The organism is Pseudomonas sp. UBA5666, assembly GCF_002420785.1.
Lineage (GTDB): Bacteria > Pseudomonadota > Gammaproteobacteria > Pseudomonadales > Pseudomonadaceae > Aquipseudomonas > Aquipseudomonas fulva.
Map to the genome: position 1 here is coordinate 1 of NZ_DIIQ01000043.1, position 109,117 is coordinate 109,117.

General features: G+C 62.1%; 92 protein-coding genes, 1 tRNA gene and 1 pseudogene. 45 read left to right on the forward strand and 49 right to left on the reverse strand.

Annotation, left to right across the window (positions count from 1 at the left end; genetic code table 11):
* Both B2Y33_RS18600 and aceE read right to left on the reverse strand, forming a co-directional pair.
* A partial coding sequence (locus B2Y33_RS18600) for a biotin/lipoyl-containing protein (RefSeq protein WP_288633258.1) occupies nt 1-483 on the reverse strand: 483 nt, incomplete at its 3' end.
* Nucleotides 484-496: 13 nt separating this feature from the next.
* On the reverse strand, nt 497-3,142 hold the full coding sequence (gene aceE, locus B2Y33_RS18605; protein ID WP_027913579.1) for a pyruvate dehydrogenase (acetyl-transferring), homodimeric type: 2,646 nt from the start codon (nt 3,140-3,142) through the stop codon (nt 497-499).
* 378 nt (nt 3,143-3,520) lie between these two features.
* Here aceE and glnE point away from each other — a divergent pair, with 378 nt between their 5' ends.
* From glnE to B2Y33_RS18645, 8 genes are all read left to right on the forward strand, one after another.
* Nucleotides 3,521-6,454 (forward strand): bifunctional [glutamate--ammonia ligase]-adenylyl-L-tyrosine phosphorylase/[glutamate--ammonia-ligase] adenylyltransferase, encoded by a 2,934-nt coding sequence (gene glnE, locus B2Y33_RS18610; protein ID WP_206405131.1) that lies wholly within the window; start codon nt 3,521-3,523, stop codon nt 6,452-6,454.
* A gap of 155 nt (nt 6,455-6,609) precedes the next feature.
* Nucleotides 6,610-7,659 (forward strand): lipopolysaccharide heptosyltransferase II, encoded by a 1,050-nt coding sequence (waaF, locus tag B2Y33_RS18615; RefSeq protein WP_206405132.1) that lies wholly within the window; start codon nt 6,610-6,612, stop codon nt 7,657-7,659.
* Nucleotides 7,660-8,718 (forward strand): lipopolysaccharide heptosyltransferase I, encoded by a 1,059-nt coding sequence (gene waaC / locus B2Y33_RS18620; RefSeq protein WP_027913582.1) that lies wholly within the window; start codon nt 7,660-7,662, stop codon nt 8,716-8,718. It begins immediately after the preceding gene.
* On the forward strand, nt 8,718-9,842 hold the full coding sequence (locus B2Y33_RS18625) for a glycosyltransferase family 4 protein (protein WP_027913583.1): 1,125 nt from the start codon (nt 8,718-8,720) through the stop codon (nt 9,840-9,842). The genes waaC and B2Y33_RS18625 overlap by 1 nt, the downstream gene beginning before the upstream one ends.
* Nucleotides 9,839-10,645 carry a lipopolysaccharide core heptose(I) kinase RfaP gene (gene rfaP / locus B2Y33_RS18630; protein WP_027913584.1) on the forward strand — a complete coding sequence of 269 codons (807 nt, stop codon included), beginning with the start codon at nt 9,839-9,841 and terminating at the stop codon, nt 10,643-10,645. Before B2Y33_RS18625 ends, rfaP begins: the two co-directional genes overlap by 4 nt.
* Complete coding sequence (locus B2Y33_RS18635) at nt 10,645-11,379, forward strand: lipopolysaccharide kinase InaA family protein (RefSeq protein ID WP_027913585.1); 735 nt, start codon at nt 10,645-10,647, stop codon at nt 11,377-11,379. The genes rfaP and B2Y33_RS18635 overlap by 1 nt, the downstream gene beginning before the upstream one ends.
* Nucleotides 11,376-12,128 carry a lipopolysaccharide kinase InaA family protein gene (locus B2Y33_RS18640; RefSeq protein WP_027913586.1) on the forward strand — a complete coding sequence of 251 codons (753 nt, stop codon included), beginning with the start codon at nt 11,376-11,378 and terminating at the stop codon, nt 12,126-12,128. The genes B2Y33_RS18635 and B2Y33_RS18640 overlap by 4 nt, the downstream gene beginning before the upstream one ends.
* Nucleotides 12,128-13,570 (forward strand): lipopolysaccharide kinase InaA family protein, encoded by a 1,443-nt coding sequence (locus B2Y33_RS18645; protein WP_027913587.1) that lies wholly within the window; start codon nt 12,128-12,130, stop codon nt 13,568-13,570. Before B2Y33_RS18640 ends, B2Y33_RS18645 begins: the two co-directional genes overlap by 1 nt.
* On the opposite strand, the gene B2Y33_RS18650 is transcribed toward B2Y33_RS18645, so the two are convergent.
* From B2Y33_RS18650 to B2Y33_RS18660, 3 genes are all read right to left on the reverse strand, one after another.
* Nucleotides 13,543-16,341, reverse strand: a complete 2,799-nt coding sequence (locus B2Y33_RS18650) for a dermonecrotic toxin domain-containing protein (protein WP_111475135.1) — start codon at nt 16,339-16,341, stop codon at nt 13,543-13,545. The two genes, B2Y33_RS18645 and B2Y33_RS18650, sit on opposite strands and share 28 nt — an antisense overlap.
* 108 nt (nt 16,342-16,449) lie before the next feature.
* Nucleotides 16,450-17,160, reverse strand: a complete 711-nt coding sequence (locus B2Y33_RS18655) for a 3'-5' exonuclease (protein WP_027913589.1) — start codon at nt 17,158-17,160, stop codon at nt 16,450-16,452.
* Nucleotides 17,157-19,094: a putative nucleotidyltransferase substrate binding domain-containing protein gene (locus tag B2Y33_RS18660; protein WP_206405133.1), complete on the reverse strand. Its 1,938-nt coding sequence runs from the start codon at nt 19,092-19,094 to the stop codon at nt 17,157-17,159. The genes B2Y33_RS18655 and B2Y33_RS18660 overlap by 4 nt, the downstream gene beginning before the upstream one ends.
* Nucleotides 19,095-19,303: 209 nt before the next feature.
* Here B2Y33_RS18660 and B2Y33_RS18665 point away from each other — a divergent pair, with 209 nt between their 5' ends.
* Entirely contained in the window at nt 19,304-19,756 is a 453-nt protein-coding gene (locus B2Y33_RS18665; RefSeq protein ID WP_027913591.1) for a response regulator, read from the forward strand.
* Between the two features lie 67 nt (nt 19,757-19,823).
* Here B2Y33_RS18665 and B2Y33_RS18670 read toward each other — a convergent pair whose 3' ends face one another.
* On the reverse strand, nt 19,824-22,001 hold the full coding sequence (locus B2Y33_RS18670) for a malate synthase G (protein WP_111475134.1): 2,178 nt from the start codon (nt 21,999-22,001) through the stop codon (nt 19,824-19,826).
* Between the two features lie 444 nt (nt 22,002-22,445).
* Between B2Y33_RS18670 and B2Y33_RS18675 the strand changes: the two genes are divergently transcribed.
* Nucleotides 22,446-22,964: a glycine cleavage system protein R gene (locus tag B2Y33_RS18675; RefSeq protein WP_027913593.1), complete on the forward strand. Its 519-nt coding sequence runs from the start codon at nt 22,446-22,448 to the stop codon at nt 22,962-22,964.
* Nucleotides 22,965-23,209: 245 nt separating this feature from the next.
* Here B2Y33_RS18675 and rarD read toward each other — a convergent pair whose 3' ends face one another.
* The 4 genes from rarD to B2Y33_RS18695 all read right to left on the reverse strand — a co-directional run bounded on the left by rarD (nt 23,210) and on the right by B2Y33_RS18695 (nt 26,812).
* Entirely contained in the window at nt 23,210-24,097 is an 888-nt protein-coding gene (gene rarD, locus B2Y33_RS18680; RefSeq protein WP_049695338.1) for an EamA family transporter RarD, read from the reverse strand.
* Between the two features lie 62 nt (nt 24,098-24,159).
* A complete protein-coding gene (locus B2Y33_RS18685; protein WP_028686641.1) occupies nt 24,160-25,134 on the reverse strand; it encodes a serine/threonine protein kinase in 975 nt (324 codons plus the stop codon).
* Nucleotides 25,135-25,230: 96 nt separating this feature from the next.
* Nucleotides 25,231-25,995 (reverse strand): TOBE domain-containing protein, encoded by a 765-nt coding sequence (locus B2Y33_RS18690; RefSeq protein WP_027913596.1) that lies wholly within the window; start codon nt 25,993-25,995, stop codon nt 25,231-25,233.
* 82 nt (nt 25,996-26,077) lie between these two features.
* Entirely contained in the window at nt 26,078-26,812 is a 735-nt protein-coding gene (locus B2Y33_RS18695) for a ComF family protein (protein WP_028686639.1), read from the reverse strand.
* 87 nt (nt 26,813-26,899) lie between these two features.
* Between B2Y33_RS18695 and bioB the strand changes: the two genes are divergently transcribed.
* From bioB to B2Y33_RS18740, 9 genes are all read left to right on the forward strand, one after another.
* Complete coding sequence (gene bioB, locus B2Y33_RS18700; RefSeq protein WP_206405134.1) at nt 26,900-27,958, forward strand: biotin synthase BioB; 1,059 nt, start codon at nt 26,900-26,902, stop codon at nt 27,956-27,958.
* A gap of 1 nt (nt 27,959) precedes the next feature.
* Nucleotides 27,960-29,132: an 8-amino-7-oxononanoate synthase gene (gene bioF, locus B2Y33_RS18705; RefSeq protein WP_088522858.1), complete on the forward strand. Its 1,173-nt coding sequence runs from the start codon at nt 27,960-27,962 to the stop codon at nt 29,130-29,132.
* Complete coding sequence (locus B2Y33_RS18710) at nt 29,125-29,856, forward strand: alpha/beta fold hydrolase (RefSeq protein WP_088522859.1); 732 nt, start codon at nt 29,125-29,127, stop codon at nt 29,854-29,856. Before bioF ends, B2Y33_RS18710 begins: the two co-directional genes overlap by 8 nt.
* Entirely contained in the window at nt 29,849-30,667 is an 819-nt protein-coding gene (gene bioC / locus B2Y33_RS18715) for a malonyl-ACP O-methyltransferase BioC (RefSeq protein ID WP_049695341.1), read from the forward strand. The genes B2Y33_RS18710 and bioC overlap by 8 nt, the downstream gene beginning before the upstream one ends.
* A 9-nt stretch (nt 30,668-30,676) precedes the next feature.
* Nucleotides 30,677-31,357 (forward strand): dethiobiotin synthase, encoded by a 681-nt coding sequence (gene bioD, locus B2Y33_RS18720; protein WP_027913601.1) that lies wholly within the window; start codon nt 30,677-30,679, stop codon nt 31,355-31,357.
* Nucleotides 31,358-31,529: 172 nt separating this feature from the next.
* Nucleotides 31,530-31,826 carry a hypothetical protein gene (locus B2Y33_RS18725; RefSeq protein WP_027913602.1) on the forward strand — a complete coding sequence of 99 codons (297 nt, stop codon included), beginning with the start codon at nt 31,530-31,532 and terminating at the stop codon, nt 31,824-31,826.
* A 263-nt stretch (nt 31,827-32,089) separates the two neighbouring features.
* Nucleotides 32,090-33,895 (forward strand): phenylacyl-CoA dehydrogenase, encoded by a 1,806-nt coding sequence (locus B2Y33_RS18730; RefSeq protein WP_027913603.1) that lies wholly within the window; start codon nt 32,090-32,092, stop codon nt 33,893-33,895.
* 152 nt (nt 33,896-34,047) lie between these two features.
* Nucleotides 34,048-35,331 (forward strand): GGDEF domain-containing protein, encoded by a 1,284-nt coding sequence (locus tag B2Y33_RS18735; protein WP_027913604.1) that lies wholly within the window; start codon nt 34,048-34,050, stop codon nt 35,329-35,331.
* Between the two features lie 122 nt (nt 35,332-35,453).
* Nucleotides 35,454-37,232, forward strand: a complete 1,779-nt coding sequence (locus B2Y33_RS18740) for an acyl-CoA dehydrogenase C-terminal domain-containing protein (RefSeq protein WP_059183579.1) — start codon at nt 35,454-35,456, stop codon at nt 37,230-37,232.
* A gap of 310 nt (nt 37,233-37,542) precedes the next feature.
* On the opposite strand, the gene B2Y33_RS18745 is transcribed toward B2Y33_RS18740, so the two are convergent.
* Complete coding sequence (locus B2Y33_RS18745) at nt 37,543-38,466, reverse strand: LysR family transcriptional regulator (RefSeq protein WP_028686632.1); 924 nt, start codon at nt 38,464-38,466, stop codon at nt 37,543-37,545.
* Nucleotides 38,467-38,668: 202 nt separating this feature from the next.
* Here B2Y33_RS18745 and B2Y33_RS18750 point away from each other — a divergent pair, with 202 nt between their 5' ends.
* Together B2Y33_RS18750 and B2Y33_RS18755 are read left to right on the forward strand one after the other, a co-directional pair.
* Entirely contained in the window at nt 38,669-39,913 is a 1,245-nt protein-coding gene (locus B2Y33_RS18750) for an aminotransferase class III-fold pyridoxal phosphate-dependent enzyme (protein ID WP_059183580.1), read from the forward strand.
* Nucleotides 39,914-40,056: 143 nt separating this feature from the next.
* Complete coding sequence (locus B2Y33_RS18755; RefSeq protein WP_012316587.1) at nt 40,057-40,215, forward strand: YqaE/Pmp3 family membrane protein; 159 nt, start codon at nt 40,057-40,059, stop codon at nt 40,213-40,215.
* Nucleotides 40,216-40,252: 37 nt separating this feature from the next.
* Here B2Y33_RS18755 and B2Y33_RS18760 read toward each other — a convergent pair whose 3' ends face one another.
* The 11 genes from B2Y33_RS18760 to B2Y33_RS18810 form a co-directional block, all read right to left on the reverse strand.
* Nucleotides 40,253-42,079, reverse strand: coding sequence for a S9 family peptidase (locus B2Y33_RS18760; protein WP_088522863.1), 1,827 nt, complete (start codon nt 42,077-42,079; stop codon nt 40,253-40,255).
* A complete protein-coding gene (pqqE, locus tag B2Y33_RS18765) occupies nt 42,045-43,205 on the reverse strand; it encodes a pyrroloquinoline quinone biosynthesis protein PqqE (RefSeq protein ID WP_206405136.1) in 1,161 nt (386 codons plus the stop codon). The genes B2Y33_RS18760 and pqqE overlap by 35 nt, the downstream gene beginning before the upstream one ends.
* Nucleotides 43,177-43,452, reverse strand: a complete 276-nt coding sequence (gene pqqD, locus B2Y33_RS18770; protein WP_023532357.1) for a pyrroloquinoline quinone biosynthesis peptide chaperone PqqD — start codon at nt 43,450-43,452, stop codon at nt 43,177-43,179. Before pqqD ends, pqqE begins: the two co-directional genes overlap by 29 nt.
* Entirely contained in the window at nt 43,449-44,204 is a 756-nt protein-coding gene (pqqC, locus tag B2Y33_RS18775) for a pyrroloquinoline-quinone synthase PqqC (protein WP_023532576.1), read from the reverse strand. The genes pqqD and pqqC overlap by 4 nt, the downstream gene beginning before the upstream one ends.
* A 41-nt stretch (nt 44,205-44,245) precedes the next feature.
* Nucleotides 44,246-45,157: a pyrroloquinoline quinone biosynthesis protein PqqB gene (gene pqqB, locus B2Y33_RS18780; RefSeq protein WP_027913610.1), complete on the reverse strand. Its 912-nt coding sequence runs from the start codon at nt 45,155-45,157 to the stop codon at nt 44,246-44,248.
* Nucleotides 45,158-45,241: 84 nt separating this feature from the next.
* Nucleotides 45,242-45,313 (reverse strand): pyrroloquinoline quinone precursor peptide PqqA, encoded by a 72-nt coding sequence (gene pqqA / locus B2Y33_RS18785; RefSeq protein WP_003243383.1) that lies wholly within the window; start codon nt 45,311-45,313, stop codon nt 45,242-45,244.
* 127 nt (nt 45,314-45,440) lie between these two features.
* Entirely contained in the window at nt 45,441-47,768 is a 2,328-nt protein-coding gene (gene pqqF, locus B2Y33_RS18790) for a pyrroloquinoline quinone biosynthesis protein PqqF (protein WP_206405141.1), read from the reverse strand.
* Between the two features lie 47 nt (nt 47,769-47,815).
* The gene (locus B2Y33_RS18795) at nt 47,816-48,622 is read right to left on the reverse strand and encodes a carbon-nitrogen hydrolase family protein (RefSeq protein ID WP_027913611.1); all 807 of its coding nucleotides are present in this window, start codon (nt 48,620-48,622) and stop codon (nt 47,816-47,818) included.
* 13 nt (nt 48,623-48,635) lie between these two features.
* A complete protein-coding gene (locus tag B2Y33_RS18800) occupies nt 48,636-50,318 on the reverse strand; it encodes a flavin monoamine oxidase family protein (protein WP_027913612.1) in 1,683 nt (560 codons plus the stop codon).
* Between the two features lie 184 nt (nt 50,319-50,502).
* A complete protein-coding gene (locus tag B2Y33_RS18805; RefSeq protein WP_027913613.1) occupies nt 50,503-50,964 on the reverse strand; it encodes an Lrp/AsnC family transcriptional regulator in 462 nt (153 codons plus the stop codon).
* Between the two features lie 100 nt (nt 50,965-51,064).
* Nucleotides 51,065-52,189: a Fic family protein gene (locus tag B2Y33_RS18810; protein WP_140174975.1), complete on the reverse strand. Its 1,125-nt coding sequence runs from the start codon at nt 52,187-52,189 to the stop codon at nt 51,065-51,067.
* A 283-nt stretch (nt 52,190-52,472) separates the two neighbouring features.
* Here B2Y33_RS18810 and B2Y33_RS18815 point away from each other — a divergent pair, with 283 nt between their 5' ends.
* The gene (locus tag B2Y33_RS18815) at nt 52,473-53,438 is read left to right on the forward strand and encodes a tetratricopeptide repeat protein (protein WP_206405143.1); all 966 of its coding nucleotides are present in this window, start codon (nt 52,473-52,475) and stop codon (nt 53,436-53,438) included.
* A 71-nt stretch (nt 53,439-53,509) separates the two neighbouring features.
* On the opposite strand, the gene B2Y33_RS18820 is transcribed toward B2Y33_RS18815, so the two are convergent.
* From B2Y33_RS18820 to rpsU, 5 genes and pseudogenes are all read right to left on the reverse strand, one after another.
* A tRNA-Ile gene (locus B2Y33_RS18820) sits at nt 53,510-53,586 on the reverse strand.
* Nucleotides 53,587-53,602: 16 nt separating this feature from the next.
* Nucleotides 53,603-56,566 (reverse strand): annotated as a pseudogene (locus B2Y33_RS18825) (EAL domain-containing protein); the annotation flags it as partial.
* Between the two features lie 333 nt (nt 56,567-56,899).
* Nucleotides 56,900-58,747 carry an RNA polymerase sigma factor RpoD gene (rpoD, locus tag B2Y33_RS18830; protein ID WP_027913617.1) on the reverse strand — a complete coding sequence of 616 codons (1,848 nt, stop codon included), beginning with the start codon at nt 58,745-58,747 and terminating at the stop codon, nt 56,900-56,902.
* 67 nt (nt 58,748-58,814) lie between these two features.
* Entirely contained in the window at nt 58,815-60,791 is a 1,977-nt protein-coding gene (gene dnaG, locus B2Y33_RS18835; RefSeq protein WP_023532591.1) for a DNA primase, read from the reverse strand.
* Nucleotides 60,792-61,092: 301 nt separating this feature from the next.
* Nucleotides 61,093-61,308 (reverse strand): 30S ribosomal protein S21, encoded by a 216-nt coding sequence (rpsU, locus tag B2Y33_RS18840; RefSeq protein ID WP_003255575.1) that lies wholly within the window; start codon nt 61,306-61,308, stop codon nt 61,093-61,095.
* Between the two features lie 204 nt (nt 61,309-61,512).
* Between rpsU and tsaD the strand changes: the two genes are divergently transcribed.
* Nucleotides 61,513-62,538 carry a tRNA (adenosine(37)-N6)-threonylcarbamoyltransferase complex transferase subunit TsaD gene (gene tsaD / locus B2Y33_RS18845; RefSeq protein ID WP_027913619.1) on the forward strand — a complete coding sequence of 342 codons (1,026 nt, stop codon included), beginning with the start codon at nt 61,513-61,515 and terminating at the stop codon, nt 62,536-62,538.
* 3 nt (nt 62,539-62,541) lie between these two features.
* On the opposite strand, the gene plsY is transcribed toward tsaD, so the two are convergent.
* Nucleotides 62,542-63,111: a glycerol-3-phosphate 1-O-acyltransferase PlsY gene (gene plsY / locus B2Y33_RS18850; RefSeq protein WP_027913620.1), complete on the reverse strand. Its 570-nt coding sequence runs from the start codon at nt 63,109-63,111 to the stop codon at nt 62,542-62,544.
* Nucleotides 63,112-63,185: 74 nt separating this feature from the next.
* Between plsY and folB the strand changes: the two genes are divergently transcribed.
* Entirely contained in the window at nt 63,186-63,542 is a 357-nt protein-coding gene (gene folB, locus B2Y33_RS18855) for a dihydroneopterin aldolase (RefSeq protein WP_028686623.1), read from the forward strand.
* Complete coding sequence (gene folK, locus B2Y33_RS18860; protein WP_027913622.1) at nt 63,533-64,042, forward strand: 2-amino-4-hydroxy-6-hydroxymethyldihydropteridine diphosphokinase; 510 nt, start codon at nt 63,533-63,535, stop codon at nt 64,040-64,042. Before folB ends, folK begins: the two co-directional genes overlap by 10 nt.
* 93 nt (nt 64,043-64,135) lie before the next feature.
* Here the strand turns inward: folK and B2Y33_RS18865 are convergent, their stop codons facing one another.
* The 11 genes from B2Y33_RS18865 to B2Y33_RS18915 form a co-directional block, all read right to left on the reverse strand.
* Nucleotides 64,136-65,242, reverse strand: coding sequence for a multifunctional CCA addition/repair protein (locus B2Y33_RS18865; protein WP_027913623.1), 1,107 nt, complete (start codon nt 65,240-65,242; stop codon nt 64,136-64,138).
* Between the two features lie 54 nt (nt 65,243-65,296).
* Nucleotides 65,297-66,865, reverse strand: coding sequence for a SpoVR family protein (locus tag B2Y33_RS18870; protein WP_027913624.1), 1,569 nt, complete (start codon nt 66,863-66,865; stop codon nt 65,297-65,299).
* Nucleotides 66,862-68,133 (reverse strand): YeaH/YhbH family protein, encoded by a 1,272-nt coding sequence (locus B2Y33_RS18875; RefSeq protein WP_206405144.1) that lies wholly within the window; start codon nt 68,131-68,133, stop codon nt 66,862-66,864. Before B2Y33_RS18875 ends, B2Y33_RS18870 begins: the two co-directional genes overlap by 4 nt.
* Before the next feature lie 138 nt (nt 68,134-68,271).
* On the reverse strand, nt 68,272-70,194 hold the full coding sequence (locus B2Y33_RS18880; RefSeq protein WP_027913626.1) for a PrkA family serine protein kinase: 1,923 nt from the start codon (nt 70,192-70,194) through the stop codon (nt 68,272-68,274).
* 282 nt (nt 70,195-70,476) lie between these two features.
* On the reverse strand, nt 70,477-70,806 hold the full coding sequence (gene glpE, locus B2Y33_RS18885; protein ID WP_023532468.1) for a thiosulfate sulfurtransferase GlpE: 330 nt from the start codon (nt 70,804-70,806) through the stop codon (nt 70,477-70,479).
* Nucleotides 70,803-71,687: a symmetrical bis(5'-nucleosyl)-tetraphosphatase gene (locus tag B2Y33_RS18890; RefSeq protein WP_028686620.1), complete on the reverse strand. Its 885-nt coding sequence runs from the start codon at nt 71,685-71,687 to the stop codon at nt 70,803-70,805. The genes glpE and B2Y33_RS18890 overlap by 4 nt, the downstream gene beginning before the upstream one ends.
* A complete protein-coding gene (gene apaG / locus B2Y33_RS18895) occupies nt 71,687-72,067 on the reverse strand; it encodes a Co2+/Mg2+ efflux protein ApaG (protein ID WP_023532682.1) in 381 nt (126 codons plus the stop codon). The genes B2Y33_RS18890 and apaG overlap by 1 nt, the downstream gene beginning before the upstream one ends.
* Before the next feature lie 173 nt (nt 72,068-72,240).
* On the reverse strand, nt 72,241-73,041 hold the full coding sequence (gene rsmA, locus B2Y33_RS18900; RefSeq protein WP_028686619.1) for a 16S rRNA (adenine(1518)-N(6)/adenine(1519)-N(6))-dimethyltransferase RsmA: 801 nt from the start codon (nt 73,039-73,041) through the stop codon (nt 72,241-72,243).
* Nucleotides 73,038-74,027, reverse strand: a complete 990-nt coding sequence (pdxA, locus tag B2Y33_RS18905) for a 4-hydroxythreonine-4-phosphate dehydrogenase PdxA (RefSeq protein WP_088523758.1) — start codon at nt 74,025-74,027, stop codon at nt 73,038-73,040. Before pdxA ends, rsmA begins: the two co-directional genes overlap by 4 nt.
* On the reverse strand, nt 74,024-75,349 hold the full coding sequence (gene surA, locus B2Y33_RS18910; protein ID WP_088523757.1) for a peptidylprolyl isomerase SurA: 1,326 nt from the start codon (nt 75,347-75,349) through the stop codon (nt 74,024-74,026). Before surA ends, pdxA begins: the two co-directional genes overlap by 4 nt.
* Nucleotides 75,324-78,134, reverse strand: coding sequence for an LPS-assembly protein LptD (locus B2Y33_RS18915; RefSeq protein ID WP_027913631.1), 2,811 nt, complete (start codon nt 78,132-78,134; stop codon nt 75,324-75,326). Before B2Y33_RS18915 ends, surA begins: the two co-directional genes overlap by 26 nt.
* 130 nt (nt 78,135-78,264) lie before the next feature.
* Here B2Y33_RS18915 and B2Y33_RS18920 point away from each other — a divergent pair, with 130 nt between their 5' ends.
* From B2Y33_RS18920 to B2Y33_RS18930, 3 genes are read left to right on the forward strand one after another with little or no spacing between them, the layout of a single operon-like run.
* Nucleotides 78,265-79,284 carry an aminoglycoside phosphotransferase family protein gene (locus B2Y33_RS18920; RefSeq protein WP_027913632.1) on the forward strand — a complete coding sequence of 340 codons (1,020 nt, stop codon included), beginning with the start codon at nt 78,265-78,267 and terminating at the stop codon, nt 79,282-79,284.
* A complete protein-coding gene (gene murU, locus B2Y33_RS18925) occupies nt 79,281-79,952 on the forward strand; it encodes an N-acetylmuramate alpha-1-phosphate uridylyltransferase MurU (protein ID WP_104926575.1) in 672 nt (223 codons plus the stop codon). The genes B2Y33_RS18920 and murU overlap by 4 nt, the downstream gene beginning before the upstream one ends.
* Nucleotide 79,953: 1 nt before the next feature.
* Nucleotides 79,954-80,721, forward strand: coding sequence for a TerB family tellurite resistance protein (locus tag B2Y33_RS18930; protein WP_088523754.1), 768 nt, complete (start codon nt 79,954-79,956; stop codon nt 80,719-80,721).
* Nucleotides 80,722-80,763: 42 nt separating this feature from the next.
* On the opposite strand, the gene B2Y33_RS18935 is transcribed toward B2Y33_RS18930, so the two are convergent.
* Complete coding sequence (locus tag B2Y33_RS18935; RefSeq protein ID WP_206405145.1) at nt 80,764-81,762, reverse strand: alpha/beta hydrolase family protein; 999 nt, start codon at nt 81,760-81,762, stop codon at nt 80,764-80,766.
* A gap of 95 nt (nt 81,763-81,857) precedes the next feature.
* Here B2Y33_RS18935 and B2Y33_RS18940 point away from each other — a divergent pair, with 95 nt between their 5' ends.
* The 9 genes from B2Y33_RS18940 to trpE all read left to right on the forward strand — a co-directional run bounded on the left by B2Y33_RS18940 (nt 81,858) and on the right by trpE (nt 92,719).
* Nucleotides 81,858-84,260: a PAS domain-containing sensor histidine kinase gene (locus B2Y33_RS18940; RefSeq protein ID WP_049695348.1), complete on the forward strand. Its 2,403-nt coding sequence runs from the start codon at nt 81,858-81,860 to the stop codon at nt 84,258-84,260.
* Entirely contained in the window at nt 84,257-84,886 is a 630-nt protein-coding gene (locus B2Y33_RS18945) for a response regulator (protein ID WP_027913637.1), read from the forward strand. The genes B2Y33_RS18940 and B2Y33_RS18945 overlap by 4 nt, the downstream gene beginning before the upstream one ends.
* A 291-nt stretch (nt 84,887-85,177) precedes the next feature.
* Nucleotides 85,178-86,302, forward strand: coding sequence for an ABC transporter ATP-binding protein (locus B2Y33_RS18950; protein WP_027913638.1), 1,125 nt, complete (start codon nt 85,178-85,180; stop codon nt 86,300-86,302).
* 40 nt (nt 86,303-86,342) lie between these two features.
* Nucleotides 86,343-87,377 (forward strand): ABC transporter substrate-binding protein, encoded by a 1,035-nt coding sequence (locus tag B2Y33_RS18955; RefSeq protein ID WP_023532618.1) that lies wholly within the window; start codon nt 86,343-86,345, stop codon nt 87,375-87,377.
* 60 nt (nt 87,378-87,437) lie between these two features.
* A complete protein-coding gene (locus tag B2Y33_RS18960; protein ID WP_028686614.1) occupies nt 87,438-88,685 on the forward strand; it encodes an ABC transporter permease in 1,248 nt (415 codons plus the stop codon).
* Nucleotides 88,686-88,696: 11 nt separating this feature from the next.
* Nucleotides 88,697-89,524, forward strand: a complete 828-nt coding sequence (locus tag B2Y33_RS18965) for an ABC transporter permease (RefSeq protein WP_023532438.1) — start codon at nt 88,697-88,699, stop codon at nt 89,522-89,524.
* 154 nt (nt 89,525-89,678) lie between these two features.
* Nucleotides 89,679-90,353, forward strand: coding sequence for a ribulose-phosphate 3-epimerase (rpe, locus tag B2Y33_RS18970; RefSeq protein ID WP_110607516.1), 675 nt, complete (start codon nt 89,679-89,681; stop codon nt 90,351-90,353).
* On the forward strand, nt 90,350-91,168 hold the full coding sequence (locus B2Y33_RS18975) for a phosphoglycolate phosphatase (protein WP_049695351.1): 819 nt from the start codon (nt 90,350-90,352) through the stop codon (nt 91,166-91,168). Before rpe ends, B2Y33_RS18975 begins: the two co-directional genes overlap by 4 nt.
* Before the next feature lie 69 nt (nt 91,169-91,237).
* Entirely contained in the window at nt 91,238-92,719 is a 1,482-nt protein-coding gene (gene trpE, locus B2Y33_RS18980) for an anthranilate synthase component I (RefSeq protein ID WP_206405148.1), read from the forward strand.
* A gap of 245 nt (nt 92,720-92,964) precedes the next feature.
* On the opposite strand, the gene estP is transcribed toward trpE, so the two are convergent.
* Nucleotides 92,965-94,845: an esterase EstP gene (estP, locus tag B2Y33_RS18985; RefSeq protein ID WP_206405154.1), complete on the reverse strand. Its 1,881-nt coding sequence runs from the start codon at nt 94,843-94,845 to the stop codon at nt 92,965-92,967.
* 368 nt (nt 94,846-95,213) lie between these two features.
* Here estP and B2Y33_RS18990 point away from each other — a divergent pair, with 368 nt between their 5' ends.
* The 4 genes from B2Y33_RS18990 (at nt 95,214) to B2Y33_RS19005 (ending at nt 98,536) form a co-directional block, all read left to right on the forward strand.
* Nucleotides 95,214-95,807 carry an aminodeoxychorismate/anthranilate synthase component II gene (locus tag B2Y33_RS18990; protein ID WP_027913644.1) on the forward strand — a complete coding sequence of 198 codons (594 nt, stop codon included), beginning with the start codon at nt 95,214-95,216 and terminating at the stop codon, nt 95,805-95,807.
* Nucleotides 95,808-95,816: 9 nt separating this feature from the next.
* Nucleotides 95,817-96,866: an anthranilate phosphoribosyltransferase gene (gene trpD, locus B2Y33_RS18995; protein ID WP_206405156.1), complete on the forward strand. Its 1,050-nt coding sequence runs from the start codon at nt 95,817-95,819 to the stop codon at nt 96,864-96,866.
* On the forward strand, nt 96,863-97,699 hold the full coding sequence (gene trpC, locus B2Y33_RS19000) for an indole-3-glycerol phosphate synthase TrpC (RefSeq protein ID WP_197874345.1): 837 nt from the start codon (nt 96,863-96,865) through the stop codon (nt 97,697-97,699). The genes trpD and trpC overlap by 4 nt, the downstream gene beginning before the upstream one ends.
* Nucleotides 97,700-97,831: 132 nt before the next feature.
* A complete protein-coding gene (locus tag B2Y33_RS19005; protein ID WP_206405158.1) occupies nt 97,832-98,536 on the forward strand; it encodes a lipoate--protein ligase family protein in 705 nt (234 codons plus the stop codon).
* On the opposite strand, the gene crp is transcribed toward B2Y33_RS19005, so the two are convergent.
* The gene (gene crp, locus B2Y33_RS19010) at nt 98,533-99,177 is read right to left on the reverse strand and encodes a cAMP-activated global transcriptional regulator CRP (protein WP_059184129.1); all 645 of its coding nucleotides are present in this window, start codon (nt 99,175-99,177) and stop codon (nt 98,533-98,535) included. The genes B2Y33_RS19005 and crp overlap by 4 nt on opposite strands.
* Before the next feature lie 187 nt (nt 99,178-99,364).
* Between crp and B2Y33_RS19015 the strand changes: the two genes are divergently transcribed.
* Nucleotides 99,365-99,787 carry an OsmC family protein gene (locus B2Y33_RS19015; RefSeq protein ID WP_206405160.1) on the forward strand — a complete coding sequence of 141 codons (423 nt, stop codon included), beginning with the start codon at nt 99,365-99,367 and terminating at the stop codon, nt 99,785-99,787.
* A gap of 36 nt (nt 99,788-99,823) precedes the next feature.
* Here the strand turns inward: B2Y33_RS19015 and B2Y33_RS19020 are convergent, their stop codons facing one another.
* The 5 genes from B2Y33_RS19020 to hemJ form a co-directional block, all read right to left on the reverse strand.
* Complete coding sequence (locus tag B2Y33_RS19020; RefSeq protein ID WP_027913649.1) at nt 99,824-100,864, reverse strand: hypothetical protein; 1,041 nt, start codon at nt 100,862-100,864, stop codon at nt 99,824-99,826.
* Nucleotides 100,865-100,873: 9 nt separating this feature from the next.
* On the reverse strand, nt 100,874-101,521 hold the full coding sequence (gene coq7 / locus B2Y33_RS19025; protein ID WP_027913650.1) for a 2-polyprenyl-3-methyl-6-methoxy-1,4-benzoquinone monooxygenase: 648 nt from the start codon (nt 101,519-101,521) through the stop codon (nt 100,874-100,876).
* A 65-nt stretch (nt 101,522-101,586) separates the two neighbouring features.
* The gene (locus B2Y33_RS19030) at nt 101,587-101,925 is read right to left on the reverse strand and encodes a histidine triad nucleotide-binding protein (protein WP_058603062.1); all 339 of its coding nucleotides are present in this window, start codon (nt 101,923-101,925) and stop codon (nt 101,587-101,589) included.
* 64 nt (nt 101,926-101,989) lie between these two features.
* Nucleotides 101,990-102,772, reverse strand: a complete 783-nt coding sequence (locus B2Y33_RS19035) for an SDR family NAD(P)-dependent oxidoreductase (RefSeq protein WP_027913652.1) — start codon at nt 102,770-102,772, stop codon at nt 101,990-101,992.
* 167 nt (nt 102,773-102,939) lie between these two features.
* On the reverse strand, nt 102,940-103,365 hold the full coding sequence (gene hemJ / locus B2Y33_RS19040; protein WP_023532455.1) for a protoporphyrinogen oxidase HemJ: 426 nt from the start codon (nt 103,363-103,365) through the stop codon (nt 102,940-102,942).
* 141 nt (nt 103,366-103,506) lie between these two features.
* Here hemJ and argC point away from each other — a divergent pair, with 141 nt between their 5' ends.
* Nucleotides 103,507-104,541: an N-acetyl-gamma-glutamyl-phosphate reductase gene (gene argC / locus B2Y33_RS19045; protein ID WP_028686612.1), complete on the forward strand. Its 1,035-nt coding sequence runs from the start codon at nt 103,507-103,509 to the stop codon at nt 104,539-104,541.
* 132 nt (nt 104,542-104,673) lie between these two features.
* Entirely contained in the window at nt 104,674-105,024 is a 351-nt protein-coding gene (gene erpA / locus B2Y33_RS19050) for an iron-sulfur cluster insertion protein ErpA (RefSeq protein ID WP_023532751.1), read from the forward strand.
* A 63-nt stretch (nt 105,025-105,087) separates the two neighbouring features.
* Here erpA and B2Y33_RS19055 read toward each other — a convergent pair whose 3' ends face one another.
* Together B2Y33_RS19055 and B2Y33_RS19060 are read right to left on the reverse strand one after the other, a co-directional pair.
* On the reverse strand, nt 105,088-106,179 hold the full coding sequence (locus B2Y33_RS19055; RefSeq protein ID WP_206405161.1) for an anhydro-N-acetylmuramic acid kinase: 1,092 nt from the start codon (nt 106,177-106,179) through the stop codon (nt 105,088-105,090).
* A gap of 4 nt (nt 106,180-106,183) precedes the next feature.
* Nucleotides 106,184-107,605, reverse strand: coding sequence for a peptidoglycan DD-metalloendopeptidase family protein (locus B2Y33_RS19060; RefSeq protein ID WP_027913655.1), 1,422 nt, complete (start codon nt 107,603-107,605; stop codon nt 106,184-106,186).
* A 213-nt stretch (nt 107,606-107,818) separates the two neighbouring features.
* Between B2Y33_RS19060 and tyrS the strand changes: the two genes are divergently transcribed.
* Nucleotides 107,819-109,018, forward strand: coding sequence for a tyrosine--tRNA ligase (gene tyrS, locus B2Y33_RS19065; protein WP_027913656.1), 1,200 nt, complete (start codon nt 107,819-107,821; stop codon nt 109,016-109,018).
* Nucleotides 109,019-109,117: the final 99 nt, after the last annotated feature.

The window sequence follows — 109,117 nt, forward strand, 5'->3', positions numbered from 1 at the left end:
GGCCTTGTCGGACTCCAGGGTGATCAGCGATTGATCGGCTTCGACGGTATCGCCTGCCTTGACCAGCACTTCGATGATCTTGGCCTTGCCCGACGAGCCAATGTCCGGCACGTGGATGTCCTGCACGCTGGCAGCAGCCGGGGCGGCAGCAGGCGCTGGCGCTGCTTGGGCAGCAGGCGCCGGTGCGGCCGCTTCAGCCTGTGCGGGCTTCTGCTCGGCGGCAGGTGCCTCAGGGGCCGCATCAGCGGCTCCCTCGGCTTCCAGAACCAGGAGCTCGTCGCCTTCTTTCAGGCGATCGCCCAGCTTGACCTTCAGTTCCTTGACGATACCGGCCTTGGGCGCCGGAATCTCCATGGAGGCCTTGTCGGACTCCAGGGTCAGCAGGCTTTGATCAGCCTCGATACGATCACCGACCTTGACGAACAGCTCGATGATTTCACCTTCACCGCTGCCGATGTCAGGTACGCGAATGAGTTCGCTCACTTAAAAATACTCCTCAGCAGTCCAATGGGTTGCGCTTGTCCGGGTCGATGCCGAACTTGACGATGGCGTCAGCCACAACCTTGGGTTCGATCTCGCCACGGTCAGCCAGCGCTTCCAGGGCAGCCAGTACCACGAAGTGACGGTCTACTTCGAAGAAGTGACGCAGCTTCTTGCGGCTGTCGCTGCGACCGTAACCGTCGGTACCCAGGACCTTGAACTCTTTGCTCGGCACCCATTGGCGGATCTGCTCGGCGAACAGCTTCATGTAGTCGGTGGACGCGATGACCGGCCCCTTGCGGCCGCTCAGGCACTGCTCGACGTAGGTCTGCTGTGGCTTCTGGCCAGGCTTGAGACGGTTGGCACGTTCCACGGCCAGGCCGTCGCGACGCAGTTCATTGAAGCTGGTGACGCTCCACACGTCGGCCCCGACGTTGAACTCTTCACGCAGAATCTTCGCCGCTTCGCGCACTTCGCGCAGGATGGTGCCCGAACCCATCAGCTGCACGTGGTGTGCGGCTTCGCGGGTGTCTTCTTCAAGCAGGTACATGCCCTTGATGATGCCTTCCTCGGCACCGGCCGGAATGGCAGGCTGCTGGTAGGACTCGTTCATCACGGTGATGTAGTAGAAGATGTCCTGTTGCTCTTCGGTCATCTTCTTCATGCCGTCCTGGATGATCACCGCCAGCTCGTAGCCGTAGGTTGGATCATAGGTGCGGCAGTTCGGGATGGTACCGGCCATCATGTGGCTGTGACCGTCCTCGTGCTGCAGGCCTTCGCCGTTGAGTGTGGTACGGCCGGCGGTGCCGCCGATCAGGAAGCCACGGGTGCGGCTGTCGCCAGCGGCCCAGGCCAGGTCGCCGATACGCTGGAAGCCGAACATCGAGTAGAAGATGTAGAACGGCAGCATCGGTTGGTTGTGGCAGCTGTACGAAGTACCGGCAGCGATGAACGACGACATGGCGCCGGCTTCGTTGATGCCTTCCTCGAGGATCTGGCCTTTCTTGTCCTCGCGGTAGAACATCACCTGGTCCTTGTCGACCGGCTCGTAGAGCTGACCCACCGACGAGTAGATGCCCAACTGGCGGAACATGCCTTCCATGCCGAAGGTGCGGGCTTCGTCAGGGATGATGGGCACGATGCGCTGACCGATTTCCTTGTCCTTGACCAACTGCGCCAGGATGCGCACGAAGGCCATGGTGGTGGAAATTTCACGGTCGCCCGAGCCGTCCAGGATCGCCTTGAGGGTTTCCAGAGGCGGGGTCGGCACGCTGAAGCTCTTGGCGCGGCGCTGAGGCACGAAGCCGCCCAGGGCAGCACGGCGCTCGGCCAGGTAACGGGCCTCGGCCGAACCTTCTTCGGGCTTGTAGAACGGCAGGTTCTCCAAGTCCGCATCCTTGACAGGGATATCGAAGCGGTCACGGAAGTGACGCAGGCTGTCGACATCGACCTTCTTGGTGTTGTGCGCGGTATTCTTGGCTTCGCCGGCACCGGTACCGTAACCCTTGATGGTCTTGGCCAGGATGACGGTAGGCTGGTCCTTGTGGTTGACCGCCTGGTGGTAGGCTGCATAGACCTTGTACGGGTCATGGCCGCCGCGGTTGAGCTTCCAGATCTCGTCGTCGGACAGGTCTTCGACCATGGCCTTGAGCTCTGGGGTGTTGAAGAAGTGCTCACGCACGTAGGCGCCGTCTTTGGCCTTATAGTTCTGGTACTCGCCGTCGATGACTTCGTCCATGCGGCGCTGCAGGGCACCGTTGGTGTCCTTGGCCAGCAGCGGATCCCAGAAGCGACCCCAGACCACTTTGTTGACGTTCCAGCCACCGCCGCGGAACACGCCTTCGAGTTCCTGGATGATCTTGCCGTTGCCGCGAACCGGGCCGTCGAGGCGCTGCAGGTTGCAGTTGATGACGAAGATCAGGTTGTCCAGCTTCTCGCGGCCGGCCAGGGCGATCGCGCCCAAGGATTCGGGCTCGTCGCATTCGCCGTCGCCCATGAAGCACCAGACTTTCTGCTTGCCTGCCGGGATGAAGCCGCGAGCTTCCAGGTACTTCATGAAACGTGCCTGGTAGATGGCCTGGATCGGGCCCAGACCCATCGAAACGGTCGGGAACTGCCAGAAGTCAGGCATCAGCCAAGGGTGTGGGTACGAGGACAGACCGTTGCCATCGACTTCCTGGCGGAAGTTGTTCATCTGCTCTTCGCTGATGCGGCCTTCCATGAAGGCGCGGGCGTAGACGCCCGGCGAGGCGTGGCCCTGGTAGAAGACCAGGTCGCCACCGTGTTCTTCGGTCGGTGCCTGGAAGAAGTAGTTGAAACCGATATCGTACAGGGTGGCGCTGGAGGCGAAGCTGGAGATGTGTCCGCCCAGGTCCGAGTCTTTCAGGTTGGTGCGCACGACCATGGCCAGGGCGTTCCAACGCACCATCGAGCGAATGCGGCGTTCCATGAACAGGTCGCCAGGCATGCGTGCTTCGTGGGTGACAGGGATGGTGTTGCGGTATGGCGTGGTGATCGCATACGGCAGCTGGGAGCCACTGCGGGTGGCCAGCTCGCCCATACGGGTCATCAGGTAATGAGCGCGGTCTTCGCCTTCTTTGTCGAGGACCGACTCCAGGGCATCCAGCCATTCCTGGGTTTCGATTGGATCGAGGTCTTGCATGGCTTGCTCCAGGGCGGAAAGGCAACCAGAATCGATTGCCTGAGATTGCGACTGGCCTTATGGGCAGACGTCGTGAATTCTTGGATTACCGGGATCTTCGTCCGGCGCCGTGTAGTTTTACTACATTTGCTTTCGCATTTCATGCTTTTGCACGACAGGCACAGTAGTAAAACTACATTTGTGCGACGTTTGGTCGCATCCTGGCTTGTGAGGAAAAACGTTCATGTTGGTTGGCAATGTTCCACGAACGGGTAACTGTTGATGTTCCATGCCACGAATTCGAAGTTTTCAGCTATTTCCAACTTTTGTATGACAGTCCAACCATGGTCCCCCTTGGCCGCCTTTCCTCATCCATTTCACGCCGATCAAGGATAGCCCATGCGCCTGCCTTTGCCTTGCCAGCTGCCTGCCGTTCTTCAACCACTGACCCTGCGCAACCAACAGTTTCTGCACGAGGCGGTAGCCGCACACCCGGAACTGGACCTGGGCAGCTGGAGCGAGCAGCATGCTCGGCAGTTCGATCAGGTGGCGGCGGTCAGTGACTTCGTGCTCGCCCAGGTGCAACGTGACCCGGGGCTGCTGTTCGGCCTGATGGGCAGCGGCGAGCTGGAACGGGGCTACGGGCAGGGCGAGCTGCGCGGCCATGTGGCCAAGGTTGCCCAGGCGGCGCAAAGCGAGGACGAGCTTGCCCGTCACCTGCGTCGCGAACGCAACCGCCAGCAGGTACGCATCATCTGGCGTGACATCACCCGCCAGGCCGATCTCGGTGAGACCTGCCGCGACCTCTCCGACTTGGCCGACGCCGCCATCGATGAGGCCTATCAGTGGCTGTATCCACGCCACTGCCAGCAATTCGGCACGCCGATCGGCAACCGCAGCGGCCAGCCGCAACACATGGTGGTGCTGGGCATGGGCAAGCTGGGTGCGGGGGAGCTGAACCTTTCCTCGGACATCGACTTGATCTTCGCATTCCCCGAAGGCGGCGAAACCGAAGGCGTGAAACGCTCGCTGGATAACCAGGAGTTCTTCACCCGCCTGGGGCAGCGCCTGATCAAGGCCCTGGACCCAGTCACGGTAGATGGCTTCGTGTTTCGCGTCGACATGCGCCTGCGCCCGTACGGGTCGTCCGGTGCGCTGGTGCTCAGCTTCAACGCGCTGGAGCAGTATTACCAGGACCAAGGCCGCGACTGGGAACGCTACGCCATGATCAAGGCCCGGGTAGTGGCAGGCGATCAGGCTGCCGGCGCCCAGCTGCAGGAAATGTTGCGCCCGTTCGTCTACCGACGGTACCTGGACTTCTCGGCCATCGAGGCCCTGCGCACCATGAAGCAGCTGATCCAGCAGGAAGTGCGGCGCAAGGGCATGGCGGACAACATCAAGCTGGGCGCAGGCGGCATTCGCGAAGTGGAGTTCATCGCCCAGGCCTTCCAGCTGATCCACGGCGGCCGCGACCTCAGCTTGCAGCAGCGGCCCTTGCTCAAGGTGCTGGCTACCCTGGAAGGCCAAGGCTACCTGCCCCCTGCCGTGGTCACCGAGCTGCGAGAGGGTTATGCATTCCTACGCTACACCGAGCACGCCATCCAGGCTATCGCCGACCGCCAGACGCAAATGTTGCCGGAAAACGAAACCGATCAGGCCCGAGTCGCCTACATGCTGGGCTACGCCGACTGGCAAGCCTTCGAGGCTCAACTTGGTCAGTGGCGTGAGCGCATCGACTGGCACTTCCGGCAGGTCATCGCCGATCCCGATGAGGAGGAAAGCGAAGGCGAGTTGGTGGTCGGCGGTGAATGGTCGCCCTTGTGGGAGCAGGCCCAGGATGAAGAGGCTGCTGGCCGTCAGCTGGAGGAGGCCGGCTTCACGCTGCCAGGCGAGGCCTTGCGGCGCCTGGCGGCCCTGCGCGCCAGCCCGCAGTTACGTTCGATGCAGCGCCTTGGGCGCGAGCGGCTGGACGCCTTCATCCCGCGATTGCTGGCCCAGGCGGTCGAGCACGAGAACCCCGACCTGGTGCTCGAGCGGGTACTGCCGCTGGTCGAAGCCGTGGCCCGGCGCTCTGCCTACCTGGTGCTGCTCACCGAGAACCCCGGTGCCCTGCGCCGTCTGCTGACCCTGTGCGCCGCCAGCCCATGGATTGCCGAGCAGATCGCACGCTACCCCTTGTTGCTCGATGAGTTGCTCAATGAAGGCCGCCTGTTCAGCCCGCCACTGGCACCGGAGTTGGCCAGCGAATTGCGCGAGCGCCTCACGCGCATTCCAGAGGATGATCTGGAGCAGCAAATGGAGGCGTTGCGTCACTTCAAGCTGGCGCACAGCTTGCGCGTGGCGGCCTCGGAAATCAGTGGCAACCTGCCGTTGATGAAAGTCAGCGACTACCTGACGTGGCTGGCCGAGGCCATCCTCGACCAAGTGCTTGCCTTGGCCTGGCGCCAGACCGTTGCCCGCCACGGTCAACCCATGGGCAGTGACGGCATCCCCTGCGACCCGGGATTCGTCATCATCGGCTATGGCAAGGTCGGTGGCCTTGAAACGGGCCATGGGTCGGACCTGGACCTGGTGTTCATCCACGATGGCGACCCTCAGGCCGAAACCGACGGTGCCAAGCCCATCGACAGTGCGCAGTTCTTCACGCGGCTAGGGCAACGCATCATTCACCTGCTGACCACCCAGACCAACTCGGGCCAGTTGTATGACGTGGACATGCGTCTGCGGCCCTCGGGTGCCGCGGGCTTGTTGGTCAGCTCGCTGGGCGCATTCGAGCGCTACCAGCAAAGCGAGGCCTGGACCTGGGAGCACCAGGCACTGGTCCGCGCGCGCGTGCTGGTGGGTTGCCCGCGGGTTGGCCAGGCGTTCGAGAAGGTGCGGGCGCAGGTGCTGGGGCAACCGCGCGACCTTGAGAAGCTGCGTATCGAAGTGAGTGAAATGCGCGCCAAGATGCGCGCCAGCCTGGGCACGAAGGCCACTGTGGCCGGCACCGCACCCAACGCCTTCGACCCGGGTATGCCCTTTGACATCAAGCAGGATGCGGGCGGTATCGTCGATATCGAATTTATGGTGCAATACGCCGCTTTGGCCTGGTCCCATGACCATACGGCCCTGGTTCGATGGACCGATAACATCCGCATTCTGGAAGAGCTGGAGCAAGTGGGGTTGATGCCTGCTGCCGACGCGGTGCTGCTGCGCGAGGTATACAAGGCGTTTCGCGCTGCCTCTCACCGCCAGGCGCTGCAGAAGCAGGCCGGGGTGATCGATGCAGCGCAGTTTGTCGATGAGCGCCGCCAGGTGCGGCGTATCTGGAGCGAGCTCGGCCTGAGCTGAACCCTGTGGCGGCGGCTCGTCAGGGTGACGATCCGCCGCGATTGGGGCGTGAAGCAGCCCCGGTGTTACACTGTCGGCCACATAGCCTGAATATAAAGAGGGGAGGCCAGGCTGAATCGCAGCCTGTCGCCTCCCCGAGCGTTTCTGGACCTAGCATGAGAATACTGATCATTGGCCCCAGCTGGGTCGGCGACATGGTGATGGCGCAGACCTTGTTCCAGTGCCTGAAACAGCAGCACCCCGACTGCGTGATCGATGTGCTGGCCCCCGAATGGAGCCGGCCAATCCTCGAGCGCATGCCCGAGGTGCGCCAGGCCTTGAGCTTCCCGCTCGGCCACGGTGCGCTGGAGCTGGCCACGCGGCGGCGCCTCGGCAAGTCGCTCAGTGGTCAGTACGACCAGGCCATCTTGTTGCCCAATTCGCTGAAATCGGCGCTGGTGCCGTTCTTTGCCGGTATCCCCAAGCGCACCGGCTGGCGTGGCGAAATGCGTTTCGGTTTGCTCAACGATGTCCGCAAGCTGGACAAAGCGCGTTACCCGCTGATGATCGAGCGCTTCATGGCCCTGGCCTATGCCCCGGGCGCCGAGCTGCCAAAGCCCTACCCCCAGCCCAGCCTGCAGATCGAGCCACACAGCCGTGAGGCGGCCCTGGCCAAGTTCGGCCTGGAGCTGGACCGTCCGGTGCTGGCGCTGTGCCCAGGCGCTGAATTCGGCGAAGCCAAGCGCTGGCCGGCCGAGCACTACGCCGCCGCGGCCGATGCCATGATCCGCCAGGGGTGGCAGGTCTGGCTGTTCGGCTCGAAAAGTGATCACCCAGTGGGTGAGCAGATCCGCGAACGGCTGATCCCTGGGCTGCGCGAAGAGTCCGTGAACCTGGCCGGTGAAACCTCCCTGGCCGAGGCGATCGACCTGATGTCCTGCGCAGACGCCGTGGTCTCCAACGATTCCGGGTTGATGCATGTGGCGGCGGCGCTCAATCGCCCGCTGGTCGCCGTATACGGCTCGACATCGCCTGGCTTCACGCCGCCGCTGGCCAGCCAGGTCGAGGTGGTGCGCCTGGGCATCGAATGCAGCCCTTGTTTCGATCGCACCTGCCGCTTCGGTCACTACAACTGCCTGCGTCTGCTCGAACCCGGTCAGGTCATCGCCGCGCTGACCCGTCTGGGCGGTGCGAACATCATCGACGTGCTGACCGAGGTCGACTAAGTGCGGGTACTGATCATCAAGACGTCCTCGCTGGGCGATGTGATCCACACGCTGCCAGCGCTCACCGATGCAGCCCATGCCATACCCGGCATCCGGTTCGACTGGGTCGTCGAGGAAGGCTTTGCCGAGATACCCAGCTGGCATCCGGCGGTCGATCAGGTCATTCCGGTGGCCATCCGTCGCTGGCGCAAACACCTCTGGCAGACCGTTCGCAGCGGCGAGTGGAAGGCCTTCAAGCAGCGCCTGGGCGAACGCCAGTACGACTTGGTGATCGATGCCCAGGGCCTGGTCAAGTCGGCGTGGCTGACCCGCTACGTGAAGGCGCCGGTCGCAGGCCTGGACCGGTATTCGGCCCGTGAGGGCTGGGCCAGCCGCTTCTACGACCGACGCCTGTCGGTTGCGGTCGGCCAGCATGCCGTCGAGCGCGTGCGCCAGCTGTTCGCCATGGCGCTGGCCTATGACCTGCCCGAGGGCATCGGCCGTTACGGCCTGGACCTTGAGCGCTTGCAGTTGCCGCCGGCAGCGCCCTATGTGGTTTTCCTGCACGGGACCACCTGGACCACCAAGCACTGGCCCGAGGCCTACTGGCGCGAGCTGGCCGAGCGCATGGGCCGGCGCAGGCTGGAAGTGCGCCTGCCCTGGGGCAACCCGGCCGAGAAGGCCCGGGCCGAGCGCATCGCCCAAGGCTTGAACCATTGCCAGGTACTGCCCAAGTTGAACCTGGCCGGCGTCGCACGTGTGCTGGCCGCTGCAAAGGCCTGCGTCGCCGTCGATACCGGCCTGGGCCATTTGGCGGCAGCCCTCGATGTACCGACGCTTTCGCTGTTCGGCCCTACCAATCCGGGCCTGACCGGCGCCTATGGACGGACCCAGATCCACCAGGCCAGTGACTGGCCGTGCGCACCCTGCTTGCAGAAGAAGTGCACCTACAAACCGAGCGCCGAAGACCTGCGCCGGTACGATCTGAACCGCGAGTGGCCATTGTGTTTCACTCGCCTGAATCCCGAGCATGTAGCGAGCCGCCTGAGCGCGCTGCTGCTGGCTGAGGATGTCCGTTGATGCAACTGGCTTTCGTACTTTACAAATACTTCCCCTTTGGCGGTCTGCAGCGCGACTTCATGCGCATAGCCCTGGAGTGCCAGCAGCGCGGCCACCAGATCCGGGTCTACACACTGATCTGGGAGGGCGACATTCCGCCGGGCTTCGAAGTGCTGGTGGCGCCGGTCAAGGCGATCTTCAATCACCGGCGCAACGAGAAACTCACCGCCTGGATGCAGGCCGACCTGGCCAAGCGCCCGGTAGACCGGCTCATCGGTTTCAACAAGATGCCAGGGCTGGATGTGTACTACGCCGCCGACGGCTGCTTTGAGGACAAGGCGCAGAACCTGCGCAGCGACCTGTACCGCCGCTGGGGCCGCTATCGGCATTTCGCCGAATACGAGCGGGCGGTGTTCGCCAAGGATGCCGGCACCCAGATCCTGATGATTTCCGAGGTGCAGCAGCCGCTGTTCATCAAGCACTACGGCACGCCGGTCGAGCGTTTTCACCTGCTGCCACCGGGCATTTCCCAGGATCGTCGGGCGCCGCCCAACGCTGCTGAAATTCGCGCCGACCTGCGCAAGGAGTTCGACCTGGCCGAGGATGCGTTGCTGATCGTGCAGATCGGTTCCGGTTTCAAGACCAAGGGCGTGGACCGCAGCCTCAAGGCGTTGGCGGCATTGCCCGCGCCCTTGCGCAAGCGCACCCGGTTGCTGGTGATCGGCCAGGACGACCCGAAGGTCTTCCAGTTGCAGAGCGCGACGCTGGGCCTGGGCGACCAGGTGCAGTTTCTCAAGGGGCGCAGCGATATCCCACGCTTCTTGCTGGGCGCCGACCTGCTGATCCACCCGGCTTACAACGAGAACACAGGCACCGTGCTGCTTGAAGCCCTGGTCGCCGGCCTGCCGGTGCTGGTTTCGCACGTGTGCGGCTATGCCCACTACATCGCCGAGGCCGACTGCGGTTTGGTGCTGGACGAGCCGTTCGAGCAGGAGCAGCTTAACCGCTACCTGCAGCGTATGCTCGATGACCCCGCGGCGCGGGCCGATTGGTCGCGCAACGGCCTGGCATTTGCCGACACGGCCGACCTTTACAGCATGCCGCAGCGTGCCGCCGATGTAATCCTAGGGCAGGAGGGGGCATGAAATTGATCGTGGCAGAGCCCTTCAAGCGGCTTTGGGCTGGGCGCGATGCCTTCGAGGCGGTAGAAGCGCTGCAGGGCGAAGTCTATCGGGAGCTCGAGGGGCGCCGCACCCTGCGTACGGAGGTCGCCGGCGAAGGCTTTTTCGTGAAGATCCACCGCGGCATTGGCTGGGGCGAGATCTTCAAGAACCTGCTCACGGCCAAGTTGCCGGTGTTGGGCGCCGGCCAGGAGTGGCAGGCCATCGAGCGCCTGCACCAGGTTGGCGTGCCAACCATGACGGCCGTGGCTTTCGGTGAGCGGGGCGGCAACCCGGCCACTCAGCATTCGTTCATCATCACCGAGGAACTGGCGCCGACCGTCAGCCTGGAAGACTTCAGCATCGACTGGATCAGGCAGCCGCCTGCGCCACGCCTCAAACGTGCCCTGATCACGCGCGTGGCCGAGATGACCGGTGGCATGCACCGTGCCGGCGTCAACCACCGGGACTGCTACATCTGTCACTTCCTGCTGCACACCGACCGGCCCGTGACGGCCGATGATTTCAAGTTGTCGGTGATCGACCTGCACCGCGCCCAGACCCGCCCAGCCATCAGCCGCCGCTGGCGCAACAAGGACCTGGCTGCCCTGTATTTCTCAGCCCTGGACATTGGCCTGACCCAACGCGACAAACTGCGTTTTCTGCGCAGCTACTTCCAGCGCCCGCTGCGTCAGGTCATGAAGGACGAAGCTGCACTGCTCGCCTGGCTTGAGCGCAAGGCGCAGAAACTCTACGACCGTAAACAACGCTATGGGGATGCACTCTGATGGCCAGTTGGACACTGGCGCCAGGTTACGCGCACCTGGCGAATGATTTCGGCAGCCTCGAGGCGGTATTCGCCCTTCAGGGCGAACGCCTGACCCGGGATCCGCTCAGCGAAGTGGTGCGTGTCGAGCGTGAAGGCGTCAACTATTACGTCAAGCGCTACACCGGTGCTGGCAAGCACATGCGCCGCTACCTGGGTCGCCCACGTATCAAGGCTGAATGGCAGAACCTCAAGCAGTTCGCCAAGTGGGGCATCCCCACGGCCGACGTGGTCGCCTGGGGGCTCGAACGCAATGGCCTGGCGTTCGGCCGTGGCGCAATGATCACCCGCGAGCTGCCCAACACCGAGGACCTCTCGGCACTGGCCGACCGCAACGATGCCCGCCTGGCCGATCGCGCCTGGGTGGACCACATCAGCCGCCAGCTGGCACGCCACACCCGGGTCATGCACGAGCATCGCTTCGCCCATAACGATTTGAAGTGGCGCAACCTGCTGGTCGATGACCAAGGGACGCTGTTCTTCATCGATTGCCCCACGGGTGACTTCTGGCGTGGGTTCATGTGGCGCCATCGCCTGATCAAGGACCTGGCCTGCCTGGACAAGGTCGCCAAGTACCACCTTTCGGCAACCCAGCGCCTGCGCTTTTACTTGCAGTACCGAGGCCGCGACCGGCTCAATGCCCGTGACAAGAAGCGCATTCGTCAGGTACTGGGCTTTTTCGAGGGAAGGGAATGACCGACTATATGGCCAGCGCAGACCGTGCGTTGCTCCAGCGCCATGGCCTGGACGACTTCGAGGCGCTGTGGGCGCTCGAACTCGACGCGGTGGACGAGCCCAATACCGGCCGCGGCGGATGGAGCAGCGTGTACCGCCTGGAACTCGAGGGCAAAGGGTATTACCTCAAGCGCCAGAGCGACTACCTTACCCGTAGCCTGCACAAGCCCTTTGGCGAGCCGACCTTCGCTCGCGAATTTCGCAATATCGTTCGCTATCAGAAGCTGCACATTCCTGCATTGGAGGCAGTGTTCTACGGTGAGCGCAAGCAAGGTGGCAAGCACCGGGCCCTGTTGATGACCCGCGCGCTGGACGACTGGCGCGACCTCGACAGCCAGTTGCTGCAATGGTCCGAACTCGATGCATCGGTACGCGATGGCATGCTCCAGGCCTGCGGCCAGTTGGCGCGCACGCTGCACGGTGCTGGGCAGGTGCATGGTTGCTTCTACCCCAAGCACATCTTCCTGCGTAAGCGCAAAGAAGGCTGGGAGGCGCAGTTGATCGACCTGGAGAAGACCCGGCCCTTGCTCTTCGGCATGCGCGACCGCCTCAAGGACCTCGAGCCCTTGCTGCGCCGGGCACCGGTATGGAGCGACGGCGAGATACGCACATTGCTGGCAGCCTACCTCGCACAACCCATCGACAGCACGCTGGTCCAAACCTGGGTCAACCGCCTGGTACAACGCCGTCATCACAAGGAGGCTCGCTGATGCAGCTTTCCGAGCTGAAGGACACAGGACGCAGCCCATCGCTGCCGCTTGCCATCAACCTCGCCGATGCCGCCGGTAGCGCCGAGCTGCAGTTGCTCAGTCTACTGCGCGTGCTGCCGGGCCAGCGTTATGTGGGGGCCGGGGTATGGCGTGGCAGGCCGGTACTGGCCAAATTGCTGGTGGGCAGCAATGCCGCGCGCCAGTTCCAGCGTGAGCTGCAAGGCGTGAAGCTGCTCGCCGCGCAGGGGCTGACTACGCCGGTGCTGCTCGCCGATGGCCTGGTGGAGGGTGAGGGCGGCTGGCTGTTGTTCGAGTACCTCGATGGCGCGCAAAGCCTGGCCGATGCCTGGGCGGCGGTCGAGCACCTGCCTGTGCTCGCCGACGAGCAGCAGCAGGTGCTGGGCGAGGCCCTGGCGGCTGTGGCGCAGATGCACAAGCAGGGGCTGTGGCAGGAGGACCTGCACTTGGACAACCTGCTGCGTCATGCAGGCAAGCTGTACCTGATCGATGGGGCCGGTATCAAGGCTGAAACGCCAGGCCAGCAGCTTTCTCGCCCTCGCGTGCTGGAAAACCTTGGTGTGTTCTTCGCGCAGCTACCCAAGCGCCTGGAACCGTACACCGAGGAGCTGCTGGTGCATTACCTGTTGGCCAATGCCGAGCATGCATTGCCGATGGAGGCGTTGCAGAAGCACATAGACAAGATCCGCGTCTGGCGCCAACGCGACTTCCTGAACAAGGCCGGCCGCGATTGCAGCCTGTTCAGTGTGGAGCGCAGCCTGACGAGCCTGCGGGCTGTGGTCCGTAGCGAGGCCCAGGCCCTGTTGCCGGTGCTTGAGCAGGCGGATGAGCTGATCGACCGTGGGCACCTGTACAAGACTGGCGGCGCAGCCAGTGTGGCACGGGTCGAGGTGGATGGCCGCAAGCGGGTCATCAAACGCTACAACATCAAGAACACCCTCCACTGGCTCAAGCGCTTCTGGCGACCGAGCAGGGCCTGGCACTCGTGGATCGAAGGGCATCGCCTGTCGTTTCTCGACATCGCTACCCCGCGCCCGCTGGCGGTGCTGGAGCAGCGAGTACTGGGTTTGCGCACGCGTGCCTACCTGGTGACCGACTACATCGACGGCCCCGACCTCATCGAATGCTTTGCCCCCTTCGTCGAGCAGGGCGATGCGCCGGCCGAACAGGTGGAGGCCTTGGTGCAGCTCATGCAACAGCTGATCGGCGAGCGCATCAGCCACGGTGACTTCAAGGGGCACAACCTGTTCTGGGAGCGGGGCCGGTGGTCGCTGATCGACCTGGACGCCATGTGCCAGCACGGTAGCCAGGGCAGCTTCGCGCCGGCTTTCGCTCGGGACCGGGCGAGGCTACTTCGCAACTGGCCGGCTGAGAGTGCCTTGTACCAACGGCTGGATCAGGTGCTGCCTACAGTGACGGCATAAGCGGCAGGCAGTGCCAGCCAGTCGCTGCTTCGCCCCGGTTGGCGCACGCGTATACGCCATTGACCGTCGTGCCAGCGCAGGATTGCCCATGCGGTGGTGGTCGCAGCGGGCTGTCCGGGTATCAGCAGATGGTAGTGATCCGCCAGCAGGTGGGCACGCACGGGCAAGGCATGGCCACCGGCAAGCAAGTAAGGTTGGCCGTCGCTTTCGTACAGTTCCTTCGCCCCTTCCAGTGGGATCCCGTCTGGGGGCGCGGGAAGCTGACAGAGCTCCAGCAATGCGTTGAGGTCTGGCAGGCCGTCGTGCCACAGCACGGGTGAGTCGACGATCCATTCACCTTCAGCGTTCCGTCTGACCGCCACCTTGCTGTAGGCATCGGTTTTCCTGGGGTCTATGGCACGCCAGCGATAACCGTCGAACGCCACCTGATAGTACCGGCCTTGCTTGTCCTGGATGTAGTAGAGGGCCAGTCCCGCACGTTCGGATGGCTTTTCATACACGCCTTCGCTATGGATGCCGTCGATTCGGTAACGCAACTTGGCGGTGTCCGGACGTACCTGGAAGGTAGGCGGTAGCATCAAGGGTGGGTTGGGAGGCATGGCGCGAATGGCGCGCCTGATCACTGTCGTGCCGCCGATGCTGTTGACCCCGTCGCTCATGTGGGTAAAAGCCTCCACCATATGCTTGAGCACGCCTACCCGATCTTTCTTTTCCAGCGCTTCAAGGCTGTCCAGCACGCTCAGCACCGCGCGGGCGAATGCCAACGGCGCCAGGCCACGTACCGGAATCACGAAGCTGAGCAAATCGAGTATTATCCACAACGCATGCAGGCTGGCCTCGCCCAGCAGCTCCAGTTTGGTGTTAGTGCTGGCATCGACCGTCGACATGAGCGCGCGGACCTCTGCCAGATAACAGGCGTGCAAAAAATTGCCGGAGATGACCGGGCGACTCAGACGCTGAGCGAGCCCGCCCTTGGTCAGCAAGCGCTCGATGGTTTTGCGCCGGGCCAAGGGTATGCGGTCCATCACGTAGGTGCGTAGATCCGGGTTGGCGCGGAGCGATCGGATCAGCGCACGCGCATTGGCGTATTCGCGCCAAGGCCTGCGATCCGGTGCATCTGGCGCATACACCAGAAAGCGCTGCATTTGCGGTGTTTCAGGCGTGATCAGCAGTACCCCCTGTACGGTGTGCCCGGCAATCAGCAACTGCCGTACACTCAGGCGGTTCTCTTGCACCAGGGGGCGCCAGTCGCTGTCGGGGTAGTTGAGCACGGTCCTGCTCCAGCGATAGCCCTGCTCAAGCGGGTCGGGCATGAAGTGGCCGGCATAGCGGGCTTTGGCGGCTTCAGCCCGCATGCGAGCACAGTTGATTCGCGCATGTGCATCCCGTCGCCACTGGCCTTGCTCCAGATCGATCAAGTGGCTGCGTAGAAAGCGTGAATAGCTGTCGCCGACATTGAGCTCACGGACCATCTGCCGAGCCTGCGCAGGGGACAAGCCTTGAATGTTTGTCTCGTCCTTATGGTGGACTCGAGCGGTCAGCCAGTAGTCCAGGTCCAGCAAGCCCACATTCACCAACGCCAACTGATCCAGACTGTAGGTTTGCCTGACCAACTCCACGGTGTCCCCTGTCTGCGGCCGGCTAGCGATGGGTATATAGCTGCTGGGCTGAGCTGGAGGCATCACCGGGCCGGTCTGACGGGCAATGGTGACGCTGATGAATATCTGTTCGGGTGCCAGATCGAGTTGGTGGTCCAGTCTCAATCGCTCGCTGAGGCGGGCGCGGGTCCACTGCAGCAGGCTGTTGCGTTCGGTGAACTGTTCAAGCGTAGGAATGCCCGACGCTGCGGCCTGATCGATGGCCACGATCAGCTCCTGCATCGTCTGCATGATATGCGTGAGCCCTTGGGTAGAGGTCTTCTTGAGCCAGGCAGGAGCGTGCTTTTCAAGCAGCAGGCCATAACGCGTCGGCAGCGCTGCTTTGCTGGTCACCCAAGGCAGCAGGTCTGCGGCCGTTGCCAGGCGTTCGGCGAACCCAGTTTGATCCACGGGTTGGCTGCCCCATACCGCGTTCAATCGCGCTCGCTGGGCATCGATCAAGGCCTGAATCTGGACTTCCACTAGATCGTCGGGCAGCCAGTCGTAACGCAGTCGTTGTGCGTTATGGGCGCGGTCGGCATCACCAGGCGCCAGTAGCTTGAGCATCGGCTGACTTTGCAGGGGATCATCCAGCCGCTCGCACAGCTCAAGGTGCAGGCTCTGGACATCGGCGAACGCTTCGATACCGTGGGAGAGGCTGCATAACAAGGCTGGGCCGCCGGCCGCATCGCCCGTCATCATCTGTCCCTCGATACTGCCTTGTACAAGCAGTATGGCGCCGGGCAAGTAGGCCCGCCAGTTGGGTCTTGAGCAATCGAGCAGCAGCCGATAGAGCTGTGGGCGCTTGGACGCTTCGATGCCCTGGCGAGTCCAGGACATGGGTTGGTCAAGGCACATCTGTAATAGCGATGCTGCCGGAGGCTCCAGTGTTGCGTCAGCGATGCGCAGGTCCATTTCGGCCTGAAGCTGTTGTCGCCGAAGCGCAATGAGCCGAGCACGGCGGTTGCTGCCTGCTTCGTCCGGCAGGTTCCAGTAGTCTGCCAGCGCGCCGAAGAATTGTTGCCGGCCCGCCAGCGGTGAAAGCTGCAGGTCTGGTAAGGGCAGGGGAGCCAGTAGGGCAGTGATTTCAGCGTCGAATGACTCGAAATGTTGCAAGGGTGAGACGGATGACATGGTGCGAACTCCTTTAGAGAGATCGCGAGCCTGGGCGATATGGCAGGGGCATGCGTGCTAGCCCGCTACCGCCATCACGTAGTAAGGGCCGGCTGCCTGACCCGTTGCCTATAGGCCGTGGCGCTGGGCCATCCGACGTCGCCAGTTCTGCAGGCATTGCTCAAGTTGCGCCGGGCTCTGGATGTGCTGGCGGCGCGCCTGGCTCAAGAGAATCAACGCCAGCTCTGCGGTCACCTGTGCGTCGGCGCTGGCGTGATGACGCGCTTGTACCTGCAGCTCGAAACGCGCTACCCAGTCATCGAGACCGGCTTCTCGCAACACCGTGTCGGGATTGAGCATGGGTGCCAGCTCGGCCACATCGAGGAAAGGTATTTGCAGACGATGACCCAGGCTCTGTCGGAGGGCCCGTGCCAGCATGCGCTCATCGAACGGCGCATGGAAAGCCAGCACCGGGCTGGTGCCAATGAACTCGAGCAGGTCAAGCAGTGCGTGCCCTGGGTCGCAGCCCGCTGCCAGGGCGCTTGGGCCCAGGCCGTGTATCAGGACGCTGGGGTTGGTCTTCTGCTCAGGTCGGTACAGGGTCCGCTCGAACTGCTGCGAGAAGTCCACTGCCCCGTCCTCGATGGCCACTGCGCCTATGGACAGGACTTGATCGCGGTTGGTGTTCAGGCCACTGGTTTCCAGGTCAAGTACCACCCAGCGCTGCTCGCGCAGGGTGCAGGTGCCAAGCGCGGTGGGTAGGGGCAAGGCCGCCAGGCGTTCGCGCTGCGAAAGCGCCAGTTGCGGAGCTTGGGGGCGCAGCCATGCGAAGAAGCTCACAGCTGGTACCTCATGGCCAGGCTGCTTTGCAACCGCTGAGCCTGGCGCAACGACTCGCGCAGGATGCGCCGGTCCAAGTGGTTGAGGCTGTCTGGGTCCAGGCGGTTGGAGTAGGCCAGGTTGTCGCGTGCCTGGCGTTGATGTTGCTGCATGCGGGTCTGCTGGATGAAATGGTACGCCTCTTCGTAGGCGGCGCCGTCCAGGGGATCGATCACACCCTTGACCACCAGTTGGCGGATGCGCTCCAGGGTATTGCAAGCATCGATCCCATGGGCCAGCGCCAGCACACGTGCGCCATCGACGAAGGGCGTCAGGCCCTGAACCTTGAGGTCCAGGGTGCCAGCCTTGTCAGTGCCCTGGCGCGTCAGCACGAAGTCGCGCAGACGCCCCACAGGCGGGCGTTGGCGCAGGGCGTTGTCAGCCAGCATGCGTTGGAAGATACGGTTGTCGGCTATCTGCGTCAGCAATGTGCTGCGCAACGCCTCGCACGTGTGTTCGTCGCCCCAGACTACTCGCAGGTCGAAGTAGATGCTCGAGCCCAGGAGGTTCTCCGGGCTTGCGTCACGCACGAAGCCGGCAAAGCGCCGTGACCACTCACTGTGGGACAGGCATAGCGCAGGGTTGCCGGCCATGACATTGCCCTTGCACAGGGTAAAACCGCACTGCGCCAGGCATTGGTTGATGTACTGCGCCAACGGTAGCAGCCGCGCCCGGATGGCCTGCGCTTCGGTGTCATCGGCCGCGTCGAAGAGGATACCGTTGTCCTGGTCGGTGTGCAGGGTCTGCTCGCGCCGCCCTTCACTGCCAAAACAGAGCCAACTGAACGGCACCCCCGGATCGCCACGTTCTGCCAGCGCCAGTTCGATGACCCGGCATACCGTGTGGTCGTTGAGCAAGGTGATGATCTGGGTGATCTGCGTAGAGGAGGCACCGTGGGCGAGCATGCGCTCGACCAACTGACTGATTTCGCCTCGCAGGGAAACAAGCGTGTCCAGGCGCGGCGCATGACGAATGGTACGCGCCAGGTGCACAAGGTCCACCCGCTGCAGGGAAAACAGATCGCGCTCGGACACCACCCCACATAACCGCCCGCTCTCCACCAGGCACACGTGCGCGATATGCCGCTCGGTCATCGCCATGGCCGCATCGAAGGCACTCGCCTGGGGGCTCAGGTAGAACGGTGCGGCGGTCATGTGCCGTGCAATGGGTGCACCCAGATCGGCATCGGCTGCGGCAACCACCTGGCGCAGATCGCGCAAGGTGAAAATGCCCGTCGGCTGGCGCTGCCCATCGACGATCACGATCGAGCCAACCTGCTGCTCATGCATCAGCCGCACGGCTTCGCGCAGCGGTGTCTCGGGGGCGCAGGCCACGGGGTGACGCATGGCCAGTTCGCCTAGCGGTGTATTGAGGGAATACTGGGTGCCCAGGGTTTGCACCGCCTGTTGACGGACCTGTTGGTTGACCTGATCCAGAAGACTGCTGACCCCTCGCAAGGCGAAATCGCGGAACACCTCGGAAAGGGAAAAGACGCGGATGAATGCCGCCTTGTTCAGTTGCAGGCAGAAGGTGTCGTCACCGGCCAGGTGCTCCGTACGCGTGGCTCGCTCGCCGAGCAAGGCTGCCAGTGGAAAACACTCGCCGTGGGTAATCTCGAACGTGGTTTCGACGCCGGGTTTGACCAGGTGCTGCCGCTCACCAACCACGCGGCCCTGCTTGACGATGTAGAAGTGCTCGACCGGCCCGTCGCTTGGCTTGATGATGCTTTCGCCGCTGGCGTAGAAGCGCAGCTGGCACTGCTCGACCAAGTAGGCCAGATGGCTCTGCTCCATCTGGTTGAAGGGCGCAAAGCGCTGCAGGAATTGCAGGGTGCCCTGGATGTTTTGCAGCACTGCCGTTCTACCCGCTTGCTGGTAGGCGTCTTTTTTGCTCATCGACCTGACCGTATCGCTACGCCGAACTATATATATCTATCTATAGGGTCGGCTTTGTTGTTTTCGGCATTCATGGTCGGCCTGCAGAGGGCGTGGTGCCCATTGGACGTAAGTCTAGGGCACGAACACGTCAATAATCCGACGAAAGGTAAATTGGGTGTCGGAGAATCTGCGGTCTTACCAGTAGAGCGAATGGATACGAGACGACCATGTCCGAGCACACCGACATCTTGAGCGACGCAGAGCGTGCGGCACTCGCTGCTGTGAGTGCGCCGCCGCCTGCCCGGCCGGTAGTGCTCGTGGTCGACGATAATCCGGTCAACAGCGAAGCCTTGATGTTGTATCTCAAAAGCAAGGGTATCGACGGCATGACGGCCGATGGCGCCCAGGAGGCGCTGTTCAAGCTCCATTGGGAGCCTCGCATCGCGCTGATGATCACCGACCTGCGGATGCAGCCCGAGGATGGGCTGTACCTTATCCACAAGGTGCGCGAGATGCAGGAAGCGGACCGGGCTGCGCTTTCGATCATCGTGGTATCAGGCGATACCGATGTGAAGGAGGCCGTTGATGTCATGCACCTGGGGGTTGTGGACTTTCTGTTGAAGCCCGTCGACCTGGCGAAACTGCTCGAACTGGTGAAGCGCGAATTGAAGCTGGCCTGATGCGCAAGCGGGGCCCGAAGGCCCCGCCGATCAACGCTGCAAGCAGCTCACGCTATACGCCGGTCGTTCAGATCCCGTTGCGTGCCTTGAACTCACGGCGACGGCGATGCAGCACAGGCTCGGTGTAGCCGTTAGGCTGCTTGGTACCTTCGAGCACCAGCTCGACTGCCGCCTGGAAGGCAACGTTGTCGTCGAAGTTGCCCGCCATCGGGCGATACAGCGGGTCGTTGGCGTTCTGCTTGTCGACCACTGCCGCCATGCGCTTGAGGCTTTCGAGCACCTGCTCCTGGCTGACTACACCATGTCGCAGCCAGTTGGCCAGCAACTGGGCGGAAATGCGCAAGGTGGCGCGGTCTTCCATCAGCCCCACGTTGTTGATGTCGGGCACTTTGGAGCAACCCACACCCTGATCGATCCAGCGCACCACGTAGCCCAGGATGCCCTGGGCATTGTTGTCCAGCTCATTGCGGATTTCCTCGTCCGACCAGTTGGGGTTGGTCGCCAGCGGAATGGCCAGGATGTCATCGACCGAAGCCGGTGTGCGCGAAGCCAGCTCGCGCTGGCGCGCCTGCACATCCACCTTGTGGTAGTGCAGGGCGTGCAGGGTGGCTGCCGTCGGCGAAGGCACCCACGCGGTATTGGCACCGGCCAGCGGGTGAGCGATCTTCTGCTCCAGCATGGCGGCCATCAGGTCGGGCATGGCCCACATGCCCTTGCCGATCTGCGCACGCCCTTGCAGGCCGGTGGCAAGGCCTACATCGACGTTGTTGTTTTCATAGGCGCCGATCCACTTCTCGTTCTTCATGGCGCCTTTGCGCACGACCGGGCCTGCCTCCATGGAGGTATGGATTTCGTCGCCCGTGCGATCGAGGAAGCCCGTATTGATGAACACCACGCGCTCGGCAGCGGCCTTGATGCAGGACTTGAGGTTGACCGTTGTGCGGCGCTCTTCGTCCATGATGCCGACCTTGACGGTATTGCGCTGCATGCCCAGCAGGTCTTCGACCCGGCTGAATATCTCGGCGGCGAACGCCACTTCCTCCGGGCCATGCATCTTCGGCTTGACGATGTACACACTGCCGGTACGGGTATTGCGGCGGCTGGTGGTGCCCTTGAGGTTGTGCAGCGCCATGAGGTTGGTGAACAGACCGTCCTGGATACCTTCCGGGACTTCGTTACCCTGCGCGTCGAGGATGGCCGGGTTGGTCATCAGGTGACCCACGTTGCGTACGAACAGCAGCGAGCGACCATGCAGCGTAACGCTGCCCCCGTTGGGCGCTGCGTACTCGCGATCGGGGTTCATGGTGCGGGTGAACGTCTTGCCGCCCTTGCTGACGCTTTCGGCCAGGTCACCTTTCATCAGCCCCAGCCAATTGCGATACACGATCACTTTGTCGTCGGCGTCGACTGCCGCCACGGAGTCTTCGCAGTCCATGATGGTGGTCAGTGCCGATTCCATCAGGATGTCCTTGACGCCTGCGGCATCGGTGCTGCCCACCGGGGTACTGGCATCGATCTGGATTTCGAAGTGCAGGCCGTTGTGCTTGAGCAACACGGCAGTGGGGGCGTTGCTGTCGCCGTGGAACCCGACCAGTTGGGCGTCGTCACGCAGGCCCGTGTTGCTGCCGCCTTTGAGGGTGACGACCAACTGGCCGGCCTCGATGCGATAGGCCGTGGAGTCGACGTGCGAGCCAGCAGCCAGTGGTGCCGCTTCGTCGAGGAAGGCACGGGCGAAGGCGATCACTTTGTCGCCACGTACCTTGTTGTAGCCTTGCCCCTTTTCGGCGCCGCCTTCCTCGCTGATGGCGTCGGTGCCGTAGAGCGCATCGTACAGCGAGCCCCAGCGGGCATTCGCGGCGTTCAGGGCAAAGCGTGCATTCATGACCGGTACCACCAACTGCGGACCGGCCATGTGGGCGATTTCTTCGTCCACGTTTTGCGTAGTGGCCTGGAAATCGTCGGCTTGTGGCAGCAGGTAACCGATTTCCTGAAGGAAAGCCTTGTAGGCCGGGGCGTCGTGGGCCTGGCCTTTGCGGGCCTGGTGCCAGGCGTCGATCTGGGCTTGCAGCTCGTCGCGCTTGGCGAGGAGGGCTTTGTTCTTTGGAGCGAGGTCGTTGATGATCTTTTCAGCACCTGCCCAGAACTGCTCGGCGATGATGCCGGTTCCGGGGATGGCTTCGTTGTTCACGAAGTCGTACAGGACTTTGGCGACCTGAAGGCCACCGACTTGAACGTATCCAGTCATTGCTTGCCTCACTCTGCTCAGCTATTTCGCTCTTTTGTATTGAGCCTGTAGCGCTTCTCCTCGCACGGCACCAGTGCATGCCTCCGGTACAAGCCCGGACGCGGCTGGGTGCGGTTTGCCTGCCTGACAGCAAGCAACGTGCATTCTTCACAGGCGCCTCGACAGACCTTCAAACGACGTTGTGTAGTCCGCGCCCACGGATACTACATGAAGCAGCCGGCTGGGCACTATCAGACTAAAAGCGCCGTCAGGCGACCTGTTGGTCGCACAGGATCCTGCAAGGAAGCGCCATGTTCGCAAAAAACGGAGTGATTGTTCCATATAAATCTAAAAACAGTACACGATTTATAAGGAGGATTGCCCTGCGGCAGGTTGACGCGCCTTGCCTATACTGTGGCGACACCTTGGCGCTGTATGGCCTGAACCCCACTCGAGGAACATTCCGTGGAACATCTTGTGCTTACCGTGATCGCCCCGGACAAGGCCGGCCAAGTCGAGCGGATCGCCCAGTGCATCGCCGACTTCGAGGGTAATTGGCTGGAAAGCAGCATGTCGCGCATGGCTGGGCAATTTGCCGGCATCCTGCGGGTGGCAGTGCCGGCGGATCGGTATGACGCGTTGGTGGACGCGCTCGGGGCATTGTCCGCACACGGCATTCGCGTGCAACTGGCCGAAAGTGGCAGCGAGCCTGCCCATGCATCCAAACCCTTTGGCATGGAACTGGTAGGTAACGACCGGCCAGGGATCGTGCGGGATATCACCCGTGTGCTGGCCGAGCTGAATGTGAACGTCGAACGGATTGCCACAGAGGTACGCCCGGCACCGATGAGCAACGAACCCCTGTTTCATGCCGAGGCCCTTCTGGCATTACCCGCGTCCCTGCCGCTGGAGCAGCTGCAGCAACGTCTGGAAGCGCTGGCCGATGACTTGATGGTGGAGTTGCGGTTGCGCGCGGATGAGTAAATGCGGCTCGCCACTGCCGCAGACTCTGGCAGAGGTTATCCCGATTTAGAGAGGACGGCCTTGTGGATAAGCTGGGGCTATCGGGCCCCAGCGCCCGGCTTGCAAGGGCTGCAGAGATTTGATCGAAAATTGATCAATGTAGAGGGGTTGTGCACAAACGGCGGGGACGAGGGTGTGGATAAGCTCTGGAGATGTCTCTGCAGGCCATGTATATCAAGGCGTACAGAGACATGATCGTTTTTTGATCAGCGACTTTTACGCAAACTCCACCACGCATCGACGCTGTACAACGCCAGCCCTGCCCAGATGAACATGAATGCCGTAAGCGTGCTTGGGGATAGATGCTCGTCGAACAGCCAGATGGCCTGGAGCAAGACCAGCGTTGGCGCCAGGTATTGCAGAAAGCCCAGCGTGGTGTAGGGCAGATGCCGTGCGGCAGCGTTGAAACACACCAGCGGCACCAGTGTCACGGGGCCTGCAGCCATCAGCCACAAGGCCTCGCTTGTGGTGTAGAACTCACCTTGCGCGCTCATCGCGCCGGGGTGCAGCAGCAACCACCCAAGCGCCAGCGGTACCAGCATCCAGGTCTCGACAACCAGACCGGGCAGGGCCGCCACGGGGGCTTGCTTGCGAATAAGCCCGTAGAACCCGAAGGTCAGCGCCAGTGCCAAGGATACCCAGGGCAGGCTGCCCACCTGCCAGACCTGTTGCATGACGCCGAGCGCGGCCAGGCCGACCGCCAGCCACTGCAAACGGCGCAAGCGCTCGCCGAGAATCAGCATGCCGAGCAGCACGTTGATCAGCGGGTTGATGTAGTAGCCAAGGCTGGCCTCGAGCATGCGTCCGTTGTTCACCGACCAGACATACGTCAGCCAATTGGCTGCGATCAATGTGCCGCTCAATGCCAGGATGGCCAAGCGCCGCGGGTTGTCGCGCAGGTCGCGCCACCAGCCGGGGTGTTTCCAGAAGGCGAGCAGTATCGAGCCGAACAGCGCTGACCACAGCACACGGTGGACGATGATCTCCACGGCGGGGACGCTTTGGATGGCTTTGAAGTACAGGGGGAACAGGCCCCAGATGATGTAGGCACTCAGGCCCAGTAGATACCCGCGACGCGGGTTTGCAGCGTGCATGCAGAGTCCTTGCTTAAGATGCTGATTAACGGCAGCTATTGTAGACAGCGCCGACGGTCGATCTAGAACAACTTGAGTGGGGCTTCATCGAGGGCGGCCATTTGCTCACGCAGCGCCAGAATCTGATCACCCCAGTACCTAGGCTGACCGAACCACGGGAAGCTGGGCGGAAATGCCGGATCGTCCCAGCGACGCGCCAGCCAGGCACTGTAGTGGAGTTGACGCAGGGCACGCAGCGGCTCGATCAACGCCAGCTCACGCGGGTCGAAGTCGTGAAATTCGTTGTAGCCCTCGACCAGCTCGGCCAACTGGCCCTGACGCTCATCCCGATTGCCTGCCAGCATCATCCACAGGTCCTGTACCGCAGGGCCCATGCGGCAGTCGTCCAGGTCAACCACATGGTAGATCTCGTCGCGGTGCATCAGGTTGCCCGGGTGCAAGTCACCGTGCAGGCGGATGACCTGGTGCGGGGTGCGGGCATAGATGGCTTCCACTCGAGCCAGTACATCGCGCGCGACCGATTCGAAGGCGGGCAACAGTTCCCGGGGCACGAACCCGCCTTTTAGCAGTGTGTCCAGTGAGGCGTGCCCGAAGTTATCCACAGCCAACGCTTCCCGGTGTTCGAACGGCCGGCTGGCAGCCACGGCATGCAGGCGTCCGATCAACTGGCCCAAGCGGTACAACTGATCGAGGTTGCCGGGTTCAGGGGCATGCCCACCACGGCGCGGGAACAGCGTAAAGCGAAAGCCACCGTGTTCGAACAACGTGTTGCCTTGATGCTGCAGAGGCGCTACCACCGGCACTTCGCAGCCGGCCAATTCGGCCGTGAAGCGGTGTTCTTCGACGATGGCTGCATCGCTCCAGCGACCGGGTCGATAGAACTTGGCGATCAAGGGCTGCTCGCCCTCGATGCCCACTTGGTAGACGCGGTTTTCATAGCTGTTGAGTGCCAATACCCGCGCATCGCTGAGAAACCCCAATGATTCCACGGCGTCGAGCACCAAGTCGGGGGTGAGTGTGGCGAACGGGTGGGACATGATGACTCCGGCGGTAGGCAGCGTGGCCCCCATGTTACCGCGTTGGCCACCGAGGCGCCGCAGGGCACTCGGCCATGTGCCAAACGCCGTTACAGGTCAGGCCGGGATACCAATCACCACATCGGCGGCCGAGAACTGCGCACGCAGGGCGCTGCCAACGGTCACCTGGTGCTCTGCCAGCCAGGCCGGTTCGGCGAAGGCGCACAGGGTCTGACCATTGCCAAGCGCAAGGCGCACCTCGTGGGGGCCATCGGTGCCCGTCAGAATCGAGTCCACGGTCACCTGCAGGCAATTGTGCTGTTGATCCGCCTCGTCGCTGTGGCCCAGCAGGCGCACCCAACCTGCCTTGAGCAAGGCCACCACCGTCGTGCCCAAGGTCAGCCCAAGGCGCTCGGTGCTGTCATGAGTGATCAAGGCTTCGATCTGCAGCCCCCCACTCAGTGCAAGGCCGACCCGGTCATGCCACCCCACGCGATGAAGGGCGCTGACCTGGCCTTGCAGCTGATTCCGGGCGCTGGTGCGCAGCATCAGGCGACCGAGCAGGTCAAGGTCGCTCACATCATCGGTGGCTTCGAGCAACTGAGCTTGCAAGGCTTGCAGGCGCTGATACAGCCGCAGCACCCGTTCGCCTTCGGCAGACAGGCGTGCACCGCCGCCGCCGCGCCCGCCAGTGCTGCGCTCTACCAAGGGGCTGCTGGCCAGGTTGTTGAGTTCATCGATCGCATCCCAGGCAGCTTTGTAGCTCATGCCGGCAGCCTTGGCGGCGCGGGTGATGGAGCCCTGCTCGGCAATGTGCTGCAAGAGGGCCACGCGCTGTGGGCGGCGGGTAATGTGATGGGTCAGTGGGGCAGGTAAGGGCATGGGCATCCGACCGGTTCGGTGATGGGCCAGTGTACGGGGTGGGCGTAGCGTACCACTGCGTCGCCGCCACTGGCCTGCACGCTCATGCATAGCCGGGCTTGGGTGTGCGTGCCAGGCAGTAGACGTCTACACGTGCGGCACCTGCCTTGCGCAGGACCTGTGCAACAGCCTGCGCCGTCGCGCCGGTGGTCAGTACATCATCGACGAGCGCGACATGCTGGCCGTGCAGGCCACCGCATACGGCGAACGCCTGACGCAGGTTGCGCCATCGAGCCTTGGCGCTCAGATGCTGCTGGGCCGTGGTGTGGCGGGTGCGTACCAGCAGGTGTTCGACGAAGGGCACTGCCAGTTGCCTTGACCACCAACGCGCCAGCATCGCAGCCTGGTTGAACCCCCGTTCACGCAGCCGGCGCCGTGTCAGGGGTACAGCAAGCAGCACGTCGGGGCGGGGCAGGCCTTCGGCATAGTGATGGCTCAGCGCATGACCGGCAATCTCAGCCATCAGGCGTCCCAGCGGCCACTGACGGTTGTGCTTGAACCGACTGATCAGGGTGTCCACCGGAAATGTGAAATGCCAGGGTGCCAGAACCCGTTCGAATGCTGGCGGCCTGCGGTTGCACTGTCCGCATTCCATGCCTGCCATGGCCAGAGGCAGGGCGCACCGTGAGCAGTGGTCATCATCCAGCCAGGGCAGTTGTTGTTCACATGGCTCGCATAGCGCGTAGGGCTGGAGCGCAGTGGCACCGCATAGTGCGCATATTTGGTTAACTAGTGACCAATTGTAGACCAGCTTCTTAAGCTTAAGTTGACAGTTCATGGGCCTTCCCTGACTATTTCGGCTATCCGTGAAGCGCGGGCGTTCTCCTTGCCCGGCGCCTGCTAGAGCCTAAACAAGGAAACGCCGATGAGCGCCAGTACAACTGCAACAACACGTCACGACTGGTCCCTGGCCGAGGTCAAGGCGCTGTTCCAACAGCCGTTCAACGACCTGATCTTCAACGCCCAGGCTGTACACCGTGCGCATTTCGACGCCAACCGGGTGCAAGTCTCAACCCTGCTGTCGATCAAGACCGGTGCCTGCCCCGAAGACTGTAAGTACTGCCCGCAGTCCGGGCACTACAACACCGGCCTGGAAAAGCAGAAGCTCATGGAGGTGCAGAAGGTGCTCGAGGAGGCCGCGCGCGCCAAGGCCATTGGTTCCACGCGCTTTTGCATGGGCGCTGCGTGGAAGCACCCTTCGGCCAAGGACATGCCCTATGTGCTGGAGATGGTCAAAGGGGTCAAGGCCATGGGCCTGGAAACCTGCATGACCCTCGGCAAGCTCGACCAGGAGCAGACCCAGGCGCTGGCCCAGGCGGGCCTGGACTATTACAACCACAACCTCGATACCTCCCCCGAGTTCTACGGCAGCATCATCACTACGCGCACCTACGCCGAGCGCTTGCAGACCCTGGCCTATGTGCGCGATGCCGGCATGAAGATCTGCTCTGGCGGCATCCTCGGCATGGGCGAGACGCTCGATGACCGCGCAGGCCTGCTGATTCAACTGGCCAACCTGCCTGAGCATCCGGAGTCCGTGCCGATCAACATGCTGGTCAAGGTGGCCGGTACGCCGCTGGCCGACGAGGCCGACGTCGATCCGTTCGACTTCATCCGCATGCTGGCAGTGGCCCGTATTCTCATGCCCAAGTCGCACGTGCGCCTTTCGGCAGGCCGTGAGCAGATGAACGAGCAAATGCAGGCCTTGGCATTCCTGGCCGGTGCCAACTCGATCTTCTACGGTGAAAAGTTGCTGACAACGGCCAACCCGCAGGCCGACAAGGACATGCAGCTGTTCGCACGCCTGGGAATCAAGCCTGAAGTCGGTGAAGAGCACGCCGATGAAGTCCACCAGGCTGCGATCGAGCAGGCGCTGGTCGAGCAGCGCAACGATGCGTTGTTCTACGATGCAGCTTCGGCCTGACATGGCCTTCGACTTGGCCGCGCGGCTGGCCGACCGGCGTGCGGCGGACCTCTACCGACAGCGCCCCTTGCTGGAAAGCCCACAAGGGCCGCTGGTAGTGGTCGATGGCCAGCCGCTGCTGGCTTTCTGCAGCAACGATTACCTGGGCCTGGCAAGTCATCCTGACGTGCTCGCGGCCTGGCAGGCAGGTGCTGATCGCTGGGGTGTGGGTGGGGGGGCTTCGCATCTGGTCATAGGCCATACCACGGCACACCATCAACTTGAGCAAGCATTGGCCGAACTCACCGGGCGGCCGCGAGCGCTGCTGTTCTCCACCGGCTACATGGCCAACCTGGGGGTAATCACCGCATTGGTGGGCAAGGGCGATACGGTGTTGCAGGATCGCCTGAACCACGCCTCGCTGCTCGACGGTGGCCTGCTCAGCGGCGCGCGTTTCAGCCGTTACCTGCACAATGATGTCGGCAGCCTGAGCGACCGCCTGGCCAAGGCCACGGGCAATACATTGGTCGTGACTGATGGCGTGTTCAGCATGGACGGTGATGTGGCCGATTTGCCGGCGCTGGCCCAGGCGACGCGTGCGCGCGATGCCTGGCTGATGGTGGACGATGCCCATGGCCTGGGCACCCTGGGTGTGGGCGGCGGAGGAGTCGTCGAGCACTATGGCCTGGGCGTGGACGATGTCCCGGTACTGGTCGGTACGCTGGGCAAGGCCTGCGGTACGGCGGGTGCGTTCGTGGCTGGCAGTGAAGCGCTGATCGAAGCGCTGATCCAGTTCGCCCGGCCTTACATCTACACCACCAGCCAACCGCCCGCCTTGGCCTGCGCCACCCTCAAGAGCCTTGAGCTGGTGCGGACACAGCCTTGGCGACGCGAGCACCTGGCGGCACTGATACAGCAATTTCGCGAAGGCGCAGAACAACTGGGCTTGCGCCTGATGGAGAGCCAGACGCCGATCCAGCCGATTGTCATCGGTGACAGCGCGCAAGCGCTTCGCCTGTCGCAGCTACTGCGCGAGCGCGGTCTGTTGGTGACCGCTATCCGGCCACCTACGGTGGCGGTCGGTAGTGCGCGATTGCGCGTTACCTTGAGCGCTGCCCACACAGCAGCTCAGGTGCAGCTATTGTTGAATGCATTGGCAGAGTGTTATCCACAGCTGGAGCGCGCCGATGCGTAACCGACTCGTACTGCTACCAGGCTGGGGCCTGGGCACCGCTTCTCTTGAGCCGCTTGCAGCCAGCCTGCGCGCCCAGGACCCTGGGCTTCAGGTGACGCTGATGCCCATGCCGGAGCTGGATCACTGTGACGTCCAGGGTTGGGTCGAGCACCTGGATCGCAAGGTACCCAACGATGTGTGGCTGGGGGGGTGGTCGCTGGGCGGTATGCTGGCCAGTGCCCTGGCCGACAAGCGCGGCGACCACTGTTGCGGCTTGCTCACCCTGGCCAGTAACCCTAGTTTCGTGGCCCGTGCCGATTGGCCTCACGGGATGGCCGAAGACACCTTCGGGACGTTCCTGGATGGTTGCCGCAGCCATCCGTCGGTCACGCTCAAGCGCTTTCGCACGTTGTGCAGCGAAGGGGCCATGCAACCGCGCACCTTGCTTCGCCAGCTGGGCGTAGGCGTTCCAGACACCGATCCGCTGTACCTGGCTACGGCGCTACAGGTACTGGCCCAGCTCGATACCCGAGCAGCGCTGGAGGCATTCGCCGGCCCGCAGCTTCATCTTTTTGCCGGCGCAGATGCCCTGGTGCCAGCCGAAGCTGCGCAGGCGTTGAGCGAGCTGTTGCCCGACGTGGAAGTGGGCCTTGTCGAAGACAGTTCCCATGCGTTTGTGCTCGAGTACCCACAAGAACTGGCCAGCGGTATCAAAAGTTTCCTGCATGAGAGTGGCGATGACTGATCTTTCCCAGCCAGGCTTGCCTGGCGCCTTGCCCGACAAACGCCAGGTGGCCACGTCGTTTTCGCGTGCGGCAGCCAGCTATGACAGCGTGGCAGCCCTGCAGCGTTCGGTCGGTATGAACCTGCTGACGATGCTGCCATCTGACCTCGAACCGACTCGCTGGCTTGATCTGGGCAGTGGCACGGGCCATTTCAGCCGGGTGCTTGCCGAGCGTTACGGGCCTGCAAGCGGTGTTGCCGTGGACATCGCCGAAGGCATGCTGCGTCATGCTCGCGATCGAGCCGATGGCGCCCAAAGCTACATCGTCGGCGATGCCGAGCGCTTGCCGCTGGGGGAGGGGTGCGTCGATCTCGTCTTTTCCAGCCTGGCCGTCCAGTGGTGCAGCCATTTTGCCCAAGTGCTGGAAGAAGCTTCGCGTATTCTGCGACCAGGCGGCGTCCTGGCTTTCAGCAGCCTGTGCGTGGGTACGCTCGATGAATTGCGCGGTAGTTGGCAGGCCGTGGATGGCCAGGTACACGTCAACCGCTTCAGGCGCTTCGACGAATACCAGCGTTCATGTGCCGCCAGTGCCCTCGAGACGCAGGTACTGCAACAGTTGCCGCATGTATTGCATTATGCACACGTGCGCACATTGACCCATGAACTCAAGGCGCTGGGGGCGCACAACCTCAACCCGGGTCGTCCTGCCGGGCTCACCGGGCGCGCCCGCATACAGAGTATGCTCCAGGCGTACGAGGCCTACCGCCAGCCCCAAGGGCTGCCTGCCACTTATCAAGTGGTCTACGGCGTGCTGCGCAAGTCTGTGGCATAGGAGTACTTCATGAGTCAGGCGTATTTCATTGCCGGAACTGACACCGATGTCGGCAAGACCACCATTGCAGCCGGTCTTCTACACGCAGCGAAGTTGCAGGGGTTGAGCACCCTGGGGGCCAAGCCGGTGGCATCTGGCTGCAGCATGACGGCCAAGGGCTTGCGCAACAGCGACGCCCTGGCGCTGATCGACGAGAGCACCATCAAGCTCGCCTACGAGCAGGTCAACCCATTCGCCTTCGAGCCAGCCATCGCCCCCCATGTCGCCGCGCGGGAAGCCGGTGTGACGCTGGCGGTGGCGCAGCTGCTGGCGGATATGCGCACGGTGTTGCAGCACCAGGCCGATTTCACCTTGATCGAAGGCGCAGGCGGCTGGCGGGTGCCGCTTTCGGGCCTGGCGAACCTGTCGGACCTGGCCGTTGCATTGCAGCTGCCGGTCATCCTGGTGGTCGGAGTAAGGCTGGGCTGCATCAGCCACGCGCTGCTCAGTGCCGAAGCCATCGAACGGGACGGACTGCAGCTCGCCGGGTGGGTGGCGAACATCATCGAGCCAAAAACGTCGCGGCTCGAAGAGAATCTGGCCAGCCTGGCCGAACGGCTGCCGGCGCCTTGTCTGGGCCGAGTGCCCAAGCTCAAGCAAGCCACGGCGGACAAGGTGGCCGAGCATTTGCAACTGGACTTGCTGGATTAACCAGCGCGTGTCTGCGGTAGCGGCGGGGCCAAGCGTGTGCAAGGTTAACTGACGCTGGTATGGTCAAGGCCTATCAAGTGGCACTGAGCCATTAGCGATTTAAACGGGCTTTTTGGTAGCTGGCCTGCTTTAATGAGGCCTCACCGTCATCCAGTGTCGATGGAGTCCTGACATGGAAATCACCGGTAGCTCCGCCTTCTACGCAGGCCTTGGTGCCATTCACAATGGTCAGAATCGCGTTGACCAGGCCGCCAGCCAGGTCGCCAACACCACCGCCGAACGTTCCGCCACCAGTCAGTCGAGTGATTTTCAGGCCGAGCGGCTGCGTGCCGTGGATAGAAGTCAGCAAATGGACCTGGCTACCAGCACCGTGCAAATGGCGCTGGGCAGAACCGAAGTCGAGCTTGGCGCCAAAGTCGTCAAGGCATCCGACGAAATGCTGGGTCGTATCATCGACACCTACGCCTAACGGTCGATAGCGCGTTCCCGCCTGCCACACACCGCCCAGAGGCTTGCACTGCCTCGTTTTCTTTTCTTCGCCAGAAGCTTCCCCGTCCTCACGGGCGAAGTGGCGTGGGCGTTGATGGCGGATTCGCCAGTTTTCGTGGCGTAAATGGCACCTCTGGCCCTTCTTGACATCCGGCAGCGGTAAACGTAAGTTTCAAACAACTGTTTGATAGACCCTGCCGCGTGCGCCGGTCCCCCACAGAACTCACCTAGAGGTTCATCGCGATGCCTGACTACAAAGCCCCCCTGCGTGATATTCGCTTCGTGCGTGATGAGCTACTCGGCTACGAGGCGCACTATCAGAGCCTGCCAGGTTGCCAGGACGCCACGCCCGACATGGTGGACGCGATTCTCGAGGAAGGTGCGAAGTTCTGTGAGCAGGTACTGTCGCCGCTCAACCGCGTAGGCGATCAGGAAGGCTGCACCTGGAGCGAGGCGGGCGTGAAGACGCCGACCGGTTTCAAGGAAGCCTACCAGCAGTTCGTCGAAGGCGGCTGGCCGAGCCTGGCGCACGATGTGGAGCACGGTGGTCAGGGGTTGCCCGAGTCGCTGGGCCTGGCCCTGAGCGAAATGGTGGGCGGTGCCAACTGGTCGTGGGGCATGTACCCAGGCTTGTCCCACGGCGCAATGAATACCATCTCGGCCCACGGCACTGCCGAACAGCAGCACACCTACCTGACCAAGCTGGTTTCGGGTGAATGGACCGGCACCATGTGCCTGACCGAACCGCATTGCGGCACCGACCTGGGCATGCTGCGCACCAAGGCCGAACCCCAGGCCGATGGCAGCTACAAGGTCAGCGGTACCAAGATCTTCATTTCGGCCGGTGAGCACGACATGGCCGAGAACATCGTGCACATCGTGCTGGCACGCCTGCCCGATGCACCGGCTGGCACCAAGGGCATTTCCCTGTTCATCGTGCCGAAGTTCCTGCCCAACGCCGAAGGCGCAGCAGGTGAGCGCAATGGTGTGAGCTGCGGCTCCATCGAGCACAAGATGGGTATCCATGGCAATGCCACCTGCGTGATGAACTTCGACGCAGCCACCGGTTACCTGATCGGCCCGGCCAACAAAGGCCTGAACTGCATGTTCACCTTCATGAACACGGCACGCCTGGGGACTGCGCTGCAAGGCCTGGCCCATGCCGAAGTGGCCTTCCAGGGTGGCTTGAAGTATGCCCGCGAGCGCCTGCAGATGCGCTCGCTGACCGGGCCCAAGGCGCCTGAGAAGGCCGCCGACCCGATCATCGTCCACCCGGATGTACGTCGCATGCTCCTGACCATGAAGGCCTTCGCCGAGGGCACCCGTGCGATGGTCTACTTCACGGCCAAGCAGGTGGACATCGTCAAGTACAGTCAGGATGAGGAAGAGCGCAAGAAGGCCGATGCCCTGCTGGCGTTCCTGACCCCAATCGCCAAGGCCTTCATGACCGAGGTCGGCTTCGAGGCGGCCAACCATGGGGTTCAGGTCTACGGTGGGCATGGCTTCATCGCCGAGTGGGGCATGGAGCAGAACGTTCGTGACAGCCGTATTTCCATGCTGTACGAGGGCACCACGGGCATCCAGGCCCTGGACCTGCTGGGCCGCAAGGTGCTGATGACCCAAGGCGAGGCCCTCAAGGGCTTCACCAAGATCGTGCACAAGTTCTGCCAGTCGCAGGAAGGCAACGAGGCGGTCAACGAGTTCGTTCAGCCCCTGGCTGCGTTGAACAAGGAATGGGGCGAGCTGACCATGAAGGTGGGCATGGCTGCCATGAAGGACCGTGAGGAAGTGGGTGCGGCATCGGTGGACTACCTCATGTACTCCGGCTACGCCTGCCTGGCCTACTTCTGGGCCGACATTGCCCGCTTGGCTGCCGAAAAGCTGGCAGCAGGTACCAGTGAAGCGGCGTTCTACACCGCCAAGCTGCAAACGGCACGCTTCTACTTCCAGCGCATCCTGCCGCGTACCCGCACGCATGTGGCTGCCATGCTGTCCGGTGCTGACAACCTGATGGCCATGGACGAAGAACACTTCGGCCTGGCTTACTGAGTCACCTCAGGTCGTATGCGAACCGTCTGCTTCGGCAGACGGTTTTTTTATGTCTGGCGCAAGCCAACAATAAAGGTACTCAAGTGTCCAGGTGAACGGCCGATCAACTAAGGGCACAATGCCACTATTGGTCTGCCAGGTTGGAATTGCCCTTGCTTCGCCTTAACGCTGTCCGCCCAAGCCATTTCGTACCCTCTCTCGTCTTGCTGGGGGCAGGCTTGGCTGCGGCTTACGTCAAGGACCTCAGCGTTTTCTTCACATCGCTTTTCAATGTGCTGCCAACCCTCGTGCTGTTGATGGGCGGCGCCTATTGCGCGGTGTACAGGCGCCAGCGGGAGCTGTTTCTGATGCTCACGGTCTACATCGCCTATTTCCTGCTCGATACCCAGACTGACTTCTATCGAGACAACGGCCGCGTTCGTGAAGATGCTGCCGTGATCTTCCACCTCGTGTGCCTGCTGTTACCGGCGTTGTATGGCCTTTATGGCATCTGGCAGGAGCGCACGCACCTGCTCCAGGACCTGGTCGCCAGGTGTGCGGTGCTGTTGGCCACGGCCGCAGTGGCGGCCGGCTTCGAGCAAAGCTTTCCCGAGGCACTGCTGGCCAGCCTGGCGGAAATCCGCTGGCCGATCTTGCACGGTCAGTGGATGAGCCTGATTCAGCTGGCCTACCCGGTGTTCATGGGCATGCTGGCGTTACTCGTCGTACAGTACCTGCGTGCGCCCAGGCCCCTGCATGGCGCCTTGATCGTGGGCCTGGTCGGTATTTTCTGGATGCTGCCCAAGACGTTCGTGTTGCCTTTCACGCTGAACATCATGTGCAGCCAGGTCATGCTGATGATTGCCACGGCAGTCGCTCACGAAGCGTACCAGATGGCGTTCCGTGACGAGCTCACCGGGTTGCCGGGCCGTCGCGCGCTCAATGAGCGCCTGCAGCGACTAGGGCGCTCCTATGTGATCGCCATGGCCGACGTGGACCATTTCAAGCGCTTCAACGACACCCATGGCCATGATGTGGGCGACCAGGTCTTGCGGCTGGTGGCCAGCCGGCTTGGCAAGGTCAAGGGGGGAGGCCGCGCCTACCGCTATGGCGGCGAAGAATTCGCCGTGGTGTTCGCGGGCAAGACGGCTGACCAGTGCGTGCCGCATCTGGAAGCGGTTCGAGAAGCGATTGCCGGCTATGCCATGCACTTGCGTGACCAGAGTGCTCGTCCGCTGGATGACAACGCCGGCCGCCAGCGCCGCACAGGCAGCAGTGGCGACACGGTTACCGTGACCATCAGCGTAGGTGTGGCCGAACGGCAGGGCGATAACCGCAGCGTTGAAGAGGTGCTCAAGGCTGCCGATCAGGCGCTGTACGCTGCCAAGGCCGCGGGGCGTAATTGCTTGATGGTGCACGGCCTGAAAAATCGTCGGGGAGCAGTGCGGGAAGCGTGACCATAACTGACTACTTAGTCTCTTGATGACCCTATGTGTCGTAAAAGTTGTTCGGTTACACTGGTTCCACTACCCGTGCTGCGATGCTCATCGCCGCCCGTCCTGACCAGCGAGAGGTTGTCATGGCTGAATATAAAGCGCCCCTGCGCGACATGCGCTTCGTACTGAATGAAGTCTTCAACGTGGGCCAGCAGTGGGCGCAGCTGCCGGGCTTGGCTGAGTTGGTCGATGCCGAAACGGCCATGGCGGTGCTTGAGGAGGCAGGCAAGGTCACTGCACGCAGCATTGCACCGCTCAGCCGCGCTGCCGACGAGGAAGGCTGCCGCTGGGACAACGGCGCGGTGCATACGCCTGCCGGGTTCATCGAAGCCTACGACACCTATGCTCAAGGCGGCTGGGTAGGCGTGGGTGGCGACCCTGCCTTCGGCGGCATGGGCATGCCCAAGGCGGTATCGGCCCAGGTCGAGGAGATGGTCAACGCAGCCAGCCTGTCGTTTGGCTTGTACCCCATGCTCACCGCAGGTGCCTGCCTGTCGATCAACGCCCACGCCGACGAGGCGCTCAAGCACACGTACCTGCCGAACATGTATTCAGGTGTGTGGGCAGGCTCCATGTGCCTGACCGAACCTCATGCAGGTACTGACCTTGGCATGATCCGCACCAAGGCCGAGCCCCAGGCTGACGGCAGCTACCGTGTGACCGGCACCAAGATCTTCATCACCGGTGGCGAGCACGACCTGACCGAGAACATCATTCACCTGGTCCTGGCCAAGCTGCCAGACGCACCGGCAGGCCCCAAAGGGATCTCCCTGTTCCTGGTCCCCAAGTTCCTGGTCAACGAAGACGGCAGCCTGGGTGCTCGCAATCCGGCGACCTGCGGGTCCATCGAGCACAAGATGGGTATCCAGGCCTCGGCCACCTGCGTAATGAATTTCGACGAGGCGGTCGGTTACATTGTGGGGGAGCCCAACAAGGGGCTGGCCGCGATGTTCACCATGATGAACTACGAGCGGCTCGGCGTTGGCATCCAAGGGCTCGCTTCGGCCGAGCGCTCTTATCAGAACGCTGTCGAATACGCCCGGGATCGCCTGCAAAGCCGTGCACCGACCGGGCCCCAAGCCAAGGAAAAGCCTGCTGACCCGATCATCGTGCACCCGGATGTGCGGCGCATGTTGCTGACCATGAAGGCGCTGACCGAGGGCGGACGGGCGTTTTCCAGCTACGTGGCCATGCAACTGGACAGCGCCAAATACGCGCAAGACAGTGCCGTGCGCAAGCGCAGCGAGGAGCTGGTCGCGCTGTTGACCCCGGTGGCCAAGGCGTTTCTGACCGACCTGGGCCTTGAGTGCACCGTGCACGGTCAACAAGTGTTCGGTGGGCACGGGTATATCCGCGAATGGGGTCAGGAGCAGCTGGTGCGCGATGTGCGTATTACCCAGATCTACGAAGGCACCAACGGTATCCAGGCGCTGGACTTGATGGGCCGCAAGGTGGTGGCCAGTGGTGGCGCGTACTACCAGCTGTTCTCGAACGAAGTGCGTGAGTTCATTGCCGGTGCCGGTGCTGGCATGGCTGCGTTTACCAGCCCCTTGGAAGCGGCGCTCGACCAGCTCGATGGCGTGACCGACTGGGTGCTGCAACAAGCCAAGGGCAATCCGAACGAAATCGGGGCGGCGTCGGTTGAATACCTGCATGCCTTTGGCTATGTCGCCTATGGCTACATGTGGGCATTGATGGCCCAGGCTGCACTGGCAGGCGAGGGTGATGAAGCGTTCTACCAAGGCAAGCTTGGCACGGCACGCTTCTATTTCGCTCGCTTGCTGCCCCGCGTCGATTCGCTCATCGCCTCGGTCAAGGCGGGTAGCGAATCGCTGTACCTGCTGGATGCGGAACAGTTCTAGGACTGGCGCAGGCGATGAAGACGACTGTAGCGCAAGGGCTCGGCGCCAGGGTGGTCGCCATGACAAAGGGTGGTGATAGGAATGATTACCCTTTGTAAGCCTTTTCCTACAACACGTGGTGACTTTTCACCACTGTTCTCAGATTGGATCCAGGGTTATCTTTCTTCCATGGACGTTGCGCAGGAAGCGCATAGGACAGATCAAGGAAGACGACGAAGGATTTCCTGCCAGGATGGTGGGGCGATACGGATGTCACAGGGAAACAGTCTGAAGAACCCCGCCTCGGCGGGGTTTTTCTTGTGCGTCACGTTCAGCTCAGTGCATCCAGTGGCGAAGCCACCGGTCCGCGCAGGTTGGTTTCTTCTTCGAGCAGGCCACGCAGAAGCTCGATAGAGGCCTGTTGACGCTGAGCGTCACGAAACACCAGCCCTACCTTCAAGGGCACCCTGGGTTCACTCAATGGTTTCCACAGCAGCCCTTGCTGCGCCTGTTCGGCTTCCTTGGCACGGCCCGGCAGGATGGTCGCCAATGAGGTGTGTGACAGGCTGTCGAGAATGCCTGCCATGTTATTCATTTCTGCCTGAACCTGCGGGCGACGACCTTGGCTGGCCAGCTGGGCCTGCCAGATCTGGCGCATCTGGAACTCCTCGCCCAGCATCAGCATGGGCAATTCCGCCGCCTGGTGGATCGACACCTTCTTGAAGTCCTTGAGCGGGTGGGTCGCTGGGATGACCAACTGCAATTCGTCCTCGTACAACAACACGCCATGCAGCCCAGGTTGGCGCGCGGGCAAATAGCTGATGCCGATATCCAGCGTGCCACTGATCAGGCGCTTCTCGATTTCCAGACCCGACAACTCATAGATCTGCACCACCAGGTGCGGCTGGGCCTTGCGCAGTCGTTCCAGAAGCTGCGGTACCAGGCTTGGCCGAACCGTCTGCAAAACGCCGATCGCCAAGGTGCGCAGTGCCTGGCCTTTGAAGTTTCGCATCGCCTCGTGGGCCCTTTGCAGGCCGTCGAGCAGGGGCAGGGCATGATTGTACAAGGTGTGCGCCGCCAGTGTAGGCAGCAGGCGCTTGTTACTGCGCTCGAAGAGGCTCAGGTCCAGGCCATGCTCGAGTTGGCGAATCTGCTGGGACAGGGCCGGTTGAGATAATGACAGACGCTCGGCGGCGCGCCCGACATGGCCTTCTTCATAGACCGCGACGAAATAACGCAGTTGACGAAAATCCATAAGTTCTACTTATTGAAAATACTGCTAAATCGAAATGTCGGAATCGGCATTCGACGCCTAGTCTATCGCTGTATAACAACGGGTTACAGGCTTTGTGCGGACCCCACCGTTACCGCAGCCTGACTTCCTATTCATAGGTACGGCATTCATTTGAATCAAAGCCGTTCCAGCCCTGCCCATCATCCTAGCGTGCAGAACTTCGATGAATCTGTTCAACCTTCGCCGTCCAGCGCGTGCTGTCGGGATTGAAACATTGCATGAGCCAGCACGTGCTCGGCCTCGTCTCGATACAGCGGCGATGGGCTCACCTGTTTTCGTCAGAGGGCAAGGCGCCTGGCTTTGGGACGACCAAGGCCGCGCGTGCCTGGACTTCAATCAAGGCGACGGGGTCAACACGCTGGGGCACAGCCCAGAGCCCGTGGTGAAGGCGGTGGCGAGCCAGGCTCAAGCCTTGATCAACCCGGGCGTGGGGCGCTCGCATGAGGGCGTTCTGGCGTTGCGCGACCAGCTCTGCCAAGCAACCGGGAGTGACCGTGCCCTGCTTTTCGACAGCACGGCTCAGGCACATGAAGGTGCTGTGCGCCTGGCTCGCCAGTGGGGTGAGCGCCATCGCCACGGTGCTGGCCATATCATCGTTGCCCGCCAGGGCGGCGAAGCCGCGTATGGTGCGCCTGTGGCCAGCCGTGCAAGCCATTGCACACCCGAACACGCCCCTCTCAGCCATGTGCCGTTCAATGACCTGGCCGTACTGCACGCGGCCGTGGAGTCGCGCACGGTAGCCGTCGTGCTGGAACCGTTGCAAAGCCAGGGTGCAATCGTTGCTGCAACCGAGGAATACCTCAAGGGCGCTGAGGCCCTTTGCCGCGAGCTGGGCATTCTGCTGATCCTTGATGAAGCGCACACCGGCATGGGCCGCTGCGGTGCGTTGCTGGCCGAAAACCTGTACGGCGTGCATGCCGACATGGTGGTGCTAGGTGGCGGCCTGGGTGGAGGCGTTCCACTGGCCGCCTTGCTGGTACGCAGCAGCGCTGGCTGCACGCCGATGGCAGGCCTGCCGGATGCCTGGTACAGCAATGCGTTGACGGCCGCAGCAGGCCTGGCAGTCCTGAAAACGGTGCTGAGTGCGGGCTTCATCGAGCACGTGCAGGACACTGGCCGCCATCTACGCGAGGGACTTAGCCGCTTGGCGGGCCGCTTTGGCCAGGGCCAGGTCTGCGGGAGCGGGCTGCTGTGGACATTGCAGCTCAACGAGCCCCTGGCACGGGCGCTTGAGCGTGCAGCGTTGCAAGAGTGCCTGCTGGTCGGTGCGCCCCAGGCCGATGTACTGCGGCTCTCGCCGTCGCTTACCGTGACCCGCGGCAACGTCGACGAAATGCTGTTGCGCCTATCGCGCGCGTTCGCGCGACTGCACGCGGCCCAGGTCTCGGGGCGCAAGATGCCAGCCTAGTCCACCCACGTACAACCGAACCGTCTGGCGTTTCTGCGCACCGCCCTGGGTCTGTCACATTCGATCCAGGGCGTTTTTTTTGCCTGTGGAACCTCTGCAAGCGGCGGCGAGTCTGTGATGTAACCCCTTACGGAGAGACTCGCATGGACATTATTCGGATCATCATCGCAATCATTCTGCCGCCCTTGGGCGTGTTTCTGCAGGTGGGGTTTGGCGGAGCCTTCTGGCTGAACATCCTGCTGACCTTGCTTGGCTATATCCCAGGCATCGTGCACGCGGTGTACATCATCGCCAAGCGTTGAATTCCCTGCGGCTCACGGGTAGCCGTGAGCCGCAGGTTCAATGCTGCTCAAGCACCTTGCAGTAGAATCGCCATTCCTGTTCGAGCGCATGCTCAAGGTTACGGGCCTTGCGAAACCCGTGCCGCTCCCCCGCGTAGAAATGTGCCTGGGCCTCGATGCCATTGGCGTTGAGCGCTGCGAGCATGGCGCGGGTCTGCTCCGGCACCACGACCGCATCCAGTTCCCCTTGAAAGAACACCACCGGCACCTTGATTCGCTCGGCATGCAGGAGCGGCGTGCGCTGCCGGTAGCGCTCGGCATCCTGTTCCGGATCACCGATCAGCCAGTCCAGGTAGTCACCCTCGAACTTGTGCGTGGCACGCGCCAATGCAACCGGGTCGCTGACGCCATACAGGCTCGCGCCTGCCCGGAATACCTCCCTGAACGCCAGTGCGCAGAGGGCGGTGTAGCCGCCGGCACTGCCGCCACGGATGAACACTTTGGTCTTGTCGATCAGGCCATCGGCCGCCAGGCGCTCGACGGCTGAGCAAGCATCTTCCACATCGCTTTGCCCCCAACGCAAGTGCAACGCATGGCGGTACGCGCGGCCATAGCCGCTACTGCCGCGGTAGTTGAGGTCCGCAACGGCAAAACCTCGTTGCGTCCAGAACTGGATCCTCGGGTCGAGCACCGGATAGCAGGCCGAGGTCGGGCCACCATGAATGAAGACGATCAGCGGCGATGGCGTAGTGCTGCCTGCCGCCGGATAGAAAAAGCCATGGGCCAGCGCACTCCCGGTTCCGCAATGAAATGATTGGGGCATGCTGACCCGATGCGCCGGCAGTACCTCGGCGCCCCCAGCCAGTATGCTCACTTCGTGAGTGTCACGCGCAATCGCAATGACCGCCGCCGGGCTGATGGGCGAGGCGGCGATGGCATACACGCAGGTGGCGTCCATGGCCAGGTGCCGAAAGCGGGTGTAGGCGCTGGCGAACCGCTCAGTGCGACCATCGGGCGTGCGCAGACCCAGTTGTCCGAAACCTGCTTCGAACCAAGTGGCCAGGTAATGCTGTGGCCCGAGTGCCAGCCAGGTACTGGCGCCCAGTTGCCACGGCGCTGCGGCATGGTCGGCAGGCTCGCTTGCCAGCGCTTGCCAGCCGTCGTCACGCTCGCCCCACGGCTGCCAGAAACCATCGCGATCGGACAGGCAGTACAGGCGGTTGGCCTCATCGAATCGGGGCTGCTGCAGCGATTCATCGCCCGCGGCTACTGTTTGCGCTGGCCCCCATTGGCCGCTGGCCTCGCGACGGCAGGTCATGAGTCGCGTTACCGTCCACGGCTGCGCCGGGCGATCCCATTCGATCCAGGCCAGGCGCTCCCCGTCCGGGCTGACCGTGGGCGAAGCGTAGAAATCGGCGCCTTCGACTAGCACCTGACGTGTGCCCTCGGCCAAGGCCACCAGACGGTGCTCCACGGTTTCGCCATGGCGCTCCTCCACGGCCAGGGCCTGCCCGCCATGCCATTGCACATCGCCATAACGGCAGGCGGGGTCATGGGTAAGGGCGCGCGGCGGCGTATTGTCCAAAGGTTGGGTGTAAACCTGCTGGTCCTTTTCGTTGACGAACACCAGTCCGTCCCCGCCCAGGCAGAAACTGCCCCCGCCATATTCGTAGACACGGCTGCGTACACTGAAGCCGTCGGGGGTCAGGCAGCGTGCCTGGTGATGATGCCAGTGCCAAATGCGGCAAGCGTCGTCGGCAGGCCGAAACTCGACCCAGAACAGGCCGGCGTCACCGACCTTGAGTTCGGCGAAATCGGTGCCGGCGGCGACAGCCTGGGCGGCGGTGAACTCAGCCTCGGGCGATGACACGGGAGTTTCGTTCATTTCGGAAAGTCATCTGTTCTATGGCGAGGTCGGCGCTTTGCGCCTGCTCGCGGGCCTTCAGGATAAAGTCATGGTCGGGCGACTTGGCGCATACCGGGTCGGCATTGCTGGCATCACCGGTGAGCATGAAGGCTTGGCAGCGGCAGCCGCCAAAGTCCTTCTCCTTCTCATCGCAGGAGCGGCAGGGTTCCGGCATCCATTGGTAGCCACGGAAGCGGTTGAAACCGAACGACTCATACCAGATGTGTCGCAGGTCATGGTCGCGCACGTTGGGGAACTGCACCGGCAACTGACGGGCGCCATGGCACGGCAGCGCGGTGCCGTCGGGAGTGATGGTCAGGAACAGATTGCCCCAACCGTTCATGCAGGCCTTGGGCCGCTCCTCGTAGTAGTCCGGCGTGACGAAGATCAGCTTGCACGGGTTGCCTTCGGCTTTGAGCTTGTCGCGGTATTCATTGGTGATCCGCTCGGCCCGCTCCAGCTGATCACGGGTGGGCAGCAGCCCGACCCGGTTCAGGTGCGCCCATCCGTAGAACTGGCACGTGGCCAGTTCTACGAAATCCGCATCCAGTGCGATGCACAGCTCGATGATGCGGTCGATCTTGTCGATGTTGTGCCGATGGGTAACGAAGTTGAGCACCATGGGGTAACCGTGGGCCTTCACGGCGCGGGCCATTTCCAACTTTTGTGCGAACGCCTTTCGGGAGCCGGCCAGCAGGTTGTTCACTTGCTCGTCGCTGGCCTGAAAGCTGATCTGTATATGGTCCAGGCCGGCCTGCTTGAAGGCGGCGATGCGCGCCTCGGTCAAGCCGATACCGGAGGTGATCAGGTTGGTGTAGTACCCCAGCCGGCGGGCCTCGGCGATCAGCTCGGCGAGGTCCTGGCGAACCAGAGGTTCGCCCCCGGAGAACCCAATCTGCGCGGCGCCCATCTCGCGGGCCTGGGCCATGACCTTGAACCACTGCGCAGTGCTCAACTCCTGGCCCTGGGCTGCGAAATCCAGAGGGTTGGAGCAATAGGGGCATTGCAGCGGGCAACGATAGGTCAGCTCGGCCAGCAGCCACAGCGGCAGGCCGACTTCGGGCGTGGGCGGCAGCTCAGGCAAGCTCGATCCAGTGTTCGGCACGGGCCACCTCCATGAACTGCTCGATATCGTCGGCCACTTCCGGCACATCGGGGAATTGCTGCTGGAGTGCGTCGATGATGGCTGCCACATCGCGCTGACCGTCGATCAGCCCTCCGATCAGGCTGGCGCTTTCGTTGAGCTTGATCATGCCTTCAGGGTAGAGCAGCACATGGCCTTTCTGGGCAGGCTCGTACTGGAAGCGGTAACCCTGGCGCCACCTGGGCACTTGCTGACGATCGAAATTCATAGGGTGATCCCTTTATGCCATACCCGTTCCTGGGTAACGGAGTGATAAGGCGGCCGGTTCAGCTCGTAGGCCATGCTCATGGCATCGAGCATGCTCCACAGGATGTCCAGCTTGAACTGGAGGATTTCCAGCATCCGCTGCTGCCCAGCCCAGGTGGTGTAGTGCTGCAACGTAATGGCCAGGCCATGCTCAACGTCGCGGCGAGCCTGGCCAAGGCGCGTGCGGAAATACGCGTAGCCTGCCGGGTCGATCCAAGGGTAGTGCTGTGGCCAGCTGTCCAGGCGCGATTGGTGGATCTGCGGGGCGAAAAGCTCGGTCAGCGAGCTGCTGGCCGCTTCCTGCCAGCTGGCGCGACGGGCGAAATTGACGTAGGCGTCCACGGCAAAGCGCACCCCCGGCAATACCAGCTCCTGTGAGCGCAACTGCTCGGGGTCAAGACCAACCGCCTGGCCCAGTCGCAGCCAGGCTTCGATGCCGCCATCCTCACCAGGTGCGCCATCGTGGTCGAGCAAGCGCTGTATCCACTCCCGGCGCACCTCGCGATCCGGGCAGTTGGCCAGGATGGCGGCGTCCTTCATCGGGATGTTGACCTGGTAATAGAAGCGGTTGGCTACCCAACCCTGGATCTGTTCGCGGGTAGCACGGCCTTCATACATGGCCACATGGTAGGGGTGGTGAATGTGGTAGTAGGCGCCCTTGGCGCGCAGGGCCTGCTCGAACTCGGCAGGGGACATCGGCAGTGCATCGCTCATTCGGCTGGCTCCTGGAAGACTTGAGGTGGCGGGCAGGCCCGTTACAACTCGATGCTCATGCCGTCGAAGGCCACTTCCACACCGCGGCGCAGCACTTCGGCACGCTCGGGGGAGTCTTCGTCGAGAATCGGGTTGGTGTTGTTGATGTGGATGAGCACTTTGCGCTGGCGTGCAAAGCCGTCGAGCACCTCGAGCATGCCGCCGGCGCCGTTCTGGGCCAGGTGGCCCATTTCACGGCCGGTGCGCGTGCCCACACCGCGGCGCTGCATTTCGTCGTCTTCCCACAAGGTGCCATCGACCAGCAGACAGTCGGCGCCTTGCATCATCTCCAGCAGTTGCTCGTCCACCTGGCCAAGGCCGGGCGCATAGAACAGCTTGCCACCGGTGCGGGTGTCCTCGACCAGCAGGCCGAGGTTATCGCCTGGGTGCGGGTCGAAACGGTGTGGCGAATAAGGCGGCGCCGCACTGCGCAGCGGGAAAGGGGTGAACCGCAGGTTGGGGCAGGCCTGGATGACGAAACTGCCCTCAAGCTCGATACGGTTCCATTGCAGGCCGCCGTTCCAGTGGCTGAGCATGGTGAACAGCGGAAAGCCGGTGGTCAGGTCCTGATGGACCATGTCGGTGCACCACACCGGATGCGGGCAACCTTCGCGCAGGCTGAGCAGGCCAGTGGTGTGGTCGATCTGGCTGTCCAGCAGGATGATGGCGTCTATGCCGGTGTCGCGCAGACCCCGGGCAGGCTGCATGGGCGCGAAGGCCTGAAGCTGTGCGCGAATGTCTGGCGAAGCGTTGCACAATACCCAATGCACACCGTCGTCGGACAGGGCGATGGATGACTGGGTGCGGGCAGTGGCCCGCAGGGTACCGTCCCTGAAGCCCTTGCAATTGACGCAGTTGCAGTTCCACTGCGGAAATCCGCCACCGGCGGCCGAGCCGAGAACCTGGATATACATGGGTGCTCTCTATGCTGTGCGGAAAGTCATGCCTGAAAAACGAAAACGCCCCGGCAGGCCGAGGCGTCGTACCCTAAGCCGTGCTTAGCGGTTGGCGAAGTACATGGTGACTTCGAAGCCGATACGCAGGTCAGTGTATGCAGGTTTGGTCCACATGGGATTACTCCTTCCGAATGGGTTTGAGGAACGCTTGACTACTACTTGGGTACCGCCATAGGCAGGAGGTTCCCTGAATCAGGGTTGCGCTATCTTACAAGAAAACCGTTCATCCGAAGACTGTGTATCAGGAAAGTAGCGTTGCACCAGGTGCAATAATCTCGCGCTGCTTGGCCTGAAAGTCAGGTGGCGCGGCAGCGGTGGCCAGACAGATCCAGGGCGCCTGCCCATTGAGCAATGCGTCCTGCAGCCTGTCCAGATCATGCTGCCGCACGTTGAGGATAGCCCTGCGTACGCCATCCAGCGTCCAGGGTTGTGTAGCCAGGTGTGTCTGCCAGGCCCACTCCACGACCTCGGCGTTGCTCATCACCGCTTCATCGAACTGATCGGCCAGCAGTTGCTGCGAGGAAAGATCGAGCGTGACGCGCTCGCGCAACAAGGTGACCACCTGTTCCAGGATCATGGCCGGGCTGGCGTGGGGCGATTGCACGCCGATCATCAGCCCGTGCACGCCCTCCACCTGGCGCATGGCGCTGAACACCGCATAGCCCAGTTGCAGTTCGACCCGCAAACGTTGATAGACAGGGCCTTGAAGCAGGTGAGCCAGCAGCCTGCCCGCTGCCTCCATGCCCGCTGGCAGAGGGTAGAACAACAGCAGGGCATGCTCGCTGCCGTACCCGTCCACCGTGTGCCAACGACGGGCGGGCGGTGGGACGGGAACAGGCGCGCGGCCATGGCCAGGCAGGCCTTGCAGGACGGCTGCCAGTGCCCGCTGTGTATCTGTATCGAAACCCACAGCCAACCCATGCCAGGTGGCCTGTTGCCAGAGCCTGTCGAGTTGGGCCTGGCTTTGCCGTGACACGGTCACCGCCTGCACCTCGAGGCCTGCCACGGCGTTTGGCAACTGCTCGAGCAGTGCCCTGATGGGCATGGGCTCACTGGGTGGCACTGTGCGGTCAGCCCAGCAGTCGGCCGGCGGGGCCTTCAACAATGGCAGGGCAATCCCCATGGCGGTGACCACGGCCGAAGCTACGCCTGCGCAGCGCAGCGCCCATCCCTGGCCGGCCCTGGCGAAACTCAGCTGTACCGAAGCGCGTTCGCAGCGCGCTTTGAGTGGGGCCAGGGCTTGATCCAGAACGGCATGCAGTGATTCCTTCAAAGCAAGGGGTACCTGCCAACGCACAAGCAGGGCTGCGTGCTGACGCGTGGCAGGCAAGGCGTCGCTGATGCTCAGTCCACCGGGTAAGGACCACTCACCGGTCTCAGGCAACGGTGTGTGCAGCAACGGCTCGCTCACAGGGAGCTGCCAGCGACCCTGGTCCGAATGGGGCAGGCTCGCCAGAAGCGCAGCAAAAGCGCGCTGGCCCTGTGTGTCGAGCGCGGTAAAGGGAAGCCCTGCGCTGTCCCTGCGTGCCAGCTCCATGGCGCTGGCGCTGTGCTCACGACGCCTTTGCAAACGCCCGAATTCTCGATTGAGCTGCGCCAAGTCCGCGTTCTGCATGTATCCGAACCAGCCGTGAAGCAGGGCCATGGCCTGCCCAACAGCCACACCGGTGCCTGGCGTCAGGTCGATGTGCCAGAGCAATTGCCCGGCGAAGGCGTAGAGCGTTTCAACCTTGATGGCCTGCAACCCGCAGTGCTGGCGCGCGGCAGCGAGCCACATACCGGGCCGGCTGTCGTTCAGGCAACTGATCAGCAGCGCTAGGGCATGCTCTGCGCCGGCCGGCATCTGGTCATGAGCGAACAGTTGCGGGTTGCAGCTTGTGCCCAATGGGGGTGGAGGGCGCTGCAGCTCGCGCGTGCCGCTGGCGAACAGTTGTGCGGGGGGCACGGCCAACTGTTCCAGTTCATCCAGGGACTGAGGGCCGCTCACCGCCAGCACCATTTGGCCACCCTGGTAATAGCGTCGGTGAAAGTCCCTCAGTGCTTGCTGGAAGGCGGGGTCTTGCAGCGGTAAGGTGTAACGGTTACCGGCCTGGAAGGCGCGCAACGGATGACACGGCGCGACGGATTGCAGCAAGGCATGATGCGCCTGGGCCTGACGACTGCGCGACCAGGCGATGAATTCGGCGTGGATCACTTCGCGCTCGTCGCGTTGGCGGGCGATGGCCAGGTCCGGCTCGGCCAGCATCTGGCACAGCCGCATCAAACCGCCCGCCAAGGCTGTGGGTGGGGTTTCGAAGAAGAAGTCCGTCGTCCGCTCGCGGGTGCTTGCATTGACCTGGCCGCCGAGCGCCTGCACGTAGCGCATCAGGCCATTTTCGAGGGGATAACGCGTTGTACCCAGAAAGAACAGGTGCTCGAGAAAATGCGCCAGCCCAGGCCACTTGGCAGGGGCGTCGTGGCCGCCCGCGTGCACCCTGAGCGCCGCCGCGGCGCGCTTGAGACGAGGGGCGTGGCGCAGGGTGAGCTGCAGGCCGTTGGCAAGGGTGAGCTGGCGGATGGTGTCAGGCATGGAGGCTCCGTATGGTCCGACCATGCTAGCCTGCAAGCGCTGCGCTGTCAGTGATCCTGCCCAGGCGTTCGTCCGTGCAAGGCCTGACGCAGGTCGGTGAGGTAGGGGAATGCTCGACGGCCTTGCACCACGGCTTGCTGTTCCAGCTCGGCCAGCAGCAGGCATTCTTCATGGCCTGCCATGCCCAACACGCCGCCATCCGGGCCGACGATGCTGCTTTGTCCGCAATAGTCGATGGCGTCTTCCGTGCCGCAGTAGTTGGCATACACCAGGTAACACTGGTTTTCCTGGGCCCGGGCCCGCACCGTCACCTGGCAAACGAAGTCGTAAGGCTTCATGTTGGCCGTAGGGACCAGGATGAGCTCGGCGCCGGCCAAGGCCAGCCGACGGGCATTTTCCGGGAACTCGATGTCGTAGCAGATCAGCAGGCCGACTTTCCAGCCGTCCAGCTCGACGACCGGAAAATGATCCGGCCCCTGCGTGAACATCGTGCGATCAAGCTCACCGAACAGATGCGTCTTGCGGTAGTTGCCCAGGGTGCGGCCATCGGCAGCGATCAGTTGCGCGCTGTTGAAAACGGCACCGTTTGGGTCGCGTTCCGGGTAACCGTAGGCGATGGCGATACCGTAGGTCTGCGCTGTCTGCATGATGTGCTGCGCTGACGGGCCATCGCAGGCTTCGGCCAGTTGCTGCACCTGGGCCGAGCCGATGTTGTAGCCGGTCAGAAACATTTCCGGGCAAACCAACAGTGACGCGCCCTGGCCGGCCGCCAACTGCGCCTGGTCGCGCAGCCGCTGCAGGTTGCCGGGCACATCCAGCGGGCCAGGCAGCGCTTGGAACAAGGCTATGCGCATGACAGCTCCTGGGTCAGTCGGCCAGCGCGATCGGGCCGATCTCGTCGAACACATCGCCTGGCCCCGGATTCTCGGGGTGGGTATGCCCGCCGAAGTGATTGATGATACCCCACACCGCATTGAGCGACGTCTGCACGGCGCCCTCCACCCAGGCAGGCGTCCAGGACACGTCGTCGCCGGCAATGAAGATGCCGCGCTGCTCGGCGGGCATGTCCTTTTGCATGAAGTGGGCATACATGCGTTGGTTGTAGCGGTAATGACCGGGCAGAGCGCCTTTGAAGGCGCCGAGGAAATATGGGTCCGCTTCCCACGACACCGTGATCGGATCGCCAATGATGTGGCCGGCGATGTCGGTCTTCGGATAGATCTTCTTCAGCGCGTCCAAGGCCAGCTGCACGCGTTTCTCGACCGGGTGTGGCAGCATTTTCAAGGCATCGCTCATCCAGGCATAGGACAGGCAGATGACCCCCGGCTTGTCGTCGCCGTTATCGAACAGGTACGTGCCGCGGGTCAGGCGGTCGGTCAGGGTCATGCTCAGCAGGTCGCGGCCGGTTTCCGGGTCCTTGTCCTTCCAGAACGGCCTGTCGACCATGACGAAGGTTTTCGACGACTGCATGTAGCGGGTGCGGTCCAGTGCCATCCACATTTTCTGGGAGAACAGCGATTCTTCGCAGTCGATCTGGGTGGTCAGCAACCACGTCTGGCAGGTGGCGAGCACGGCGCCGTACTGGCGGGTATCACCCCAGTTGTCGGTGACGGCCAGGCGGCCATCGGCAGCGCGCTGGATCCGCTTGACCCCGGTGCGGGGTGCGCCGCCATGCAGGGACCGCAAGCTGGTGCCCTCGGGCCAATGAGCGCAGCGCTCGGGCCGATGACGCCAGATACCTTGCGGTACCTGCTCCACGCCGCCCACGATCAGATGCTGATGATCATCGCAGTTGGTCATGACCACCCGGAAGATTTCCAGCATCGAGTTGGGGAAGTCAGAGTCCCAACCGCCTGTGCCGAAGCCTACCTGGCCGAACACTTCGCGGTGCAGGAAGCTGAGCTTGGCGAACGAGCGCGAGGTGGCGACGAAGTCGTAGAACGTGCGGTCGTCCCACAGCGGTACGAGTTTGTTCCACAGCGCCTTGAGGCGTGGTACATCGCGATCACGGATCGCTTGCTGGATATCGGCGAATTGCGCACCGCTTTCCAGCGCGTCAGCCCAGGCGTCGGCCACTTCATGAAACAACTGGGGAAGATCGGCAGGGGTTTCGGCGTAGTAGGTCTGGCCTTCGAGGTCGATCACCGTGCTGCTGGAGGCCGAGCTCAACGGGTTAGGGAAGGGCTTGGTCTGCAACCCTAGCTTGTCCACGTAGTGATAGAACGCCGTGGACGAGACCGGAAAGCGCATGCCACCCAACTCGGCGACGATGCCATCGGTGCCATTGAAGGCTTGCGAGCGCAGCCGGCCACCCAGTTTCGAGGCTTCGTATACCACTGGCTTGAGCCCCAGTTTCATGAGCTCGTAGGCGGCCACCAAGCCGGCGATTCCGGCGCCGATGATCGCGACTTCCTCGCCGTGACGTTGAGCCGGAATCGTGCCCAGGCCTGCCGGATGCTCCAGCCAGTCATCGAAGGCGAATGGAAAATCCGGGCCGAAAATGGTGATGGGTTTCTTGCCGTCGTCAGGGTGCCGGTTGTTCTTGTTCATTGAAGGACCTTGCCAGAGCGGCTGCGCGATGTGCTGAGCCTGAGTATAGGAGACGTCTGGCGGTCATTTTAGAGAGGGGGCGTTTCGTTATTAAGAAGCAGAATGAGGTCGAAATGTCTCAGGGTTGGTCATAGTGACGTGTCAGGTGAGCACTTTGACGATTTCGGCTTCATGAGCATTGGTTTCAAAGCGCCTGACCGCGATCCACCTTGCTGCTGAGGATGATCGACGTGGTGGTTTTTTCGACGCCCTCGACGTTGCCGATCCGGTCCAGCAACTGGTCCAGTTGTTCCGGTGACTCCGTGTGCAGCCAGGCCACGTAGTCGAACTCGCCGCTCACTGCGCACAACTGCCGCACAGCGGCCATCGCGCTTAGTCGTTTGACGACCTCTTTGCCCGAGCGTGGCTGCACCTTGATGCCCACATACGCTTGTAGCCCACCGCCCATCACCTGCTGCCCCAAGCGCACGCCATAACCGGAAATCACCTTGTTCTTCTCCAACCGCTCAAGCCGTGAGTTAACCGTGGTGCGAGCGATGCCCAACTGGCGCGCGAGCATGGCTACGCTTTCGCGGGCATTGATCTGCAACAGGGCGATCAGCTGGCGGTCGATTTCATCCAGGGCGAACGGGCGAGGGTCTGGCATGGCGTGGCTCGGCGAGCGAAAGGGGGGGAGGTAGCCTAGCTAGGCTGGGTGGGTGGGGGCAAGGAGGATTGCCCCGCTGCGCTCAGACGTTCATTGAGGCTCACTGGGCTATTTGGTAACGCGTACTGCGGCCGCCACCGGGCAGGCGTTCGATGCAGCCTTTTTCCAGAAGATCACTGAGGTGGCGAGTAGCAGTGGCTTTGGAAACTTTCGCTACGGCTTGGTACTGCGCTGCGCTGATACCTTGCTCGAAGCCGCGCTCGCCACCGTCGAGCAGACGGTTGAGTACTTTTACCTGCTCTGCGGATAACCCCTGGCCGCGGTGCGCCTGCCAGAATCGCGCCTTTGCCAGTACTCGATCAATACGTACGAGAGCCTTTTCCAGGCTGTTGAGCAAGGTGGTCAGAAACCAATACAGCCAACGGGTGATGTCCAGTCCACTTTTCTGACTGGCTTCCAGGATGCGGTAATAACCGGCGCGGTCGTCGAGAATGCTCGCGGACATCGCATAGAAACGGATGGCTTGTCGTTCACCTTGCGCCAACGCCAAGTCGGTGAGGGCGCGGGTAAGGCGGCCGTTACCGTCATCGAACGGGTGCAGGGTAACGAACCAAAGATGCGCGATACCCGCACGCAAGAAAGGGTTCAGGTTGGCATCGCGGCGACTGCGCTCGAACCAGACGAGAAAATCCGCCACTTGTGTTTCCAGGCCAGTTCGCGCAGGTGCTTCGAAGTGGACCGTCGGGCGGTGGAGCCGACCGGAAACCACCTGCATGGGCTCATCGCCGCGCAATGTGCCGATATGCAGAGGTCTTGACATCAGCGGGTCATCGCTTGGAAACAACCAGCGGTGCCAAATGAAGAGCCGTTCTGTGTCTAGCGTTTGTTCATACCCCTGAGTGGCATCGAGCAGCAATGCTGCCAGGCCTTCTGATCGCGGTGTGGCTGATTGGCTTTCCTCGTTCAACCCTAAGCGCTGCGCCAGCGATGAGCGCACGGAACCAACATTCAGTTGCTCGCCCTCGATGGCGGAAGAGGTGATTATGTTCTGCAGCATGGCATCCAGGCTGCTCTGCACTTCAGTGTCGTGCCCTGCGGCATCGAGCATCCCCAACAGACGGCCCTGCGCCTGACTGCAGGCGTGCAGCAGTGGGGCGAGTGTTTCAGTTTGCCAAGTAAACCCTGGCCAACCGGGCTGCTGCCAGATCCATTGCGGGTCATTCATAGGTTACGTTCACGTGAGCCGATTAGCGAGCCTATTCGGCTCATTAAATGAGCCGATAATGCCGCCTATTCGGCTCACTGTCCAATGCATAGCAGGGAACATAGTGGCCTCAAGGGCGGTTTCAACACGGGCATCGGGCCCATGACGTGATATGAAATGCAAAAAAGCCGCACAGTTGCGCGGCTTCGGAGAAGGTGGTTCGAACCTGCCCAGCAGAGCCTTTACCTTGTTGGCTTTTCTATACGCCCTTAACATGGCAGACCCTCGCAAGGCAGGAAACACCATGTGGTTCACGAATAAAAAAACGCTCAGTGCCGAGCAGGCGACTGCGCTCAATGACCAGGGCTGGGCGGCGTTCCGAGCACAGGATCTGGACGCTGCGCAGCAGTGCTTCGAGAACCTTGCCAAGGCGTGTCCCGACGACCCGCGCTGGATGAATGGCGTTGGCGCGGTGAGCCTGGCACGTGATGATCGCGCCAATGCTCATCGACACTTCCAGAGGGCCGCCGACCGTGATTATCCCGGCAGCCACTACAACCTGGGCATCATGGCCTACCAAGACGGTGATCACGACGTTGCCCGCCGACACTTCCAGAGGGCTGCCGAGCACGACTATCCGGGCAGCCACTACAACCTTGGCAGCATGGCCTTCCAGGAGGGTGACCACGACACCGCCCGCCAATACTTCCAGAAAGCCACCGAGTACGACTGTGTCCGTAGCCACTTCTACCTGGGCAGCATGGCCTACCAGGATGGCGATCACGATGCTGCCGTCGAACACCTCAACAAGGCTGTGCGCCACGATCATCCGGAGGCGTTGAACTTGCTGGGTGACGTCCATCTGCATGCAGAGCGTTATCCGCAGGCTGAGCAGGCCTACCGGCGCGCGGCCGAGTTGGGCAATGTCGACGGCTACAACAATCTTGGCCTTCTTTACTTGCAGCTCGAAGACTATCAACAGGCCAAGCAGGCGTTGTTGCAGGCCTTGGAGTCCGACCACGTCTACGCCCAGCACAACCTGGCTGTGGCCTATCACCGACTGGGCGAGCTCGAGGCGGCCGAGCGCTGGTACCTGATTTCCTTCTCAGAGCACGGCAACCTGCAGTCGCTGGAGAACCTTGGGCATGTCTATAGTGACAGTGGGCGTGAGGTCGAGGGCCAGGCGCTGGTCGCGGCCTCCGACAAGCTCTACGAGGATCAACCGCTCAACGATTACGAGCAGGCGTTAATCGACCGGTTGCTGGCCTGAGCCACGGTGACCTTGCCGCTAGCGCCGCCGACCCAGAAAGCCGAAAGCCGCGCAGTGCGCGGCTTTGAATATGGTGGGCCCACACGGACTCGAACCGTGGACCAAAGGATTATGAGTCCTCTGCTCTAACCAACTGAGCTATAGGCCCTCAGTAGGAGGCGCGATTATAACGAGGGTTTCGCACCTGTGCCATCCGAAAGATCCGTTAGTGCTATACGAAGAAATTGCGCAGCGAATTCCTCCGGCAGCAAGGGCAGGCTGACGATGTAGCCCTGGATCTGCTCGCAGCCTTCGGTAGCCAGAAATCGCTGCTGGGCCTGGTTCTCGACGCCTTCGGCAATGATGGTCAGCTGCATGCTGCGGCCCAGCGCGATGATGGCGCGGGCGATAGCGGCATCGTGGGGGTCGTCGGGCAGGCCGCGGATGAAGGATTTGTCGATCTTGAGGATGTCCAGCGGCAGCCGCTTGAGGTAGCTCAACGACGAATAACCGGTGCCAAAATCGTCGATCGCCAGTTGCACGCCCAATTTCTTCAACTGGTGCAGAACCGCGAGGGCTTCTTCGGCTTGGCTCATGATGAAGTTTTCGGTGATCTCCAGCTGTAGATCGCCGGCCTTGAGTTGGTGTTGCTTGAGCAGTGCCTCGATGCGCCGTGCCAGGTTGGGTTGGCGAAGCTGCGCGCCGGCCAGGTTGATCGACAGCGGGCCAAAGGGTTCGTAACGCTGTTTCCAGACTTGCATCTGGCGGCAGGCCTGTTCCAGTACCCAATCGCCCAGTTGCAGGATAGTGCCGTTTTCCTCTGCCAGGTGGATGAAATGCTCCGGTGGCACTTCGCCAAATGTCGGGTGGCTCCAGCGGATCAAGGCTTCGGCACCGACCAGGGTCTGGGTTTGCAGGCTGAGCTTGGGCTGGAAGCACAGGCTCATCTCGTTGCGTTCGATGGCCCGGCGCAGTTCGTGCTCCAGGGCAACACGCTCACTGGCCTGGGCGGTAAGGTCGCGGGTATAGACTTCCACCCGGTTGCGCCCCTTGGCCTTGGAGCGGTACATGGCGGCATCGGCGTTGCGGATGAGCGTGGCGACATCGCTGCCGTCGTGTGGGTAGAGGCTTATGCCGATGCTGGCGCTGGTGAAGAACTCATGCTCGCCGGCCTGGAAGGGGGCGTTGAAACACGCCAGCAGCTTGTTGGCGATGGTGCTCGCGTCACTGGGCTTGTGCAGGCCAGGCAGCAGGATGATGAATTCGTCGCCCCCCAGGCGCGCCACGGTGTCCACGTCGCGCACCTGCTCTTTGAGGCGCTGTGCGATGCCCTTGAGCAGCAGGTCGCCTACCGGATGGCCGAGGCTGTCGTTGATGTGCTTGAAACGGTCCAGGTCCAGGAACAGCACGGCGCCTTGGCGATTGGACAGTTGTCCACAGGTCAGCACGGCTTGGAGCCGATTTTCGAACAGGGTACGGTTGGGCAGGCCAGTAAGGGGGTCGTGATGTGCCTGGTAGTCCAGCTCGGCTTGTGCGTGCTTGATGCTGGAGATGTCGGCGAACACCGCCACGAAGTGCGTGATCTCGCGCTCGGCATTGCGCACGGCACTGATGGTCAGCCAGCTAGGGTACAGCTCGCCGTTCTTGCGTTTGTTGTAGATCTCGCCCTGCCAGTGCCCTTCATCGGTCAGTTGATGCCACAGGGCAGCGTAGAAGGCGCTGTCATGCTGGCCCGAGGCGAGCAGGCGGGGGGTCTGGCCCAGCGCTTCGATCTCGCTGTAGCCGGTGATCTCGCTGAAGGCACGGTTCACCGCACTGATGCGCTGGTCGATGTCGGTGATCAGCACGCCCTCGGCCGTGTTTTCGAACACTGTGGCGGCCAGTTGCAGTTTTTCCTGCATCAGGTGGCGCTCGGTAATGTCCCGGGCGATGGTCAACATACAGTCGGTGCCGGCGATTGGCAGCGGGCGCGCAGACAATTCGCACAGGCGAATCTGCCCGTCGCTACGGCGGATATGGCAGGTGAAGTCGCGTACGAAGCCTTCTCGGTTGAGCTGGTCGAGCAGACGCTTGCGTTCATTGAGGTCTACCCAGATGCCAAGGTCCAGCGACGTCTGGTCCAGGGTCGGGTGCAGGGCGTAGCCGGTCAGGCGGCAAAACCCGTCGTTGACCTCCAGCAGCAAGCCATCGTGCTGACGGGACAGCAACAGGCCGTCTGGTGAGGCATGAAACGCCTTGGCGAACTTTTCTTCGGAAATCTGCAGTTGTTGCTGGGTTTCCTTGAGCTGGCTGATGTCCCGTACGGCGACCACCAGCGCAGGTGTGCCGTCGAGTTCGAAGGTTTCAGCAGACGTAAGCCCTGTAAACACCTGGCCGTTGCTGCGCCTGAAGCTCATTTCCAGGTTGCGGATGCCGCCCAGGTGCAGGCGCTCCAGCAAGCGAGGGCCTGAACCCTCGACTGCCCATAGATTGAGCTCGGTCGCCGTCCGGCCGATGACCTGGCCAGGCGTCAGGCCTATCTGCTCCTCGAACGCTTCGTTGACCTCCAGCAAGCAGCCGTCGCTGTGGCGGGCGATCAGCAAGATGTCCGGGCACTGCTGGAACACCGAGGCAAACTTCTGCTCGGACAGACGCAGCGCATCTTCGGTGCGCTTGGTTTCACTGATGTCGATCATCAGGCCGCGCATGACGGGCTGGTGACCATGCTTGATCATGCTGACGATGTTGCGCACCCACAACGCTTGGCCATCGGCACGAATCACCCGGTAATCCAGGCTGTGGTCGCGCCCGGCGGCAGTTTCGCTTTCGCAGTAGGCCTGGGCCCATAACGCATCGTCAGGGTGCACGATGCTGCGCCAGAAACCGGGCTTTAGCCAATTGCTCAGGGGGTAACCGAGCAAAGCTTCGGCATGGGGCGATACATAGCTGTACGTGAAATCGTTCACGTCCGCTTCCCAGGCGATGGCTGAAAGGCTCTCGACCAGACCACGGTAATGGTACTCGCTGCTGCGCAGCTCCTGTTCCAGTGCGATGCGCCGGGAGATTTCGGAGCTCAGGCGCCGGTTGATACGCATGACCGTGGCCAGCACCAGTACCAGCAACAATACGGTGGGTACGCCGTACACCACCAGATCGGACCAGAACATGCGGGCAGTGCCGTGCTGTGCGGAGGCTTGCGGGGAGTCGGGTTGCGCCGTGGTTGGGCTGGGCATCGCCACGGCGACGTACTCGGCGACCGAACTTGGCTGTTGCACTTGCGCAACGCCCGTCGTGGTCCACAGGCTCAGGGTCACCAGCAGGATTGCCGGCATCAGGGGCATAGCGGCCTCTCGCATTCAAATGGTCTGAGTCGAGTGTAGACGGCCAATCACCTCTGGGATGGGTGTCAGGGAGGTTTTTTCAGGCTTAACAGGGCCTTGGAGACGGATGGCCAGTGGTGTGCGAAGCCTAGAAAAAACCCCGGCCTGGGCCGGGGTTAGTCATCACTCGTCGAGGAAGGAGCGCAGGTGCTCGCTTCGAGTCGGGTGACGCAGCTTGCGCAGCGCCTTCGCCTCGATCTGACGGATCCGCTCGCGGGTCACGTCGAACTGCTTACCCACTTCTTCAAGGGTGTGATCGGTGTTCATGTCGATGCCGAAGCGCATGCGCAGGACCTTGGCTTCACGTGCCGTGAGGCCCGACAGGACATCGCGGGTCGCTTCCTTGAGGCTCTCGACCGTGGCCACGTCGATCGGGGACTGCATGGTCGAGTCCTCGATGAAGTCACCCAGGTGCGAATCTTCATCGTCACCGATCGGGGTTTCCATGGAGATCGGCTCTTTGGCGATCTTCAATACCTTGCGGATCTTGTCCTCAGGCATTTCCATGCGCTCGCCCAACTCTTCCGGGGTCGGCTCACGACCCATTTCCTGCAGCATCTGCCGGGAAATGCGGTTGAGCTTGTTGATCGTTTCGATCATGTGCACCGGAATACGAATGGTGCGTGCCTGGTCGGCGATGGAGCGAGTGATCGCCTGACGAATCCACCAGGTGGCATAGGTCGAGAACTTGTAACCGCGACGGTATTCGAACTTGTCCACAGCCTTCATCAAGCCGATGTTGCCTTCCTGGATCAGGTCCAGGAACTGCAAGCCACGGTTGGTGTACTTCTTGGCGATGGAGATCACCAGACGCAGGTTCGCCTCGACCATTTCTTTCTTGGCGCGGCGAGCCTTGGCTTCGCCAATCGACATGCGACGGTTGATTTCCTTGATTTCGGAAACGGTCAGGCCGGTTTCGGTCTCAAGGTCGATCAGTTTCTGCTGGCACGCAACGATAGCTGCGTCCTTTTCACCCAAGGCCGCAGCCCATTTGGTGTTGCGCTTGGCAAGGTCACCGCTCCAGGTCTGGTCGGTTTCGTTGCTCGGGAACATGCGCAGGAAGTCGGCACGCGGCATGCGGGCATCACGCACGCACAGCTGCATGATGGCGCGCTCTTGCTGACGCAGGCGGCTCAGTGCGCCGCGAACGCGCTCGACCAGCACTTCGAACTGCTTGGGTACCAGCTTGATCGGCATGAACAGATCGGCCAGTGCCTGCAGGGCAGCAATGCTTTCCTTGTGATCACGGCCGTTCTTCTTCAGGACCTTGTTGGTGGCCTGAAGCTGATCGGATACCGCGCCGAAGCGTTGGGCCGCAACGACAGGGTCCGGACCGCTTTCGGTCTCTTCTTCGTCGTCACTGTCGGACTCTTCTTCCTCGTCCTCGGACTCTTCCTTCGCAGCGGCAGTCTTGGCGCCTGGAATCGGCACTTCCTCTGTCGGTGCTGCGATGTTGTCATCGGGATCGATGTAACCACTGAGGACGTCCGACAGACGGCCACCTTCGGTGGTGACGCGGTCGTACTCGCCGAGAATGTAATCGACAGTGCCCGGGAAGTGGGCGATGGCGCCCATGACTTCACGAATGCCTTCCTCGATCCGCTTGGCGATTTCGATCTCGCCTTCACGGGTCAGCAGCTCGACCGTGCCCATTTCACGCATGTACATGCGTACCGGGTCGGTCGTGCGGCCGATATCGGTCTCAACTGCCGCCAACGCAGCAGCGGCTTCTTCGGCCGCGGCTTCGTCGGTGTCGGCTTCCGCCAACAGAAGGGCATCCGCATCCGGAGCACTCTCGAATACGTTGATCCCCATGTCGTTGATCATGCGGATGATGTCTTCCACCTGTTCAGGATCTGAAATATCCTCAGGCAGGTGGTCGTTGACCTCCGCGTAAGTCAGGTAGCCCTGCTCACGACCGCGGGTGATCAACTCTTTGATACGAGACTGCTGTTGCGCTTTTCCGGACATAACACCCTATCCACTGAAGGTCTTGGCGGGCAAAAAACAAGCCGAGGATTATACCCGAGCATGGACCTCACGCGCCAGATGAGGTCGGGTTTTGTGCGGGAACATTCCGGCTCAACAAGGCGAGAAGCTGGGTTTTTTCCTCGCTGGTCAATTCGCTTTGACGGGATTTCCTGAGCAGTTGTTCCAGGCTTCGCTCACGTTGGCGAGCGGACAAGCTAGTAATGGTGTCGAAAAACTGTTGTTCAAGGTTGTCGGCCACGATCAACCATTCCTTCTCCGCCAAGGCCCGCAGCAGGCGACCTTGTTCGGTGCCATGCCAGCGTGCGATCAGCTGCATTGAGCTTAGCCCAGGATTTTTCTGTGCAGCTTCGATCAATGCCACCAGCAGTTGGCTGTAGAGCTGTTCTTCGTCGGCAAAATGGCTGGCGTCCTCCACCTTGCCGGCCAACAGCGGATGGTGCAGCAGCGTACGCAGCGCCGCCAGCGTAGGCGGTTCGACCGGTGCCGGCACGCGGGGCGGGGGCTCGTCACGCTGCCACGGCTTGCCGCCCTTGCGATGCTTGTCCCAGGGTTTGTCGCTCCAGGCTTTCTTGCCGCCGGCCTTTTTTGGCGTCCAGGCTTGTTCCTGATGGGCGCCAGCATAATCGGGCTGCGGCATGTCGCCGTAATCAGGCGTGTAGCTGACCATGGCGTCGTAGTCATAGCCTGGATCGTAGTCTGCGCTGGGCGCCGCGGGGGCCTGCTGGGCCAGTTGCTCGACCTGCTGCGGATCGAGCCCGGTGATGTCCCGCAGGCGGTTGCGCATCAGCTGACGCAGGTTGGCGCCCGGAATTTTTTCGATCAACGGTGCAGCCAGGGTCGCCATGTGCGCCTTGCCCTCGAGCGAGCGAGGGTCTGCCTCGATGCTCAACTGCTCGAAGAAGTAATCGGCCAGCGGTTGGGCGTGCTGATTGATGCGGGCCATGAAGGCGTCGGTGCCTTCGGCGCGGACCAGGCTGTCCGGGTCTTCGCCTTCGGGCAGGAACAGAAAGCGCGCGCGACGGCCGTCCTGCAAGTTCGACAGGGCGGACTCCAGCGCCCGCCAGGCCGCCTTGCGCCCGGCCTGGTCGCCGTCGAAGCAGAACAGTACGCTCGGGACCACGCGAAACAGGCGCTTGAGGTGCTCTTCGCTGGTGGCAGTGCCCAGGGTGGCCACGGCGTTGCGCAAGCCCTGCTGGGCCAGGGCAATCACGTCCATGTAGCCCTCGACCACGATGATTTCGTCGAGGTTGCGGTTGTGCTTGCGGGCCTCGTACAGCCCGTACAGCTCCTGGCCCTTGTGGAACACGGGCGTTTCAGGGGAGTTCAGGTACTTGGGCTTGTCGTCGCCTAGCACCCTGCCGCCGAAGGCGATGATACGGCCACGGCTGTCACGAATCGGGAACATCACCCGATCGCGGAAGCGGTCATAGCGTTTACCGGTTTCGGCATTCTCGATCAGCAGGCCGGCATCGATCATGACCTTCTGCTGCAGCGTGTCGGCACCCAGGTGCTTGAGCAGGTTGTCCCAGCCCGGCGGCGCGAAACCCAGGCCAAAATCCCGCGCCACTTCGCCGGATAAGCCGCGGCCCTTGAGGTATTCCACCGCCGCCTTGCGGGTCGGGTGACTGCGCAGGGCCTGGCGGTAGAACTCCGAGGCGGCGTCCAGCAGCGGATACAACGGGGAATCGGTCGGCTGGCGCGGTTTCTGGTCGCGCCGGCCTTGCTCGCGCGGGACTTCCATGCCTGCCGCGCGTGCCAGTTCCTCGACGGCCTGGGGAAAATCCAGGTTGTCGTGGTCCATGACGAAGCCAAGGGCATTGCCACCGGCGCCGCAACCAAAGCAGTAATAGAACTGCTTGTCGGGGCTCACGGTGAAGGACGGGGTCTTTTCCTTGTGGAACGGGCAGCAGGCAGAATAATTCTTGCCGGTTTTTTTCAGTTGGACACGGGAACTGACCACGTCGACGATGTCGAGGCGGTTGATGAGGTCGTCAATGAAACTCTGGGGAATCAGCCCGGCCATGGCAGTCTCGTCAATCTGGCAACTGGCAAGTCTAATCGCTCACGCGCCGAATGCAGCGGGTGATGCTTGAAGCTATGCGGGGAATAAGTGCTCGTCGCCGGCCCATAAGGCCCGTCAGTCGGACGTGCACGCCTGGCCTACAGCACAATGACCAGTTCTGACGTTTCAGGCAGGTTGCCCGCATGCACGGTGCTTGAACAGGTGCATGGAGCCTTGAGCACGTTGCTCAAGTTTGAAACGACCACTGCCATCGCCCGGCGGTTAACCGGGCAGGGCAGAAGCTTTGCGATGAACGTCTGTATTAGTACAGACGAACGGCGCGGCGCTGTTCGCGCTGAACTTTCTTGGCGTGACGTTTGACAGCGGCAGCTGCCTTACGCTTACGCTCTGCGGTCGGCTTCTCGTAAAACTCGCGGCTACGAACTTCAGCCAGTACACCGGCTTTTTCGCAGGAGCGCTTGAAACGACGCAGAGCTACGTCGAAGGGTTCGTTCTCTTTAACTTTGACGGCTGGCATCCAGGGCTACCTTAATTCATTACCGGGGTAGACGCGCTCCTGGCAAAACAAAGGTGTGCTGGAGAACGTCGGTTTTCAAGGGTTGCGGATGTTAACCCTTAGCAAGCCGGAATGCAAAGCCTCTGATCGAAAACCGCTGGTCGGCACCTTGCACGGGGACTATCATGCGCGCCTTCGAATTCAGCCCCCACAAGGGACGAGCCCATGCTAGTACTGGGATTGGAAACATCCTGCGACGAAACCGGCGTCGCATTATACGACAGTGAGCGGGGCCTGCTGGCCGATGCGCTGTTCAGTCAGATCGACCTGCACCGCGTATTTGGCGGCGTGGTGCCCGAGCTCGCATCGCGCGACCACGTCAAGCGCATGCTGCCGCTGATCCGCCAGGTGCTGGACGAAGCGGGCTGCGTGGCCACCGAAATCGACGCCATCGCCTATACCGCAGGCCCCGGGCTGGTCGGCGCACTCCTGGTCGGTGCCTCCTGCGCCCAGGCCCTGGCCTTTGCCTGGGATATCCCGGCCATCGGTGTACACCACATGGAGGGCCACCTGCTGGCGCCCATGCTGGAAGAAAACCCGCCGGCGTTTCCGTTCGTCGCCTTGTTGGTTTCCGGCGGTCATACCCAGCTGGTGCGCGTCGATGGCATCGGTCAATACGAGTTGCTCGGCGAGAGCCTGGACGATGCGGCCGGCGAGGCGTTCGACAAGACCGCCAAGCTCATTGGGCTGAACTACCCCGGTGGGCCGGAAATTGCCCGGCTTGCCGAGCGCGGCACGCCGGGCCGGTTCGTGTTCCCACGACCGATGACCGATCGGCCAGGCCTGGCAATGAGTTTCAGTGGCTTGAAAACCTTTGCCCTCAATACCTGGCAGCAGTGCCGGGAGGCTGGCGACGACAACGAACAAACCCGTTGCGACGTGTCCCTGGCGTTCCAGCAGGCGGTGGTAGAGACTCTGACCATCAAGTGCAAGCGGGCGCTCAAGCAGACGGGCCTCAAGCGGTTGGTCATCGCCGGGGGGGTCAGCGCCAACAAGGCCCTGCGCGCTTCGTTGGAAGACATGCTCGGCAACCTCAAGGGCAATGTCTATTACGCCCGTCCGCAGTTCTGCACCGACAACGGAGCCATGATCGCCTATGCCGGCTGCCAGCGACTGCTGGTGGGGCAGCAGCAGGACCTGGCGATCAGTGTGCAGGCGCGCTGGCCGATGGAGCAGCTGCCGCCCCTGTAGGGCTCAGAAGTGCCGCTCGCGGCCTGCAAACAGGTCACGCAGGTTACTGCGATGGCGCCATACGATCAGGACGGTCAGTACCGTCATCGGCAGCAGGGCCTCGGGCTGGCGCCAGGCCAGCAATGGCAGGGTCAGCGGTGTTGCGATCAGCGCAGCCAGGGAACTGGTCCGGGTGAGGTACAGGGTCAGCAGCCAGGCAACGATGGCCAGCAATGCGGCAGGCAGGTACAGGCCGACCAGCATGCCGGCCGCGGTCGCGACGCCCTTGCCACCGCGAAAGCGAAAGTACACGGGGAACAGGTGGCCCAGCACTGCGCAGATACCGATCCAGGCCTGCGCGTGCAGGTCCAGCCCGGCAAGGCGGGCGAGCATTACCGGCAACAGCCCCTTGCACAGGTCGCCAAGCAGGGTCAGGATCGCCATCTTGCGCCCTGCCAGGCGCAGCATGTTGGTCGCGCCGGCATTGCCCGAACCACTGCAACGCGGGTCCGGGCTGCCTGCAAGGCGGCTCAGGACAATGGCGAAGGACAGCGAGCCGAGCAGGTAGGCGAGCAGCGCCAGTAACCAAAACATGCTAACTATTCCGGGCGAGGACGCCCTGATTCTAACGGCGCCAGTCGCCCTTGTCGTGCTGTGGAGAGAAGTGCTTGGACAGAGTGTTCATCGAAGGCCTGGAAGTCGATACCGTGATTGGTGCCTATGACTGGGAGCGGGATATTCGCCAGTGCCTGCGGCTTGACCTGAGCTTTGCCTGGGACAACAAGCCTGCGGCCGCGGGCGACGACCTCGCCCTGGCGCTCGATTACGCGAGCGTTTCGACGCGTATCCAGGGGTTCGCCGAGCAGGCACGCTTCGAGTTGGTCGAAACCTTCGCCGAGCGCCTCGTTGCCGTGTTGATGGACGAGTTCGGCATTCCTTGGGTACGCCTGAAGCTCACCAAGCCGGGCGCAGTGCCGGCAGCGCGTGGTGGTGTTGGCGTGGAGATCGAGCGCGGATGTCTCTGAGCACGGTATACCTAGGCCTTGGCAGCAACGTCGATCGGCACACCCACCTGTGTGCCGGCCTCGATGCGCTGGCCGCCATCCTGACCGACATGCGCTGCTCGCCAGCCTTCGAAAGCCAGGCGGTGGGCATCAAGAGCGGGCCGTTCATCAATTTCGTGGTGACCGGGCAGACGACGTTGCCGTTGATCGAACTGGACCGGCGGCTGAAATTCATCGAGGCCGACAATGGCCGGTATGCCCCTGATCGACTCGGCCTACCCCTGGATATCGACGTGCTGATGTATGACGACCTGCATGGCACTTTCGACGGGTTGGTGCTGCCCCGGGCCGAGATTCTGAAAAATGCCTTCGTGCTGTGGCCGTTGTCGCTGCTGGCGCCTGAACTGGTACACCCGGGTGTAGGCAAGACCATGGCGCAGGTATGGCAAGAGGCGCAGATCGATCAGGTGCTGGCGCCAGTCGCCTTCGAGTGGCGTGGGTTGCAACTGACGCCTGGCTGATGGAGGCTCGTACTGTCGGATGCAAGTCCCGGTATGTCAGCCATCTGCTGCTGGGGTTGCCGCGCAGGTCGAGCGAGCTGCGCGGCATCGTCGCTAGCTGCCCTTGTAGGCATCGAGCGCCTGCAGGCGCTCATTTTTCAAGGCCTCACCCAATGCCTGGCCGGTGAGACCACCCTGAACCAGCGGCTTCACATCCACGGCCCGGGCAGCGGCCATAGCCCCTTGCAAGTAGTCTGCCTGCCGGTAGTCTGTCCGCCCGTTGCCCTGCGCGATCGCCCTGCACGCTGCTAGAAAGTCCTCGAAACGCTGCGGTCTGCGGTAAACGTCGAACGTTTGCAACAGATCCAGCAGCGCCTGGGCAGGCAGCTCAAAGGCTTGATTGGCCTGCTCCAGGCACTGGCTGGTCAGCATCGACAGCTCCTGGCATTCTCGCGGGGTTTTCAGGCGCTGATTGAGCGCTTTGATCGACGCGGTGGGCAAAGGATGCAGCAGACAGGCCCAGCGTATGGGCAAAGCAAGCTGAAGCTTGGCTGCCTGTTCCAGTGAGGCCAGGGTCTGGGGGTGAGGCTCCAGTTCCGGCAGCAGCACTTGCAGGGCATTGCACGCTCGCAGGACTTCGAAGAATACCTGGGGGTGCGCTTCCATCAATGCCCGCTCGATTTCCTTCCAGGTGCGTTCTGCCGTCAACGCCAGCAACTCACCCGACGCGCTGATGTGCTGCATCAACCCCAGCGTGTCGTTGGCCACCTTGAAACCCAAGGGCGCATAGCGCGCAGCAAAACGGGCCACGCGCAATACACGCAGAGGATCTTCGGCGAATGCCGGAGAAACGTGGCGAAGCAGGCGTCGATCGAGATCGGCCTTGCCCTGGTAAGGATCGTAGAGCGTACCGCACGCGTCCTCGGCCATCGCGTTGATGGTCAAGTCGCGGCGTATCAGGTCTTGCTCCAGTGTGACGTCCGGGCTTGCGTGAAAGGTAAACCCACCGTAGCCCCTGCCGCTCTTGCGCTCGGTGCGGGCCAGCGCATATTCCTCACCGGTCTTGGGGTGCAGGAACACCGGAAAGTCGGCGCCTACCGGGCGAAATCCTTCGGCAAGCATGTCTTCAACCGTGGCGCCTACCACAAGCCAGTCGATATCACTGACCGGGCGCCCGAGTAGACGGTCGCGTACAGCGCCCCCCACTTTGTAAATGTGCATAGGTAACTCCCCCTGATTGCCGACAGCATAACCTGCCGGCCGCCAGGGGGCGCATCACAGGTGGTGAATGACCGCCATGTCCAGGCGTCCGTAGTCGGAGCCTTCGCCGTGCTCGCCACGGGGCGGCATATGATGGGTTTTCATCACCTGGTCGCCTTGCACGGTCTCCAGGTGAATATCGAACCCCCACAACCGATGCAGGTGTTTGAGCACCTCTTCGGTCGAACTCCCCAAGGGCTTGCGGTTGTGTTGCTGGTGACGAAGCGTCAGTGAGCGATCTCCGCGACGATCAACACTCCATATCTGCACGTTCGGCTCGCGATTGCCGAGGTTGTATTGGGCAGCCAGTTGTTCGCGGATGGTGCGATAACCCGCATCATCGTGTATGGCAGGCACGTACAGCTCGTCCCGCTGGTCATCGTCCAGGATGCTGAACAGTTTCAGATCACGCATCACCTTGGGCGACAAGTACTGAAGGATGAAACTCTCGTCCTTGAAGCTGCTCATGGCGAACTTGAGGGTCGAAAGCCAGTCGCTGCCGGCAATGTCCGGGAACCAATGGCGATCTTCCTCCGTGGGTGCCTCGCATATGCGCCGAATGTCGGTGTACATGGCAAAGCCCAGTGCGTATGGATTGATACCGTTGTAATAGGGGCTATCGAAACCTGGCTGGAAGACCACGCTGGTATGGGACTGAAGGAACTCCATCATGAAGCCTTCGGTGATCAGCCCCTCGTCATACAGATCGTTCATCAGCGTGTAGTGCCAGAAGGTCGCCCAGCCCTCGTTCATCACCTGTGTCTGGCGCTGCGGATAGAAATACTGGGCGATCTTGCGCACGATACGCACCACCTCGCGCTGCCAGGGTTCGAGCAGTGGCGCGTTCTTCTCGATGAAGTAGAGGATGTTTTCCTGGGGTTCGGCGGGGAAACGCATGTCGTCCCGCTCACTGGCCTTGTCGGCACTTTTGGGAATGGTGCGCCACAGGTCGTTGATCTGCCGTTGGAGGTGCTCCTCCCGGTCCTTCTGGCGGCGACGTTCTTCCTCGGCGGAAATGGGGTAGGGGCGCTTGTAGCGGTCCACCCCGTAGTTCATCAGAGCGTGGCAAGAGTCGATGAGGTCTTCCACCGCATCGATCCCGTGACGCTCCTCGCACTGGGCGATGTACTGCTTGGCAAACACCAGGTAATCGATGATGGAGCTGGCATCGGTCCAGGTGCGGAACAGGTAATTGCCCTTGAAGAAACTGTTGTGCCCGTAGCAGGCATGAGCGATCACCAGGGCCTGCATGCACATGGTGTTCTCTTCCATGAGGTAGGCGATGCAGGGGTCGGAGTTGATGACGATTTCGTAGGCAAGCCCCATTTGCCCGCGGCTGTAGGATTTCTCGGTACTGAGGAACTGCTTGCCGTAAGACCAGTGGTGATAACCCAGCGGCATTCCGACCGAGGCGTAGGCATCCATCATCTGCTCGGCGGTGATCACCTCGATCTGGTTGGGGTAGGTGTCCAGGGCGTAACGTTCGGCCAGGCGGCCGATTTCCCGGTCGTAGGTCCGGATCAGGTCGAACGTCCACTCTGAGCCGGTGGAGATGGGCTGGCGTCTCTGTGCTCTGGCGGTCATGTGGCTAACCTGCGCTGGAAGAGTTCACGGAAGACCGGGTAGATATCGCCGGCCGATACCAATTGCTGCTGCGCGAACGTGTCGGGGAAGGCATCGCCGATACGTTCGTACTCGTACCAGAGCGCCTGATGTTCACGTGGGGTGATTTCCACGTAACTGTAGTACTGAACGTGCGGCATGATCTGCCGGGTGAGGATGTCGCGGCAGATGGGTGAGTCGTCGTTCCAGTTGTCGCCGTCCGAGGCCTGGGCCGCGTAGATGTTCCAGTCACTGGCCGGGTAGCGTTCGGCCATGATTTCCTGCATCAGCTTCAAGGCACTGGAAACGATGGTGCCGCCGGTTTCGCGACTGTAGAAGAACTCCTCCTCATCCACTTCGCGCGCGCTGGTGTGGTGCCGTATGAACACGACTTCGATCCGGTCGTAGTTACGCTTTAGGAACAGATACAGCAGGATGAAGAAGCGCTTGGCAATGTCCTTGGTGGCCTGGGTCATCGAACCCGAGACGTCCATCAGGCAGAACATGACCGCCTTTGAACTGGGGTTCGGTTGTTTCACCAGCAAGTTGTACTTGAGGTCGAAGGTGTCGAGGAAGGGCAGACGGTTGATACGCGCCTTCAGCCGCTCGATCTCCTGCTCGATTTCCTGGATATCGGTGAAGTTGTCAGGCTCCTCGACGCGCAGGCGGGCAAGTTCTTTCTGGGCTTCGCGAAGCAGGGCACGGCTGCTGCCGGTCAATGCGATCCGCCGGGCATGGGCCGAGCGCAGCGTACGTACGATATTGATGCGTGACGGGTTACCCTCGCTTGCAATACCTGCGCGCACATTCTTGAAGGTGTCTGCACCGGTCAGGTGACGCTTGACCAGGTTTGGCAACTCCAGGTCCTCGAACATGAACTCGAGGAACTCCTCCTGAGTGATCTGGAAAACGAAGTCGTCCATGCCGTCACCGGCGTTGCCGGCCTTGCCACGGCCACTGCCGCCACCACCACCCTGCGGACGGGGAATATGCTCACCTGCGGTGAATTCCTTGTTACCCGGGTGTACGACGGTCTGCTTGCCGCCACGGCCATGGTGCAGCACCGGCTCGTCGATATCACGGCCAGGGATGCTGATCTGTTCGCCGTGCTCCATATCTGTGATGGAACGGCGACTGACCGCTTCTTCCACGGCCTTCTTGATGTGATCACGGTACCTGCGCAAAAAGCGCTGGCGGTTGACCGTGCTCTTGTTCTTGCCATTCAGGCGTCGGTCGATAACGTAGCTCATGGTTCCTCCTGCGGGGAGCAGCTGCAAGCCATAAGCTTCAAGCTGCAAGAAAGAGCAGCCGCCGCAGCTGCGGGCACTGGCGCCGAACGGGTGCCCGGCGCCGGCCAGCGTGAAGCCTGCGGCTTGTCGCTTGCCGCTTTATTGCGATTTCCTGACCCGCAGGTACCATTCCGACAGCAGACGCACCTGCTTGTCGGTGTAGCCACGCTCCACCATGCGCGTGACGAAGTCGTTGTGTTTCTGTTGATCCTCTTTGCTGGCCTTTGCGTTGAAGCTGATGACGGGCAGCAAGTCTTCGGTGTTGGAGAACATTTTCTTCTCGATCACCACCCGCAGCTTCTCGTAGCTGAGCCAGCTTGGGTTCTTGCCATTGTTGTTGGCACGGGCGCGCAGCACGAAGTTGACGATCTCGTTGCGGAAATCTTTGGGGTTGCTGATACCCGCCGGTTTCTCGATCTTCTCCAGTTCTTCGTTCAGGGCGATGCGGTTGAGAATCTCGCCGGTTTCCGGGTCGCGGTATTCCTGGTCCTGGATCCAGAAGTCGGCATACAGCACATAACGGTCGAAGATGTTCTGGCCGTACTCGCTGTAGGACTCCAGATAAGCCGTCTGGATTTCCTTGCCGATGAACTCGATGTACCGGGGGGCGAGGTATTCTTTCAGGTAGCGCAGGTAGCGTTCGCGTACCTCGGCCGGGAATTGTTCCTGCTCGATCTGCTGTTCAAGCACGTACAGCAGGTGCACCGGGTTGGCCGCCACCTCATGGGGGTCGAAGTTGAACACCTTAGACAGGATCTTGAAGGCGAAGCGGGTCGACAGGCCGTTCATGCCTTCATCGACGCCGGCCGAGTCGCGGTATTCCTGGATGGACTTGGCTTTGGGATCGGTGTCCTTGAGGTTTTCACCGTCATACACCCGCATCTTCGAATAGATGTTGGAGTTGTCAGGCTCCTTGAGGCGCGAAAGGACGGTGAACTGAGCCAGCATTTTCAACGTGTCCGGGGCACAGTGGGCCTTGGACAGCGAACTGTTGACCAACAACTTGTCGTAAATACGGATCTCGTCGCTGACCCGCAGGCAGTACGGTACCTTCACGATGTAGATACGGTCGATGAAGGCTTCGTTGTTCTTGTTGTTACGGAAGGTGTGCCATTCGGATTCGTTGGAGTGCGCCAGCAGGATCCCGGAATAGGGGATGGCGCCCAAACCTTCCGTACTGTTGTAGTTGCCTTCCTGGGTGGCGGTCAGCAATGGGTGGAGTACCTTGATGGGCGCCTTGAACATCTCGACGAATTCCATCAGGCCCTGGTTGGCGCGGCAAAGCGCGCCTGAATAGCTGTAGGCGTCGGCGTCGTTCTGCGGGAATTCTTCGAGCTTGCGGATATCCACCTTGCCCACGAGCGCAGAGATGTCCTGGTTGTTCTCGTCGCCAGGCTCGGTCTTGGCGATGGCAATCTGGTTGAGGATGGACGGATAGAGCTTGACCACCTTGAACTTGCTGATATCGCCGCCGAATTCCTGCAAGCGCTTGGTGGCCCACGGCGACATGATGGTGTTCAGGTAGCGCCGCGAGATGCCGTACTCTTCCTCGAGGATGGCCCCGTCTTCAGTGGCGTTGAACAACCCTAGCGGTGATTCGAAGACCGGCGACCCCTTGATGGCGTAGAAAGGCACCCGTTCCATGAGTTGCTTGAGCTTTTCGGCCAGGGAGGATTTGCCGCCACCCACTGGGCCGAGCAGGTACAGAATCTGTTTCTTCTCTTCCAGGCCTTGGGCGGCATGGCGGAAGTACGACACGATCTGGTCGATGCACTCTTCCATGCCATGGAAGTCGGCAAAGGCCGGGTAGCGCCGGATGACCTTGTTGGAAAAGATGCGCGACAGCCTGGAGTTGGTAGAGGTGTCGATCAGCTCTGGCTCACCGATGGCCAGCAACAGGCGCTCGGATGCCGATGCGTAGGCGCTACGATCCTCCTTGCACAGTTCCAGGTACTCCTGCAGCGAGAGTTCTTCCTGGCGCGTGGACTCGAAGCGTTGTTGGAAGTGGCTAAAAATACTCATGACGTCACCTCGCTCGATACGTTGAGACGACGCCGGATCAGTCAGCTGATGCTGGCATGCAAGCGGCACTGCCGATTGCCATATACCCCCCAAACACCCTATAGCGCTACCGATGACCCGCACGCCGGTGTACCGGCTCTCCCCTTTTTCCGGATGGCCTGCGCTTAAGGATAGTTGGTAATCGGCAAGGTCAAGGGCGTGGGTGACGGAAGTTGCCAGCGACCGTTCGTCAGAACGGTCTCAAGCCCGCACATGACGCGGGCTGCAGTGACGATGAAAAATTTATTCTTCAGTGCCTTGGGCGGTTTCGGCAGGGTAGGTGGAGCGCCACAGCTCAAAGCCACCATCGACGCTGTAGACGTCGGAAAAGCCTTGCCCTACCAGGTAGGCAGCCGCGCTTTGGCTCGAATTGCCGTGGTAGCAGACGACCAGTGTCGGTGCGTCCAGGTCGGCATTGCGAATGAAGTCGGCGACCGAATGGTTGTCCAGGTGGCGGGCACCGGTGATGTGACCTGCTGCGTAAGCCTGCGGGTCACGAATGTCGACCACGACGGCACCTTGCGCACGCAGGGCCAGGGCCTGTTCGGGGGGGATGCGCTTGAATTCGCTCATGGGGTTGGCTCTGTTCCGGGTTGATCGTTGAGGGTTGAAGTTGGCGCCGCAGGGCGCAGTGTGCCGTCATCGGCACAATCGCAATGGTGGTACTGGCCGTTATCGACGTTGTACAAGGTCATGGACCCGCCCCATACGCAGCCAGTGTCCAGCGCGATGACGCCGGGTTCCTTGACCTGGCCCTGCAAGGCGGCCCAATGCCCGAATATGATCTTCACGTGGCGAGAACGCCGGCCTTTGTGGGCGAACCAGGGCTTGTACCCTTTGGGTGCGCTGTCCAGCCCTTCCTTGCTCTTGAATTCGAGTTTGCCTTCTGCGGTGCAGAAGCGCATGCGCGTCAGGTAATTGGTAATGACCCGCAGGCGTTCGACACCCGCCAAGTTCTTGCTCCACTTGGCGGGCTCGTTGCCATACATGCCGTCCAGGTACAGCGGCAGACGGCTGTCATCGCGCAGTACTTCTTCGACTTCGCCAGCCAGCTCCAGGGCTTTGCCCAGTGTCCATTGCGGCGGAATGCCCGCGTGTACCAAGGCGATGCCGCGCGGTTCATCGTAATGCAGCAGCTTTTGCTGGCGCAGCCAGTCGAGCAGCTGGTCGGCGTCAGGTGCCTCGATGATTTCACGCAGCGTGTCGCTCTTCTTGAGGCGTTCGACGTTGCGCCAGGCCGCAAGCAAGTGCAGATCATGGTTGCCCAGCACGCAGGTCAGCGATTGGCGAATCGAATACAGGTAGCGCAGCGTCTCAAGCGACTCAGGCCCACGGTTCACCAGGTCGCCAACCAGCCACAGCTTATCCACCGCCGGGTCGAAGCGCACACGTTCAAGCAGGCATTTGAGCGGCTGCAGGCAACCTTGCAAGTCACCGACGGCGTACGTGGCCATCAGTGCAGCGCCCCAGGTACTGCCAGGCGGAACGGCGCGATCTGTGCGTCGAAGCGCTTGCCGTCTTCGGCGAACATCTCGTAGCTCCCCTGCATGGTTCCCACGCGGGTAGTGATGACGGCGCCACTGCTGTAGGTGTGGCTCTGGCCCGGCTCGATCGTAGGTTGTTGACCAACCACGCCAGAGCCTTGCACCTCTTCGACCTCACCATCACCGTTGGTGATCAGCCAGTGCCGGGACAGCAGCCTGGCTTTGAGCGAGCCATGGTTATGGATGGTGATGGTATAGGCGAAAGCGAAACGGCTGCTCTCGGGGTCGGATTGTTCTTTGAGGTAACGGGTCACGACGCTGACGTCGATCTGATAGCGAGGGTCGGTCATGCAAGGGCCTTGGGGGAACTGACGCAATGATGCAGTCTAGGCCATAGGGAGGGGAGAGGGCCAGCGGCGCGATGGGCACGTGCGCTGGCGGACTGACCCGCAAGCAGGCGCCGGGCATCGGGGCGGCGATCTGCTTGCAGGTGCTGACTGCGTTCAGCGGGGCAGGGGGACGGTCAGGCCGTCTGATCAGCCAACTGGTCGGCCAGGCGCACGAAAGCCGCCAGGTCCAGTTGCTCGGGGCGCAGGCTACCATCCACCCCAGCGGCCTCGATGGCGGCGCTGTCGAGCAAGCCTTTAAGGGTATTGCGCAGGGTCTTGCGACGTTGGTTGAACGCATCGCGCACCACCCGCTCAAGCAACTGCGGGTCCTTGGCCGGATGAGGCAGCACGTCATGCGGCACCAGCCGGACGATGGCCGAGTCCACTTTCGGCGGCGGGTTGAACGCGCCGGGGCCTACGTTGAACAAGTGTTCGACGCGGCAGTGGTACTGGACCATGATCGACAGCCGACCCCAATCACCGCCCCCAGGCCCTGCGGCCATGCGCTCGACCACTTCCTTCTGCAGCATGAAGTGCATGTCGCGGATCAGGCCGGCGTGGCTGAGCAGGTGGAAGATCAGCGGGGTGGAGATGTTGTAGGGCAGGTTGCCCACCACCTTGAGGCTACGTGCCGGTACCCCCAGCTGGTTGAAGTCGAACTTCAGGGCGTCGCCTTGGTGCAGGCGGAAATTGCCGCTGCCTGCAAACTTGTGCTGCAGGATCGGCACCAGGTCCTTGTCCAGCTCCACTACATCCAGTTGCGCGCCGCTGCCCAGCAGGCCTTCGGTCAATGCGCCCTGGCCGGGGCCGATTTCAAGCAAATGCTCGCCTGGCTTGGCATTGATGGCACGCAGGATGCGGTCGATGATGCCTGCATCGTGCAGGAAGTTCTGCCCGAAACGCTTGCGCGCCCGGTGTTGGTATTGCTCGTTCATGGTCGGTTCTCGGCCATCTGGTAGGCGGTGTCCAGGGCAACGCGCAGGCTGCCGGTATCGACCTTGCCGGTGCCGGCCAGGTCCAGGGCCGTGCCATGATCAACCGAGGTACGGATGATCGGCAGGCCCAGCGTGACATTGACCGCAGCGCCGAAGCCCTTGTACTTGAGGACGGGGAGCCCTTGGTCGTGGTACATCGCCAGCACCGCGTCGCAGTGCTCCAGATATTTGGGGGTAAACAGGGTATCGGCCGGCAGTGGCCCGCGCAGGTCCATGCCTTCGGCACGTAGACGGGTCAGGGTAGGCTCGATGATGTCGATTTCCTCGCGGCCCAGATGGCCACCTTCGCCCGCATGGGGGTTCAGGCCGCATACCAGGATGCGAGGGTTGGCGATGCCGAATTTGTCGCGCATGTCGGCATGCAGAATGCGTGTCACGCGCTCGATGCGCTCGGCAGTAATGGCCTCGGCGATGTCACGCAGCGGCAGGTGGGTGGTGACCAGGGCGACGCGCAGGCCGTGGGTGGCCAGCATCATTACCACTTGGGCGGTATGGGTCAGCTCAGCCAGAAATTCGGTATGCCCCGAAAAAGGAATACCGCTTTCGTTGATGACGCCCTTGTGCACGGGCGCTGTGATCATGCCGTCGAAATGGCCGTCCAGGCAGCCTTGTCCGGCACGGGTCAAGGTCTGCAACACGAATGGCGCATTGGCCTGGTCCAGCTGACCAGCCACCACTGGGGCAGACAGCGGCGTGTCCCACACATACAGGCTGCCGGCGGGTGCCGGTTGGCTCGGCCATTGCCCTGGCATGACAGACAGCAAGCTAACGTCCAGCCCCAGCTGGGTGGCCCGCTCGGCGAGCAGGTCACGGCTGGAGATGGCAATCAGAGGGTGGGGCTGGGCGTCGGCAGCGAGCTGCAGGCATAGGTCAGGCCCTATCCCCGCCGGCTCGCCGGGTGTGACGGCGAAGCGCAGGGGCTTCACTGAGCGGCCTGGTCAGCGCCAGGCAGCTTGATTTCAACGTAGGCTTCGTCGCGGATCTGGCGCAGCCAGGTCTGCAGCTCTTCGTCGTACTTGCGGTTGCGCAGCACACTCAGGGCTTGCTGTTCACGGGCCTGTTCGGTGCTGTCGGTAGCGCGGCGGCCCAGCACTTCCATCACGTGCCAGCCATATTGGGTCTTGAACGGCTTGGTCACCACGCCTTGCTGGGCGTTGGCCATCTGCTCGCGGAACTCCGGCACCAGGGTGTTCGGGTCTACCCAGTTGAGGTCACCGCCGTTGAGCGCCGAGCCCGGATCTTCCGAGAAGCTCTTGGCCAGGGTGGCAAAGTCTTCACCGTTTTCGATGCGCTCGTAGATCTTTTCAGCCAGTTGCTGAGTGGCGGCTTCGCTGCGCACTTCACTTGGCTTGATCAGGATGTGGCGCACGTGCACCTCGTCGCGCAGCACGTTCTCGCTGCCACCACGCTTTTCCTCAAGCTTGAGGATGATGAAGCCGTTGGGGATGCGAATGGGCTGGGTAATTTCACCCACCGGCATGCTGCTCAGCATCTTGGCAAAGTCCGGAGGCAGTTGACCAGCTTTGCGCCAGCCCATCTCGCCGCCTTCGAGCGCGTTCTCACTGGCCGAGTTGGCGATTGCCATCTGACCGAAGTCCGCACCTTGCTTGAGCTGCTGGTAGACATCGCCCACTTTGCGCGCAGCCTTCTGGATGTCGCTGGAGTTGGCCGCTTCCGGGGTTGGGATCAGGATGTTGGCCAGGCGGTATTCTTCGGACATCTGCATCTTGCCCATGTCCGAATTCAGGAAGTTCTTCACTTCCTGCTCCGACACCTGGATGCGCTCGGCCACCCGGCGTTGACGCACGCGGCTGATGATCATCTCGCGCTTGACCTGCTCGCGAGCATCGTCGAACGACAGGCCGTCATGGGCCAGGGCCGCGCGGAACTGGTCGATGGACATGCCGTTGCGCTGGGCAATGGTGCCGATCGCCTGGTTCAGCTCCTCGTCGGTGATTCGGATGCCCGAGCGCTCGCCGATCTGCAGCTGCAGGTTTTCGACGATCAGGCGTTCCAGCACCTGCTGCTGCAGGGCGCCGCTGGGCGGCACACTGCCGCCGCGCTTGGCGATGGTCTGCTGAACTTCCCGCACGCGCTGGTCCAGTTGGCTTTGCATGACCACGTCGTTGTCGACGATGGCCACCACCCGATCAAGCGGTTGCACCGCGGCATGCACCGCGCCACTCAGCAAAGCGACGCCCAGCAGCACTGGGCGCAGTCGATCAATAAGCTTGTTCTTCACGTTCACGGTAACCTTGAATGCCTTGGCCGAGGAAGGATTCGACCTTGTTGCCAACGACGCCGCCGAGGCCCTTGAGAACGACCTGCAGGAATACACCATGGTCGCCTTTTTCGTTCTGCGGCAGTGCCTGGCTGAAGTCGTCGAAGTCGAGCCAGTAACGGTTGATCAAGCGCAGCTTCCAGCAGCAGTTGTCGTACTCGAAACCGCCCATGGCTTCCAGGGTGCGGTTACGGTTGTAGTCATGCTGCCAGCGAGCGATGACGCTCCACTGCGGGACGATCGGCCAGATGACCGAGAAGTCGTGCTGCTGGATCTTGTAGTAGTCCTTGATGTAGTTCGGGCTACCCGGGGTGCCGTAGTCGCCACCACCCACTTTCCACGTACCGGTGGCCGAGTCGTAGGCGATGGTGTCGTTACGGTAGCGATAACCGAGGTTGACGATCTTGTTCGGGTTGTCTTCAGGCTGGTAGTGGAACATTGCACTGCCCGAGCGGGTGCTGTGGCTGTCCGGGTCCCAGTTGAAGTCCGAATTGAAGCGCCAGTCGCGGTTGAAGTAGTAGTTGTACACCAGCGCGTACGGCGAGACGTCCGACTGCGAGTCCTGGCGGTCACGGTAGTCAAGGCCCGGCAGCTGGACCTTGCGGTCCTTGAAGTAGTAGGCCTGGCCGATGCTGAAGTTCTGGCGCTCGAAGCCGTTGTCTTCGATCCAGCGGGTGGTCACGCCCAGCGAGAGCTTGTTCTCGTCGCCGATGCGGTCGCTACCGCTGAAGCGGTTGTCACGGAACAGCGAGTCATAGCTGAACAGCGTCTCGCCGGTGTCGAACAGCGGGATGTCCTTCTGGTCCTTGTAGGGAACGTTCAGGTAGTACAGGCGCGGCTCGAGGGTTTGCTTGTAGTTGTTGCCGAACAGCGAGGTGTTGCGGTCGAAGTACAGGCCGCTGTCCACGCTGAAGATCGGGACGCTGCGGTTGACCGAGCTGCTGTAGCTGCCATAGGCACCAGGGTTGGCGTTGGCAAGGCGAACAGCGTCAGCCTTGCCTTGGCTATCGAGGTCAAGATCGTACTGGGTGTAGGCATACTTCAGCTTCGGCGTCAGGTAGCCATAGCTGGCCTGCATTGGATAGCTGATCGATGGGGCTACGTTAAGGCGCGTGCCGTTGGCCCGTTCGATACCCTGGATGTTCTGGTCCAGACGACGACCATCGGCGCCAGCGGTGAGATCCAGATTACCGTCCTTGTCGAACACCGGGCCGTTCTTCAGGTCACGATCGAAGCGCGCCGCTTCGGTTTCGTAGGCCATGGTCAGGCCGCCCGGCTGGTACGGCAGCACACCGTTGAGGGTGATCTGCGGCAGGCGGTCGTAAGGCGTGATCTGCGAGATGGTCGCCGCCTCGTAGGCATGCACGTTCAACCGCGCGGTGTAGCTGTCGCCGCGATAGGTCAGGGCGCCCTGCTGATCGAGGAAGTCCTTGTTCTCGACGCCGATCTGGTCCGACTCAAGGTCCTGGAAGTAGAACGGATCGCTGATGTCGGTGTAGTTCACCTCGGTCATCAGGCGCTCGTTCAGGCCACCCTTGTGCTGCCAGTTGACCATGTAGCGCTGGTCTTTGTAGTCGGTCTGGTCCTTGCGCTCGTCGCTCTTGTCGTTGAGGTAGGCGCCGCCGAACTGGCCTTCGCTCGAAGGCGTCAGGTAGCGGAACTCGCCTTCCATCAACAGGCCGCGCTTGGTCATGTAGCGCGGGTACAACGTGGCGTCGTAGTTGGGCGCCAGGTTGAAGTAGTACGGGGTGACCAGCATGAAGCCAGTGTCGCTGCTGGTGCTGAACGACGGCGGCAGGAAGCCGGACTGGCGGCGGTCGTCGATCGGGAAGTAGATGTACGGTGTGTAGAACACCGGGAAATCCTTGACCCGCAGCGTGACGTTGGTGGCAGTGCCGAACCCGGTGGCCGGGTTGAGGGTGATGTTGTTGCCCTTGAGCTGCCAGGCGTTGCTGCCCGGTTCGCAGGTGGTGTACGTACCGTCCTTGAGGCGGATGATGGCGTTCTCACCGCGCTTGGCGTACAGGGCACTGCCGCGAATGTGCGACTTGTGCATCACGTATTCGGCGTTGTCGACCTGGGCTTCGCCGGTGTCGAGCTGGATCTGCGCCTGGTCACCGACGACCAGCGAGCCGTTGTCACGGATCTTGACGTTGCCCTTGAGCTCGCCACGGTTCTCGGCCTGATACAGGTTGGCCTCGTCGGCCTGGGCCTGCATGCTGCCCTGGCGCATGACCACGTCACCGGCCAGGGTCGCAATCTGCTGCTCCTGCTGGTACTTGGATACCTTGGCGTTGATGTAGGTCGGCGACTCGTCCTTGGGCGTGGTGTCCGCCATGCCGGGGCGCAGCGGCTCGACATAGGCACCGCCGCAGTACGGGCCGGTTTCGGCCAGCTGCGCGGCGGTCAGCTTGTCACGCGGGACCCAGTCCAGGTGGCTGTAGTCCTCGCTGCGCGACTTCAGCCCACGGCCCTTGGCCTCGGTGACCAGCATCGGCCGGTCGGCCTCGGCTTCGCCCGTCGCTTCGGTGCCGGTACCGCCAGCAGCGGCGGCACCCTCGTGCACCGGGCGCGGTGGCAGGTTAGTGACGGCGGTTTTGGGCTTGCAGTCCCAACCACCGGAGGCGGACACTTGGCAGTCGAATTGTTCGGCTGCCATGACGTGCGACATGGCCAGAGGTTGCAGGGCCAGCAGACTGCCGGTGACGAGCAACGGAAACTTTCTACGAAACGCGGGGGATTTCAATGCCATCTTATTAGTCCGGGCTTCCTGCGTGCCATCTGCCCGCGTGTGGGGCCGCACGCCTCTCGATGGTCTGAAAAAGATGCTGGATAATAAAGCATGACCCGCTTGACGGCTAGGGCCGTCGGAGACCCTTGTAATGCCTGAACACGATGTACGCCTGCAGCAACTGTCCGCGTGGCTCGACCAGCAACTCCAAGACCTTTTCCTGCGCCAGGCCTGGGGCCCGGTGCCGGCCGGCAGCCTGACGCCTGCCAGCAGCGATGCGAGCTTTCGCCGTTATTTTCGCTGGGAAGGCGCAGGGCACAGTTTCGTGATCATGGATGCACCGCCGCCACAGGAAGATTGCCGACCGTTCGTCGCCATCGATCACCTGCTTGCCGGTGGTGGTGTGCATGTGCCGCTGATCCATGGCCAGGACCTTGAACGCGGTTTCCTGTTGCTGGGCGACCTGGGCCGCCAGACCTACCTGGATGTCATCGACGCCGACAATGCCGATGCCCTGTTCGCCGATGCCATCGATGCCCTGCTGGCCTTGCAGGCGCTGCCCATGGATGCACCGTTGCCCCGCTATGACGAAGCACTGCTGCGCCGGGAGGTGGAACTGTTCCCCCAGTGGTACGTGAAGCATGCGCTTGGCCTGGCGTTCGACGAGGCGCAGGCAGCGGCGTGGCAGCGATGCAGCCAGTTGCTGATCGACAGCGCCCTGGCCCAGCCGCAGGTGCTGGTACACCGCGATTTCATGCCGCGCAACCTGATGCAGAGCGACCCTAACCCCGGCGTGCTGGATTTCCAGGATGCCGTTTACGGCCCGGTCACCTACGACATCACCTGCCTGTTCAAGGATGCGTTCCTCAGTTGGCCGCAAGCGAGGGTCGAAGGTTGGCTGCACGACTATTGGCACAAGGCCAAGGCCGCCGGTGTTCCAGTGCAGGCCACGTTCGAAGCCTTCCAGCGTGCCAGCGACTTGATGGGGGTACAGCGCCACCTGAAGGTGATCGGTATCTTCGCCCGTATCTGCCACCGTGATGGCAAACCGCGTTATCTGGCCGACGTACCGCGCTTCTTCGCCTATATAGAAGAAGTGATCGGCCGGCGGCCGGAGCTTGCCGAGCTGGGCGAGCTGATCGCTGGCCTGCAAGCAGGAGCGCGTGCATGAAGGCGATGATTCTGGCAGCAGGCAAAGGCGAGCGCATGCGCCCGCTGACCCTGCACACGCCCAAGCCGCTGATACCGCTGGCGGGGCGCCCGCTGATCGAATACCACCTGATGGCGCTTGCGGCGACAGGGGTCACCGACGTGGTGATCAACCACGCCTGGCTGGGTCAGCAGATCGAGGACCACCTGGGCGATGGCAGCCGTTACGGCCTGCGTATCGCCTATTCCCCGGAAGGCGAGCCGCTGGAGACCGGAGGCGGTATTGTCAAGGCCTTGCCCTTGCTGGGAGATGCGCCGTTCCTGCTGATCAACGGTGATATCTGGACCGAGTACGATTTCTCCCATCTACAGGCGCCGCTGCAAGGGTTGGCTCACCTGGTGCTGGTGGACAACCCCGGGCATCACGGCCAAGGCGATTTTCGCCTGGCCGGCACTCAGGTGGTCGATGGGGACGGTGCACCCGGCACGTTGACCTTCAGCGGTATCTCGGTGTTGCATCCGGCGTTGTTCGAAGGCTGCACACCTGGCGCCTTCAAGTTGGCGCCCTTGCTGCGCCAGGCCATGGCCAGCGGCCAGGTGAGCGGTGAGCATTTTGCCGGGCACTGGGTCGATGTGGGTACCGTCGAGCGCCTGGCCGAGGCCGAGCGTCTGCTGGGCGAGCAGCGCTGAGATGTGGTGGCCAGGCACGTTGATCGGGACTGGGGCAGGGTTTGCCATCGCCAGCATTCCGGGTGCCCTGCTCGGTGCACTGCTGGGGCAGATGATGGACCGTCACCTGCGCCTGCAAGGCTGGGACGATGTGCGCGAGCGGTTGGGCGGGCGCCCGGCGCCAAGGGACGAAGAATTGCTGTTTGTGCTGCTGGGGCGCCTGGCCAAAAGCGATGGGCGTGTGGTCGAGCAGCATATCCAGCAGGCTCGGCAGGAAATGGCCCGGCTGAACCTGGATGAAGCGGCCAGGTTGCGGGCGATCGATGCTTTCAATCGGGGCAAGGGTGGCAAGGAACGGTTGGGCAGCTATCTGCGCCGGATCCGCCAGCAGCCCCATGCGGCCGAAGGCACCTTGCGCGCCAGCTGGCGCATGGTCTGGGCCGACGGCAAGATGGGCAACAAGGAGCGTGAGCTGCTGCTGGACTGGGGACACAAACTGGGCATGAGCCGGCGCCAGGTGCAGGCCATGTCCCAGGAGTACGAACCTCGTCGAACGGCTGGCATGGCAGGGGTCGGCATGACCTATGCCGCAGCGATGCGCCTGCTTGGCGTGGACACCGATACCGACGGCGCACTTGTCAAACAGGCTTATCGCCGACTGGTCAGTCGTCATCACCCGGACAAGCTGGCCGGCACTGGCGCCAGCGAGGCGCAACTGCGCGAAGCCACCGAGCGAACTCGCGAGCTGCACCAGGCCTACGCGCTGATCCGTAAGCGCCGGGATCTCTAGCCGGCACCGAGCGCCGGCAGTGATCCTGCCCTGCCTGCGAAATCAGGGCTGCATCCAGCCCCGCACGCGACGAAACAACTGTTCCTGGTCGGCGGCCTGATTGCCCGGCATGGCGATCAGGGACAACTGGCGGTATTGACTGTCTTTCTGCCGCTTGCTGGCCTGCAGGCGCTGCATCGCAGCGTTGCGGTCTGCGCTGCGGGTCACGTAGTAGATGTCGGCCGTGGGCACTTTCAGGGTAGGCGTCAGGCTTTCCAGGTCATGCTCGACGCGGGCAGGGGTCTGGGCGGCCACCATGACCAGCTTCTGCACCTCTGGCGGCTGCTTTTCGCTCAGGTAACGGGCTGCCCAGTAGGCGCCGCTGCCATGACCGATCAACACGATACTGCGAGCATTGTGTTGCTGGGCGAACGCGATGGCGGCGTCCAGGCGGGCGAAAATGCGCTCGGCATCGGCAGGGTCGGCCTGCTGGCTGGCAGCTTCGGCGTCGGTGCCTTGAGCCGCTTCGGGCTCGGCAGCGGTGGCTTGCGCCACGTTGGCGTTGGCGTCGGCAGGTTCGTCCTTGGCAGGCGCCGTTTGCCCATCGGCCTGAGCAGGCGCGGTGGCAGGCTTGGTTTCCACACGTGCCAATGGGCTGTCGAGCAGCAGGTCAGGCAGGCTCACGCTCAGGCTGTGCCAGCCCACATCCGGAAATTTCTGGCGCAGCGGGCCCACGGCGTTGGGCCAGTCTGCCGTTTCGCCAGCACCCGGCACGATGATCACCGCGCCCTGTGGGTCGCTGTCGTTGGCGGCCTTCCACAACGCAAGGAAACTGTCAGTACCGGCTTGCAGGGTTTGCTGCTCGGCCTTGGGCACGCGGCGTTCGAGTGCCTGGGCGTCCTCCTGGCTGCGCTCGATCAGGGGCGGGCGCGAGGGCGCAGCTTCGGTGGCTGCCGGCGCTTTCTCAGGCGGGGTCGCCGGTGCGTCGTCAGCCAGCGCAGCCACAGGAAGGAGCGAGACCAGGCAGCACATTGCCAGCGTCGTGCGATAGAGTGTGAACATGTCTCAACCCAAGGCAAGAATGATACCGGCAGCGTAATGGTATTTGCCCGTTACGGCCACGGTCGATGGCCGCCCCTGTGTGGACGAACGTGTAGATGAAGCGATTGCATCGCCTGTTGATGATCGGCTGCCTGTGGCTGCCGCTGATGGCCGTGGCAAGGCCTGAGGCGGTGCCAGAGGTCGCGCTGGAGCCGACGCAGCAACAGTGGCTCGACACCCACCGCAGCCTGCGCGTTGGGTTGGTACTGCAAGCCCCCTATGCCCAGTTCGATCGCCGCCTGCAGCAACTGTACGGCGCTAACGTGGAGCTGGTAAGCAGCCTGGCCAAAGTGCTGCATCTGGACCTCACGTGGCGCCATTATCCAGACCAGGCCAGTCTCGAACGGGCCTTGCAGGCAGGGGAGATCGACTTCGCACCAGGCTTGACTCAGACACCGGCCACGTTGCGCCTGTGGTTGTTCAGCGACCCCTACATGCGCGTGCCGCAGCTGATCGTTGGGCCACGCAACGCGGCGCTGGGCGTTGAGCTGGAGAAACTGGACGCAGCCCAGCGCGTGGCCGTGCGCATGCCAGGGGCACTGGCCAACTACCTGCGTGCCAACTACGGCAACCTGAACCTGCAGGGAGTGCCGAACGACCGTGAAGCCTTGCAACTGGTGGTCGCAGGGCAGGCCAGCTATGCCGTCCTGGACGAGGCCCAACTGAGTCGCCTGTCCCGTGAAAGCGAGTTCAGCGAACTGGCGGTCGTGGGGGATATCGGCCTGCCGCAACTGCTGCGCATGGGTTCTCGGCCAGACTGGCCACGGTTGGCCGAGGTGTTGGAGCGTGGCTTGCAGGCATTGCCGGCCAAGGAACTGGAACAGCTGCATCAGCGCTGGTTGCAGCCCAGGTACTCCAGGATCAGCGAGTCGCCAGGGTTCTGGCAAAACCTGGCCTTGTTGCTGGGGCTGTTGCTGATCTGCGCATTGATCACCTTGGTATGGCAGCGCCGCCAGCAGAGTCAGCTGGAGCGCAGCCTGTTGGCCACCCGTGAGCGACTGGTAGAGCGGCATGCGCGCGATGAAGCCTCGCGCCTGAGTCAGTTCGCCATCGATCAGAGCACCGTGGGTATTCTGTGGGTCAATTGGGACAGCCATGTGCGCTATGCCAACCCGGCCGCTGAGCGCATGCTGGGCTATGGCGAAGGCGCCTTGCTGGAAAGGCCTTTGGGAGACTTCGAACCCTCGCTGAGCATGGAACGCTGGCTGGACCTGTGGAAAGGCGCGCGTTCAGGCGACAGCGGTGCCGGGCAGTTCGAAACCCGATGCCTGCGTGCTGACGGTTGCCTGCTGCCGGTGGAGCTGTCATTGAGTTTCCTGCGATTTCGCGATGCGGAATACCTGGTGGTGTACATGGCTGATGTCACCGAGCGCCATCGCGCCACGGCTGCCTTGCGCGAAAGCGAGGCACGCCTCAAGGGAATCGCTGGCAACGTGCCAGGGTTGGTGTTTCGCCTGGAGCGGGACCCGGCTGAAAAGGGGCTTGAATTTCCCTATGTCAGCGAGGGGAGTGAGGCATTGGTGGGTTATACGCCTGGCGAGATCCAGCACCCACAGATGGGGCTGCGCAACCTGGTGCACCCCGACGACCGCGCCGATTATCACCGGGTGCAGGACCTGGCGCTGGCCAATGAGCAGGACTGGGCCTGGCAGGGGCGCATCCTGACGCGTCAGGGCGAGCAACGCTGGGCCGACATCAAGGCCAGCACCCGGCGCCTGGGTAATGGCCAACTGGTCTGGGATGGGGTGGTCTGGGACATCACCCAGGGCAAGCGCGCCGAGCAGGCCCTGGCCCGTTCCCAGGAGCAACTGCGCGAACTTTCGGCGCACCTGGAAAGCGTGCGCGAGGAGGAAAAAGCCCGAATCGCCCGCGAGGTGCACGATGAGTTGGGCCAGATGCTGACCGTGCTCAAACTCGAAGTGTCCATGTGCGAACTGGCCTTTGCCGAACTGGACCCCGGCCTCAATGAGCGGCTGACGACCATGAAGCGTCTGATCAGCCAGCTGTTTCAGCTGGTACGCGATGTCGCCACCGCGCTGCGCCCGCCCATTCTGGATGCGGGGATTGCCTCGGCCATCGAGTGGCAAGCCCGACGCTTCGAGGCGCGCACCCAGATTCCTTGCCTGGTGCAGGTTCCTGACCAGCTGCCGGCATTGAGCGACGCCCGGGCAACGGGCCTTTTCCGTATCCTTCAGGAAGCGCTCACCAATGTGATGCGCCACGCCCAGGCGCACAGCGTGGAAATCGAGCTGGTGCGCGAGGCCGGGCATTTGCGCATGACGGTCAGTGATGACGGGCAGGGTTTCTGCCCCGACCAGCCGCGCCCCAGCTCCTTTGGCCTGGTCGGGATGCGCGAGCGGGTATTGATGATGGGCGGCAGCATGGTGCTGCACAGTGAGCCCGGCGACGGCACGCGCTTGAGCGTAGCCATTGCCCTGGAGCAGGAGGAGCGAACGTGATTCGAGTGCTGGTGGCCGAGGACCACACCATTGTCCGGGAGGGGATCAAGCAGTTGATCGGGCTGGCGAAGGACATGCAGGTGGTAGGGGAAGCCGCAAACGGCGAGCAGTTGCTCGATAGCCTGCGGCACATCCGGTGTGACGTGGTGCTGCTGGATATTTCGATGCCGGGCGTGAGTGGCCTGGAAGCGATCCCGCGCATCCGTGCCCTGCACGATGCGCCTGCGATCCTGATGCTGTCGATGCACGATGAGGCGCAGATGGCGGCCCGCGCCCTGAAGGCCGGCGCGGCTGGGTACGCTACCAAGGACAGCGACCCGGCCTTGTTGCTGGCGGCGATACGTCGGGTAGCTGGGGGCGGGCGTTACATCGATCCGGCGCTGGCCGACCGCATGGTCTTCGAAGTGGGCCTGACCGAATCCAGGCCGTTGCACACCTTGCTGTCGGAACGAGAATTTTCGGTGTTCGAACGCCTGGCCCAGGGCGCCAACGTCAATGACATCGCCCAGCAACTGGCGTTATCGAGCAAGACCATCAGCACCCACAAGGCGCGCTTGATGCAGAAGCTGAAAGTGAATTCGCTGGCCGAGCTGGTCAAGTATGCGATGGAGCACAAGCTGATCTGATTGCGACATTCAGGGCCGTGCCATCGCTGTCGTGAGCCGGTGCGTAGACCAAGGCTGCCGGCACGCACGCAGCGCCGGCGCTTGCATGGGCGCGGTCGTGCGCTCAAGGACTGACGGTCGAACGCCTCAAACTGTGTGGGCTTGTGTTCTGAAAGCGCCATGCTTGTAGGGCGTTCCCTACAACAAATCTTCCATCCGGACGATGGCATTCTCTCTGGGCGCCCGATTTCCGGGGGGATGCGGCTCTTCTACGCTTTGCCTCACGCAGTCATCCAACAATAAGGTGCAGGCATGAGTGAGGCGAAGTCGAACGCTGCCACCGGCGAAACGCTGGTCAGCTTCCGTGGTGTGCAGAAGAGCTACGACGGCGAGTCGCTGATCGTCAAGAACCTCAACCTCGACATCCGCAAGGGCGAGTTCCTCACCCTGCTAGGGCCTTCCGGGTCCGGCAAGACCACCAGCCTGATGATGCTGGCCGGCTTCGAAACCCCCACAGCCGGGGAAATTCAGCTGGCCGGTCGCTCCATCAACAATGTGCCCCCGCACAAGCGCGATATCGGCATGGTGTTCCAGAACTACGCCTTGTTCCCGCACATGACCGTGGCCGAGAACCTCGCCTTTCCGCTGACCGTGCGCAACCTGAGCAAGACCGATATCACCGAGCGAGTCAAACGGGTATTGAACATGGTTCAGCTCGACAGCTTCGCCAAGCGCTATCCGGGCCAATTGTCCGGTGGGCAGCAGCAGCGCGTGGCCCTGGCGCGGGCGCTGGTGTTCGAGCCGCAGTTGGTGTTGATGGACGAGCCACTGGGCGCGCTGGACAAGCAACTGCGCGAACACATGCAGATGGAGATCAAGCACATCCACCAGCGCCTGGGCGTGACCGTGGTGTACGTGACCCACGACCAGGGCGAAGCGCTGACCATGTCCGATCGGGTGGCGGTGTTCCACCAAGGGGAAATTCAGCAGATCGCCGATCCGCGCACCTTGTATGAAGCACCCAGCAACACGTTCGTCGCCAACTTCATCGGTGAGAACAACCGCCTCAACGGCACCTTGCTGAGCCATGACGGTAACCGCTGCCAGGTGCAGCTGGCGCGCGGCGAGCGGGTCGAAGCCTTGGCGGTCAACGTGGGCCAGCCAGGCGAAGCGGTGACTCTGTCGATCCGCCCGGAGCGGGTACGGCTCAACGGCCACAGTGAGCACTGCGCCAACCGCTTTTCCGGCCGTGTGGCCGAATTCATCTACCTGGGCGACCACGTGCGCGTTCGCCTTGAAGTGTGTGGCAAGGCCGACTTCTTCGTGAAGCAGCCCATCGCCGAACTCGACCCGGCCTTGGCCGTGGGCGATGTGGTGCCACTGGGTTGGGAAGTGGAACACGCCCGTGCACTGGATCCGATCACCGAAGCCCATTGATGGTTTGCAGCACCAACCCTGAACTGTGGAGAGAATAATAATGCGCAAGCAGTTGAAACTGACCGCCCTGGCCCTGGGGCTGTTCGCCGCTGGCCAGAGCATGGCTGCGGACCTGACCGTGGTCTCGTTCGGCGGCGCCAACAAGGCCGCCCAGGTCAAGGCGTTCTACGAGCCGTGGGAAAAGGCCGGCAAGGGCAAGATCGTCGCCGGTGAGTACAACGGTGAAATGGCCAAGGTCAAGGCCATGGTCGACACCAAGAGCGTCTCCTGGAACCTGGTCGAGGTGGAATCACCCGAACTGGCCCGAGGCTGCGACGAGGGCATGTTCGAAGAGCTCGATCCTGCGCTGTTTGGCAATGAGGCCGACTACGTGCCAGGCGCGATCCAGCCTTGTGGTGTCGGCTTCTTCGTTTGGTCGACGGTGCTGGCCTACAACGCCGACAAGCTCAAGACCGCCCCGAGCAGCTGGGCTGATTTCTGGGACACCGAGAAATTCCCAGGCAAACGCGGCCTGCGCAAAGGTGCCAAGTACACCCTGGAATTCGCTTTGATGGCCGATGGTGTGGCGCCCAAGGACGTGTACAAGGTGCTGGGCACCAAAGAGGGCGTGGACCGCGCCTTCAAGAAGCTCGACCAGCTCAAGCCGAGCATCCAGTGGTGGGAAGCCGGCGCCCAGCCGCCGCAGTACCTTGCCTCGGGCGACGTGGTCATGAGTTCGGCCTACAACGGGCGCATCGCTGCGGTGCAGAAGGAGAGCAACCTGAAGGTGGTGTGGAACGGCGGCATCTATGACTTCGATGCCTGGGCCATTCCCAAGGGCGCCAAGAACAGCGACGAGGCGAAGAAATTCATCGCCTTCAGCGTGCAGCCTGAACAGCAGAAGATCTATTCCGAAAACATCGCCTATGGCCCGGCCAACAGCAAGGCGGTCGACCTGCTGTCCGAAGAGGTCAAGAAAGACATGCCGACCACGCCTGAGAACATCGCCAACCAGGTGCAGATCGACGTGGCGTTCTGGGCGGACAACAGCGAGCAGCTGGAGCAACGTTTCAACGCCTGGGCGGCGAAGAAGTAAACGTCCAGTGCAAGGGGCTGCGCTGCGGCCCCTCTTTCAGTGTGTATCGTGGAGTTCGCCATGGCCATTGCAGTGCCCCTCAACGAAGGCGCCGGTCCCAATCTCAAACAGCGCCTTAAACACGCCGAGCGGGTCAACCGCTGGAAGGCCCAGGCGCTGATCGCGCCCCTGGCGCTGTTTTTGCTGCTGGTGTTTCTGGTGCCGATCGCAGCCTTGTTGTACAAGAGCGTCGGTAACCCGGAAGTGGTCGCCGGCTTGCCGCGCACGGTCGATATCATCACTCAGTGGGATGGCAAGGGCTTGCCTGGCGAGGACGTCTACAGGGCGTTGAGCCAGGACTTGGCCGAATCGCGCAAGAACCAGACCCTGGGTGACCTGTCCAAGCGCTTGAACATGGAGCTGGCCGGCTACCGCAGCCTGTTGGCCAAGACCGCGCGGGCGCTGCCCTTCAAGACCGAGCCTGCCTCCTACAAGGACGGCTTGCAGGCGCTGGACGAGCGCTGGGGCGACCCCGCCTATTGGCAGGCGATTCGCCGCAATACCAGTACCCTGACACCCTTCTACCTGCTGGCGTCGCTGGACCACCGCATCGACGACCTGGGCGAGTTGGCCAAGGCCACGCCGGACCAGGCTATCTACCTGGACATTTTCACCCGCACCCTGTGGATGGGCGTGGTGATCACCGCCATCTGCCTGGTGCTGGCCTATCCGCTGGCTTACCTGCTGGCCAACCTGCCGACACGCCAGAGCAACCTGTTGATGATCCTGGTTTTGCTGCCGTTCTGGACCTCGATTCTGGTACGGGTGGCAGCCTGGATCGTGCTGCTGCAGTCAGGCGGGCTGATCAACAGCGCGCTGATGGCCATGGGCATCATCGATCAGCCGCTGGAGCTGGTCTTCAACCGTACCGGCGTGTACATCTCGATGGTGCACATCCTGCTGCCGTTCATGATCCTGCCGTTGTACAGCGTGATGAAAGGCATCTCCCCGAGCTACATGCGCGCGGCCATCTCGCTGGGCTGCCATCCCTTCGCGAGCTTCTGGCGGGTGTACTTCCCGCAGACCTATGCCGGGGTAGGGGCAGGGTGCTTGCTGGTGTTCATTCTGGCCATCGGCTACTACATCACCCCGGCGCTGCTTGGCAGCCCGAACGACCAGATGGTCAGTTATTTCGTGGCGTTCTACACCAACACCAGCATCAACTGGGGCATGGCCACCGCGCTGGGCGGTCTACTGCTGCTGGCCACCGTGCTGCTGTACCTGATCTATAGCTGGCTGGTCGGCGCCAGCCGCCTGCGTCTGAGCTGAGGAGCCTTGTCATGCTGAGCCCTTACATGTCGCCCATCGAGCGGGTCTGGTTCTACAGCCTGCGCATTCTCTGCGGCCTGATATTGCTGTTTCTGATCTTGCCGGTGCTGGTGATCGTGCCCCTGTCGTTCAACAGCGGCAGCTTCCTGGTCTACCCACTGCAAGGCTTCTCGCTGCAGTGGTACCAGGACTTCTTCGGCTCGGCCGAGTGGATGCGGGCCTTGAAGAACAGCATCATCGTAGCTCCGGCGGCGACCGTGCTGGCCATGGTCTTCGGAACGCTGGCGGCCATCGGGCTGACCCGCGGTGACTTCCCCGGCAAGTCCCTGGTAATGGCCCTGGTGATATCACCGATGGTGGTGCCGGTGGTGATCATTGGCGTGGCCAGCTACCTGTTCTTCGCGCCTCTGGGCCTTGGCAACAGTTTCACCTCGTTGATTCTGGTGCACGCGGTGTTGGGTGTCCCGTTTGTCATTATCACCGTGTCGGCGACGCTGCAAGGCTTCAACTACAACCTGGTGCGCGCGGCTGCCAGCCTGGGTGCTTCGCCGCTGCTGGCGTTTCGCAGGGTGACCTTGCCGCTGATCGCACCAGGGGTGATTTCCGGGGCCTTGTTTGCCTTCGCCACATCCTTCGACGAGGTGGTGGTGACCTTGTTCCTGGCCGGGCCAGAGCAGGCGACCCTGCCACGGCAGATGTTCAGTGGCATTCGCGAGAACCTGAGCCCGACCATCGCGGCTGCGGCAACCCTGCTGATCGGTTTTTCGGTGGTGCTGCTGCTGACCCTGGAATGGCTGCGGGGGCGCAGCGAGAAGCTGCGGACCCAGCAACCGGCCTGACAGCGCTGTCTGCGCTGGCTTGTCAGCCCTTGTGGCGGCAGACAAGCCAGCGCCTGTTGCAACCGCTGCTCGCCACGCGTTGATACCAATCAGCCTTCACCCCGTTGCCTGAGTTACAATGCGCCCCACCGTGATTCTGCCCAACAGGTGCGCCATGCAGCCCTACGCTATTGCTCCCTCCATTCTTTCCGCCGACTTCGCCCGTCTGGGCGAGGAAGTCGATAATGTCCTGGCCGCAGGCGCCGATATCGTCCACTTCGACGTGATGGACAACCACTACGTACCCAACCTGACCATTGGTCCCATGGTCTGCGCCGCACTGCGCAAGTACGGCGTGACCGCACCGATCGACGTGCACCTGATGGTCAGCCCTGTTGACCGCATCATCGGCGACTTCATCGAGGCCGGCGCCACCTACATCACCTTCCATCCCGAAGCGACCCAGCACATCGACCGTTCGTTGCAACTGATCAAGGACGGCGGCTGCAAGGCCGGCCTGGTGTTCAACCCGGCCACCAGTCTGGACGTCCTGAAATACGTGATGGACAAGGTCGACATGGTGCTGCTGATGAGCGTCAACCCAGGCTTCGGTGGTCAGAAGTTCATTCCGGGCACGCTCGACAAGCTACGTGAAGCGCGCGCGCTGATCGACGCCAGCGGCCGCGACATTCGTCTGGAAATCGACGGTGGCGTCAACGTGAACAACATCCGCGAGATCGCCGCCGCCGGTGCCGATACGTTCGTGGCCGGGTCGGCGATCTTCAACGCCCCTGACTACCAGCAGGTCATTGCCCAGATGCGCAGCGAACTGGCACAGGCCCGCCCATGAGCGGCTTCGAGCAGCTGTTCCCAGGAGCGCTGCCCAGGCTGGTGATGTTCGACCTGGATGGCACCTTGGTCGACTCCGTCCCGGACCTGGCCGCAGCGGTGGACCGCATGCTGCTCGAACTCGGCCGACCCGCCGCGGGCCTCGATGCCGTGCGCCACTGGGTAGGCAATGGCGCGCAGGTGCTGGTACGTCGTGCGCTGGCGGGTGACATCGACCACGCTGGAGTGGACGATGCCCTGGCCGAGCAGGCCTTGGCGCTGTTCATGGACGCCTACGCCGAAAGCCACGACCTGACGGTCGTGTACCCAGGTGTGCAGGACACCTTGCGCTGGCTGCGCAAGCGGGGCGTGGAAATGGCCTTGATCACCAATAAGCCGGAGCGCTTCGTGGGGCCTTTGCTGGACCAGATGAAGCTGGGCAGCTATTTCCGCTGGATCATCGGCGGAGACACCCTGGCGCAGAAGAAACCGGACCCAGCAGCGTTGCTGTTCGTGATGCAGATGGCCGGCGTGACGCCGCAGCAAGCGTTGTTCGTCGGCGATTCGCGTAGCGATGTGCTGGCAGCCAAGGCAGCTGGCGTGCAATGCGTTGGGCTGACCTATGGCTACAATCATGGGCGGCCTATCGAAGAAGAGTCGCCCAGCCTCGTGATCGATGACCTGCGGGCTTTGTTGCCCGGTTGCGTAGACCCTGCCACTGGGATAACGTTGGCGGACCTTCAAGCCTCAGACCAAAAAGGGTCCAACGTGGCGGTTACCGGCAAATTCTGGATGAAAGTCATCAAGGCCCTGGCCCGATGGCGTTGGCGCGCCTGACGCCTGCCTGCCGGCGCATGCCGGCCCATCCGTTTGCCCGAACCAACGCTGTTTGCCACGAGGCTACTCATGATCCGCGAAGAATTCCTGCGCCTGGCCGCTGCCGGCTATAACCGCATCCCCCTGGCCTGCGAGACCCTGGCCGACTTCGATACGCCCCTGTCGATTTACCTGAAACTGGCTGACCAGCCCAACTCCTACCTGCTCGAGTCGGTGCAGGGCGGCGAGAAATGGGGGCGGTATTCGATGATTGGTTTGCCGTCGCGGACCGTGCTGCGCGTCCATGGCTACCACGTGACCATCCTGCAGGATGGTGTCGAGGTCGAAAGCCATGACGTCGAGGACCCCATGGCGTTCGTCGAAACCTTCAAGCAGCGCTACAACGTGGCCGACGTTCCCGGGCTGCCGCGCTTCAACGGTGGACTGGTCGGCTATTTCGGTTATGACTGCGTGCGCTACGTGGAGAAGCGTCTGGGCGCGAGTCCCAATCCGGACCCGCTAGGGGTGCCGGACATCCTCCTGATGGTCTCGGATGCCGTGGTGGTGTTCGACAACCTGGCTGGCAAGATGCACGCCATCGTGCTGGTGGACCCTGCTCAGGAACACGCTTACGAGCAGGGCCAGGCGCGCCTGCAAAGCCTGCTCGAAACGCTTCGCCAGCCCATTACGCCACGCCGCGGGCTGGACCTGAGCGGGCCTCAGGCCGCCGAGCCTGCATTCCGGTCGAGCTATACGCGCGATGACTATGAGCATGCCGTCGGCCGTATCAAGGAATACATCCTGGCTGGGGATTGCATGCAGGTGGTGCCGTCGCAGCGCATGTCCATCGACTTCAAGGCAGCACCCATCGACCTTTATCGCGCCTTGCGTTGCTTCAACCCGACGCCGTACATGTATTTCTTCAACTTTGGGGACTTTCACGTCGTCGGCAGCTCCCCTGAAGTGCTGGTGCGGGTCGAGGACAACCTGGTCACGGTGCGCCCCATTGCCGGTACTCGCCCACGCGGAGCAACGGAGGAGGCCGACCGTGCGCTGGAAGACGACTTGCTGTCGGATGACAAGGAAATTGCAGAGCACCTGATGCTCATCGACCTGGGGCGCAACGATGTCGGCCGCGTATCGTCGACAGGCAGCGTGCGCCTGACCGAGAAGATGGTGATCGAGCGTTATTCCAACGTCATGCACATCGTTTCCAACGTCACCGGCCAGTTGCGCGAAGGGTTGACGGCGATGGACGCACTGCGTGCCATTTTGCCTGCCGGTACGCTGTCCGGCGCGCCCAAGATCCGTGCGATGGAGATCATCGATGAGCTGGAGCCGGTCAAACGCGGGGTTTATGGCGGTGCAGTGGGGTATTTCGCCTGGAACGGCAACATGGACACGGCAATCGCCATCCGTACCGCTGTGATCAAGGATGGAGAGCTGCACGTACAGGCCGGCGGTGGCATTGTCGCCGACTCGGTGCCAGCGCTGGAGTGGGAAGAAACCATCAACAAGCGTCGGGCCATGTTCCGCGCGGTGGCATTGGCCGAACAGACCACTTCGCGGTAGGTGGCAGTCGCTTGAGATATCGCAGCCCATGCCCTTGTAGGCGCGGCCTTGTCGGGGCGCCGGACCGGCCCCGACAAGTTGTGCTGCGAAGCTGACATGCTGGGTCTGCTGCGCAGCCCGTCGCGGCCGGTCAGTCGCCCCGACAAGACCGCTTCTACAGAACGGTCCATGAGTGGCCTCGACAGGCGCCACAGCAGCCTCAGGATTTCGATAAGCGTCAAGTGTTGATCAGGGCTGGTCCTCTGCTAGAAGTCCACGCTAATGCCGAGGCTCACGCCTTGTTGCTTGAGCTCATCGCTCTTGCGCCAGTTGTACCCGGCACGCACATTCACGCCTGCCACCACTTCATGACTGACCCCAACGCTGGCTCGGGTCAGGTTGCTATGGGGGGTATAGCCGTCGAGCGTGAAATCATTGTCCGGCAGAGCGGTGAATTTCAGGCGTACGTCCTGCTCGTCATGCTCGAACTCGTGCTCACGGGCCACCTCGCCAAATACACGGGTAGCAGGCAATACCTGCACGCTACCCAGCAGGCCCAGGCCCAGCCGTCGTGACGTGCGCTCCTGGTCATCGAACCCCAGCGCGGTCGCACGATCACTTCTTTCGTCATAGCCATCGACCTTGACCCTGGCATAGTCGGCGCTCAGGAATGGCGCCAGCTGCCAGCGGGCACTGTCCGGCGCCAGGTTATAGCCCAGTCGGCCAGACACGGCCCATGTCTCGCCCTGGGTATCGCCTTTTTCACTACGCTCGCTCACCCCCAGCGCGAAGGTGCGTTTCAGATCGTCATAATCCAGGTGCCCGACGGTCAATGCCGCATCTGCCCACCAGCGGTTCTGACGGTACTGCGCGAAGGCACTGGCCAGGTAGCTGTCGAGTGTGTAGTCCGAATCATGGCTGCCCACTTCCAGCTTCTGCCGGTACACGCCGCCAGCCAGCCCCAGCCGCCAGGCACCGTCAACCCGGTAGCTACCGCCGACGGTCAGGTTGTAACCGTGGCCGTCACCACTGGCGGCTCTGCGTTGCCCGCCGAAGTCCAGGTCTTGCGCACCAGCGGCGATGAAAGGCTGCCATTGACCAACAGCTTGCCACGGGGCCTGCCATTGGTTGCGCAGTTCATCCTGATGAGCTCTAACGCTGGCGTGGGCCATTTCGGGCAGCAGGGTGAGCTCCCAAGGGGCGGCCAGAACGGAGTAGGCGTAATCGGCGATCAGTTGCTGGCCAGCAATGGTCGGGTGCACGGCGTCGTTGAACAATAACTTCGTAGGGTCTGGCGTGCTGCCATTGGCGCCGTACACCGGGTTGCCGACGCAGCTTTCGCCGCTGTAGCACGTACCGACCAGGTTCTGGTCGCTGGCCAGTCCGAACTGAGCGGGATTGGCGAGGGCCTCGCTCAGCAATAGCGGAACATTCAAGGGGATGACCTGAGCGTCGATTTGCCTGAGCTGACTGAGCAGTGCCTGGTTGAAGGCACCGGACAGCAATGACAGAGGATTTTGCTGTGGCGTACCGCTGAAGTTGGGCGTCTGGCCAAGATCGGGCAACAGCCAGACCATGATGTAGCGGGCACCACCCTGTTGCAGGGCCTGAGCACTGGCGGCCAGGCGTGCGCCGGCAGCCACGGTGTCGGCTGGGCTGTTGACCAGGCCCTGCAGAAAGTCGTTGCCGCCGCCTGTCACGTAATACAGTGCATTGGGATCGGCGCGAAGGCCGGTGGCCAGATAGCCAGGCTTTTCCCGAAGCACCAAGCCTGCGCCCGGGCGCCCGGGTGGGATGACCGTGCTGGAGGTGGTGGTGATGGAGTCCAGGATCTGCCGAGTGGTATAGCCCCCAACCGCCCAGTTGTTACCATCGGGCAGGCCCAGCGCCGCATTGACTGGCGATGTGGAAGGCCCAAGCGCATTGGCGTCCAAGCCCAGGCGAGCGCCCAGGATCATCGGCGACACCGGTGCATAGCTGCCATCGGCGTTGCGGTTGGTGAAGCGAAGGCCTGCGAACTGGCCGGCGTCGCTCAGGCTGTCACCGAACACGATCAATGAAGCGTATGGGTCAGGGGATGCGAATGCCTGGCCGCAGGCCAATGCCAGGGAGGCGGCGGTGACGCGCAATAACGGTACGTTGAGCATCGATAAACATCCTTTTCTTTGTTTTTATCAGGACAACCTCATCGACCTTAGCAAAACGGCGTGCATCGCACCTGATGCCATTCGTTTCCCAGTGTTTACGGGCATATTGCGCCCGTCGCCCCGGTAGGCTACTGTGCCGAGACGTATGAGCGAGACCTACCCTGTGTTGATCGTCAGCAAACTCTTGATGCGCGTTATCAAGGCCCACGCCCGTTGGCGTTGGCGCGCCTGACTTTATCCTCTGCCGGTTCGTCCGGCCCGCCCTTGTTTGCCTTCCTGTCTCAACGTCATTAGCGGCTAAGTTGCGCCTGCGACAGGTGCAGGAAGGTTCGAATCATGAAGTCAGTAGGTTCAAGAGGTTTCATTCGATGTTACTGATGATCGACAATTACGACTCATTCACTTACAACGTCGTCCAGTACCTGGGCGAGTTAGGGGCTGATGTACGGGTCATTCGCAATGACGAAATGACCATCGCCCAGATCGAAGCCCTGGCGCCGGAGCGCATCGTCGTCTCGCCTGGGCCCTGTACGCCGAGCGAAGCCGGTGTGTCCATCGAAGCCATTCTTCATTTCGCCGGTAAATTGCCGATTCTGGGCGTGTGCCTTGGGCATCAGTCCATTGGCCAGGCGTTCGGTGGCGATGTCGTGCGGGCACGCCAGGTGATGCACGGTAAGACGAGCCCGGTCCACCATCGCGACCTTGGCGTATTCAGCGGCCTGAACAACCCCGTGACCGTGACCCGCTATCATTCGCTTGTGATCAAGCGTGAGACGCTGCCTGAGTGCCTGGAAGTGACGGCCTGGACCGCACACGAAGATGGCTCGGTCGACGAGATCATGGGGGTACGGCACAAGACGTTGAATATCGAGGGCGTGCAATTTCACCCCGAGTCGATACTCACCGAGCAGGGCCATGAACTGTTCGCCAATTTCCTCCAGCAGACCGGCGGCCACCGCTAAGGAACGAATATGGATATCAAGAGCGCGCTGGGTCGCATCGTCGGCCATCTGGACCTTTCCACCGAGGAAATGCGCGGTGTGATGCGCCAGATCATGACCGGCCAATGCAGTGATGCGCAGATTGGCGCATTTCTGATGGGCATGCGCATGAAAAGTGAAAGCATCGACGAAATCGTTGGCGCGGTGTCGGTCATGCGGGAGTTGGCTGACAAGGTCGAACTCAAAACCCTGGATGGGGTGGTCGACATTGTGGGTACCGGCGGCGATGGCGCCAATATCTTCAACGTGTCTACGGCATCGGCTTTCGTCCTGGCCGCTGCCGGCTGCACCGTCGCCAAGCATGGCAACCGGGCGGTGTCCGGCAAAAGTGGCAGCGCAGACCTGCTGGAAGCTGCTGGCATCTACCTGAACCTGACACCCGTTCAAGTGGCCCGCTGCATCGACAGCCTGGGTATCGGCTTCATGTTCGCCCAGAGTCACCACAGCGCCATGAAACATGCCGCTGGGCCGCGTCGCGATCTGGGGCTCAGGACCTTGTTCAACATGCTTGGCCCGCTTACGAATCCGGCAGGTGTGAGGCATCAGGTGGTTGGCGTCTTCACCCAGGCGCTCTGCCGTCCTCTGGCCGAGGTGCTGCACCGCATGGGCAGCAAGCATGTGCTGGTGGTGCATTCCAAGGATGGGCTGGACGAGTTCAGCCTGGCTGCGCCCACCTTCGTGGCTGAATTGAAAAATGGCGAGATTTCCGAGTACTGGGTTGAACCGGAAGACTTGGGCATGAAGAGCCAGAGCCTTCATGGCCTGGCGGTCGAGGACTCGCAGGCGTCTCTGGCGCTGATTCGTGATGCGCTGGGTCGACGCAAGACCGAGAACGGCCAGAAGGCCGCCGAGATGATCGTGCTCAATGCCGGTGCAGCCCTTTACGCCGCAGATCACGCCATGAGCCTGAAGGCCGGCGTTGAACTTGCCCACGACGTGCTGCACACCGGGTTGGCCTGGGAAAAACTGCAAGAGCTGGGTGCGTTTACAGCCGTATTCAAGGTGGAGAACGAAGCATGAGCGTGCCAACGGTGCTGGAAAAGATCATCGCCCGCAAGTTCGAAGAAGTGGCTGAACGCAGTGCCCGCGTAAGCCTTGCCGAACTTGAGCAGTTGGCCAAGGCAGCCGACGCGCCCCGTGGTTTTGCCAACGCCATGCTGCGCCAGGCTGAGCGCAAGCAGCCAGCGGTGATCGCTGAAATCAAGAAGGCCTCTCCTAGCAAAGGTGTGATCCGGGAGCATTTCGTCCCTGCAGACATTGCCGTCAGCTACGAGAAGGGCGGCGCAACCTGCCTGTCGGTGTTAACGGACGTCGATTATTTTCAGGGGGCGGACGACTACCTCCAGCAGGCGCGAGCAGCCGTATCACTGCCGGTTATCCGCAAGGACTTCATGGTCGACCCGTATCAGATCGTCGAAGCCCGTGCCTTGGGTGCAGATTGCGTGCTGCTGATCGTGTCGGCGCTCGACGATGTGAAAATGGCCGAGCTGGCGGCCACGGCCAAGTCGGTCGGGCTCGATGTGCTGGTGGAAGTGCACGATGGTGATGAACTGGAGCGCGCGCTCAAGACGCTGGACACGCCGTTGGTGGGGGTCAACAACCGTAACCTTCACACTTTCGAAGTGAACCTGGAGGCCACGCTGGACCTGCTGCCACGCATCCCCGCGGATCGGCTCGCCATTACCGAAAGCGGCATTCTCAATCAGGCCGATGTGCAGCTGATGAAAATCAACCGCGTCTATTCATTCCTGGTGGGTGAAGCGTTCATGCGGGCTGAGAACCCGGGGATCGAGCTCCAGCGCTTGTTCTTCCCTGATCAAGTGAAAAGACCATCCAGCAACTGGACTGAATGAACCAAGCCGGCCATGTTGCCGGCTTTTTCATGGCTGCCATTTGGCTCATGGGCGCCCCAATGCCAGTCGTGCAGAGGCTGTGACGCTTACGATGATGGCCGCAGCCTGCGTAACTCAATTGAAGGTGAAGCAATGACTGACCAGCCTCTGGCCCTTACCGTCGAGCAAGGGCTGTCTACTGAACAGGACCTGCTGGCCGCCGTTTGCCGGGGCGAGCGCGATAACGGTGTGTTGTTCTGGCGCCCCATTGATCAGGCGCTGGTGATGCCTCGCAGGATGAGCCGGCTGGAGCACTTTGAAGCGGCGAGTTCGCAACTGGCTGGCACTGGATGGCCAGTGCTGCTGCGCGAGACCGGCGGCGAGCCTGTACCGCAGTCCCATTCGACGGTAAATATTGCCCTGGTCTATGCGGCCCCGCGCAGTGAGGGCGATCAGGGGCGTATCGAAAAAGCCTATCAGCGCTTGTGCCTGCCGCTGTGCGAGGTGCTGCAGGCGTGGGGGGGGGTCGCCTCGGTTGGCGAGATCGAGGGCGCATTCTGCGATGGCCGCTACAACGTCAACCTCAATGGCCGCAAGTTGGTAGGGACCGCTCAGCGCTGGCGCCAGAGCGTCGCAGGCAAAGGCCCGGTGGTGCTGGTGCATGGCGCATTGCTGTTGGACAACGATCGCGAGGCGATGGTAGCCGCCGTCAACCACTTCAATACGTGCTGCAACCTTGAACAGCGATGCCGCCCCGATGCCCACATCGCCCTGCATGAGGTAGTACCGGCGGCGCCGTGGTTTGCACAGCTGTCGCAAGCGTACGCGCAGGTGCTGGCTGAGGTGCCCATCAGCTAGCGGGTGCCGTGTACCACCATGGTCTTGCCATTGACCTGGACCAGGCTGCGTTCTTCCAGGTCCTTCAGGACGCGGCCGACCATCTCCCGTGAACAACCGACGATTCGCCCGATTTCCTGGCGGGTGATCTTGATCTGCATGCCGTCTGGATGGGTCATGGCGTCGGGCTGCTTGCACAAGTCGAGCAAGCACCGGGCAACTCGGCCGGTTACATCGAAGAAAGCCAGGTCACCGACTTTGCGGGTAGTGTCGCGCAGGCGCTGGGCCATCTGGCTACTGACGGCGTAGAGCATGTCTGGCTCATGTCGTACCAGTTCGCGGAACTTGTCGTAGCTGATTTCGGCCACTTCGCACTCGGTCTTGGCCCGAACCCACGCGCTGCGATGCTGCTGCGCCTCAACCGGTTCGAACAGCCCTAGCTCACCGAAGAAGTCACCGCTGTTGAGGTAGGCGATGATCATCTCATGGCCATTTTCGTCTTCGATGAGGATGGTGACCGACCCCTTGATGATGAACGACAACGTCTGCGCGCGTTCACCTGCACTGATGATGTTGCTCTTGGCGCTGTAGCGCCGGCGTTGACAGTGCACCAGCAATTTGTCGATGTTCTTGATCTTTGGGGGTAGGGCAGAGGCTACCATCGCGAAATCCTGTTCTGTGCAGTCCATGGGCATCCATGGCAGCTGGCTGGAAAAACGCCATTCGATTGGCGCCAGCTTATCAGACACTACAAAATGTTTCGGCATTAAAGCGAGTCCTTACATGCTTTTCCCACAGCGGCACAACGACTAAGCTGACACCCTTTTTGCGAAATCAGGAGTTCGAGTGATGAAGGCACGTATCCAGTGGGCCGGTGAGGCAATGTTCCTTGGCGAATCCGGCAGCGGTCACGTCGTGGTGATGGATGGCCCACCCGAAGCCGGCGGCCGAAACCTGGGCGTCAGGCCGATGGAGATGCTGTTGCTGGGCCTGGGTGGATGCAGCAGTTTCGATGTGGTCAGCATCCTGAAGAAATCGCGCCAAGCGGTGGAGAGCTGCGAAGCGTTTCTTGAGGCCGAGCGCGCAGGTGAAGACCCGAAGATATTCACCAAGATCCACATGAATTTCGTGGTAAAGGGCCGGGGATTGAAAGAGGCGCAGGTCAAGCGTGCCGTCGAGCTTTCGGCCGAAAAATACTGTTCAGCGTCGATCATGCTCGAGCGTGCCGGGGTCGAGATCACCCATGGCTACGAGATCGTGGAACTGGGTTGAGCAAAGGGCGCGAGCTGCGTGGCGTACCGGCGACCGTCAATGGCGCAGTGCTGGCAGCGTTGCGTATAGCCAGCCTGGCAGTGCGCTTCTGACCGACTGGCTCAACGGCTCCCGGTGTTTCTGGTAAAGCAGGCCCAGCCCTATGACGCCCAGGCCGATCAAGCTGACCAACACCGGGAACAGCAATGATTCGGCAAATACGTCATACGCCAGGTACCCCAGGTAGGCGGCAACGCCAAGTGCGCCGAACACCATGAAAACGGGCCTTCGCAGCAGCACTGCCACCCCCATGAGCACAAGGTTTATCAGGCAGTAGGTGGCTTTTCCCCATTCACTGCCGCTGTCGAGCATGGTCAGCCCACCCCAGAAGGCCGCCAGACCGGCAAGATAGCCCCAGTGGGCATAATCATGCCGTGTTCTGCCATCGACCAGCAGAAACACCAGCAAGGTCGCCAATCCGAACCACAGGGATACCTCCCGGCGTTGTTCCCAACTGAATGGCGCGCCGACTACCCACTCGGTAAGGTCCATCGACATGAACCACAGGGCAACGGCAATGGGCATGACGATAAACGGGTAGGGAACTAGGCGGAGCATCATCACACCTGCAAGAACGGTAGCGGCCTCCATGGCCAGCCAACCGCCTTGTACCTGGGTGTAGTACTGGTGGTAATCGGCTTGCACGTCATCGAGCGGCCACCAACCGAGCAATCGCTCCAGTGCGAAAACGGCCAGTGGCACGATACTGACCGCGGCTGCGGCCAGTACGCCGGCCGCAACGGGTTGTTTACGCTTCTGAAGGCTGAGTGCGACCAGGGTCAGCAACCCGATGTAGGCACTGGCCACGGCCAGCAACGCGGTGTCGCCGATGCGTAGCCATGCTTCATTGAGCAGCCAGCCCATGGCCCCCATGACCAGCAGTGCGCCGAAGTAGAACGCGCCATGGGCCAGCTGCAGGCTGCCCGTCGCACTATGCCGCTGGCTGAGAAAGGCTTGCAGGGCCTGTTCCTGGTCTGGCTGGAGAATCCCCGCCTCGACCGCTCGCGCCAGGTCCTTGGCGTCGAAACGTGTTGTCATGGCGAGCCTTCAGATGCGATAGGTGCTCTTGGTCATGACCTTGGCCAGCAGGCTCATGCCAAAACGCACAGGCGCAGGGAAGCGGTAGCCACCGGCTTGCAGTGCCGCATCGGCGTGCTGTTCTTCGTCGACGCGCATCTGCTCGAGGATGGCCCGGGATTTTTCATCTTCGGCAGGGATCTGCACCAGGTGCTCATCCAGGTGCTTGCAGACCTGGTGCTCGGTGGCTGCCACGAAGCCCAGGCTCACCTTGTCACTCACCAGCCCGGCAAAAGCGCCAATGCCGAATGACATGCCGTAGAACAGCGGGTTCAGGACGCTGGGGTGGCTGTTGAGTTGACGGATCCGTTGTTCGCACCAGGCCAGATGATCGATTTCCTCATCCGCAGCGCGCTCCATGGCCTTGCGCACTGACGGCAGCTTGGCCGTCAAGGCCTGGCCTTGATAAAGCGCCTGGGCGCAGACTTCGCCGGTGTGGTTGATGCGCATCAGCCCTGCCACGTGGCGTGCCTGCCGATCTTCGAGTTCGACGGCGGGTTTGACGATGGCCGGGGACGGGCGAGAGGGTTGGCCGCTGAACGGCAGCAAGGTGCGCATGGCGGTGTCGGCCTGCAGCAACAAGCGGTCGAGCGGGGAATAGTGACGTTCGGTAGCCATCGGGCACCTCCGCAAGAATGTGCCCGACAGTTTAACCCAATCGCGCTCGAGTCGCTTGCGGTGGATCAGCCCGGTGGCCAGTTCATCTGGCGCTGGCCGAGCACGTGCATGTGAATATGGTAGACCGTCTGGCCACCTTGTTCATTGCAGTTCATGACCACGCGAAAGCCTTCCTCGCAGCCCAGCTCCCTGGCCAGGCGCTGGGCCGTGAACAGAATGTGCCCAGCCAGGCCCTTGTCTTCTTCGGTCAGGTCGTTGAGGGTGCGGATGTGCTTTTTCGGAATGACCAGAAAATGCACCGGGGCCTGGGGGGCGATGTCGTGAAATGCCAGAACCTGGTCATCTTCGTAGATGATCTTCGCCGGGATCTCTCGGTTGATGATCTTGAGGAATAAATCGTCCACAGCACTTGCTCCATGGTGAGGGTCCGGGCCGAGTGTACTCAGGCCGGAGCCGCTCGCCCAGCGACTATTCCATACCGGCTGGGCAATAACGCCGGTGAATCACACCTGCCAGCTTGCGCACCAGCCAGTTCGGCAGCAGCCGCGGGGCGATCGCCAGCCAGCGATTGCGTCGCCCCGGCAGGATCAGGGCGCGGTTGCGGGCGAGCGCGCGAACGGTGTACAGCGCCACTTCCTCGGGGCTGAGGCAGCGGCTTTTGCCTTCGAGCCGGGCTATGCGGCGCCGTGAGGAGCGTACCGGTCCCGGGCACAGCACGGAGACCTTGATGCCTGTGGGTTTGAGTTCTTCGCGCAGGGCCTGGGAGAAATTCATCACGTAGGCCTTGCTGGCGGCATAGGTGGCCATCCAGGGCCCAGGGGCCACACCGGCCAGCCCGGCAACGTTGAGGATCTGGCCGCCGCCCTGTACCGCCATCAGATTGCCGATGGCATGACACAAGCGGCTCAGCGCCAGCACATTGACTTCGAGCAGGTCCTGTTCGTCGGCCCATTCATGGGCCAGGAATGGCCCGTAGGTGCGGTGACCGGCGCAGTTGACCAGCAAATCGATGCGTCGCTCGCCTTCTTCGAGCTCGAGAACGAACCCCGACAGCCTCAGCGGTTGGCTCAGATCGCACGCACGCAACAGCACCTCGACGCCGAAACGCTGGGCAAGCTCGATGGCGACTGGCTCCAGCGTTTCACGGTGGCGTGCGACCAGGATCAGGTTGCGCCCGCGCCGTGCCAGGGCCTCCGCCAGGGCCAGGCCCAGGCCGGTGGAAGCGCCGGTGATCATGGCGTAACGGGTCATGCAGGGCTCCTGGGGCCGAAGAGGGCATCTAGTGTACAGCTTGGCAGTGGTGGATGCTGCGTTTTGCTGGGCCGCCCAAGCCTGGGAATGAGCCGCTGCAGGGCCTGTCAGTGGTGCTTATGCCGATCGGCCGTTAGCGCTGCACCGCCCAGTGCTGGGCAACACCCTCAGAACGGTTTGACCACCACCAGGATGACGACCGCCAGCAGGATCAGCACAGGTACCTCGTTGAACCAGCGATAGTAGACATGGCTGCGGGTGTTGGTGCCGGCAGCGAAGCGTTTGCGCTGGGCGCCACACACGTGGTGATAGCCGGTCAGCAGAAGCACCAGGGTGAGTTTGGCGTGCAGCCAACCCTGGCTCAGCCACCCAGGCGTGAGGTAGAGCATCCAGGCACCGAATACGTAGGTGGCGATCATCGCCGGGTTCATGATGCCTCGGTACAACTTGCGCTCCATGGTCACGAACCGGTCCTGGCTGATGCTGTCCTGGCTCTGGGCATGGTAGACGAACAGCCGTGGCAAGTAGAACAGGCCGGCGAACCAGCATACGACGCTGACAATGTGCAGCGCTTTGATCCATAGGTAGAGCATCGGGGCATTCCTTCAGGTATTCACGGTCGTCAGATAGTAGTGCCCAGGCGCCCTCAGGGACACCTGAAGTGTTGTGACAGACGCATCACGCCCCTATCATCGTGCGTTTTCCAGACGGCTCGTTGATAAGGGGCAAGCGTTATGATCAAGGTCGGTATCGTCGGCGGCACGGGTTACACCGGCGTCGAACTGTTGCGTCTGCTGGCTCAGCACCCACAGGCCGAGGTGGCGGTCATCACGTCGCGCTCAGAAGCGGGTGTAGCAGTGGCCGACATGTACCCGAACCTGCGCGGCCATTACGACGGCCTGGCATTCAGCGTGCCCGACAGCAAGGCGCTGGGCGCGTGTGACGTGGTGTTTTTCGCCACCCCTCATGGTGTCGCTCATGCCTTGGCGGGCGAGCTTCTGGCCGCGGGCACCAAGGTCATCGACCTGTCGGCCGACTTCCGCCTGCAGGACGCAGTTGAGTGGGCCAAGTGGTACGGCCAGCCTCACGGCGCGCCTGATCTGCTCGACGGTGCCGTGTATGGTTTGCCCGAGGTCAACCGCGACAAGATCCGCCAGGCACGACTGATCGCGGTTCCGGGTTGCTACCCAACCGCCACTCAACTGGGTTTCCTGCCGTTGCTGGAAGCTGGCTTGGCCGATGCGTCGCGCTTGATCGCCGACTGCAAGTCCGGTGTCAGCGGTGCCGGACGTGGTGCGGCCGTGGGGTCGCTGTTCTGCGAGGCCGGTGAGAGCATGAAGGCCTACGCGGTCAAGGGGCATCGTCACCTTCCGGAAATCAGCCAGGGCCTGCGTCTGGCTGCGGGCAAGGACATTGGGCTGACCTTCGTCCCTCACCTGACGCCGATGATCCGCGGCATCCATGCCACCTTGTATGCGACCGTCGCCGACACATCGGCCGATCTTCAGGCGCTGTACGAGAAGCGCTACGCCAACGAGCCCTTCGTGGACGTGATGCCCGCGGGTAGCCACCCCGAGACCCGTAGCGTGCGCGGCGCCAACGTCTGCCGCATCGCTGTTCATCGTCCGCAAGGCGGTGACCTGGTCGTGGTGCTGTCGGTCATCGACAACCTGGTCAAAGGCGCTTCCGGGCAGGCCGTGCAGAACCTGAACATCGTGTTCGGGCTCGATGAGCGCATGGGGCTGAGCCATGCCGGCCTGTTGCCGTGAGCTGAAGAAGGCTTGCGGCAGGCTGCACTGATTCGCGACCAGCCCGTCGCCTATTGTTGACCGATTTTCTCGGGAAAGCGGATAATGGCCGTCATCGAGTTTTATGACGGCCACCGCGCCGGGAGAATCAACATGAGCGTCGAAACCTTCACCCCTACGGTTTTGGAATTTACCCACGGTGCTGCGCTGAAGGTGAAGAACCTGGTGTCCGAAGAAGGCAATGACCGGCTGAAACTGCGTGTATTCGTCACCGGTGGCGGTTGCTCGGGTTTCCAGTATGGCTTCACGTTCGATGAAGAAGTGGCCGATGACGACACCATCGTTGAGCGCGAGGGTGTTTCGCTGGTCGTGGACCCGATGAGCTTCCAGTACCTGGCCGGTGCCGAAGTGGATTACCAGGAAGGCCTGGAAGGCTCACGCTTCATCATCAAGAACCCTAATGCCGCCACTACCTGTGGCTGTGGCTCTTCGTTCTCGATCTGACGACATGCCCTCGTCAAGACGCCGCGCTCAAGCGCGGCGTTTTTCGTTGGACAGGTCAATGGCTCAAGCCGGATAGATGGCGCCCAGAATACGCAGGCCTTTGGCCGCTGTAACGCTGGGACGGTTGGCAGGTATGCCTTCGAGGCAGCAATGCGCCAGCCAGGCGAACGCCATGGCCTCGACCCAGTCAGGGTCTACTCCCTGTTCAGCGGTGCTGGACACCTTCACGTCAGGCAGGCCTGCTGCAAGGCGAGCCATCAAGGCGCCATTGTGCGCGCCGCCCCCACACACCAAAAGCGTCCTGGTGCCCTGCTGTGCGGTGCTCAGCGAATCGATGATGCTTTGTGCACTGACCTCCAGCAGCGTTGCCTGGACGTCTTCGTCGCGATAAGCAGGCAGGGCAGCGAGGTGGCTGTCCAGCCAGCGCAGGTTGAAGACTTCACGGCCTGTACTCTTGGGCCCGCTGCCGGCGAAGAATGGGTCGGCCATGAGAGAGGCCAGCAGGGCAGGTTGCACAGCCCCACACGCCGCCCAGGCGCCGTCGGCATCGTATGCCTGGCCGCGCTTGCGCTCGATCCAGGCGTCCATCAGGACATTGCCCGGGCCGCAATCGAAACCTCGGACCGGTTTGTCCTTGGCAATCAGGCTGAGGTTGCTGAAACCGCCTACGTTCAGGATGGCCAACGGCTGTTCGAGATGGCCGAACAGCGTTTCGTGGAACGCTGGGACGAGCGGCGCGCCCTGACCGCCGGCTGCTACGTCACGGCGACGAAAGTCAGCCACGACCGTGATGCCTGACAGCTCCGCCAGGAGCGCCGGATTGCCGATCTGCACGGTGAAACCTCGGGCAGGCTCATGGCGAATGGTCTGGCCATGGCTGCCGATGGCGCGAATGTCGGTGGGCTGCAAGGCGTGGTGGTCGAGCAAATCGAGTATGCCTTGCGCTGCCACCGTCGCCCACGCGTTTTCAGCGAGGGCGACCCGCGCCACTTCATCCGGCCCAGACGTGCACAGGTCAAGCAGCGCTTGCCGCAATTCCGTTGGCATGGGCAGGTAATGGGTGGCGAGCAGTTCGACGTGCTCGCCTTGCTCGATCAGGGCGATGTCCAGTCCATCCAGGCTGGTCCCTGACATCACGCCTAGGTAGAGGCCCATGGGCTCACCGTTTGTTCATGGCAAGTAGCGTGGCTTTTTCCTGATCCATGCGTGCGATCAGCGGCTGGCTTTGCTGCAGGAAACGCTGGCGCTCGTTCTTGGCGATCGGGTCGGACATCGGCACTTTCTGGCTCAGCGGGTCGACGTGCACGCCGTTGACCTGGAACTCGTAGTGCAGGTGAGGCCCGGTAGAAAGCCCCGTGGTCCCGATATAACCGATGATCTGGCCCTGCTTGACCGAACCCCCGGTCTTGATGCCCTTGGCAAAGCCCTGCATATGACCGTACAAGGTCTTGTACCGATTGCCGTGCTGGATGATCACCGTATTGCCGTAGCCGCCGCGCCGGCCGGCGAGCTCGATGCGGCCATCACCCGCAGCCTTGATGGGCGTGCCTCGCGGGGCTGCATAATCCACCCCCTTGTGGGCGCGGATCTTGTTCAGAATCGGGTGCTTGCGCCCGGCAGAGAAGCGAGAGCTGATGCGCGCAAAATCCACGGGTGTGCGAATGAAGGCCTTGCGCAGGCTGTTGCCATCGGCCGTGTAGTAGCTGGTGTTGCCTTGCTTGTTGGTATAACGCACGGCCGTGTAGGTTTTGCCGCGGTTGGTGAAGCGCGCCGAGAGGATATTGCCGGTGCCGACCACTTTGCCGTCCATCACCTTCTGCTCATAGACCACGTCGAACTCGTCACCTTGGCGAATATCCTGGGCGAAGTCGATGTCGTATCCCAGCACCTTGGCCATGTCCATGGTCAGGCTGTGGGACAACCCGGCGCGCTGTGCCGATGCGGAGAGCGAGCTCTTGATGACGCCATGGGCGTAGGCAGTGCGCACCACGGGTTTGCTGATTTCACGATTGAAGGTGTAGCCCTTGGCCGTCTTGGTCAGGCGGATGGTTTCCAGGTTGCCGACCTTGCTGTGCAAGCTGGCCAGCTGGCCTTGCTTGTCCAATTCGAACTGCAGGACCTGGCCGTGCTTGAGCTGGCTGAACTGCTTGGCCTGCTTGCTGCTGGCAAGAATGTCGTGGACGGCATTGGCCGGCAGTCCGACCTTGGCGAACAGCGTTGACAAGGTATCCCCGCTGGCGACGGTGACTTCCCGGTGGGCAGGGTCCTTGGCGGGCTGTGCGGCAGCTTCTGCCGGAGGGGTTTGCTGTTCCGCTTTCTGGGTGGATGCGGCCGCCTCATCGATCTGCGCAAACGGCGAGCCCTGCTCGCCGGATGCCTGCACCAGCGGCGCGGCGCGGGATTCGTCTTTCAGTTGCTCGGCTGGGGTTTCCAGCTCGAGGTTGAGGGTGGTTTTTTTGGCTTCCACGTCGCTGGATGGGAATACCAGCAATGCCAGGCTAAGCAGGGCGGCAATGCCGCTGGCGGCCAACAGGTGTGTTTTCGGATAAAGCGGAGGCGCTTTAGGCGGTTCGTTGGTCATGGGTAAGGAGACTTTGAAAAAGGTGAAATGGAATAGATGAATGACATGATGAAGATGAAATAACTGTATAAAATATAACCAAAACCATTTTCACGCAAGGGCGCGTAGACGCTGCGAGCACGTCCCCAGGTCACATTCCTTTGCAAAACTTGTATTTGACGGCCGATCTTGTATGGTTGGCTCCCCCTGAATCTGAGCCTTGCGGGTTTGTCTATGAAGTCGGTTGAAGAGCAGCTGGCGCTTATCAAGCGCGGTGCGGAAGAAGTACTGGTGGAGTCCGAGCTGGTTGAAAAACTCAAGCGTGGTCAGCCCTTGCGCATCAAGGCCGGTTTCGACCCTACCGCACCTGACCTTCATCTCGGTCACACGGTACTGATTAACAAGCTGCGCCAGTTCCAGGAATTGGGGCATACCGTGGTGTTCCTGATTGGTGACTTCACCGGCATGATCGGCGACCCCAGTGGCAAGAGTGCCACGCGTCCGCCACTGACCCGTGAGCAGGTGCTGGACAATGCCGAGACCTATAAACAGCAGGTCTTCAAGATTCTCGATCCGGCCAAGACCGAGGTCGCGTTCAATTCCACCTGGATGGATGCACTGACGCCCGCCGACTTCATCCGTCTGGCGTCGCAGTACACGGTCGCCCGTATGCTGGAGCGTGACGATTTCGACAAGCGCTATACCACCAATCAACCCATCGCCATTCATGAGTTCCTCTATCCGTTGGTGCAGGGCTATGACTCGGTCGCGCTCAAGGCGGATGTCGAGCTGGGCGGTACCGACCAGAAGTTCAACCTGCTCATGGGGCGCGAATTGCAGCGTGCCTACGGTCAGGAAGCTCAGAGCGTCGTGACCATGCCCCTGCTTGAGGGGCTTGATGGCGTCAAGAAGATGTCCAAGTCCCTGGGTAATTATGTCGGCATCCAGGAAGCGCCGGGTGTGATGTACAGCAAGCTCGTGTCGATTCCGGACACCTTGATGTGGCGTTACTTCGAGCTGCTGAGCTTCCGCTCCATGGAGGAGATCGATCAGCTGCGTATGGATGTGGCCAATGGGGCGAACCCTCGGGACATCAAGATCCAGCTGGCGGAGGAGATCGTGGCGCGGTTCCATGGGGAAGAAGCCGCAGCCAACGCTCATCGTGGCGCCGGTAATCGTATGAAGGAAGGCGAGTTGCCGGAAGACCTGCCCGAAATCGAAGTGACTGCAACCGAGGCGCTGCCGATTGCTGCAGTGCTCAACCGTGCCGGGCTGGTCAAGAACTCGGCGCAGGCGCGGGACCTGCTGGGCAGTGGGGCTGTGAAGGTCGATGGCGTCGTGGTTGACCGTGAGTTTGTAGTGGCACTGGGTGCGACCCATGTCTGCCAGGCGGGTAAGAAGTCGTTTGCGCGCGTAACGCTCAAAGCAGAGTAAGACGTTCGTTGTGCGTCTCTATATAAGCGGGGGAGGCCGAAGGGCCTCCCCCGCTTTGCTTTTGATTTATATGAAATTAAAGGTTGACGCGGTTTCGAA

Bases quoted from the DNA above. Each gene is read 5' to 3' on its own strand.
- hemJ (WP_023532455.1), bottom strand. From the start codon at position 103,365: ATGCTCTACCTATGGATCAAAGCGCTGCACATTGTCAGCGTCGTATGC.
- B2Y33_RS18890 (WP_028686620.1), bottom strand. From the start codon at position 71,687: ATGGCCACGTACGCCGTCGGTGACTTGCAAGGTTGCCTGCAGCCGCTC.
- B2Y33_RS18625 (WP_027913583.1), top strand. From the start codon at position 8,718: ATGCAACTGGCTTTCGTACTTTACAAATACTTCCCCTTTGGCGGTCTG.
- estP (WP_206405154.1), bottom strand. From the start codon at position 94,845: ATGCTCAACGTACCGTTATTGCGCGTCACCGCCGCCTCCCTGGCATTG.
- B2Y33_RS18865 (WP_027913623.1), bottom strand. From the start codon at position 65,242: ATGCACATTTACAAAGTGGGGGGCGCTGTACGCGACCGTCTACTCGGG.
- bioD (WP_027913601.1), top strand. From the start codon at position 30,677: ATGAGTCAGGCGTATTTCATTGCCGGAACTGACACCGATGTCGGCAAG.
- plsY (WP_027913620.1), bottom strand. From the start codon at position 63,111: ATGTTTTGGTTACTGGCGCTGCTCGCCTACCTGCTCGGCTCGCTGTCC.
- B2Y33_RS18695 (WP_028686639.1), bottom strand. From the start codon at position 26,812: ATGAACTGTCAACTTAAGCTTAAGAAGCTGGTCTACAATTGGTCACTA.
- B2Y33_RS18920 (WP_027913632.1), top strand. From the start codon at position 78,265: ATGCCTGAACACGATGTACGCCTGCAGCAACTGTCCGCGTGGCTCGAC.
- glnE (WP_206405131.1), top strand. From the start codon at position 3,521: ATGCGCCTGCCTTTGCCTTGCCAGCTGCCTGCCGTTCTTCAACCACTG.
- B2Y33_RS18635 (WP_027913585.1), top strand. From the start codon at position 10,645: ATGGCCAGTTGGACACTGGCGCCAGGTTACGCGCACCTGGCGAATGAT.
- B2Y33_RS18725 (WP_027913602.1), top strand. From the start codon at position 31,530: ATGGAAATCACCGGTAGCTCCGCCTTCTACGCAGGCCTTGGTGCCATT.
- B2Y33_RS18730 (WP_027913603.1), top strand. From the start codon at position 32,090: ATGCCTGACTACAAAGCCCCCCTGCGTGATATTCGCTTCGTGCGTGAT.
- B2Y33_RS18975 (WP_049695351.1), top strand. From the start codon at position 90,350: ATGAGCGGCTTCGAGCAGCTGTTCCCAGGAGCGCTGCCCAGGCTGGTG.
- B2Y33_RS18875 (WP_206405144.1), bottom strand. From the start codon at position 68,133: ATGAGCTACGTTATCGACCGACGCCTGAATGGCAAGAACAAGAGCACG.
- B2Y33_RS18915 (WP_027913631.1), bottom strand. From the start codon at position 78,134: ATGGCATTGAAATCCCCCGCGTTTCGTAGAAAGTTTCCGTTGCTCGTC.
- trpE (WP_206405148.1), top strand. From the start codon at position 91,238: ATGATCCGCGAAGAATTCCTGCGCCTGGCCGCTGCCGGCTATAACCGC.
- rpe (WP_110607516.1), top strand. From the start codon at position 89,679: ATGCAGCCCTACGCTATTGCTCCCTCCATTCTTTCCGCCGACTTCGCC.
- pqqF (WP_206405141.1), bottom strand. From the start codon at position 47,768: ATGCCTGACACCATCCGCCAGCTCACCCTTGCCAACGGCCTGCAGCTC.
- B2Y33_RS18645 (WP_027913587.1), top strand. From the start codon at position 12,128: ATGCAGCTTTCCGAGCTGAAGGACACAGGACGCAGCCCATCGCTGCCG.
- aceE (WP_027913579.1), bottom strand. From the start codon at position 3,142: ATGCAAGACCTCGATCCAATCGAAACCCAGGAATGGCTGGATGCCCTG.
- tsaD (WP_027913619.1), top strand. From the start codon at position 61,513: ATGCTAGTACTGGGATTGGAAACATCCTGCGACGAAACCGGCGTCGCA.
- pqqB (WP_027913610.1), bottom strand. From the start codon at position 45,157: ATGTATATCCAGGTTCTCGGCTCGGCCGCCGGTGGCGGATTTCCGCAG.
- B2Y33_RS18750 (WP_059183580.1), top strand. From the start codon at position 38,669: ATGAATCTGTTCAACCTTCGCCGTCCAGCGCGTGCTGTCGGGATTGAA.
- rarD (WP_049695338.1), bottom strand. From the start codon at position 24,097: ATGCACGCTGCAAACCCGCGTCGCGGGTATCTACTGGGCCTGAGTGCC.
- B2Y33_RS18810 (WP_140174975.1), bottom strand. From the start codon at position 52,189: ATGAATGACCCGCAATGGATCTGGCAGCAGCCCGGTTGGCCAGGGTTT.
- bioC (WP_049695341.1), top strand. From the start codon at position 29,849: ATGACTGATCTTTCCCAGCCAGGCTTGCCTGGCGCCTTGCCCGACAAA.
- B2Y33_RS19055 (WP_206405161.1), bottom strand. From the start codon at position 106,179: ATGGGCCTCTACCTAGGCGTGATGTCAGGGACCAGCCTGGATGGACTG.
- B2Y33_RS18760 (WP_088522863.1), bottom strand. From the start codon at position 42,079: ATGAACGAAACTCCCGTGTCATCGCCCGAGGCTGAGTTCACCGCCGCC.
- B2Y33_RS18955 (WP_023532618.1), top strand. From the start codon at position 86,343: ATGCGCAAGCAGTTGAAACTGACCGCCCTGGCCCTGGGGCTGTTCGCC.
- B2Y33_RS19015 (WP_206405160.1), top strand. From the start codon at position 99,365: ATGAAGGCACGTATCCAGTGGGCCGGTGAGGCAATGTTCCTTGGCGAA.
- trpC (WP_197874345.1), top strand. From the start codon at position 96,863: ATGAGCGTGCCAACGGTGCTGGAAAAGATCATCGCCCGCAAGTTCGAA.
- B2Y33_RS18870 (WP_027913624.1), bottom strand. From the start codon at position 66,865: ATGACCGCCAGAGCACAGAGACGCCAGCCCATCTCCACCGGCTCAGAG.
- B2Y33_RS18960 (WP_028686614.1), top strand. From the start codon at position 87,438: ATGGCCATTGCAGTGCCCCTCAACGAAGGCGCCGGTCCCAATCTCAAA.
- B2Y33_RS18650 (WP_111475135.1), bottom strand. From the start codon at position 16,341: ATGTCATCCGTCTCACCCTTGCAACATTTCGAGTCATTCGACGCTGAA.
- B2Y33_RS19035 (WP_027913652.1), bottom strand. From the start codon at position 102,772: ATGACCCGTTACGCCATGATCACCGGCGCTTCCACCGGCCTGGGCCTG.
- argC (WP_028686612.1), top strand. From the start codon at position 103,507: ATGATCAAGGTCGGTATCGTCGGCGGCACGGGTTACACCGGCGTCGAA.
- B2Y33_RS18755 (WP_012316587.1), top strand. From the start codon at position 40,057: ATGGACATTATTCGGATCATCATCGCAATCATTCTGCCGCCCTTGGGC.
- B2Y33_RS18710 (WP_088522859.1), top strand. From the start codon at position 29,125: ATGCGTAACCGACTCGTACTGCTACCAGGCTGGGGCCTGGGCACCGCT.
- B2Y33_RS18740 (WP_059183579.1), top strand. From the start codon at position 35,454: ATGGCTGAATATAAAGCGCCCCTGCGCGACATGCGCTTCGTACTGAAT.
- B2Y33_RS18990 (WP_027913644.1), top strand. From the start codon at position 95,214: ATGTTACTGATGATCGACAATTACGACTCATTCACTTACAACGTCGTC.
- B2Y33_RS18815 (WP_206405143.1), top strand. From the start codon at position 52,473: ATGTGGTTCACGAATAAAAAAACGCTCAGTGCCGAGCAGGCGACTGCG.
- apaG (WP_023532682.1), bottom strand. From the start codon at position 72,067: ATGACCGACCCTCGCTATCAGATCGACGTCAGCGTCGTGACCCGTTAC.
- B2Y33_RS18935 (WP_206405145.1), bottom strand. From the start codon at position 81,762: ATGTTCACACTCTATCGCACGACGCTGGCAATGTGCTGCCTGGTCTCG.
- B2Y33_RS18745 (WP_028686632.1), bottom strand. From the start codon at position 38,466: ATGGATTTTCGTCAACTGCGTTATTTCGTCGCGGTCTATGAAGAAGGC.
- rpoD (WP_027913617.1), bottom strand. From the start codon at position 58,747: ATGTCCGGAAAAGCGCAACAGCAGTCTCGTATCAAAGAGTTGATCACC.
- B2Y33_RS18800 (WP_027913612.1), bottom strand. From the start codon at position 50,318: ATGAACAAGAACAACCGGCACCCTGACGACGGCAAGAAACCCATCACC.
- B2Y33_RS18640 (WP_027913586.1), top strand. From the start codon at position 11,376: ATGACCGACTATATGGCCAGCGCAGACCGTGCGTTGCTCCAGCGCCAT.
- pqqD (WP_023532357.1), bottom strand. From the start codon at position 43,452: ATGAATTTCGATCGTCAGCAAGTGCCCAGGTGGCGCCAGGGTTACCGC.
- B2Y33_RS18690 (WP_027913596.1), bottom strand. From the start codon at position 25,995: ATGCCCTTACCTGCCCCACTGACCCATCACATTACCCGCCGCCCACAG.
- B2Y33_RS18670 (WP_111475134.1), bottom strand. From the start codon at position 22,001: ATGACTGGATACGTTCAAGTCGGTGGCCTTCAGGTCGCCAAAGTCCTG.
- bioF (WP_088522858.1), top strand. From the start codon at position 27,960: ATGGCCTTCGACTTGGCCGCGCGGCTGGCCGACCGGCGTGCGGCGGAC.
- rfaP (WP_027913584.1), top strand. From the start codon at position 9,839: ATGAAATTGATCGTGGCAGAGCCCTTCAAGCGGCTTTGGGCTGGGCGC.
- coq7 (WP_027913650.1), bottom strand. From the start codon at position 101,521: ATGGCTACCGAACGTCACTATTCCCCGCTCGACCGCTTGTTGCTGCAG.
- waaF (WP_206405132.1), top strand. From the start codon at position 6,610: ATGAGAATACTGATCATTGGCCCCAGCTGGGTCGGCGACATGGTGATG.
- B2Y33_RS18665 (WP_027913591.1), top strand. From the start codon at position 19,304: ATGTCCGAGCACACCGACATCTTGAGCGACGCAGAGCGTGCGGCACTC.
- glpE (WP_023532468.1), bottom strand. From the start codon at position 70,806: ATGAGCGAATTCAAGCGCATCCCCCCCGAACAGGCCCTGGCCCTGCGT.
- rpsU (WP_003255575.1), bottom strand. From the start codon at position 61,308: ATGCCAGCCGTCAAAGTTAAAGAGAACGAACCCTTCGACGTAGCTCTG.
- dnaG (WP_023532591.1), bottom strand. From the start codon at position 60,791: ATGGCCGGGCTGATTCCCCAGAGTTTCATTGACGACCTCATCAACCGC.
- crp (WP_059184129.1), bottom strand. From the start codon at position 99,177: ATGGTAGCCTCTGCCCTACCCCCAAAGATCAAGAACATCGACAAATTG.
- murU (WP_104926575.1), top strand. From the start codon at position 79,281: ATGAAGGCGATGATTCTGGCAGCAGGCAAAGGCGAGCGCATGCGCCCG.
- bioB (WP_206405134.1), top strand. From the start codon at position 26,900: ATGAGCGCCAGTACAACTGCAACAACACGTCACGACTGGTCCCTGGCC.
- B2Y33_RS18880 (WP_027913626.1), bottom strand. From the start codon at position 70,194: ATGAGTATTTTTAGCCACTTCCAACAACGCTTCGAGTCCACGCGCCAG.
- B2Y33_RS19060 (WP_027913655.1), bottom strand. From the start codon at position 107,605: ATGACCAACGAACCGCCTAAAGCGCCTCCGCTTTATCCGAAAACACAC.
- B2Y33_RS18685 (WP_028686641.1), bottom strand. From the start codon at position 25,134: ATGTCCCACCCGTTCGCCACACTCACCCCCGACTTGGTGCTCGACGCC.
- erpA (WP_023532751.1), top strand. From the start codon at position 104,674: ATGAGCGTCGAAACCTTCACCCCTACGGTTTTGGAATTTACCCACGGT.
- B2Y33_RS18965 (WP_023532438.1), top strand. From the start codon at position 88,697: ATGCTGAGCCCTTACATGTCGCCCATCGAGCGGGTCTGGTTCTACAGC.
- B2Y33_RS18660 (WP_206405133.1), bottom strand. From the start codon at position 19,094: ATGAGCAAAAAAGACGCCTACCAGCAAGCGGGTAGAACGGCAGTGCTG.
- B2Y33_RS19005 (WP_206405158.1), top strand. From the start codon at position 97,832: ATGACTGACCAGCCTCTGGCCCTTACCGTCGAGCAAGGGCTGTCTACT.
- B2Y33_RS18950 (WP_027913638.1), top strand. From the start codon at position 85,178: ATGAGTGAGGCGAAGTCGAACGCTGCCACCGGCGAAACGCTGGTCAGC.
- folK (WP_027913622.1), top strand. From the start codon at position 63,533: ATGTCTCTGAGCACGGTATACCTAGGCCTTGGCAGCAACGTCGATCGG.
- trpD (WP_206405156.1), top strand. From the start codon at position 95,817: ATGGATATCAAGAGCGCGCTGGGTCGCATCGTCGGCCATCTGGACCTT.
- pqqC (WP_023532576.1), bottom strand. From the start codon at position 44,204: ATGAGCGATGCACTGCCGATGTCCCCTGCCGAGTTCGAGCAGGCCCTG.
- B2Y33_RS18930 (WP_088523754.1), top strand. From the start codon at position 79,954: ATGTGGTGGCCAGGCACGTTGATCGGGACTGGGGCAGGGTTTGCCATC.
- B2Y33_RS19020 (WP_027913649.1), bottom strand. From the start codon at position 100,864: ATGACAACACGTTTCGACGCCAAGGACCTGGCGCGAGCGGTCGAGGCG.
- B2Y33_RS18795 (WP_027913611.1), bottom strand. From the start codon at position 48,622: ATGCGCATAGCCTTGTTCCAAGCGCTGCCTGGCCCGCTGGATGTGCCC.
- B2Y33_RS18805 (WP_027913613.1), bottom strand. From the start codon at position 50,964: ATGCCAGACCCTCGCCCGTTCGCCCTGGATGAAATCGACCGCCAGCTG.
- tyrS (WP_027913656.1), top strand. From the start codon at position 107,819: ATGAAGTCGGTTGAAGAGCAGCTGGCGCTTATCAAGCGCGGTGCGGAA.
- B2Y33_RS18940 (WP_049695348.1), top strand. From the start codon at position 81,858: ATGAAGCGATTGCATCGCCTGTTGATGATCGGCTGCCTGTGGCTGCCG.
- rsmA (WP_028686619.1), bottom strand. From the start codon at position 73,041: ATGAACGAGCAATACCAACACCGGGCGCGCAAGCGTTTCGGGCAGAAC.